52 protein-coding genes and 1 pseudogene (1 of these 53 cut by a window edge) are annotated in these 88,710 nt (G+C 36.4%); 28 read left to right on the forward strand and 25 right to left on the reverse strand.

The genetic code is table 11. The annotated features are described in order from the left end of the window. Positions 1–1,076, forward strand: partial view of a TSUP family transporter gene (locus L1S35_RS10695; RefSeq protein WP_236400494.1) — the 3' portion only. It extends 379 nt beyond the left edge of the window; only the last 1,076 of its 1,455 coding nucleotides appear in the window; the start codon falls outside the window, past its left edge; it ends in the stop codon at positions 1,074–1,076. A gap of 72 nt (positions 1,077–1,148) precedes the next feature. Here L1S35_RS10695 and ribB read toward each other — a convergent pair whose 3' ends face one another. From ribB to tpx, 6 genes and pseudogenes are all read right to left on the reverse strand, one after another. After that, positions 1,149–2,282: a 3,4-dihydroxy-2-butanone-4-phosphate synthase gene (gene ribB / locus L1S35_RS10700; RefSeq protein ID WP_236400496.1), complete on the reverse strand. Its 1,134-nt coding sequence runs from the start codon at positions 2,280–2,282 to the stop codon at positions 1,149–1,151. Between the two features lie 560 nt (positions 2,283–2,842). Next, positions 2,843–4,270, reverse strand: a pseudogene (locus L1S35_RS10705) (LptF/LptG family permease); the annotation flags it as partial. 6 nt (positions 4,271–4,276) lie between these two features. Further along, complete coding sequence (gene lolA1, locus L1S35_RS10710; RefSeq protein WP_236400498.1) at positions 4,277–4,918, reverse strand: outer membrane lipoprotein periplasmic chaperone LolA1; 642 nt, start codon at positions 4,916–4,918, stop codon at positions 4,277–4,279. A 1-nt stretch (position 4,919) separates the two neighbouring features. Continuing rightward, positions 4,920–7,355 (reverse strand): DNA translocase FtsK, encoded by a 2,436-nt coding sequence (locus L1S35_RS10715; protein ID WP_236400500.1) that lies wholly within the window; start codon positions 7,353–7,355, stop codon positions 4,920–4,922. A 43-nt stretch (positions 7,356–7,398) separates the two neighbouring features. Beyond that, positions 7,399–7,773, reverse strand: a complete 375-nt coding sequence (locus L1S35_RS10720; protein WP_236400503.1) for a diacylglycerol kinase family protein — start codon at positions 7,771–7,773, stop codon at positions 7,399–7,401. Positions 7,774–7,782: 9 nt separating this feature from the next. Continuing rightward, positions 7,783–8,280: a thiol peroxidase gene (gene tpx / locus L1S35_RS10725; protein WP_236400505.1), complete on the reverse strand. Its 498-nt coding sequence runs from the start codon at positions 8,278–8,280 to the stop codon at positions 7,783–7,785. A gap of 143 nt (positions 8,281–8,423) precedes the next feature. On the opposite strand from tpx, the gene L1S35_RS10730 reads away from it, so the two are divergent. The 5 genes from L1S35_RS10730 (at position 8,424) to L1S35_RS10750 (ending at position 12,305) form a co-directional block, all read left to right on the forward strand. Then, positions 8,424–8,747 (forward strand): ArsR/SmtB family transcription factor, encoded by a 324-nt coding sequence (locus tag L1S35_RS10730; protein ID WP_236400508.1) that lies wholly within the window; start codon positions 8,424–8,426, stop codon positions 8,745–8,747. Between the two features lie 99 nt (positions 8,748–8,846). After that, positions 8,847–9,320, forward strand: a complete 474-nt coding sequence (locus tag L1S35_RS10735) for a DUF6428 family protein (RefSeq protein ID WP_236400510.1) — start codon at positions 8,847–8,849, stop codon at positions 9,318–9,320. A gap of 132 nt (positions 9,321–9,452) precedes the next feature. Then, complete coding sequence (locus L1S35_RS10740) at positions 9,453–10,064, forward strand: class I SAM-dependent methyltransferase (RefSeq protein WP_236400511.1); 612 nt, start codon at positions 9,453–9,455, stop codon at positions 10,062–10,064. A gap of 1 nt (position 10,065) precedes the next feature. Then, positions 10,066–10,488 carry an arsenate reductase ArsC gene (locus tag L1S35_RS10745; RefSeq protein ID WP_236400513.1) on the forward strand — a complete coding sequence of 141 codons (423 nt, stop codon included), beginning with the start codon at positions 10,066–10,068 and terminating at the stop codon, positions 10,486–10,488. Between the two features lie 95 nt (positions 10,489–10,583). Continuing rightward, the gene (locus L1S35_RS10750; protein WP_236400515.1) at positions 10,584–12,305 is read left to right on the forward strand and encodes a tetratricopeptide repeat protein; all 1,722 of its coding nucleotides are present in this window, start codon (positions 10,584–10,586) and stop codon (positions 12,303–12,305) included. 50 nt (positions 12,306–12,355) lie between these two features. Here the strand turns inward: L1S35_RS10750 and lpdA are convergent, their stop codons facing one another. Continuing rightward, on the reverse strand, positions 12,356–13,759 hold the full coding sequence (gene lpdA / locus L1S35_RS10755; protein WP_236400517.1) for a dihydrolipoyl dehydrogenase: 1,404 nt from the start codon (positions 13,757–13,759) through the stop codon (positions 12,356–12,358). Between the two features lie 825 nt (positions 13,760–14,584). Between lpdA and L1S35_RS10760 the strand changes: the two genes are divergently transcribed. After that, positions 14,585–15,922 carry a T9SS type A sorting domain-containing protein gene (locus L1S35_RS10760; protein ID WP_236400519.1) on the forward strand — a complete coding sequence of 446 codons (1,338 nt, stop codon included), beginning with the start codon at positions 14,585–14,587 and terminating at the stop codon, positions 15,920–15,922. Positions 15,923–15,925: 3 nt separating this feature from the next. Continuing rightward, positions 15,926–16,945 carry a T9SS type A sorting domain-containing protein gene (locus tag L1S35_RS10765; RefSeq protein ID WP_236400522.1) on the forward strand — a complete coding sequence of 340 codons (1,020 nt, stop codon included), beginning with the start codon at positions 15,926–15,928 and terminating at the stop codon, positions 16,943–16,945. A gap of 40 nt (positions 16,946–16,985) precedes the next feature. Here L1S35_RS10765 and L1S35_RS10770 read toward each other — a convergent pair whose 3' ends face one another. Then, positions 16,986–18,659: an amino acid permease gene (locus L1S35_RS10770; protein ID WP_236400524.1), complete on the reverse strand. Its 1,674-nt coding sequence runs from the start codon at positions 18,657–18,659 to the stop codon at positions 16,986–16,988. A 178-nt stretch (positions 18,660–18,837) separates the two neighbouring features. On the opposite strand from L1S35_RS10770, the gene katG reads away from it, so the two are divergent. Then, positions 18,838–21,087: a catalase/peroxidase HPI gene (gene katG / locus L1S35_RS10775; protein WP_236400526.1), complete on the forward strand. Its 2,250-nt coding sequence runs from the start codon at positions 18,838–18,840 to the stop codon at positions 21,085–21,087. A gap of 53 nt (positions 21,088–21,140) precedes the next feature. On the opposite strand, the gene L1S35_RS10780 is transcribed toward katG, so the two are convergent. Then, complete coding sequence (locus L1S35_RS10780; protein WP_236400528.1) at positions 21,141–21,515, reverse strand: DoxX family protein; 375 nt, start codon at positions 21,513–21,515, stop codon at positions 21,141–21,143. A 97-nt stretch (positions 21,516–21,612) separates the two neighbouring features. After that, a complete protein-coding gene (locus L1S35_RS10785; protein ID WP_236400530.1) occupies positions 21,613–22,506 on the reverse strand; it encodes a DUF4349 domain-containing protein in 894 nt (297 codons plus the stop codon). A gap of 202 nt (positions 22,507–22,708) precedes the next feature. Between L1S35_RS10785 and L1S35_RS10790 the strand changes: the two genes are divergently transcribed. The 5 genes from L1S35_RS10790 (at position 22,709) to L1S35_RS10810 (ending at position 31,043) form a co-directional block, all read left to right on the forward strand. Further along, positions 22,709–23,992, forward strand: coding sequence for an anthranilate synthase component I family protein (locus L1S35_RS10790; protein WP_236400600.1), 1,284 nt, complete (start codon positions 22,709–22,711; stop codon positions 23,990–23,992). Between the two features lie 22 nt (positions 23,993–24,014). Further along, the gene (gene tilS / locus L1S35_RS10795; RefSeq protein ID WP_236400531.1) at positions 24,015–25,322 is read left to right on the forward strand and encodes a tRNA lysidine(34) synthetase TilS; all 1,308 of its coding nucleotides are present in this window, start codon (positions 24,015–24,017) and stop codon (positions 25,320–25,322) included. Then, positions 25,322–27,316, forward strand: coding sequence for a protein-disulfide reductase DsbD family protein (locus L1S35_RS10800; protein ID WP_236400533.1), 1,995 nt, complete (start codon positions 25,322–25,324; stop codon positions 27,314–27,316). The genes tilS and L1S35_RS10800 overlap by 1 nt, the downstream gene beginning before the upstream one ends. 101 nt (positions 27,317–27,417) lie before the next feature. Further along, positions 27,418–29,211 (forward strand): hypothetical protein, encoded by a 1,794-nt coding sequence (locus L1S35_RS10805; protein WP_236400535.1) that lies wholly within the window; start codon positions 27,418–27,420, stop codon positions 29,209–29,211. A 71-nt stretch (positions 29,212–29,282) separates the two neighbouring features. Continuing rightward, positions 29,283–31,043 (forward strand): Ig-like domain-containing protein, encoded by a 1,761-nt coding sequence (locus L1S35_RS10810; RefSeq protein ID WP_236400537.1) that lies wholly within the window; start codon positions 29,283–29,285, stop codon positions 31,041–31,043. Positions 31,044–31,076: 33 nt separating this feature from the next. Here L1S35_RS10810 and L1S35_RS10815 read toward each other — a convergent pair whose 3' ends face one another. Next, a complete protein-coding gene (locus L1S35_RS10815) occupies positions 31,077–31,601 on the reverse strand; it encodes a DUF7935 family protein (protein WP_236400539.1) in 525 nt (174 codons plus the stop codon). A 169-nt stretch (positions 31,602–31,770) separates the two neighbouring features. On the opposite strand from L1S35_RS10815, the gene L1S35_RS10820 reads away from it, so the two are divergent. Both L1S35_RS10820 and L1S35_RS10825 read left to right on the forward strand, forming a co-directional pair. After that, positions 31,771–34,095, forward strand: a complete 2,325-nt coding sequence (locus L1S35_RS10820; protein WP_236400602.1) for a UvrD-helicase domain-containing protein — start codon at positions 31,771–31,773, stop codon at positions 34,093–34,095. Between the two features lie 71 nt (positions 34,096–34,166). Further along, a complete protein-coding gene (locus L1S35_RS10825; RefSeq protein ID WP_236400541.1) occupies positions 34,167–34,787 on the forward strand; it encodes an L-threonylcarbamoyladenylate synthase in 621 nt (206 codons plus the stop codon). A gap of 103 nt (positions 34,788–34,890) precedes the next feature. Here L1S35_RS10825 and L1S35_RS10830 read toward each other — a convergent pair whose 3' ends face one another. The 3 genes from L1S35_RS10830 to L1S35_RS10840 all read right to left on the reverse strand — a co-directional run bounded on the left by L1S35_RS10830 (position 34,891) and on the right by L1S35_RS10840 (position 37,275). Next, positions 34,891–35,727 carry an OmpA/MotB family protein gene (locus L1S35_RS10830; protein ID WP_236400543.1) on the reverse strand — a complete coding sequence of 279 codons (837 nt, stop codon included), beginning with the start codon at positions 35,725–35,727 and terminating at the stop codon, positions 34,891–34,893. Positions 35,728–35,811: 84 nt separating this feature from the next. Then, positions 35,812–36,801: a glycosyltransferase family 2 protein gene (locus tag L1S35_RS10835; RefSeq protein WP_236400544.1), complete on the reverse strand. Its 990-nt coding sequence runs from the start codon at positions 36,799–36,801 to the stop codon at positions 35,812–35,814. A gap of 12 nt (positions 36,802–36,813) precedes the next feature. Beyond that, positions 36,814–37,275, reverse strand: a complete 462-nt coding sequence (locus tag L1S35_RS10840) for a type I restriction enzyme HsdR N-terminal domain-containing protein (protein ID WP_236400546.1) — start codon at positions 37,273–37,275, stop codon at positions 36,814–36,816. Positions 37,276–37,329: 54 nt separating this feature from the next. Here L1S35_RS10840 and holA point away from each other — a divergent pair, with 54 nt between their 5' ends. From holA to L1S35_RS10860, 4 genes are all read left to right on the forward strand, one after another. Continuing rightward, entirely contained in the window at positions 37,330–38,334 is a 1,005-nt protein-coding gene (holA, locus tag L1S35_RS10845; protein WP_236400548.1) for a DNA polymerase III subunit delta, read from the forward strand. Positions 38,335–38,537: 203 nt separating this feature from the next. After that, complete coding sequence (locus L1S35_RS10850) at positions 38,538–39,596, forward strand: NAD(P)-dependent alcohol dehydrogenase (RefSeq protein ID WP_236400550.1); 1,059 nt, start codon at positions 38,538–38,540, stop codon at positions 39,594–39,596. A gap of 91 nt (positions 39,597–39,687) precedes the next feature. Next, on the forward strand, positions 39,688–40,971 hold the full coding sequence (locus tag L1S35_RS10855) for a metal-dependent hydrolase family protein (RefSeq protein WP_236400552.1): 1,284 nt from the start codon (positions 39,688–39,690) through the stop codon (positions 40,969–40,971). Positions 40,972–41,106: 135 nt separating this feature from the next. Then, positions 41,107–41,289, forward strand: a complete 183-nt coding sequence (locus L1S35_RS10860) for a CAL67264 family membrane protein (protein WP_236400554.1) — start codon at positions 41,107–41,109, stop codon at positions 41,287–41,289. Positions 41,290–41,401: 112 nt separating this feature from the next. Here the strand turns inward: L1S35_RS10860 and L1S35_RS10865 are convergent, their stop codons facing one another. Then, a complete protein-coding gene (locus L1S35_RS10865; RefSeq protein WP_236400556.1) occupies positions 41,402–49,003 on the reverse strand; it encodes a PKD-like domain-containing protein in 7,602 nt (2,533 codons plus the stop codon). Between the two features lie 364 nt (positions 49,004–49,367). Here L1S35_RS10865 and L1S35_RS10870 point away from each other — a divergent pair, with 364 nt between their 5' ends. The 6 genes from L1S35_RS10870 (at position 49,368) to L1S35_RS10895 (ending at position 64,155) form a co-directional block, all read left to right on the forward strand. Then, positions 49,368–52,088 carry a T9SS type B sorting domain-containing protein gene (locus L1S35_RS10870; RefSeq protein ID WP_236400558.1) on the forward strand — a complete coding sequence of 907 codons (2,721 nt, stop codon included), beginning with the start codon at positions 49,368–49,370 and terminating at the stop codon, positions 52,086–52,088. A gap of 48 nt (positions 52,089–52,136) precedes the next feature. Further along, the gene (locus L1S35_RS10875; RefSeq protein WP_236400561.1) at positions 52,137–53,063 is read left to right on the forward strand and encodes a PorP/SprF family type IX secretion system membrane protein; all 927 of its coding nucleotides are present in this window, start codon (positions 52,137–52,139) and stop codon (positions 53,061–53,063) included. Between the two features lie 10 nt (positions 53,064–53,073). Beyond that, a complete protein-coding gene (locus tag L1S35_RS10880; RefSeq protein WP_236400563.1) occupies positions 53,074–54,999 on the forward strand; it encodes an OmpA family protein in 1,926 nt (641 codons plus the stop codon). A 182-nt stretch (positions 55,000–55,181) separates the two neighbouring features. Next, a complete protein-coding gene (locus L1S35_RS10885) occupies positions 55,182–59,879 on the forward strand; it encodes a RemA C-terminal-like gliding motility protein (RefSeq protein WP_236400566.1) in 4,698 nt (1,565 codons plus the stop codon). Positions 59,880–60,180: 301 nt separating this feature from the next. Next, positions 60,181–61,875 carry an energy-dependent translational throttle protein EttA gene (gene ettA / locus L1S35_RS10890; RefSeq protein WP_236400568.1) on the forward strand — a complete coding sequence of 565 codons (1,695 nt, stop codon included), beginning with the start codon at positions 60,181–60,183 and terminating at the stop codon, positions 61,873–61,875. Positions 61,876–61,953: 78 nt separating this feature from the next. Further along, positions 61,954–64,155 carry a response regulator gene (locus tag L1S35_RS10895; RefSeq protein ID WP_236400570.1) on the forward strand — a complete coding sequence of 734 codons (2,202 nt, stop codon included), beginning with the start codon at positions 61,954–61,956 and terminating at the stop codon, positions 64,153–64,155. On the opposite strand, the gene L1S35_RS10900 is transcribed toward L1S35_RS10895, so the two are convergent. Together L1S35_RS10900 and L1S35_RS10905 are read right to left on the reverse strand one after the other, a co-directional pair. Next, the gene (locus L1S35_RS10900) at positions 64,152–65,408 is read right to left on the reverse strand and encodes a DEAD/DEAH box helicase (protein ID WP_236400572.1); all 1,257 of its coding nucleotides are present in this window, start codon (positions 65,406–65,408) and stop codon (positions 64,152–64,154) included. The genes L1S35_RS10895 and L1S35_RS10900 overlap by 4 nt on opposite strands. Before the next feature lie 124 nt (positions 65,409–65,532). Next, positions 65,533–66,570, reverse strand: coding sequence for a formimidoylglutamase (locus L1S35_RS10905; protein WP_236400573.1), 1,038 nt, complete (start codon positions 66,568–66,570; stop codon positions 65,533–65,535). A 97-nt stretch (positions 66,571–66,667) separates the two neighbouring features. Between L1S35_RS10905 and L1S35_RS10910 the strand changes: the two genes are divergently transcribed. Then, positions 66,668–67,552 (forward strand): DUF8428 domain-containing protein, encoded by an 885-nt coding sequence (locus tag L1S35_RS10910; RefSeq protein ID WP_236400576.1) that lies wholly within the window; start codon positions 66,668–66,670, stop codon positions 67,550–67,552. Positions 67,553–67,617: 65 nt separating this feature from the next. Here the strand turns inward: L1S35_RS10910 and hutI are convergent, their stop codons facing one another. Further along, positions 67,618–68,856 carry an imidazolonepropionase gene (gene hutI, locus L1S35_RS10915; protein WP_236400578.1) on the reverse strand — a complete coding sequence of 413 codons (1,239 nt, stop codon included), beginning with the start codon at positions 68,854–68,856 and terminating at the stop codon, positions 67,618–67,620. A 68-nt stretch (positions 68,857–68,924) separates the two neighbouring features. Between hutI and corA the strand changes: the two genes are divergently transcribed. After that, positions 68,925–69,995, forward strand: a complete 1,071-nt coding sequence (gene corA, locus L1S35_RS10920) for a magnesium/cobalt transporter CorA (RefSeq protein WP_236400580.1) — start codon at positions 68,925–68,927, stop codon at positions 69,993–69,995. A 50-nt stretch (positions 69,996–70,045) separates the two neighbouring features. Here the strand turns inward: corA and nhaA are convergent, their stop codons facing one another. The 7 genes from nhaA to L1S35_RS10955 all read right to left on the reverse strand — a co-directional run. Continuing rightward, the gene (gene nhaA / locus L1S35_RS10925; RefSeq protein ID WP_236400582.1) at positions 70,046–71,200 is read right to left on the reverse strand and encodes a Na+/H+ antiporter NhaA; all 1,155 of its coding nucleotides are present in this window, start codon (positions 71,198–71,200) and stop codon (positions 70,046–70,048) included. A gap of 65 nt (positions 71,201–71,265) precedes the next feature. Next, positions 71,266–73,215, reverse strand: a complete 1,950-nt coding sequence (locus L1S35_RS10930) for an OmpA family protein (protein ID WP_236400584.1) — start codon at positions 73,213–73,215, stop codon at positions 71,266–71,268. Between the two features lie 12 nt (positions 73,216–73,227). Then, a complete protein-coding gene (locus L1S35_RS10935) occupies positions 73,228–74,139 on the reverse strand; it encodes a PorP/SprF family type IX secretion system membrane protein (protein WP_236400586.1) in 912 nt (303 codons plus the stop codon). A gap of 52 nt (positions 74,140–74,191) precedes the next feature. Beyond that, positions 74,192–84,076, reverse strand: a complete 9,885-nt coding sequence (locus tag L1S35_RS10940; RefSeq protein ID WP_236400588.1) for an HYR-like domain-containing protein — start codon at positions 84,074–84,076, stop codon at positions 74,192–74,194. 310 nt (positions 84,077–84,386) lie between these two features. Then, entirely contained in the window at positions 84,387–86,336 is a 1,950-nt protein-coding gene (locus L1S35_RS10945) for an OmpA family protein (protein ID WP_236400590.1), read from the reverse strand. An 11-nt stretch (positions 86,337–86,347) separates the two neighbouring features. Next, positions 86,348–87,259, reverse strand: coding sequence for a PorP/SprF family type IX secretion system membrane protein (locus tag L1S35_RS10950; protein WP_236400592.1), 912 nt, complete (start codon positions 87,257–87,259; stop codon positions 86,348–86,350). 55 nt (positions 87,260–87,314) lie between these two features. Continuing rightward, a partial coding sequence (locus L1S35_RS10955; protein WP_236400594.1) for a T9SS type B sorting domain-containing protein occupies positions 87,315–88,710 on the reverse strand: 1,396 nt, incomplete at its 5' end.

An 88,710-nucleotide genomic window follows, 5' to 3' on the forward strand; every position in this document is an offset into this window, starting at 1 on the left:
TAAAAATTGCTATTTCCACCAATGGGAAATCTCCGGTTTTGGCCAAAAGAATGCGGGAATATTTTACGGATGTAATTCCGGATGGCATTAATGACAGCATCGAACAATTGAATTCGTTCAGAAGAGAACACAAAGGCGATTTTGGTCAAAAATTAGCCGATTTAAACAAAGTCACAGAAAGTTTTTCGGCTAAAAAAGGAGAAAGGAAAGCAGAGAAAAAATATAAAAGACTGACGTTTGAAATTACGTTGTTGTTTATGGTTTTCTTTATTGGTTTTGGTGTCTCGAAATTTGTTACGTTTGATGAAGCAGTTTCCTATTTTCAGAGTATTCCAAACGTTTTCTTCGGAATGCTGTTAGTTGGTTTTTTTGCACAATTAGTTGATGGTGCTTTAGGGCTTGGATATGGTGTAACCTGTTCTACCAGTATGATGTTACTCGGAATCAAACTACCTGCCATCAGCGGAAGTATTCATACGGCAGAAATGTTTTCCAGCGGAATAAGTGGTTTTTCACATTATAAATTTGGTAATGTAAACAAAAAATTATTTTTCTGGATTGTTATACCGGGTGTGATAGGAGCGGTAGCAGGAGCTTTATTGCTTATTTATCTCGGAAACAAATATGAAGCCATAACCTACGCCATTTTAGCCAGTTATACTTTGCTAATCGGAGTCCGGCTCATTATTTTAGCTTTCAAAAAGAGAATTGAGAGAAAGCAATCAAAAAATATCGGCTTATTAGGATTTACAGGTGGTTTTTTTGATGCATTTGGCGGTGGCGGTTGGGGACCAATAGTAACTTCAACACTTTTGGCAAAAGGAAGAAAATCCAATTATGTTATCGGGACTGTTAGCTTAGCCGAATTTTTTGTTACGCTTGCTGCCGCTATTACGTTTTTTACTTCCTTAGGAATTAGTCATTGGTACATTATTTTGGGATTAATCTTAGGAGGTTCAGTTGCCGCGCCTTTGGCCGCAAGATTATCAGGAAGATTGCCTCAACGAACAGCTCTATTACTAGTTGCGGCTTTAGTAATTGTTTTTAGTTTGAGAACGCTGTTCAAAATAATTTAAGATAAATTTTCTCCATAAAAAAACCTTCAAGTTTGCTTGAAGGTTTTTTTATTTCGGGTATGTTATAATTATTTAATAAGCCACATATTCGGTTATTTCTAATCCGTATCCAATCATTCCGACACGTTTGGTTTGTGTGGTGTTTGAGATAAGACGTATTTTAGAGATATCAATATCATGAAGTATTTGTGCGCCTATACCAAAATCTTTGACATCCATTTTGATTTGCGGGACTTTGAAAATACCTTCAGCCTGTAACTGTTTCAACTCTGTTAATCGATGTAATAAATCTGAAGAGTCAACTTCCTGATTGATAAACAGTATAGCTCCTTTTTCTTCTTTGCTGATGCGGTTAAAAACATCATCAAGTTTTTTATCCATAGCCGTGGCTAAAGTATTCAGAATGTCGTTATTGGCTTGGGTAGAATTAATTCGGGTAAGTATTGGTTCACCCAAATTCCAACTGCCTTTGGTCAGTGCCAAATGCACTTGTTTGTTGGTAGTTTGTTGGTAAGCACGCAAACGGAATTTACCAAAACGGGTTTCGATTTCAAAATCATCTTTTTTGACAATCAAACTATCGTGCTGCATTCTATAAGCCACTAAGTTTTCAATAGAAACGAGTTTAAGATCAAATTTCTTCGCAACTTTTACCAGTTCCGGCAAGCGTGCCATAGAACCATCTTCGTTCATGATTTCTACAATAACTCCGGCAGCTTTAAAACCAGCTAATCGGGCAAAGTCAATTGCGGCTTCGGTATGACCGGTTCTACGCAATACGCCTCCTTGTTTTGCCGTTAGTGGAAAGATATGTCCAGGTCGGGCTAAATCGTATGGTTTTGTATCTTCATTTACTAAGGCTAGTATCGTTTTAGCTCTGTCAGAAGCCGAAATTCCTGTGGTTACACCATGACCTTTTAAATCTACCGAAACGGTGAAAGCAGTTTCCATATGATCGGTGTTATTTTTCACCATCGAATGTAATTCTAATTCGTCACAACGTTTCTCGGTCAATGGCGCACAGATTAGTCCTTTTCCGTGTGTAGCCATGAAGTTTATCATTTCGGGCGTTACCTTTTCGGCTGCAGCCAAAAAATCACCTTCGTTTTCACGATCTTCATCATCAACCACGATAATAACTTTACCTTGTCGAATATCTTCGATGGCTTCTTCTATAGTGTTGAGGTGTATTTTACTAGGACTCATTAGGTTGTACTTTTATTAAATTCAGATATAACTTCTTTTAAATAACTTCTATTGTAGAAATAGAACAAGATAAAAAATGGAAACCCTGCTGCTACAACTAAGTATATATTTAAATCTACCTTTTTGTCCAAAATAGTTCCTATTTCATCCAATATTTGTTGTGACTTAAACAATGCTGTATAGAAAACACCCGCAACAACAAGGGCTGCTATAATGGTGATAATAGTTTCAGGTTTTCCCAGAGAAGAAATCCCTAACATCCCCAAATAGGTAACCAAAGCAATCTTACTATAGATTTTATATTGCTTGTTGAGTTCTTCTACTTTGTTATAATCAATATTGTAAAGGTTGTTGGTAAGCAATAATTCTTCCTGGGTAATGTTCCTTGACTCCAGTACTTTCAGCGCTTTGTTTCGGTAATCGTTAGTATAACCAAACTGTTTGGCATCTTTTACAATCTTAATCAATACTTCATTGTCGTAGCCGTTGAGTTTTTCCCAATCAGTATCTTTTACAACAGTAAGCTGTTCCATATTTACAACAGGCTGTTCCGCTAACTGTTCTTCGGTTTTTGTTGGTATAAATCGTTTGTAAATATCAGTTATCCAATCAAAACTAATGGTAAATCCTTTGTCATCGGTAGCTCTTTTGGTTAAGATTATGGCCAAAGGTGTCAGTATAATAGAAGACATCCAGCAACCCAGAAAAGGAATTAATTCATCTTGTTGTGCTACTTTTTTCCCAAATGTATTGATGAAGTGAAAAACAATAAAAATAAGTATGGCAAATACAATCGGCAATCCCAATCCACCTTTTCGAATAATGGCTCCCAATGGTGCACCGATAAAGAACATCAATAAACAGGAAAAAGCAATTACAAATTTATCATAAAGTGCAATCCAGTGCAGGTTGATGTTTTTTTGTTTATCATTCAATTCATATCCGGAACTTTCCAGAGAAAAGTTGATTGCATCAAGGTTACCAGTTGCTGCTCTAAGTATTTGTGTCTTGTCAGTAAAAGAAAAATTGTTTAATATGTTGTCGGGATTAAGTTTAGGTAAACTAGATGTGGTTGTATAATTTGTAGGGTTTAGTGAAGAACGTTGGTTTAGATTTTCAGCAATAGAAATCCTGTCTTTGTTATAGTTTTTCTGCAATGAATCAAGTGTAAATCTCAATTCACCAATCGTAAGCATAGTGTTGGTGTTGGTGATTTGCTCTTCGTCGAGATTGGTGTTGTTCAGTTTTGATAAATCGATATTGATGACATAGGTTTTGAATTCACTTTTGGCAAAGGGAACTTTGTTGCGGTCTTCAAATTTTTTGGGGATGATATCTTCGTAATAATTTCCGTCTTTTAAAACTAATTTCAGAATGTTTGAGTTTTCATTACTTATCAATTCTCCTTTTTTGGCTTTGATAACAGTATTGCTACCGGCATTGGTGTTTGATAATTTATGAATGGTAACACCTTTAAGATATCTGCCATTATCGCCCGATTTTTTTTCGACTTTTATATTATAAGTTCCAATTTGGCTGAACTGCCCTTCGGCTATAGCCATGGCAGGTTTTACCTGGGCAATATTTCTTCGGAAATTAATGAACTTATATTCGGCATACGGAATGACATTATTGGCAAAAATAAAGGCTACAACACTAAGTATGCAAATGGAGTAAATCAGTGTTTTCATTGAACGCTGCAATGATATTCCGGAAGATTTCATTGCGGCAAACTCATAATTTTCGGCTAAACTTCCGAAGGTCATAATAGAAGCCAATAAAACCGATAAGGGTAATACCAGTGGAATAATACTTGGCATTTTAAACATAAGGAACTTGAGAATCATTATGAAATCTAAATCCTTTCCGGCCAATTCAGAAATGAAAAGCCAAACAACCTGTAAAACGAATATGAAGAAGAGAATTACAAATACCGTAGTAAATGTAACAAGGAAGGATTTTAATAAGTACTTGTCAAGTATTTTCACCCGAAATTAATCTAGTTTATTGATGTAGTAATTTGGATATTTACTAGGCACAAAGGTAAACTGATTTTTTGATAATGGCTGATTGGTTTTAAAAGAATTAACAGTAAGCGTTGTTTTAGTTCCATTTTTACCCATTTCAATCACATTATAGATGTTTTTAGTTTGGGAATCTATGCCTAACAGAACTTCTTTGCGTTGGTCTTTGGCATTGGTTGGCACTAATTTGATATACTGTATTTTTCGTCCTTTTACATCCTGAAGAATATCCCAACTGTATTTATAACCACTATTAAAGAAGGTTAGCATTTTGGATGGTGTAATCGAACTGTCATCTTTTTCATTTAAACTTGATATGGTAACTTCTTCGTCTTCAGGAACTATAGTGTAGTTTTTTTTGCCATCAAATATTTTAGTAACACCCATAAAATTCAACATATATTTATTATCCTGAATAATTACATTTCCTTTACTTTCTTTGTTGATGTTCTCTTTGTAATTGTTAAGAGTGTATTTAAAATCGATAACGATATTATTGTAGGATTTAATTTTAGCTGTTACTTGGTCTAACAACTCTTTTGCTTTTTTGTCCTGAGCATTAGTAGAAATAGTTACTAAAAGTAAAATAACGATTGATACTATTCTGTTCATTTTATTCATTGTTTTGTTCATTATTAAAGAATTGTTCTAATGAAGCTAAGTCGGTAATGTTAACACTTCTTGCTTTACTTCCTTCAAATGGACCTACAATTCCGGCTGCTTCTAACTGATCAATCAATCGACCTGCACGGTTGTAACCCAATTTCAGCTTCCTTTGCAATAATGATGCCGAACCCTGTTGTGCGGTTACAATAATTTCTGCAGCTTCTCTAAATAAACTGTCTCTTTCTGAAATATCAAATTCTAAATTTACGCTACTGCCTTCCTCTCCAACATATTCGGGTAATAAATAGGCGCTGGCATAGGCTTTTTGTGAACCAATATAATCTACAATTTTTTCTACTTCCGGTGTGTCTACAAAGGCACATTGCACACGCACTAAATCATTTCCGTTAGAATATAGTAAATCTCCACGACCTATTAATTGGTCAGCACCCTGCGTGTCTAATATCGTTCTTGAATCAATTTTAGAAGTAACTCTAAAAGCAATACGCGCCGGGAAATTGGCTTTGATAATTCCGGTAATTACATTTACCGATGGTCTTTGTGTGGCAATGATTAAATGAATTCCGATAGCACGGGCTAGTTGCGCCAAACGGGCAATTGGCGTTTCCACTTCTTTACCGGCAGTCATAATCAAATCGGCAAACTCATCAACTACCAAAACAATATAAGGCAGGAAACGATGTCCGTTTTCCGGATTTAATTTCCGGGCTTTAAATTTCTCGTTGTATTCTTTAATGTTACGAACCATCGCGTCTTTCAATAAGGAATAACGATTGTCCATTTCAACGCAAAGCGAGTTTAATGTATTGATTACTTTGTTGTTATCGGTAATGATGGCATCTTCTGTATCAGGCAATTTTGCCAAATAATGGCGCTCAATTTTATTAAAAAGTGTAAGCTCAACTTTCTTTGGATCGACCAAAACAAACTTAACTTCTGCAGGATGTTTTTTGTACAACAACGAAGTTAATACCGCATTTAATCCAACCGATTTTCCTTGTCCGGTTGCACCAGCCATCAAAAGGTGTGGCATTTTAGCCAAATCGACCACAAAGGTTTCGTTCGAAATAGTTTTTCCTAAAGCAATTGGCAATTCCATTTCGGCTTCCTGAAATTTCGCTGAAGAAATAACCGTTTTCATTGGAACAATGGTTGGATTTTTATTCGGAACCTCAATACCAATAGTTCCTTTTCCCGGAATAGGAGCAATGATACGAATGCCTAATGCTGCCAATGACAAAGCGATATCGTCTTCCAGGCTTTTGATTTTAGAAATACGGATTCCGGCTTCGGGTACAATTTCATATAATGTAACCGATGGACCAACAGTTGCCTTGATTTGAGCAATATCGATTTTGTAGTTTTTTAAGGTTTCTACAATTTTGTTTTTGTTTTCTTCAAGTTCTTCCTGATTGATGGTAATACCAACCGAAGTGTATTCTTTCAGCAAATCAATTGTTGGGAATTTGTAGTTGGATAACTCTAATGTTGGGTCAAATTCACCAAAATCGGCTACCAGTTTTGCGGCTAAATTTTCTTCTACAACATCTTCATCAGCAGCTTGTTCAATAACAAAAGCTTCATCATTTGTTTCTATAATCTGCGGCTGTGGAGTAGGAGTTGGTTCAACTGTTTTGATGGTTGGTTCCAAATTAATTTCGGAAGCATGTTCAATTGTTGGTTTTAAAGCTTCTTTATTGATTTCGAATTGAGAAGGTTTTAAGGTTGGCTCTTCAATTTCTTCCTCTTCCTTAACTGCGAATTCCTCTAAATTATAATCGGTACCGTTTTCGGCTGAAGTTAATCCGCTCAAATCATCTTTAATGTCGGTGTGTTTCTTTTCAAAGAAGGTTTTAACAGCATCAGGAGAGATTTTTATTTTGAAAATCAAATAGATAACAATCGCAAAAACAATTCCGAGTAGTGTTCCAATTTTACCGATATAATCCTGTATAAACTGATTGAGTTCATAACCTATAGTTCCACCTAATTCGGGAATAGTGGTAGCAAAAAAACCAAACGTAATCGACAACACTATAACCGCAAACAAATCCCAAAACCAGGTGTTTTTGAGTTTTTGAATAGGCAAGTCTAACAGTAAAAACGCACCGCTTAAAAAGCATAATTTGACAAATAGGAAGGAAGCAACTCCAAAACCACGATAGATAAATAAATCGGCAATGTATGCACCAAATTTACCTAACCAGTTTTCTACATGTTCACTTCTGTCGGTAATAGAATCAACAGCACTTTGGTCGGCTTGACCTGAAACAAAGAAGGAGATAAAGGAAACCAAAAAAGCAATTGACAATAAAACTAAAAGAAAACCAAACAGCATTCTGTATTGCTTTTTGGTCTTTAAAATTTTAATATCCGATTGGGGATCTTTTTCTTTTGGTTCTTTTTTTACTGTTTTTGCCATTGGTTATTTATATCGCTATAAAAATAGAAATTTAATCGAATGATTATAGAAATTTAGGAACATAAATTAATAATCCAACTACAATGGCAGCGGTTGCGGCAAACATCACGGCACCTGCAGCAATATCTTTGATAAAACCAATTCTATGATGAAACTCAGGATGAATGAAATCAGCTATTTTCTCGACCGCAGTATTCAAACTTTCAATACCCAAAACCAATCCAAAAGCCAAAGTCTGCATCATCCATTCTTCTCTTGAAATTTGGAAATAAAATCCGGCAATTATAAGCAAAACAGCTAATGAAAACTGCACCATCACGCTGTGCTCTGTTGTGATAAGTTTATAAGCACCTTTAAGCGCAAAGCCTACGCTTTTAATTCGTCCGGTGAAAAAAGAATTGTCTTTATTAAATTCCATAATTCAATATTATAATGCAGCTAAAGCCGCTTCGTAGTCAGGTTCATTAGATGTGTTCGGAACTTGCTCTGTATATTTTACAACACCATTTTCATCAATAACAATAACAGCTCTCGAGTGTAAGCCGGCAAAAGCGCCTTCAACAAATTCAAGCCCATAATCTTTGCCAAAATTTCCTGTGTTGAAATCGGAAAGGTTAATCACGTTTTTCAATCCTTCGGCTCCACAAAAACGGCTTTGTGCAAAAGGCAAATCACGCGAAATACACAAAACTTTAGTATTTTCTAATTGGCTTGCATCTGCATTAAACTTTCTAACAGATGTTGCGCAGGTTGGCGTATCAATGCTTGGAAAAATGTTCAGGACTAATTTTGTCCCTTCAAAATCGTTTAACGTTGCAATTGACAAATCGCTTTTTACTAACTTAAAATCGGGTGCTTTTGTTCCGGTTTTTGGTAATTCACCATTGGTGTTTACTGGTTTTCCGCCGAATAGTACTGAGGCCATAAATATGCTTTTTTGTTTGCCAAAAGTAGTAAAAATATTTAGGATTTGGGTAACATATAACTCATGCTAAAAAAAACATGCAAAATAATTTGGTATATAATATTATTATATCGTAATATTGCAATATAAAAATATATAGAATTATGGGAGCATCCAAATCTGATTTTTTTACTGATAAGCAAAACGAGCTTGCCTCGTTGTTTAAAGCCTTATCACATCCGGCAAGAGTTGCTATTATTGAATATTTGTTGACTGTTGATACTTGTATTTGTGGAGACATTGTAAACGAATTGCCTTTGGCACAACCTACAGTTTCACAACATTTAAAGGAATTAAAAAACGCAGGAATCATAAAAGGAAGTATAGAAGGCACTGCGATTTGTTATTGTATAAATGAAACGACGTTGAAGAAAATTGAAAGTTACTTTTCAATCATCAATACTAAATTAAAAAATAAATGTTGTTGAATTTGAGGGATAAGGGAAAAGGGATAAGGGACAAGATTTTCTTTCTAACAATCTAACAATCTAACAATCTAACAATCTAATAATCTAACAATCTAAATCATGAAATTATCAGAAATTAAAAAAGAGTTGAATAGCTTAACTTCAATTGCTTTTCAACTGCCTAACGGCGAGTTAGTCCCCAATCATTTTCACGTAACTGAAGTAGGTAAAGTGACCAAACATTTTATCGATTGCGGCGGAACCATTCGCAACGAAGAAATTGCCAATTTTCAATTGTGGGAAGCTAATGACTATGACCATCGTTTGCATCCCGAAAAATTAGTTCACATTATTGAACTTTCAGAAAGAGTTTTAAATATGCCGGATTTGGAAATTGAAGTTGAATATCAAATGAAAGACACCATTGGTAAATTCAGCCTTGGTTTTGATGGTACTAATTTTCTTCTGACTTCAAAAGAAACCACTTGTTTAGCAAAAGACAACTGCGGAATTCCGGTCGAGAAAGTCAAAGCAAAAATAGGTGAGTGGAAAGAAAAAGTTTCTTGTTGTTCGACCGAAAGTAATTGCTGTTAAGTTATGGTATATAAATTAGTTAAGTATAAAAAACCAATTGTAATTATAAGCGGAATTGTAATTCTCAATTTGCTGTTTGGATTTGATATTCGATTTACAATAATTAATTTGCTTTGGCTTTTGGTATAAATTATGGAAAGAAAAGAACATTGGGAAAACGTGTTTTCCACGAAAACTGAAAAGGAAGTAAGTTGGTATCAGGAAAGCCCAAAAACATCGTTAAACTATTTTCATAAATTAAACATTCCTAAAGATGCCAAAATAATTGACATTGGAGGTGGTGACAGTTATTTGATTGATGCTTTGTTAGATTTGGGTTATACCAATTTAACGTTGCTGGATATTTCTGCTGGCGCGATTGAACGAATAAAAAAAAGATTAGGGGACAAGGCCACCCAAGTTACTTTTATTGTTTCCGATGTTTTGGATTTCAAACCCGATACGACCTATGACTTTTGGCATGACCGCGCTTCTTTTCATTTTTTGACAGAGCCAATTCAGATTGCTGAATATGCTGCTATCGTTGCTTCGGCTGTTGCCAAAAATGGAAACTTGGTAATCGGAACTTTCTCGGTAAACGGGCCAATGAAATGCAGCGGTTTGGATATTACACAATATGATGAAGCAAAATTAAAAGCAGTTTTTGAAAAAGATTTCGACTTAATTGAAAGTTTTACAGAAGACCACAAAACACCTTTTAACACTACGCAGAATTTTATTTTCTGCAATTTTAAAAAGAAGTAAGATGAAAAACATATTAGTATTGTGCACAGGAAATAGTTGCCGAAGTCAGATGGCGCATGGTTATTTAGCGCATTTTGCCGATTCAGATATTGTAAAAGTGTATTCCGCAGGTGTCGAAACACATGGCGTAAATCCTTTGGCAATTGCCATTATGAAAGAAGATGGTGTTGATATTTCAAAACATACTTCGAATAATGTTGATGAGTATTTTGACATTCCTTTTGATTATGTAATCACGGTTTGTGACAACGCCAAAGAACGCTGTCCAATTTTTCCAACTCAAGCGGTAAAGCTGCATCATAATTTTCCCGATCCATCCAAAGTAAAAGGTTCTACAACGGAAGTGATAGAAGAGTTTCGAAGGGTAAGAGCAATGATTAAAGAATATTGTAAAGACTTTGTAACAGAAAACCAACTCAATTGAGTTGGTTTTTTTATTTTAATGTCTATCAAACACTTAATAACTATTTGATTTTAAGTATAGTTCTATTATCTTTATAGTAATAAAAAGCAAGACTTATGAACAGAATTCTAAAATTACTTGTACTTGTTTCTTTGCTGTTTTACTCTTGTAAGCATGAAAATAAACAAGAAGTAAAAGCTGTAATTGGGAAAAGTAAATATGGCTGTGCTCCTGAAACTACCGATGCCAAATGGTTTGAAACCGATAAAAAGGCTCCACTATTTAAAGGAATGGATGTCGTTGATTTTCCAATTAGCACTAAAAATGAGGAAGCCCAAAAGTACTTTAATCAGGGATTGGCTTTTGCCTTTGGTTTTAATCATGCCGAAGCCGCACGTTCTTTTTATTATGCAACTAAATTAGATTCTAAATCAGCTATGAGTTTTTGGGGTTATGCCTATGTTTTGGGTCCAAATTACAACGCGGGAATGGAACCCGATAATTATGAAAGAGCTTATAATGCCATTCAACAAGCGCTAAAACTTTCGGTTAATGCCTCTGAAAAGGAAAAAGCATTAATAAATGCGTTATCAAAAAGATATGTTGCCAAATCAGTTGAAGACAGAAGTTTATTAGATAAAGCCTATTCGGAAGCCATGAAGAATGTGGCCAAGGAGTTTCCGGATGATATTACTATTGCTACTTTGTACGTCGAGTCGATTATGGATTTACATCCGTGGGATTTACAGGATAAAAATGGTGTTGCTAAACCTTGGACACCCGAAATTATTTCGTTGTTGGAAAAAATACTGAAGAAGAATCCAAAACATATTGGTGCTAATCATTTTTATATACACGCTGTTGAAGCTTCTAATACAGCAGAAAGGGCCAATGCTTCCGCAAAGCGTTTTGATGACGGATTAGCTTCAGCTTCAGGGCATTTGGTGCACATGCCTTCACATATTTACATCAGAACCGGAGAATATCACAAAGGAACTGTGGCTAATATTAACTCGGTGAAATTGGATAGTATTTATGTTACCATGTGTCATGCTCAAGGCGCTTATCCTTTGGCGTATTATCCGCATAACTATCATTTTATGGCAGCTTGTGCTACTTTAGAAGGGAATTATAAATGGGCAAAAATAGGGGCAGACAAAACATCAAATCTTGTGCATCCAAAGACAATGATTGAGCCTGGCTGGTCAACCTTACAGCATTTCTATGTCATTCCATATTTTGTGGCAGTGAAATTTGGAAAATGGGATGAAATTTTGAAAATGAAATTGGTTTCCGATACGTTAAAATATCCTGTAGCAATTTCGCATTATGCCAAAGGAATGGCTTATTTAGGAAAAAAAGATATCGCGAAAGCAAAAGCTGAGTTAGCAAAATTGGAAGTTTTAACCAATGATGATGCCATGAAAAAAATGACGATTTGGGATATCAATACGATGTATGATGTTTTGCAAATTGCCGGTAAAGTATTGAAAGGTGAAATTTTGGCTTCGGAAGGAAACTATAAACAAAGCATTCCGCTGCTTGAAAAAGCGGCTACAATTGAAGACGGATTAAATTATAATGAGCCACCGGATTGGTTTTTCTCGGTGCGGCATCATCTTGGTGCAGTGCAAATTGAAGCCGGAAAGTATAATGATGCTATAAAAACCTATCAGGATGATTTGAAGCGATTTCGTAATAATGGCTGGGCGCAACACGGATTGAAATTGGCTTATCAAAAGCTGAATAATCCAACCAAAGTAAAAGAAATGGATGCTTTGCTTGCTAAAAGTTGGGCAACTGCCGATGTTAAAATCACCACTTCCCGAATTAAATAACAAAAGCCAATTCAATTGAACTGGCTTTTTATTTGAAGTTTAATTTGTTTTTAAACGTGTAAAGCTCTATTATCTGTAGCGGCTAATGCAGCTTCCTTAACGGCTTCCGCAAATGTTGGATGTGCATGTGACATTCTGGAAATATCTTCAGCAGAAGCTCTGAATTCCATAGCGGTTACGGCTTCTGCAATCAAATCGGCGCAACGCGCACCAATCATGTGAATACCTAAAACTTCGTCGGTTTTAGCATCGGCTAGTATTTTAACGAATCCGTCGTTATCAGCACTTGCTCTTGCTCTTCCTAACGCTTTGAAAGGAAAACTTCCCGCTTTGTAGGCAACTCCGGCTTCTTTTAATTGCTCTTCCGTTTTACCAACTGCAGCAACTTCAGGCCAGGTATAAACAACACCCGGAATTAAATTATAATCGATATGTGGTTTTTGTCCGGCTAAGATTTCGGCAACCAAAGTTCCTTCTTCTTCGGCTTTGTGAGCTAACATGGCACCACGAACCACATCACCAATCGCATAAATATTTGGAACATTCGTTTGTAAATGATCGTTTACTTCAATCATACCGCGGTCAGTAACTTTTACTCCGGCTTTCTCAGCATTTAATCCGTCAGTATAAGGACGACGACCAACAGCAACTAAGCAGTAATCACCTTCAAAAGTTACAGCATTTCCTTTGGCATCATCAGCGACAACAATTACGTTCTTACCTTTTCGGGTTACTTCTTTTACTTTATGAGAAGTATAGAATTTCATGCCTTGTTTTTTCAAGACTTTGGTTAATTCTTTTGATAGACCGGCATCCATTCCGGGTATGATTCTGTCTAAGAACTCCACTACAGAAACTTGTGCGCCAAGTCTTAAATATACTTGTCCTAATTCAATTCCGATTACACCACCACCGATGATGATTAAGTGTTTTGGAACTTCTGGCAATTTTAAGGCTTCTGTTGATGTAATGATTCTTTCTTTATCTAATTTGATAAAAGGCAGAGATGATGGTTTTGAACCTGTTGCGATTACAATATTTTTTCCTTCTATTACTTCTGAAGAACCATCGGCTTTGGTTACTTTCACATGAGTTGCATCTTCAAAAGAACCTAATCCTTCAAAAACGGTAATTTTATTTTTGTCCATTAGGAATTTCACGCCACCTGAAGTTTGATCTACAACTGCTTGTTTGCGGGCAATCATTTTTTCTAAATTTACTTTTACATTTCCCGAAACTTCAATTCCGTGGTCAGCAAAATGTTGTAATTCTTCGTAATGATGTGAAGAAGCTAATAATGCTTTTGATGGAATACAACCTACGTTTAGGCAGGTTCCACCAAGGGTTGAATATTTTTCGATGATAGCGGTTTTGAAACCTAATTGGGCACAACGAATAGCTGAAACATATCCGCCAGGACCAGAACCTATAATGACTACGTCAAATGAACTCATAATTAGTGTTTTATTTTTTTGCGTCACAAAATTACAGTTTTTATTTGATTATTTAAAGTGATAAGTGATAAGGGATAAGTGAAAAGTCTAAAAAAGTAAATACGTGAACGTTAGCCCCGATAGTAGCGAGCTACCATGTAGCGCGGATAGCGGGAAGGGAAGTGATAAAAACAACTCTCGTCCGCTTCTAATTCCAAAAATACAATCACTTTATAAGAGAATTTTTAGCTTTATTTTTTATTAATAAGGATAAGGATACAAGAACTATTGAATTGCATTTTTTTAGTGTTAAAATTTTGAAAATCAGTTAAAGTACGATTTCATTTTTGTAACTTTGAGATAGAATATTAGAAGTAGTTGTTCCAATATATTGTTAACGGAATAATGAATAAAAGTGTTCGAAAAGGAGAAGCTTAGCAGTAAAAAGTAATCCTTATTATACTAATCTAAGCATATAGTACCGTAGCCGTTAAGAATTAATTTTTTGTCCTTTTGCAGTTGGTAATAAAACCAACAAATTAAAATAATATAGACAGTAACTGCCTGTCGAAAAGCAAAAGTGGGTTATTGGTAAAATTATCTGGATTGTGTAGGAAATCCGTTGATGAGTTCTCGTTAACGGATTTTTTTATTTTAAAAACTAAAAATCACAATTTCCCATTTAAAGTTTTTTTTATATTTAGCCATGAAAAAACTACTCTTACTTTTTATACTCCCTTTTTAAAAGCAGCAGATAATTAGTTTAGATTGTCTGCTGCTTTTTTTATAGTCCAAAGTTATCATTGAAGAATTTTCTTTAACTTTATAATCTCTAAAGTATTGATTATGAAATTTTTTTATCTTTCCATTAGTCTCTTGTTTATGAGTTTAAGTGCTGTGGCACAAATTGTAAACATTCCTGATGCCAATTTTAAAGCGAGATTGGTAATGGCGAGTAGCAATAATCAAATTGCCTATAATAGCAGTAATAATGCCATTAAGATTGATAGCAATAATAATGGAGAAATAGAAGTCAGTGAAGCGCTTTTAGTCTATAAACTCAATCTAATTTCCTCTAATTTTCCGGAATCGTCACGCATTTCGAATGTGACCGGCTTATCAGCTTTTCAGAATTTAAGAGTTTTAAAATGTATTCAAAACAACCTGACACAAATTGACTTATTGTCTTTACCATTATTAGAAGAGTTTGATGGAAGCTATAATTCCTTTTCATCACTTGACATTTCTAATTTAGTAAACTTAAAGAAACTATTAGCCCATACAAATCAGATAACCACTATTACACAAAATAATAATATAGCATTAGAAAATATTTGGGTGAGTAACAATTTATTGACGAGTATTGATTTGACAGTTTTTCCTGCTTTGAAATCGGTTTCCTGTGATAATAATATACTAACATCCATAAACGTTTCAGGATTAACGCTTATAGACGAAATTGAATGTGGAGGAAATTCACTGACTTCAATAAATCTTAACGGATTGACAACATTAAGAATACTTGGTTGTGGAGGTAACCAAATCAGTAGTCTCGATTTAAGCACATTAAGTACTCTTAATATGCTGGCTTGTAGTAACAATCCAATTAGTGCTCTTAATGTTACCGGAAATACAAATTTAGGATACTTAGAGGTCAGTAATACATTACTATCTTCTTTAGATTGTTCACAAACCGGAGTTACCCAGTTGGCTGCCGAAAATTGCCCAAACCTGCAAACAATAAATGTTCGTAATGGTGTGTATTCGTATAGCGATCCGGATTTGTTATTTTATGCATTCAGAATACATAATAATCCACAATTGGTTTCTATTTGCACTGATAATGGAGAACAAAGTCAATTGATATTTACAGATTACAATACAAGCGGAAGTGTTATGGTTTATAATGGAGTTAATTGTGAAATTCCGGTTGTGGTAAATATGGGAACATCAGATTTTGATAAATCAATACTCAAATTATACCCAAACCCATCATCAGACATTATCAATATTGAAGTTTCCAATAATCAACCTGTCAAGACTACTATTACTACTATTTTGGGGCAAACAATAATGAGTTCTGAAAACACTACAATTGATATTAGTTCTTTAACAAAAGGCACTTATTTAATAACAGTAGAAACGGAATCTGGCAAAGAAACACAACGGATTATTAAATTATAAATGATGAAAAATTATCTGTATTCGTTACTATTTCTGAGCTTGATTTCGCAAGCACAAATAATCAATTTTCCTGATGCGAATTTTAAAGCAAAATTAATGCAGTCAAGTCCATCAGAAAGTATTGCACGCGACGTCAATTATAATTTTGTAAAAATTGATTCTAATGATGATAATGAAATTGATGTTGCTGAAGCTTCGGTCATTTATTATTTGCAAATTGGTTTTGGAAATATTAATTCACTTTCAGGAATTGAAAATTTTGTTAATCTGAGAGGCTTGGAATGTTATAATAACAACCTGACTACTTTATCACCTATCAGTAGCTTAATCCAAATGACTTATTTATCTTGTCCAAACAACCAGATAACATCTTTGTCAGCTATCGAAAACCTAACAAACTTAACCGATTTGGGTATCAGTAGTAACCCGATCGTTAGTGTTAATTTAAGCAATTTCCATCAGTTATGGAGATTATGGGCAGGATATACACTGCTTACAGAAATTAATTTGTGTGGAACAGCTGTAACCTGGCTTTGGGCTACAGACAATCCAAATTTGCAGGCATTATACTTAAAAAATAATATTATTTCGTCAGATTTAGCTAGAACCAGCGCTCAAATTCCGCCACCATTACATAATTTTGAGTTTTACAATACTCCTTTGCTAAACTATATTTGTTATGATGATGGAGAATACCCGGCTGTTTTTCATGGTATTGGAGAAAATACATCAGGGAAAACATTAACAACAAGTTGTGACTCCAGTTGTTCGCTTTCAGTTAACAATCCAATAGCCAATAACTATGTTTCTCTTTATCCAAATCCAACTTCAGGAATTATAAACATTATGATGCAAAATGACCAATCAATAAATAGGGCGGTAGTAAGTAATGTTTTAGGACAAAGTATAATGATATTTGAAAACACTAAGTCACTTGATATAAGTTTATTAACCCATGGAACTTATTTAATAACCGTAGAAACCGATAGCGGTAGGGAAACACAACGAGTTATCAAACATTAAAAAAACAAAAATCCCGATAGCTCGGGATTTTTTATGCTTATTATTTATTTAGTTTACTGTTTTTATAGCCATACATAAAGTACACACACAGCCCAATAACCAACCAAACGCCAAACCATTTCCAGTTGGAAACCGCCATTCCCGTTAGCAGGTAGCAGCAGGAAATTAAACCCAATAACGGAATTAAAGACAGGTTCTTCATAAAGGCAATCACGGCCATTACGATACAAAGTATAAAGAACACAATTAAAGGTAGGTTGGTAGCTATTTTATCACCTGAAAAATCAAATGTTTCACTAAAATAACTTGGTAGATAGTATTGAACAACAGCAATAGTTCCGATGCATATTAATGGGAATATGAATTTTGAATTCACATATGGAATCCTGAATTTTCCTTTGGTAGCACGTTCGGCTAATTCTGCTTCGCTTTGCGGAGATAATAATAATACTCCACCACAAACCAGTACAAAGGCAAATAAAGTTCCGATGCTGGTAAAGTCTAATACAAAGTTTTCATCGGTAAAGAATATAGGAATACCAACAACCAAACCAGTAACTATCGTTGCAAAACTTGGTGTTTTATATTTGGGATGTATTTCAGAAAATTTCTTTGGCATTAAGCCATCACGACTCATCGTCATCCAAATACGAGGTTGACCCATTTGGAATACCAACAATACACTTGTCATAGCTACAACCGCGGCAATCGAAACAATAAACAACATCCATTTAACACCTTTCAGCGCAAATATTTCTGCTAAAGGATCGCTTACACCAAGGAGTGTGTAAGATACCATTCCGGTGATAACCAATGCTAAAATTATATAAACTACAGTACAAATTACCAATGAATAAATCATTCCACGTGGTAAATCGCGTTGCGGATTTTTGCTTTCTTCTGCTAAAGTCGAAACAGCATCAAAACCTATGTAAGCAAAGAAGACAGCAGAAACACCACCCATAACACCACCAAAACCGTTTGGCATAAATGGTGTCCAGTTATCAATATCGATATAAAATGCACCTACAACAATGACCAAAGCAATGATGGCTAATTTTATATACACCATAGCATTACTAAAGTTCTTTGATTCTTTAGTGCCACGATAAACCAAATAAGTAATAAGTAAATTAATTACAACTGCAGGTAAATCAAAAATAATACGTAAACCGCCAAGAGTTGGAGCCGTCTGCCAGGCTGTTAATCCTTCACCGGCTTTATTAGCCAACAAAGCATCTTGTGCCGATTTATAATTGATAGTCAGCCACTCGGGCAAATGCAAATGAAAACTTTCCAGCAAATTCGTAAAATAACCACTCCATGAAAAGGCAATATAAATATTCCCAATAGAATATTCCATAATCAATGCCCATCCGATAATCCACGCAAACAATTCACCAAAAGAAACATAAGCATAAGTATAAGCACTTCCGGAAACTGGAACTCGAGAGGCAAATTCGGCATAACATAAAGCTGTAAAACCACATGCAATAGCACAAATCACATATAAAAATACAACGCCTGGTCCACCGGAAAAGCAAGCATTGCCAATAGCGCTAAAAGTACCGCCACCAATAATAGCTGCAATACCAAAGAAGGTTAAATCCCTAACATTTAAAACTTTATTTAAACCGCTTTGTTCTTCGCCGTCACCACCTTGTTTTATTATGACTGAAGTTGATTTTTTTCGGAATAGTTTGGATAATGACATGAGTCTTTTTTTGGTTAGTATGAAACAAATATATACAAAGAAATGATATTATCTTTAATATAAGTTTTGGCAATTTATAAATAGTAATATATAATTAAAAACTATTACAAAAGATGACAGTTATCATTAGATTTGGATTTTAAAAAATGTAATTTTATACCAAAATAAATCATACAACATGGGAAATAATGAATCTCAGGGCAAATGCCCTTTTAATCACGGAGCCTCAAAGGAAACAGCGGGTAGCGGAACCAGAAATTCAGACTGGTGGCCTAATCAATTAAAATTAAATGTACTGCGTCAGCACTCTTCTTTATCAAATCCAATGGATGATGGGTTTAATTATAAAGAAGCTTTTAACAGCCTTGATTTTGAAGCTTTGAAGAAAGATCTTCATGCGTTGATGACAGATTCACAAGATTGGTGGCCTGCAGATTTTGGTCATTATGGAGGTTTGTTTATACGAATGGCATGGCACAGTGCCGGAACCTACAGAGTTCAGGATGGACGAGGAGGAGGAGGTCAGGGACAACAACGATTTGCACCACTTAACAGTTGGCCGGATAATGTGAATCTTGACAAAGCTCGTCGATTGTTATGGCCAATCAAACAAAAATACGGTCGTAAAATATCATGGGCAGATTTGATGATACTTGCCGGTAATGTAGCACTTGAATCTATGGGATTCAAAACTTTTGGCTTTGCCGGTGGAAGAGAAGATGTATGGGAAGCTGATGAAGCCGTATATTGGGGTTCGGAAACGCTTTGGCTTGGAGGAGACGAACGTTATGCACATGGTTCTGAAGGGGTAGCAAAGCATGGTGTGCTTGTATCTGAAGATAATGCCGATGGAAATACGCATTCCCGTAATTTGGAAAATCCATTGGCAGCTGTACAAATGGGATTGATATATGTTAATCCTGAAGGACCGGATGGAAATCCTGATCCAATTGCGGCCGCAAAAGATATCCGCGATACATTTGGCCGTATGGCTATGAATGATGAAGAAACAGTAGCTTTAATTGCAGGTGGTCATACATTTGGTAAAACCCACGGAGCTGCTTCTGCTGATAATGTTGGCAAAGAGCCTGAAGCTTTAGATTTAGAGCACCAGGGATTTGGATGGGTAAACCAGTATGGTAGGGGTAAAGGTTCGGATACTATTACCAGTGGGCTTGAAGTAACCTGGACAAAAACACCTACACAATGGAGCAATAACTTTTTTGAAAATCTTTTTGGTTTCGAATGGGAATTAAGCAAAAGTCCGGCTGGTGCACAACAATGGGTAGCGAAAAATGCAGAAGCAATTATTCCGGACGCTTTTGATGCTTCGAAGAAACATTTGCCAACAATGCTTACAACTGACCTTTCGTTGAGGTTTGATCCGGCTTATGAAAAAATCTCCCGTCGTTTTCTTGAAAATCCGGATCAGTTTGCTGATGCTTTTGCAAGAGCATGGTTTAAATTGACGCATCGTGATATGGGGCCACGTGACCTTTATTTGGGTCCGGATGTGCCGAAAGAAGTATTACTATGGCAAGATCCAATTCCGGCACTTAATCATGAATTGATTGATGCCAATGATATCGTTTCTTTGAAAGGTAAAATTTTAGATTCAGGACTTTCGGTATCTCAATTGGTATCAACTGCCTGGGCTTCGGCTTCAACTTTTCGCGGTTCCGACAAACGCGGTGGTGCCAATGGTGCCCGTATTCGTCTTGCTCCACAAAAATATTGGCAAATAAATAATACGCCATTAATTACAGAAACTTTGAGTAAATTGGAAGATATCCAAAAAGCATTCAACGATTCTCAAACCGGTGGTAAAAAAGTATCACTGGCTGACCTTATTGTTTTGGCTGGTTGTGCCGGAATTGAAAAGGCTTCAGGACAAAATGTTCCGTTCACAGCAGGCCGTATGGATGCAACTCAAGAGCAAACTGATGTTGAATCTTTCGCCTATTTAGAGCCAAAGGCTGATGGTTTCCGTAATTATCGAAAAAAATCATCTGTGCTTACAGAAGCATTGTTGATAGATAAAGCGCAATTGCTGACACTTACAGCAACAGAGCTTACAGTTCTTGTTGGCGGTATGCGTGTATTGAATACTAATGCAGATGGTTCGGCACACGGTGTATTTACAAAAAACCCGGGACAATTGACCAATGACTTCTTTGTGAATCTTCTTGATATGAATACGGCCTGGAAAGCAATTTCAGAAGAAAGAGAATTTTATGAAGGTACTGATCGCAACACAGGAGAACATAAATGGACTGCAACCCGTGCTGATTTGGTTTTTGGTTCTCATGCAGAACTAAGAGCTATTGCTGAGGTATATGGTAGTAGTGATGCTAAAGATAAATTTGTAAAAGACTTTATTGCAGCCTGGAACAAAGTAATGAATCTTGATCGATTTGATTTAGCATAATTCAAACAGATTAAATAAAATAAAAATGCCTCTCAAAATGAGAGGCATTTTTTTTATGGAGTAAAAACCGATTTATAATTATCCCAATAGCGATAAATTAAAAACAAGTTTGCTAAAAATAGAGCAATTGCAATAGGCAATGTTTCCGGTGCTAAGAAATAATTAATCAATAAAATGTTCAAGGTAACAGGAAGAATAACAATATTAGCCAAGCTTACATATTTACCGGTCACATAAGATAAACCAGCCAGCAGTTCTACCGCTTTTGCCAAAGGCATTAAATAGACAGAGGCTACGAGACCCAATTGGAAAGCTTTAAAATCTCCGGTAGTAACAGGTTCAGGTGTTAAGTGTAAAAAATAACTTACCGATGCAAATAGGAGAAAAAGTCCTATCAATACTCGAATGACAATAGTCGCAATTTTCATAATTGTTGAAGTTTTATTGGTTTGTCTATCAAAGTTAAATAAAAAATACCAAAGGTTTGTACCAATGGTATCTATTTTACAGTCAAGTTACTAACTATTATTTCTTTACAAATTTTCTATAGGCAAAAACTCCTAAAACAGCTATTAATAGTATTGCCCAAAGTTGTACAATAAACGCAATTATAGCTTCAAACATAAACCAACCCGTTTTCAGACTATCCAAAATTTGCAATCCAATATGTGGACGATACGCATTAATGTTTTTTTCATTGGCGACAATTTCCTGCAAAACGCTTTCTCTTTGATATAAATACAAGGTCACTGTACTGTAATTTACTTGGTCTTCCAAACTAAGATTCTTCAGAACCGTTTCATCGTTTTCTGTTTGTCTGCCTAGCAATTTATCTTCTGCATCAGTGATTTGATTTAGTTTTTTGCCTTTGGTATCAATGCCTTTTTCCAGTCTTTTTTGATGTGAAGCCAAACGTTTTTGTGCCATTTTATTAGACAGCAACTGCAGCGCTACATCATCGGCTTTTATCAATCGACTGTCGAGAAAGGCAACTTCTTTGACCATCGATTTTAAAACAGTATCTAATTGGGTGTTTGGGACGCGAAGGGTGATGGTATTGTCAACAGTGTATCTCGTAGTTTCGAGTGTGCTGTCCTGACTGATTTTGGTTTCCGATTTTTCGTTGATGTTGCTTTTCAAATCAGTGAAGGTTACAAAGCCGCCATTTTTTGAGACTATGTTTTCAATAGCATAAGTCGATTTAGCAACATTTTTTACTTTGAATTTTAAATCGGCGGTTCGTACAAATTTCCGATGACTTTCTTTTTTCTCCACAGCAGCATTGGAAGAGATTGTTGATTCTACAGCTGTAGTGTCAGTTGCAGCTTCGGCAGCTTTATCAACTGCATCAGCTTGTTTACACGCAAAGGCAAGTCCAAATAAGAGCAATGCCAAACCAAGTTTTGTTCTGTTTTTCATTTTACATTCATTTTAAATAGTTATCAATAGTTACAATTTCAATTTCAAAAAGCGAGTGTAGTTTTCTATCAATAGTTTTAAAATGAATTACTTGTTAAATGTTATTTTGTTCCTACTAAAAAGTGTGCCAAAATTTTCATTTAGTTCCTTTCCAACAGCCAATTATTTTATTGTAATTTTGAGTGCCATAAAAACCATGTCATTGAGAACTATACTTTCGAAAAAAATTGACAATCCTGAAGTGTTCAAAAACCAATTATTGCGTTGGTCACAGCAGTTTAGGGAAGTTATTTTTTTAGATTCAAATAATTATCATCAGAAGCAATCCAGCTTTGATTGTGTGCTGGCTGTGGATGCTTTTACTTCGATAAAGACCGATTATCATAACTGTTTTGAGGATTTAAAACAATACCAGCAGCAAGCTAAAGATTGGCTGTTTGGTTATTTATCTTATGATATAAAAAATGACATAGAAGAATTGCATTCCAACAACTTTGATGGCTTGCATTTTCCCGATTTATTTTTCTTCCAACCAAAGAAATTGTTTCTGCTAAAAGGGAATGAGTTAGAAGTTCAGTATTTGCGCTTATGCGATGATGAAATAGAATCTGATTTTGATGAGATAAATCAGTGTTCAGTTTTCAATGTTCAGCACTCAGAAATTGATATTAAGCAACGTATTTCAAAAGAAAGTTATATTTCGAAAGTCAACAACATGCTTGGACACATTCATCGTGGCGATATTTACGAAGCAAATTTCTGCATGGAATTTTATGCCGAAAATGCCACTATCGAGCCTATTGAAATCTATCAAAAACTTAATGCCATTTCCAAACCACCATTTGCAATATTCTTCAAGAATAATAAGCAGTATTTGCTTTGTGCTTCGCCCGAACGCTATTTAAGAAAAGAAGCAAACAAAGTCATTTCGCAACCCATAAAAGGAACAGCCAAACGCTTTTCGGATGAAACGTTGGATAATAATTCAAAAAATGCTTTACAACAAAATCCAAAAGAACGTTCTGAAAATATCATGATTGTCGATTTGGTTCGCAATGATTTATCACATACAGCCATAAAAGGAACTGTTGCCGTAGAAGAATTGTGTGGCATTTACACGTTTGAGCAAGTGCATCAAATGATTTCTACAGTTGTTTCCAAAGTTGAAAATACAACTTCTCCGGTAGAAATTCTAAAAACGACTTTCCCAATGGGAAGCATGACTGGCGCGCCTAAGATTTCGGCTATGAAAATTATCGAAGAACTGGAAGAATCAAAACGTGGTTTGTATAGCGGTGCAGTTGGTTATTTCACACCGCAGAATGATTTCGATTTTAATGTCGTTATCCGAAGCATACTATATAATGCCGCAGCAAATTACGTTTCGTTTTCGGTTGGAAGCGCAATCACATCGCAATCTAATCCCGAACAGGAATATGAAGAATGCCTGCTGAAAGCCAAAGCCATGTTTGAAGTTTTGAGTTAAATTAAAATAACTACTTTTGAATATGCTCACAAAATTCCAAAATCATATCAATCACAATCTTCCTTTTCTAAAAGGGCAGCAACTCCTTTTGGCAACAAGCGGAGGCATTGACAGTATGGTTTTGTTGCATTTGTGTCATCAGTTAAAGTTGGATATCAGAGTTGCGCATTGCAATTTTCAACTGCGCGGTGATGAAAGTGATGAAGACGAAAAGTTTGTAAAAGCACAATGTGAAAAGTTGGATGTTCTATTATTTGTAAATCACTTTGACACTAAAAAATTTGCAGAAAAACAAAAGCTATCCATTCAGGTTGTAGCCCGAAAACTGCGTTATGATTGGTTTAATACACTTTTGATAAATAATGATTACGATTATATACTAACGGCACATCACTTGGATGACAGCTTAGAAACGGTTTTAATCAATTTTACACGTGGTTCCGGATTAGATGGTTTGACCGGAATTCCGCAGCAAAACGGAAATATCATTCGTCCGTTATTGCCATTTTCAAGAAATGAAATCGAGGCTTTCGCCAAAGATAATAATGTTGAATGGCGAGAAGACAGTAGTAATGCATCTGATAAATATTTGAGAAACAAGTTACGTCATGATGTGATTCCGATTTTGAAAGAACTCAATCCAAGTTTACTGGATTCTTTTGAAAATACGGTTTCCAGCTTGCAACAGGCAAAATCACTTGTCAGTGATGCTTCCCAAATGGTGTACAAACAAGTTGTTTCAGAAGAAGACACTATCAAAATAGATATTTCTAAATTATTGAAATTTCAAAATCACAAAGCTTATTTATACCAATGGTTGTCCGAATATGGCTTTACAGATTGGGATGCCGTTTATGATTTAATTGAGGCACAATCAGGGAAGCAGGTATTTTCGGAAACGCATATTTTATTAAAAGACAGAAATCATTTGATTTTATTTCCGAAACAAAATGATAGTGAACCAATTCATTTCTGGATAAAAAAAGACCAAAAAGAAGTTAAATTTCCCTTAAAACTTGCCTTTTGTAATGTAAATGACATTTTGGTTCAGGCAACTAATACTATCTTTGTCGACGAAGATAAACTTCAGTTTCCGTTGGAAATCAGAAAATGGCAGGAAGGCGATTGGTTTTATCCTCACGGAATGAACGGAAAAAAGAAGCTCAGTAAGTTTTTTAAAGACGAAAAATTTTCTTTACTGGACAAATCAAATACCTGGCTTTTATGTTCTGAAAATCAAATTGTTTGGATTGTTGGAAAAAGACAGGACGAGCGATTTAAAGTTGTTGAAAAGACGACAAAAATTTTAAAAATAAATTATACAGCCTAATGAAGAAAGTACTATTTTTTCTTTTTAGTTTTTTGGCTTTAGCCAATTTAAATGCGCAAATTGTAAAGCCGGTAAAATGGACTTCCAAAGTTGAAAAAATTTCTGATTCCGAATTCAATTTGGTGATGGAAGGAAAGATTGACCAGGATTGGCATGTGTATTCTCAGTTCACACCAGCTGATGGTCCATTGCCAGCCGAATTTGATTTTAAGGATGCAAAAGGCAACTATGAATTGGTTGGGAAAGTTAAAGAAAGCCCATATAAAAAACAGTTCAATGATGTTTTTGGTGTCGATGAATATTACTTTGAAAAGAATGTCACCTTTACGCAAAAAGTAAAAATCATTAATGCTAAACTTACTTCTATAAAAGTCAAAATTGATTACCAGGTTTGTAAAACGGCTTGTATCAATGACAATATGAGTTTTACGTTTCAGTTACCAAATACAGGCCAGGTTCCTGAAGAAACAGTGACTAACATATCAGAAACTGATACTGCAAGTTCATCACAATTCACGGTTAGTGAAACTGCCAAACCAGAAACAAAAACTGTTGCTGAAGCTCCGAAAAAAGAAGCGCAAAGAGGATTGTGGACCATTTTCTTTTTAGCCTTTTTGGGAGGTTTTGCGGCCTTGCTTACACCTTGTGTTTTTCCAATGATCCCAATGACGGTTAGCTTTTTTACCAAGCAAAGTAAAAATCCCGGACAGGGAAAAAGAAATGCTATTCTCTACGGAATTTCAATCATTGCGATTTATGTTGTTTTAGGATTAGCAATCACAGGTATTTTTGGTGCCGATGCTTTGAATGCCTTGTCAACAAATCCATGGTTCAATGTGTTTTTCTTTTTGCTTTTAGTCGTTTTTGCCGTTTCTTTCCTTGGTGCTTTTGAAATTATGCTGCCGAATTCCTGGGCAAATAAAGTTGACAGACAAGCCGATAGAGGTGGAATCATTGGAATCCTTTTCATGGCTTTGGCTTTGGCTATTGTTTCCTTTTCCTGCACAGGACCAATAGTCGGAACGCTTTTGGTAGAATCAGCTTCTAAAGGAGGCATTGCGCCAATCGTTGGAATGCTCGGTTTTTCTTCTGCTTTAGCATTACCATTTATGCTTTTTGCGATGTTTCCAAGTTGGATGCACTCGTTACCTAAATCGGGTGGCTGGCTGAATACCGTGAAAGTTTCTTTAGGCTTTTTAGAATTAGCCTTAGCGTTTAAATTTTTATCCAATGCCGATTTGGTTTTGCAATTACATTTATTAGAAAGAGAAGTTTTCCTGGCGATATGGATTACTATTTTCGGAGTTTGGGCTTTGTATTTATTAGGAAAAATAGCGACACCACACGATAGCCCGATTACCCATATTTCTGTTGGAAGATTATCTTTAGGATTGCTCGTTTTGGCATTCACCATTTATATGATTCCCGGATTATTTGGTGCACCTTTAAAATTAATCAGTGCTTTTCCACCACCACAAACCTATAGCGAAAGTCCAACCCGATTTTTCGGGAATAGTTCGGCTTCATCTAAAAATGAATTGCCTGATGGTGCAGAAATCGGCCCACACGGCTTAACGGTTTTTACCGATTATGAAACTGGTTTAGCTTATGCTAAAGCCATAAACAAACCTGTTATGCTTGATTTTACTGGCTATGCTTGTGTCAATTGCCGTAAGATGGAAAACAATGTTTGGTCGGATGAAAATGTTTTGAATGTATTGAAAAATGAAGTTGTTTTGATTTCGTTATATGTTGACGATAAAAGAGAATTGCCTAAAAATGAACAAACAGTTTCAAAAAAAACCGGCAATGAAATTACCACGATTGGCGATAAATGGACGGAATTTATTATTACAAGATATCAAACCAATACGCAGCCTTTCTATGTTTTAATCGATTTAAAAGAAGAAAAACTGAATGCTCCAATAAGTTACACTCCAAACATCGATGACTATTTTGCTTGGCTGAAAGATGGTATTTCAAAATTTAAATAAACAAACGAATCCTGATGAAAATCGGGATTTTTTATTTTTATTATTTTTCTGACGCAACCAAGTTGTTATATTAATATCTTTATAATGTCAAAACAAACATTATGAAGCAAATACACTCTCTTTTATGTTTACTACTTCTGGTAGTTTCATTCACCGCTTGTGAATCCAATGATGATTCTAACAGTAATAGCCAAAATGACGACACCTTTGCCCAAAACTTTGGGAATGCGGCTTCAAAGGATTTCATAGGTCAGGTTGTTGATATCGATAATCATCCCATACAAAACGCTGAAATTAAAATTGGAACTTCTACAGTTCAAACGGATATCAATGGTGTTTTTATAATCAATGGCGCAGACGTTCATGAGAAGTTTGCTTATATCACCGCGACAAAAGCCGGTTATATTGATGGTTCTCGTGCTATGGTTCCCACTTCTGGAAAAAATAATGTCAAAATAATGTTGATACCAAATGCGCCAATACAAACAATTCAATCGGGAGTTGAAAGCGAAGTGGCATTACCTTCTGGAACCAAAGTTAACTTTGACGGTGAATTTCAGGATGAAAACGGAAATTCCTATTCAGGAACAGTAAGCGTATCCATGTTTCATTTATTGCCAAGTGATGATAACATTGACAAGCTAATGCCCGGAATGTTATACGCTCAAACCAAAACCAATCAGGAAGCAGTGCTCGAAACTTTCGGAATGTTAAATGTAGAACTTCGCGGAAGTGCCGGACAAAAGCTAAATATCAAGGAAGGCCACACTGCTGAAATTACCTTAAAAATAGATGACAGTCAAACAGCAACAGCTCCAGGTTCAATTCCGCTATGGCATTTTGATGAAGCAAAAGGCTATTGGAAAGAAGATGGTTTTGCGACTAAATTGGGGAACAAGTATGTTGGAGAAGTTTCACATTTTAGCTGGTGGAATTGTGATATCCCAAACTCTTCAATCCGATTGACAATTACAATTCTTGACATCAATAGTAATCCACTTCCTAATGTCCGTATAAATATTTTAAATCCTGTCGGATTTCATGCCAACGGATCTACTGAGGATAATGGACAACTAAGTGGAATATTGCCTGCTAACCAAACATTAACCTTGAATGTAATTACGGATTGTGGAATCATTTACACCACTACCATTGGTCCATTTACTAGCGATACCGTTTTGCCAACTATAAGTATAACAAATTCACAAGCAGTTTCAACAAGATTAAACGGGACAGTGAAAAAATGTGATGGGACTAACGTTACTAACGGTTATGTTTTGATGCATTATGGTACAACAGATGTTATTAAAGCAGTTACTAATGGGACTTTTAATTTTACTAATATAGTTTGTAGTGACAATAATCAATTCACTTTGGAAGGTGTAGACTTTGATAATTGGCAGACAACAGGAAATATAAACTTTACATTTACGCCACCAATAACAGATGTTGGTCAATTGACTGCCTGTACTTCTAGTTCAGAATTTATTACTTATCGAATTAATGAAGGAGAAACTTATTTAATAACTTCAGAAATTTCAGCAACTAGTAATGTCATTTTATCAAATGGATTTAACGCACAAATTTATATTAGAGGAGGTTCCAATAATTCATTTGATCCATTGATTTTTTTAGGATGTACCGGAACTATTCCAGGAAGTTATGTTTTGCCAAATAGTTTTTTAAACGCAAGATATATTAGTATAACTCCAGGTATATGGACAGCTACGCTAATATATTATAATAATCTCAATCCGATTAATGAATTAACTATAACTATAAATAGCTATGGCGCTGTTGGTGAATATATTGATTTTACTTTTTCAGGTGTTTCACTATATTCAGGTCTTTTGTACCATATTACAGGAAGCGGACATGTAATTCGAGATAATTAATCAAATGTAATACAAAGCAAAACTCAATTGAGAAAGATTTTATTTTTTATAAAAACCAAACTATAGCTACTATGACCAAATTCAAATTATTCCTCGCCTTAACTTTTGTTTCTGTTGCTTTTATAAGTTGTGATCCAAGCGATACTAATGGTTCATCTCAAAATGACGATACTTTTGCCCAAAACTTTGGCAATTCAGTTTCAAAAGACTTTATAGGACAGGTTGTTGATATCGATAATCATCCCATACAAAACGCTGAAATTAAAATTGGATCCTCTACAGTACAAACAGATGTCAATGGAGTTTTTATAATTAATGGAGCAGCTGTTCATGAGAAGTTTGCTTATATCACCGCGACTAAAGCAGGTTATATTGATGGTTCACGAGCTATGGTTCCGACATCAGGAAAAAATAATGTGAGGATTATGCTGATTGCCAACACTCCATTGCAAACAATACAATCCGGAGTTGATAGCGAAGTTGCATTACCATCAGGAACCAAAGTTGCGTTTGATGGAGAATTTCAGGATGAAAACGGGAATGCTTATTCAGGAACAGTAAGCGTTTCAATGTTTCATTTATTGCCAAGTGATGAAAACATTGACAAGCTAATGCCCGGAATGTTATATGCCCAAACCAAAACCAATGAAGAAGCTGTTTTGGAGACTTTCGGAATGCTGAATGTGGAACTTCGCGGAAGTGCCGGACAAAAATTAAACATCGAACTGGGACATAAAGCAGAAATCACAATGAAAATTGACGATAGTCAAACAGCAACTGCTCCAAATACAATTCCACTATGGTATTTTGATGAATATAGAGGTTATTGGAAAGAAGATGGTGTTGCCAGGAAGATTGGGAATAATTATGTTGGTGAAGTAAGTCATTTTAGTTGGTGGAATTGTGATGTTTTCTCATCGGTGGTTAGTTTAACTATTACTATTGTTGATATTAATGGCAATCCTTTGTCGAATGTTGGGGTTGGGTTGGTAGTAAATGCAACAAATTTCAATTCCTATACTTCTTTTACAGATAATCAAGGTCAAATAACCGGAATGATTCCAGCCAATCAAACATTGACATTAAATGTTTTTGATATTTGTGGTAATCCTAGTTTTACTACTCAAATCGGACCTTTTACTGCCAATACGGTTCTTCCAACTATAACTTATGAAAGTTCTTCCACACAAGCTGTTAAAATTGAAGGATCTTTTGTAAAGTGTGATGGGACATTAGTTACTAACGGATATGTTATGTTATTTAATGGAAGTCATTTGCTAATATCAGAATTAGATTCTGGGAATTATAGTTTTTCTACATTAGCCTGTAGTTCGTCAAATGTTTTCGAAGTAGAAGGCTGTGATATAGAAAATTATCAATCCACTGGCAGGATAGCCTATAATTTTAATTTCCCTGTAACAAATATTAATCAACTACAATCTTGCGATGCGGTCAGTGAGTTTGTTATCTGTAAAATAGATAATATAGGACCGAGACTCTTTACTTCTACTTTTAATACGCAATTAATTACTAATGGAACTAATGTTGGTTTTGACATAATACATTCAGCTGGGGAATTATTTGCAATTTCATGGTCTAATCCAACTTTTACATCCGGAACTTATACAAATAATAATTTCCAAATGCAGACCGCTTATGAGGGATTAGGATTTATGGCATATGTAGGATTTACGAATAGTGTAATGGTTTATAGGGTTAATAAATTCGGGCAAGCTGGGGACTATATTGATATAACTTTTGATGGTACTTTTGATAATTTCAGCGGAACTCATACTATAAGTGGTATGGTGCATGTCATCCGTGACAACTAATCAACAAAAAAGCCCCAATAATCAGTGCTTTTTCTACCCTAAAACTTCCGCAACCTCATTTTTTAAATAAGCCAACGCTACTGTAGTGGCAGATTGTCCATCAAGCAGATTGCTTAAAATCTTTTCCCTTAATTGGTCTGCAGTGGTAACATTTTCATCCAAAGCTGTTTTTCTGATATTTTGAATGATGGTGTTTTTTGCGGTTAAAAGCATCGTCCACAGTTCGTTGGTAATATAAACCTGTTGCGTGATGTTATGCTCGTATTCCTGCTCAATGTGATGAATCAGAAGGTTTTGATAATCAACTTTATTGTCACTTAAAGGCGCCACACGAATCAATAATTTTGCCGGATTGATACGTTCTAAAAACAAAGCCAGTCTTTCATACGCCTGCAAACGCAATGGTAATGAATGTTTCTGATTTTCTCGTTGCAATAACCAGCGTCTTGTATTTTGCTGATCTTTAAAGTAATTATCAAACAAATAATAGGCTACACCACCAGTTATTAGTGACGGAATAGCATACATTAGTAATTCTAAAATTTTATCGGAGTTCATAATTGAAATTGATTTATAATTTTATTCCGTCAGTTCGAGTGTTCCGATTTTTAATCGGAAAGTATCGAGAACTTGACTAAAATTGTTGACAAATATAATAGAAATACCCGTAGAATTTATTGTAATTCAAAACGAGTAATCATAAATTTGAGCATTCTCAAAAATGATGATAGAAAAATATATCTCCCAACTTAACGAAGCCCAGCAGCAACCCGTTTTTCAGAAAGACGGCCCAATGATTATCATTGCCGGCGCAGGTTCGGGAAAAACCCGTGTGCTGACGGTTCGTATTTCCTATTTGATGAGTTTGGGTGTGGATGCATTTAATATTCTGGCATTGACGTTTACCAACAAAGCCGCACGCGAAATGAAAAAGCGGATTGCTGATATAGTCGGAACAAATGAAGCCAAAAACCTTTGGATGGGAACGTTCCACTCGGTGTTTGCCCGAATCTTAAGAAGCGAAGCAGACAAATTAGGCTTTCCTTCTAACTTTACCATTTATGATACTCAGGACAGTGTTCGATTGATTTCGGCGATAATCAAGGAAATGCAATTGGATAAAGATATTTATAAGCCCAAACAAATTTTGGGCAGAATCTCATCGTATAAAAATTCATTGATTACGGTTAAAGCATATCTCAACAACCCCGAATTACAGGAGCAGGATGCCATGAGCAAAAAGCCGCGTTTGGGTGAAATCTATGCCAATTATGTAGACAGATGTTTTAAAGCCGGCGCAATGGATTTTGATGATTTGTTATTGAAAACCAATGAACTCTTGAATCGTTTTCCTGATGTATTGGCAAAATACCAAGACCGATTTCGATATATTTTGGTCGATGAGTATCAGGATACCAATCATTCGCAGTATTTGATTGTACGGGCGTTGAGTGATAGATTTCAAAATATTTGCGTGGTTGGAGATGATGCTCAAAGTATTTATGCTTTCCGAGGAGCCAATATCAATAACATTCTCAACTTCCAAAAGGATTATGAAAATGTAAAAACCTATCGATTGGAGCAGAATTATCGTTCTACTAAAAACATTGTTGAAGCCGCCAATTCAATTATCGATAAGAATAAAACCAAGCTCGATAAAATTGTTTGGACTGCCAATGATTTTGGTCCAAAAATAAAAGTTCACCGCAGCATTACTGATGGGGAAGAAGGCCGATTTGTTGCCGGTGAAATCTTTGAACAAAAGATGCGCAACCAAATGCTAAACGGTCAGTTTGCGATTTTGTACCGTACAAATGCACAATCCAGAGCGATGGAAGATGCTTTGCGCAAGCGTGATATTCCGTATCGAATTTATGGTGGTTTGTCTTTCTATCAAAGAAAAGAAATCAAAGATGTACTTTGTTATTTGCGTTTGATTATCAATCCAAAAGACGAAGAAGCTTTGGTGCGTGTGATTAATTATCCGGCACGTGGAATTGGAGATACAACTATCGAAAAACTTACGGTTGCTGCCAATCATTACAAGCGTTCCATTTTTGAAGTGATGGAAAACATCGATAAGATTGATTTGAAATTGAATTCGGGAACCAAACAAAAACTGGAAGATTTTGTGACGATGATTAAGAGTTTTCAAGTCATTAATGAACAGCAGGATGCTTTTGTTTTAACGGAGCATGTTGCCAAAAAAACAGGCTTAATACAGGAACTCAAAAAAGACGGAACGCCCGAAGGCATTGCCCGAATTGAGAATATAGAAACCTTAATGGGCGGAATCAAAGATTTCATCGAAGGACAAAAAGAAATTGACGGGGCACGTGGTGCTTTATCCGAGTTTCTGGAAGATGTAGCATTGGCAACCGATTTAGATCGTGACACCGGCGATGACGACAGAGTAGCTTTGATGACGATTCACCTGGCAAAAGGATTAGAGTTTCCGTATGTTTTTGTAGTCGGAATGGAAGAAGATTTGTTTCCGAGTGCGATGAGTTTGAACACAAGAAGTGAGCTTGAAGAAGAAAGAAGATTATTCTATGTTGCCTTAACCCGAGCCGAGCATCAGGCATATTTAACCTATGCGCAATCACGTTACAGATGGGGAAAATTGGTCGATAGCGAACCATCCCGTTTTATTGAAGAAATAAAAGATGAATATCTTGAATATTTAAATCCGATGGATACAGGTTATCGGTATAAACCAAGTATCGATTTAGATATTTTCGGTGATATTGATAAATCCAAACTGCGATTAGCCAAACCAACAGCAGGAACACCTCCAAAAAAATACGGAGATGAACCTGTTTCATCCGCGAATATTCGTAAATTGAAACCAATTGGCAATGCACCAAGTAACACCAATTTATTTGACAGTAAATTAACTATAGGAAATGTTGTTATTCACGAGCGTTTTGGTAAAGGTCAGGTCGTAAGTCTGGAAGGTGCAGGAGCAGACAAGAAAGCCGAAATTAAATTTGAAGTAGGAGGAATCAAAAAGTTACTGCTTAGATTTGCGAAACTCGAAGTTATAGGATAGTTTCAAGTTTTGGGTTTCAAATTGTTTTTTAAAATGAAACTATTGAAACCTGAAACAAAATAAACAAAAAAATGGCCGAATTCATAAAAATATACGAAGACAAACCTAGCGAAGCAGCTATCAAAAAGGTAGTTGATGTTTTAAAAAGTGGCGGTTTAGTAATTTATCCGACCGATACCGTTTATGGTTTGGGTTGTGATATTACCAATACTAAAGCTTTGGAACGCATTGCCAAAATCAAAGGCATCAAGCTGGAGAAAGCCAATTTCTCTTTTGTCTGCAGTGATTTGAGTAACCTATCTGATTATGTTCGTCAAATAGACACATCCACTTTTAAAATTCTGAAACGAACATTACCCGGACCATATACATTTATTTTGCCGGGAAATAACGATTTGCCAAAAGAATTCCGCAAAAAGAAAACAGTCGGAATCAGGATTCCCGATAATAATATTGCGCTCGAAATAGTAAAACTATTAGGCAACCCAATTGTGTCAACTTCCATTCACGACGATGACGAAGTACTAGAATATTCAACCGATCCGGAATTAATATTCGAAAAATGGCAGCACTTAGTTGACTTGGTAATTGATGGCGGTTATGGAGATAATGTCGGTTCGACTATTATCGATTTATCGGGTTATGAGCCGGTTGTTATCCGTGAAGGGAAAGGCGATCCTGATATATTTTAGTAATCAGTCTCAGTCACAGTATACAGAATTGTTAAATACAAAAAAAAACGTCCCAAGAAATTGGGACGTTTTTTTATAAACTGTGACTGAAAACTGCGACTGCCTACTTTTTCTGGTTCTTCATTTCTTTTTCAATCATTTCGTAGAACTCATCAATTTTTGGTAAAACTACAATACGTGTTCTTCTGTTTTTAGCTCTGTTGTCAGCTGAATTGTTATCTACTAACGGAATAAATTCGCTTCTTCCTGCTGCGATTAACTGAGATGGTTTAACACCTAAATCTTTTGTCAATACTCTGACAATTGCCGTTGAACGTTTAACACTCAAATCCCAGTTGTCTAGTAAAACTGCGTTTCCTGTAAACGGAACGTTATCAGTGTGACCTTCAACCATGCATTCAAATGTTGGTCTGCTGTTGATTACTTTAGCAACTTTGGCTAATACTTCTTTAGCTCTGTCACTCACAACATAACTTCCGCTTTTGAACAATAATTTATCAGCAATCGAGATGAAAACAACTCCTTTATCTACATTGATTTCAATATCCGGATCAGAAATTCCAACCGAGCTTTTTAAACTGGTAACCAAAGCCAGGGTAACACTGTCTTTTCTGGTTAAAGCATCTTGAAGACGTGAGATTTTCAAATCTTTTTCTTTTAAACTTTCCAATGATTTTTCCAGATTTTGAGCACCTTTTGTACTTAACATGGTCATTTCTTTAGTGCTGTTAATCAAATCAGAATTGTTTTGTTTTAAGTAATCATTTTGTTTAGAAAGTGCTTCCTTTTCAGATAAACACAAATTCAATTTCATCGTTGTTGAATTCAATAAGTCTTGGCATTCTTTGTTTTGTGCTTCCAGAGCTGCAATTTTTTTCTTTGTGCCACAAGAGGTTAGGGTAAGGGCAAGTAACGAGAGTGCAAAAATTACTTTTTTCATAGGATAGGGTAATTAAAATTTTAACAAAAGTACGGATTATTTTAGATTACAAGAGTGCGTTTAAATGATAAACTCTTGTTAAAATCACTTTTCAAATATAGTGCCGTTCTTCAGAAAATAGCGGTAGACAATGCTTTTCGAATGATAATAGTTTTCAAGTTGAACAGTTTGTCTTTTCTTTAATGTTTTGTTTATCAGATGGTAAAAATGAAAGTGAGCTTTCATAATTGCCCAACAATGAATAAATTTTCCTTTAAAAATAAATTGAATTCCCGCAATGCCATCAAGAATAAGACGAATTAAAAGTATGAGGAACAGCTTGTTTTCGGGTAAATTTTTAGTTAGCATAAGAAGAGAATTTCTAAAATTCAGAAAAGTCTTTTTAGGATTGCTTTCATGCAATGTGGCGCCACCAACGTGATAGACTACAGATTTTGATACGTATTTAGCCTTGAGACCCAAATTAAAAGCCCTCCAACATAAATCAATTTCTTCCTGATGTGCAAAAAAATCAGCATCGAAACCATTTAGTTTTCGGTATACTTCTTTTCGGATAAAAAAGCAGGCACCGCTTGCCCAAAAGATTTCTAACTCATCATTATATTGACCGTTGTCTTTTTCAATGGTTTCAAAAATGCGGCCTCTGCAATACGGATAGCCATATTGATCTATAAAACCACCAGCCGCACCAGCATATTCAAAGTATTCTTTGTTTTTATAATCTAAAATTTTGGGTTGGATGATTCCAATATTCGCTTCTGAATCAAAAACAGAAAGAATAGGAGCAAGCCAGTTTTGAGTAACTTCAATATCGGAGTTTACTAATGCATAATATTCTTCTTCAACTTGTTCTAACGCCAAATTATATCCATTGGCAAAACCATAATTCCCATCATTTTGAATAATAGTAATCGTTGGAAACTTTTCTTTTATAACAGCAATCGAATTATCTGTCGAAGCATTATCGGCAACATAAATTTTAGCTTCATCGGAAAACGCAACAATAGAAGGCAAAAACTGCTCTAATAGTTTAGCTCCATTCCAGTTCAGTACAACTACGGCTATTTTCTTCAAAAGTGAATTTGGTTATTTGGTTATTTGGTTATCTGAAAATTCGGGTAATTCTTCGAGAAAAACATACTGTTCTTTCTCGAAGTCCATTTGACAAAAGTAATGATTTAGTCCATTGGTTACCATTAGATACTTCGCTTTTAGTACCAAGTTGTAACGTGCAATTTGATCAAATGTTTCCTGTGTGATTTTAACTTCTGGTGCTTTGCATTCTATTAGTAAAAACAGCGTTCCGTCTGGCTGAAAAACTACAATATCATAGCGTTTACTTATGTCATTGACTTTGACTAACTTCTCAACGTTGATATATGATTTAGGATATTTTTTTTCCTGCAATAAAAATTGAACAGTGTGTTGACGAACCCATTCTTCGGGTGTTAGAATGATAAACTTTTTCCTGATGTCATCAAAAATTGACACTTTATTTTCACTATTTTTGAAGCGAAACGAAAAGGACGGAAAATTCAGTTTTTGCATTCAACAAATCTATTATCAAATAAACGAATAACCAAATAACCAAATAAACTTATTTTGGAAGAGGTAGTAAAAATAATTAACGACATCAAATCAGGAAACATCAAACCTATCTATTTTTTGATGGGTGAAGAACCTTATTATATTGATAGAATTACCGAATATTTGGAAGATAACCTTTTAACAGAAGACGAAAAGGGCTTCAATCAAATGGTGCTTTATGGTCGCGATACTACTATTGATGATATTGTGGCAAATGCCAAGCGTTACCCAATGATGGCAGAACGCCAAGTGGTAATCGTTAAAGAAGCACAAGAATTATCCAGAACGATTGATCAGTTGGAGAAATATGCCGAAAATCCACAGCCAACTACAGTTTTGGTTTTTGCTTACAAATACAAAACGCTGGACAAACGAAAGAAAGTGACCAAAAACCTTGAGAAAAACGGATTGGTTTACGAAAGCAAAAAAATGTACGACAACAAAGTAGGCGAGTGGATTAAGCGCGTTTTACAAGGCAGAGGTTATGGCATTGAACCCAAAGCAATGGCAATGCTTGTCGAGTTTCTTGGAAATGATTTGAGTCGGATTGCCAACGAATTAACCAAACTAGAAATTATTCTGCCAAAAGGAAGTACAATTACACCACATCATATTGAAGAAAACATTGGATTCAGTAAGGATTTCAATGTGTTTGAATTCAGAAAAGCCATTGGTGATAAAAACCAATTTAAAGCTTATCAAATAGCCAATTACTTTGCACAGAACCAAAAAGACCATCCAATTGTTATGACCAATGGATTAGTGTTTAGTTTCTTTTCGGCTTTGCTGCAATATCACGGTTTAAAAGATAAATCTCCTGGCAATGCCGCCAAAGTCTTAAAAGTAAGTTCATATTTTGTAAATGACTATATTGCTGCAGCACACAATTATCCAATGAAAAAAGTTAGCGCCATTGTTGCAAAACTTCGAGATATTGATGTAAAAAGCAAAGGTGTAGGTGCAAATGCTTTGCCACAAGGCGATTTGCTGAAGGAAATGCTGGTTAGCATCTTTAATTAAAATGCCTACCACAAAAAAAGCGAAACACTCCCGTCTTTCGCTTCTTCTGTCATAATTAGCAACAATTATGATATTATCTTATAGTAAAGCTACAAACTTCCTATTTGAGCGGCAATACATTTAACATAGCTTTAATGAACATTATAAATTAAAGACTAAATTTGTATGACATCAAATAAAATAACATCAACTGAAAAATAAACATGGAAACAACAAACGTAAAAGCCTTCGGTACAGATAGTACCACAGCACCATTAAAAGAAATGAATATCCAGCGAAGAGTAGCTTTGCCAAAGGATATTGAGATTGAAATTATGTATTGTGGAGTTTGTCACTCCGATTTACATACAGCAAGAAATGATTGGGGTTTTACTACATATCCTGTAGTTCCGGGTCATGAAATTGTTGGTAAGGTAACAAAAGTTGGAAGCGACGTAAGCAAGCTGAAAGTTGGCGATTTTGCTGCTGTTGGCTGTCTTGTAGATTCTTGTAGAACTTGTAGTAGTTGCAAACAGGATTTGGAGCAATATTGTTTAAACGGTTGGGTTGGAACTTATGGTGGTCAGGATAAGCATTTAGGTGGATTTACGCATGGTGGTTATTCTGAAAAAATTGTTGTTGATGAAGACTTTGTTTTAAAAGTACCTGCCAATTTAGATTTGGCTGCAGTGGCACCACTTCTTTGTGCCGGAATCACAACCTGGTCACCGTTACGTCATTGGAATGTTGGTAAAGGGAGTAAAGTTGCCGTTGTAGGATTAGGCGGATTAGGTCATATGGCAATTAAATTAGCAAAAGGATTAGGTGCCGAAGTAACGCTGTTTTCAAGAACTCCTGACAAAGAAAAAGATGCAAAAGATTTGGGTGCAGATACTGTAATAATTTCTACAGATGAAGCTCAAATGGCTTCCGTTGCCGGTAAATTTGACGTGATTATTGATACTGTTCCTTATGTTCATGATGTAAATCCGTATGTTGGAACTTTAGCTGTTAGCGGGACTTTGGTTATTGTAGGTTATTTAGGTGGATTAGAACCTATTTTAAATACAGTTCCATTGATAATGGGCAGAAAATCGGTAGCCGCTTCTTTGATAGGAGGAATAGCCGAAACTCAAGAAATGCTAGATTTTTGTGGCAAACACAATATCGTTTCCGAAATTGAAATCATCAAAATGCAGGAAATCAACGAAGCTTATGAAAGGATGCTGAAGAGCGATGTTAAGTATCGTTTTGTTATCGATATGGCTTCACTTAAAAGTTAAAAAAGCAATATACATTTACTAAAAGACACATTCTTTTTAAGAGTGTGTTTTCTATTTTTTATCTTTATCATTCTAATCAATTAATTCACCAATGAAAAAACTATTCTTCCTCAACATTCTATTAACTGCCCTTAGTCTGCATGCGCAAGAAACTTACATCCAATGTGGTAAACTTATTGACACCAAAAGCGGAAAAGTACAAACAAACAAAACGATAATTGTTTCGGACAAAATTATCAAAAGCATTCAAGAAGGCTTTGTCAACCCAACAAATACAACAGACAAAGTCATAGATCTCAAAACCAAAACCGTAATGCCGGGCTGGATTGATATGCATGTACACCTTGAAGGAGAGACTAGTCCAACTGCATATTTAGATGAATTCAGTCTCAACGATGCCGACATTGCATATGATGCAGAAGTCTTTGCTAAAACTACTTTATTGGCAGGTTTTACAACTGTAAGAGACTTGGGAGGAACAGGGGTTAATGTATCACTTAGAAATGCTATTAAGGCTGGTAAAGTAATCGGACCAAGAATCTTCACAGCCGAAAAGGCAATAGGTTCTACAGGTGGTCATGCCGACCCAACTAACGGCTACAGAAAAGATTTGATGGGTAATCCCGGTCCAAAGGAAGGAGTTGTTAATAGTATAGAAGATGCCCGTCAGGCTGTACGTCAGCGTTATAAAAATGGTGCTGATTGGATAAAAATTACAGCAACTGGTGGTGTTTTGAGTGTGGCGAAAAGTGCCGGTAATCCACAGTTTACCCAAGAAGAAATTGAAGCAATAGTTTCCACAGCAAAAGACTACGGAATGAAAGTAGCTGCTCATGCTCATGGAGATGAAGGGATGCAACGGGCCGTTAAAGCCGGAGTTAGAACCATAGAACACGGTACTGAAATGAGTGATACTACAATGGATTTAATGATAAAATACAATGCCTATTTAGTACCAACAATCACAGCCGGAAAGGCCGTTGAAGAGAATGCTAAAAAGCCTAATTATTATCCCGCTATAGTTGTACCTAAAGCCTTGGCTATCGGGCCAAAGATTCAAGGGACTTTTGCCAAAGCCTATAAAAAAGGAGTGCCAATTGCTTTCGGAACAGATGCCAGTGTTTTTGAGCACGGATTAAATGCTCGTGAATTCATCTATATGACCGAAGCCGGAATGCCAATTATGAAAGCATTGCAATCTGCTACAATTACTAATGCGTTGCTTCTTGATATGGATAAACAAATTGGTTCAATAGAAGTTGGCTATCTTGCCGATATCATTGCTACAAACGATGACCCAACACTTAATGTTGCAACAGTAAATGATGTTGTTTTTGTAATGAAAGAAGGAGTCGTTTATAAAGTAACCAAGTAAACAGTGTAAGATTTAAGAAACTTGTAATTGCTTCGCCAGTTCCCAAAATAAAATGTTTTTATTTTGCTCGGGTCGTAATTTCTAATTCGTAATTTTTGATTAGATTTGGTTTTCCAAAATTAAATAGTATAAAGCATGGGAATGAATAAAAATACCGTTTTAGGTTGGGCTACTTTAGTTATGATTATCATGGGATTGGTACTTATTGCATTAGGAGCTTTCCGCTATGATGAAACAGCCGGATGGGGATTTGGTGCGGTAGGTGTTGGCTTTTTAGCTAATGCATGGGTGTATAGTTCTTTAAAAGGGCGCTTATAAAGGTTCGGTACAGATTTTTTTGTCTAAAGACTTAAAAATAATTTTATGATTAAAGAATCTAACTATGATTGCAAAAAAAAAGATGGTTGTTAAAACCATCTTTTTTTGTTAACTACCTTTTTAATGTGAAGTGAGCCGTGAAGACTTTGCTCATTCCAACTGTTGGATAATCTTCACTATACTCAACTTTAAACCAGTAATCATCTGATGGCAATAAATGTCCGTTGTAAATTCCGTTCCATCCTTCGCCTGTAGGGCTGATTTGTTTGATTAACTTTCCGTATCTATCAAAGATAAATATTTTTGCAGAATCATTTAAACCTACAATGTTCCATGTGTCGTGGTAACCATCTCCATTAGGCGTGAAATAATGTGGATAACCAATGATGTTTACTATTTTTATCAAATTTGTACAGCCATTGCTATCAGTTACTGTAACTCTATGTGGTCCTGGGGCTACATTGGTAAATATATTAGAGCTTTGCAACGGACCATCATCTAATGTATATAATAAGGTAGCATTACCTCCAGTTACAAGAACTTCAACAGTTGCATTACTGTCAAAAGCTAAAGTTTGATTGGTATCGATAGTAAGTCCGGGGAATGATGCAACTACTACTGCTTGTGTCATTACCGATTTACATCCTGTAGCAGTGTTGGTTACCAATACTGAATAAGTTCCAGCCTCAGTTGCTTCGTAAGAACTGTCGACGGCTCCGCTAATTATTCCTCCATTGAAATACCATTCAAAATCGTATGTAGCATCGCTTAAATGGGTATCTAAAGTATAGGTTTGATAAGCAATATTTGTTGTTTCATTTACACAAATTACACCATCATTCAAGTGAGGTTGCGGGGCAGGATTAACAGTTACAGTTATATTCAAAGAAGTTCCCGAACATCCATTAAAAGTTGGAATTACATTATAAACTGCTGTTCCTACATTAGAAAATGCCGTTAAAATATCATTAATTGTATCTCCTGTACCTGGTTGGGCACCTGTAACATTTGTAGTATTCACTGTCCATGCAAATGTTGTACCTGCAATACTTGGTGAAAGAGAAATATTTGGAGATTCACCACTACAAATAGTTGCTGCTGATGAACCAAAAACTTCTGGTGTTGGATTAACTGTTATAGTTACCGTTATTGGCGTTCCAGGACATCCATTGAACGATGGTGTGATAGTGTAATCAACCGTTCCTTGGACATTCCCAACAGTAGTTAATGTTTGTGCTATTGTATCTCCTGTTCCCGGTGAAGATCCAAAAATGCCAGTTTGTATAACGGTCCATGAGAACGTAGTTCCTGCGACTGTACTTGTCAAAGCGATATCTGTAGTTGATGCAGAACAAATAGATGTAGTTGCTGCATTAGCCGTTGCGACTGGAATAGGATTTACTTGAACTGTCACAATCAGTGGAGTACCCGGACAGCCTCCAACTAATGGGACTACTGAATATACAGCCTGACCTACGTTATTACTTGTTGCAGTTAGCACCTGAGCAATAGTATTTCCTGTTCCGCTGCTTGCTCCGGTAACGTTATTTTGAACCACATTCCAACTGAATGTTGTTCCCGCTACATTGCTGAATAATGTTATAGAAGTAGCACTTCCTGAACAAATCGATTGCAATGTCGTTGAAGCTGTTACAACCGGAGTTGGATTTACATTTATGGTAATTTGAGTCACAGGCCCTTGGCACACTCCTTCATTAGCTCTAACAGAGTAAGTTGCAGAACCCGGAACTACGCCAGTAGCGGTAAGATTTTGAGAGATAATAGATCCGCTTCCTGCACTAGCTCCGGAAACACCAGATTGAGTTACAGTCCAGTTGAAAGTTGCTGTACTAATGTTGCTTGAAAGTGAGATTCCTGTTGGTTGCCCAGAACAAATAGTCGGTGAGGATACTACTGAATTAACCAATGGAATAGGAATAACTGTAACTACAACAGAACCCGTTTGTGCCTGACTACAAGCAGGGGTTCCTGAAGATACAATACTTATCAATTGGTAGGTTGTATCAGCCGTTAAATTACCTGTAGGTACAGAAGCTGTCCCTAAATTATTTAAAACAACTGTTTGGTTGGCCCCACTATTAATAGTATAAGTAACTGTTGCATTTGGGGTACCAGTAAAAGTGATTGCCGTTGATCCATTATAACAAACTGTTGTTGCTCCGGAAATAGTCACCGTTGGTAATGGATTTACTGTTATTGTAGCAGTAACTGGTAAGCCAGTACAACCACTAAACGGAGTGATGGTATAAACAACTGTTCCTGGAGTAGTTCCTGTTGCAGTTAAAACATCTGCTATAGTGTTCCCTGATGCTGATGATGCACCTGTTACATTGGTTTGAGTTGATGTCCAACTATAGGTAGTTCCAATAGCATTACTGGATAAGGCAATATTGGTAGTATCTAGAGAACAAATAGTAGCCGTAACTGGAGTAGCTGTTGCTATTGGACGAGGATTAATAACAATGTTAGTGGTTGCTTGTACTTGTGAACATCCTGCAGTAGCAGCTAAGGTATAAGTTACTACATAAGCATTAGGTGTACTTGTACTTGGAGTAATAGCTCCAGTAGTGGCATTAATTGTTAATCCGGAAGTTGAGCTATAGGTGCCTCCTGTATAGGCATTCGTACCCGTTAAAGTAACTGTTTGATCAGTGGTTAATGTAGTACAAAAAGGTGAGCCAGTGTAAGCTATTGTAGCAGTTGGTATTGCTGTAATTACAATACTAGTATTGGTTGGTACCGAAGCACATCCAGCACTTGCAGGTGCAGTATAGGTTACAGTATATGTTCCATTGGAGCTGGTACTAGGAGTGATGGCCCCAGTAGTAGAGTCAATAGTTAAGCCTGTTGTTGAACTGTATACTCCTCCAGTGTAAGCATCTGTCCCTGTTAAAGTAACTGCCTGACCAGTATTTAATGTAGTACAAAAAGGCGTCCCTGCGTAAGAGATTGCAGCAGTTGGTACTCTTGTAATAATCACATTCGTAGTTGTTTGTACTTGCGCACATCCTGCAGCTGCAGCAAGCGTATAGGTTACTACATAGTTTCCAGGAGTACTTGTGCTAGGAGTAATAGCTCCTGTGGTTGGATCGATTGTTAAACCGGCTGTTGAGCTATAAGTACCTCCAGTGTAAGCTTCAGTTCCTGTTAAGGTAACTGCCTGTCCAGTAGTTAATGTTGTACAAAATGGTGTACCTATGTAAGAGATTGAAGCAGTTGGAGTTTTTGTAATAACAATGTTCGTAGTTGTTTGTATTTGCGCACAGCCCGAAGCGGCAGCAAGTGTATAGGTTACTACATAGCTTCCTTGTGTACTTGTGCTTGGAGTAATTGCTCCGGTAGTGGCATCAATAGTAAGACCTGTCGTCGAGCTATAAGTACCTCCAGTGTATGCTGCTGTCCCTGTTAAAGTAACTGCTTGACCAGTAGTTAAAGTTGTACAGAAAGGTGTGCCAACATAAGAGATTGCAGCAGTTGGTACTCTTGTAATAACAACATTTGTGGTTGTTTGTACCTGTGAACATCCTGCAGCGGCAGCAAGGGTATAGGTTACTACATAGTTTCCAGGAGTACTTGTACTTGGAGTAATAGCTCCAGTAGTAGCATCAATTGTTAAACCTGTTGTTGAACTATAAGTTCCTCCAGTAAAAGCATCTGTACCTGTTAAGGTAACTGCTTGACCAGTAGTTAATGTTGTACAAAATGGTGTACCCGCGTAAGAGATTGAAGCAGTTGGAATTTTTGTAATAACAATATTTGTGGTTGTTGATACTTGTGAACATCCAGCGCTAGCAGGTGTGGTATAAGTTACCACATAGTTTCCTTGTGTACTTGTACTTGGAGTGATTGCTCCGGTAGTAGCATCGATTGTTAAACCAGCTGTTGAGCTATAAGTACCTCCAGTATATGCTGCTGTACCTGTTAAAGTAACTGTTTGACCAGTAGTTAATGTTGTACAAAATGGAGTCCCAGTATAAGATATTGCAGCAGTTGGTACTTGTGTAATAACAATAGAAGTAGTGGTTGAAACAGGCGTACATCCTGCGCCTCCGGATATGGTATAGGTTACTACATAGTTTCCGGGAGTACTCGTACTTGGAGTGACACCCCCAGTGGAAGCATTGATAGTTAAACCTGTTGTTGAACTGTATACTCCACCTGTGTAAGCTCCTGTTCCAGTTAAAGTAACTGCCTGATCGGTGGTTAATGTGTTACAAAAAGGTGTACCGGCATAGGTAATTGTTGCAGTTGGAGTTGCCTTAATTTCAACACTTCCGGTAACAGGAAATGCTCCACATCCTCCGCTCGCTGGAACCATATAGGTCACTACGTATGTACCAGAAGTACTTGTGCTTGGAGTAACTGCTCCAGTGGTTGCATCAATAGTTAATCCTGTTGTAGAGCTAAATGTACCTCCTGTGTAAGCACCTGTTCCTGTTAAGGTAACAGGCTGAGCCGCAGTTAAATTAGGGCAAAACGGAGATCCGGCATAACTAAAAGTAGCTGTTGGTGCAGCGGCAAAAGATAATGTTGCAGCAGCAGAAGTTAATCCACAGGCGTTACCAGGATTACTTATAACTACACGGTATTGATCACCGGTCATTAAAGGTGTGGCACCGGAAATTAATAAGGTATTAGTGGTAGCTCCCGAATAGGTTGCATTATTTGTAACATTAGTCCAAGTAACACCACCATCAGCTGAAAATTGCCATTGATATGTATTTCCACCACCATTATCTACTAAAGTTACTGTAGCGGTTTGTGCGGCGCAATTTGTAGTAAAATAGGGTTGTGTTGTAATTGTTATTACAGCAAATGTGATATAGCTACTATTTGGAGCTGTATATCCATTTGTTCCGCTCGTAACTACTCCATTTGTGTTAACAGTTATAGGAGCATTTCCTAATAAACCGTCGCTATTTGGATCTGAAAAACCAGCTTCAATTACATCTTTACATCCATCATTATCACTATCTAATTCGATATAATTTTTTATTCCATCAGAATCGGTATCAGCAACTGTGTAGTTTAAAGTCCCTGAATCTGTAGCTGTTTCTAAAGAATTTGAAAGTCCATTTGCCCCAAAACTGGCAGCAGCTCCATCTACAATTCCATTAGCATCTGCATCTGAGGCACTGCTTCCTGATTCTACTAAATCAAATATTCCATCATTATCACTATCTAAATCCAAATAATTTGCTATTCCGTCTGAATCAGAATCTGCAGGTACAAATCCAGTTCCAAAAGCATCTGATAAACCGTCGTTATTAGCATCAGTTGGAGTGTATGCAACAAAACTTGCGCCTTGTGCTTCAATAATGTCTGTAATCCCGTCATTATCGCTATCAATATCTAAATAATTTGGCACACCATCTAAATCTGAATCTTTTGGAACACAAGTGGCGATAAATTTAAAAGTAGAATTATTAGCAACTAGCGTTGATAAATTTTTGTGAGTGATACTAAAAGAGTTGGTTAAATAGCTTAAAAATTTAAAAGTTCCAGTTCCTGCGGCTAATGAAACAGAGCTGTTTAACCTAAATCGTATATCGAAAGAAGTAAAATTTGTTACACCGCTTTCAAAAACACCATCGTAATTGGTATCAATCAAAAGTTGATTTGTTGGATTTAAAACCGTAATACTTTTATTAACATCACAAGTAACAATATACTCCGATCTAGAGTTCATCAAATCACTTGCTGCTGCTGTGGCTACATATTCCATACTGAGAGATATAGGAGTAGCGAAATTCATTTTATAGGTCACCCAATTTGTATTTCCGGTAGGAATACTAGTAACAAAACTACCATCAGCATTACCAACAAATGGAGTTGGATTTGCAGCAGCTGAAGTGGTAACAACTCCTGTAAATGCATTTGAATAGGTACCTACGGCTACTGTTCCTGAACTCGAATTAGAAGTATTAACCGGTTGATTGCCATAGGATTCAGTGCAATTTGTAATTCCATCATTATCGTCGTCGATATCTACATTGTCTGAAACTAAATCATTATCAACATTGGTTGGACAGTCACTAACCGGAATTAAATCGGAGGAAATTGCCGGACAACCTGCTGCATTCTGTCGGGTTACCTGATAATATCCAGGTTGCGTTGGTGTATATGTATTTGCGGTCGAACTAGGAATAGGGGTTGTACTTCCATTAAAATACCATGCATACGTATCTGTTAGGGCAATTGGAGTTACATCTAGGATAACGTTTGGAATACAATTTCCTGTTGCGGCAGAAGCAGTAGTATAATTAATTTCCGGCTTGGTATCAAATCCTGAATAATAACTTCCATAGGTTGCATTACTATCATTACCAAAATAAGAAACATAAACTTGATTCGTTGAGGTTATTTTTATATTTCCAGTTCTCCCTGTTAAAGTATATCTAACAAAAGCTGGAGATGTAGGTCCTGTAACAGGAACCGGAGTTGCTGTTACCGTAACATTATTTACTCTAACTATTGAGCCAGCAACAGTTACAATATTTACATTTCCTGAAAAAGTTTGCGAACCAATTTTTTGAATTAATGGAATATTATCTACAACACTTGGAGTTGAGCAATTAATTGGAGGTACAAAAAACATATTTTGATTTCCTAAATCTGTATTTCCTCCCATAGCCTGATAGCAAAAAACATTTTCTGTGGAAGTGACATATAAATTTCCATTTGTAAAATCACTACCATTATACACATAATATTCACCTGCATTAAGAGTTGCAGTGGCTGTAGCATTCCCGTTTTTGAATATTTGAGTTCCATTTGTGTGTGCAACTACCAATACACGCTCTAAAGCGTTGCTTCCCAATCCTTTAACAAAAATATACTCTTTCCCGGTCTTTTCAACTGGCACGATTTGGTCAAACCCATAATCTTTACCTCTAAAGTCACCTGTGCTCGTGTCGGCCGGAATTCCCGCAGTATAACTGCATCCACCAAAAGAACCTGAATTTACCACAATGTTTTTATCAGATTCAATCAAGCCACCATGTATAAAACTACTTCTAAAAACAGAAGTAGTATTTTCAAATGAAAAAATATAACTTTCATTTTTCTGTAGAGTTACTGAAATTGGTCCATTATATATTACCCCATTTGTCATTGGGGTTCCAATGGCTAATGGATCACTTAGGGTAATGGTAACGTGTGTGTCGTTTTCTGTAGCAATGAAAGAGGCAAAATTTAAAATGGAATCAAAATTACCAATAGGATTAAATTTATTCAGCATGCCTCCTAATCTAAATGTTTTTCCCATAGCACTTGTTCCTTTAGCTACAAGTCCGCCCGCTTGAGAACCACTATTTGATAATACTCTAATATTTGCATAAATTAAATCTGTAGCTTCAATTAGATATCCTTTATTTGTTAATAGGCCAATTGCAGTATTTGGAGTAAATAATTGAGAACTTCTACCTGTAGCTCCAGATGTAGTAGTGTTAATTGCATATTCAATAGGAATAGCATTAGTTACTGTTCTTGTAAATGGAACTCCTCCAATTGGCGTAATGGTTACCGTTACAGGTGTAGTGTTGGGAGTTGAAATATATAAATATTGTTCACCCGGAGCCATTCCACTATTTGTTGCGGAAGTAATAGGTGGGATATAATGAATTCTACTAAATTGTGAATAACTTGTTGTATATAGAAATAAAACAAAAAGCAACGTAACTATCTTCTTCATTTTTTAAATAGATTAATGCGCATTAATTAAACGATTAAGCTGATTGCAATCGATTACACAAAATTAAAAAAATATTTTTATTCAGCAAGAAATGTTTATAAATTTATCAACAAAGACTATTTATAATTATACATGCAATAAAAAATTTACTAAAAAATTTTGTATTTAGTTTTTTTTATGAAAATTTAAATATATTTGTAATCGATTGCACGAGTATATTTTTTTAAACTTTAAATACTTTTGTAATCGATTGCACAATTTTTTTATTATAAATAATATAGATTTTACAAGAGTTTCAAATCGCCTTAATACATTTTATATAATAGGTAAAGTAAATGCTTAAATTAATTCACAACATACAATTATGATTCTAACAAAAACAAAAATTATTACGAAAAGGGTTTGTCCTTTTTCATTTTCAAAAGCAGTAGTGTTTTTAATGCTATTTGGTTTTTTTGTTACTGCCAATGCTCAGGGTACGCCTGATGATATTGATGGAGACGGTATTCCAAATACTTTAGACTTAGATGATGACAATGACGGAGTATTAGACTCTGTGGAATCGGTAATTACCTACATTCAGTTGAATGGTTTCACAGCGTTTAGCCCTGCATCAATACCATCGTCAGGATTAGTAGCAGGAAACAGACTTATCAAAAGAAATGCATTAATCTATCAAAACAATCCTTATGATGCAATCATGGAATTCACAGCTGTTCAGCCTGGTTCAGGAAGATTATGGTTAATAGGAGGTGGTGATATAGCGCTTCAGGATATCTATCCTTTTGAAAACGCCTATTTTACTTACAGATTAATTTTTATGCCAGCAGGAGTAGCAACTCCAACCGGAACATTAACAGCATCTGCAATAAATAACGTAGCAGTATCTCTTGCGGACATTGACGGTAACGGAAATAGTTCAGACATGGGAGATGTAGCTGGTTATGCATTTGCAAATAATATTACAGGATCACCAATTGTTGGTGCCAATTTGGTTAATCAAGGTTTTACATTTGGGACATCAGGACTTGGAGGTCCGGGTGCTGGATTTGATTATTATAGACCAGTCCAACTAACTGCAACCAATGGAGCGCCTAATACAACTATTCTTGCCGACCCATTATATATGGTAACTACTTACCAAAATGTATATACTTCAAGTGAATTTGTTTATGGAGTTACCGGAACTGAAGATAGTGAAGTCGGAGAAAGAAGATCTCAAATATTTGTTCGTTTAGGTAATATCGATGGAGTCGATACAGATGGTGATGGTATTATTAATCAATATGATTTAGATTCTGATAACGATGGTTGTTCAGATTCTAATGAGTATTATTTCGATCCAAATAGTGCTGGACCTGGTCAACAATACGGCATGACAGGAGGAGCTGTAGCGCCTGTAAATCCAGATGGGACAGTAATAGCGGCAAGCTACAGTGGTTTTTATGATTTGGCACTTATTGCCGGTGGAGCAAATGCATTTACTAGCCCTGTAGACCGAATTATTAATGCTGGTGATACTACTACTTTTTCAGTAACTCCTGCAGGAAGTGCAGGGATTTCAAATTTTACCTGGCAGGTAAGCACAGATGGTGGAACAACCTGGACCAACGTTATCGACGGAGGAGTATATTCAGGTGCTTCAACAATGACACTTACAATAACGGGAGCACCTTACAGCATGAATAATTATAAATTTAGAGTAATGATTAGCTCTAGTGATTTAGTTTGTGGAGACACTTATTCGGCTCCGGCAACGTTATCATTCCTTAATGCAGCACCAATTGCAAACGACGACGACCTAAGTGCTAACCCTTTATTAGAAGATGGAGCAAATGGTACCGTAAGTGTTTTAAACAACGATACAGATCCTGATGGAAATCCAACAGCACCGGTAAACGGAACAGGACAATTTACGGTAGATTTAGACCCTGCCACAGCAGGAATTCAAACTACAATTACAACACCGGAAGGTGTTTGGACATTAAATCCTGCAACAGGTGTTGTTACATTTGACCCTGCAGATAATTATTTTGGTACAGCTTCTATTGTATATACACTTTGCGATCCAAGTGGTGCTTGTGATACTGCAATTATTACGTTTGTTGTAAGTTCTGTTAATGATGCTCCAGTTGCTGTTAACGATGTAATATCAACACCATATGATACCAATGTAAGTATCCCGGTTGCCGGTAATGATTATGATATTGATGGTACAATAAACCCAGCTACGATTGATTTAGATCCATCAACTCCGGGAATTCAAACTACTTTTACAGTTCCGGGAGAAGGAACTTATACTGCAAATCCAGACGGTACAGTAACTTTTGATCCTGTAGCAGGTTTTGAAGGTAATACTACGCCAGTAAATTATGTAATTCAAGACAATCAAGGATTGATATCTAACATCGGAACAATATCTATACTTGTTGGTCCGTGTAGCGATAATCCAAGCGGGGATTGTGATTTTGATGGATTGTCTAATTCAGATGAAATTACCATAGGTACAAATCCTAATAATCCGGATACCGATGGTGATGGTGTAATAGACGGTACCGAAGTTGCTGATGCTACCGATCCTTTAGATTTTTGTGAATCGATAGAAGAGCATGCTACTTTAGCTCCATCAACAGCGTTTTTAGATGCTGATTGTGATGGTGATGGACTCATAAACGGAGAAGAATTCGGTAATATTGTTGGTCAACCTTTTGACAGCAACGGAAATGGAATTCCTGATTATTTAGAAGTTAACAATTATTACCTTTCCAATTATGACGATGGATTAGAAATCTTTAACGGCGTTTCACCAGCGAGTGATGATATTAAAAATAATGTGTTTACTATTAGAAATATTGAGATGTATCCTAATAACACTTTACAGATATTCAATAGATGGGGAGTTGTAGTTTATGAAGTAGACGGTTACGGATCTAACAATAAATATTTTAAAGGAATCTCTGAAGGTAGAGCTACCGTTTCTGCTTCGGAAGAATTACCTGAAGGCACTTATTTCTATGTATTGAAATATGTTAATTCAACCGGGAAAAGCAAACAACGATCAGGATATTTATATCTAACTCGATAATTAATAAAAAGGGTGTTACTATCTAATAACGTTCTCAATTTAAAATATATGAAGACAAAATTTACAGGTTTATTTTTAGTGTTTTTTACTGTTGTTGCTTTTGCACAACAAGAAGGACAATATACTCAGTATATGTACAATACAAGTGTTATCAATCCGGCATATACTGGTTCGAGAGAAGCATTAAGTATTTTTGGATTACATCGAACTCAATGGGTTGGATTAGAAGGAGCACCGTCTACAAATAACATAGCAATCAGTTCGCCTATAGGCAAAAATGTTGCGTTGGGTTTAAGTGTGGTGAATGACAAAATTGGTCCTTCTGACGAAAATAATTTTGCGATTGATTTCTCTTATGGTTTTCCAATTTCAGAAAACTACAAACTGTCATTCGGATTAAAAGGAAGTGCTAATATATTAAATGTTGATTTTACAAAATTAAACATATACAACCCTGGAGATCCAAGATTTCAGGATAATATCGACAATCGATTTACATCAAATATTGGAGCAGGTGTTTATTTAAATTCTGATAAAACTTATTTTGGATTGTCAGTTCCTTATTTGATAGAAAGTAAGCATTATGATGGAACAGCTCCAAGTAGCGCTGATTCTTTTATAGCTTCAGAGAAAATGCACTTTAATTTTATTGCCGGACATGTATTTGATTTAAATCCAAACATCAAATTCAAACCTTCAGTATTAAGTAAAGTAGTTCAAGGTGCACCGTTATCATTGGATTTGTCTGGTAACTTTTTAATTAATGATAAATTTACCGCCGGTTTAGCCTATAGATTAAGTTCTTCTTTCAGCGCATTGGCAGGGTTTCAAGTAACAAATGGTTTATTCATCGGATATGCCTATGATAGAGAAACTACCAAATTGGCAGATTATAACTCAGGCTCTCATGAAGTGTTCCTGCGATTTGAATTAGTTAAAAGAAATGTAAAAATAATGTCTCCAAGATTCTTCTAATAGTACTATCATGAAAATAAAAAATATAATATTCAGTTCACTTTTAATCGTTGTTTTATTTCAACATGGCTATTCGCAAAAATCTCAAATTGCTGCTGCCGACAAAAAATATGAAAAAAGTTATTATGTCGATGCAATTGCTACCTATGAGCGCATAGCAGAAAAAGGATATAAGAATGAAAATATGTTCCTAAAATTAGGTAATGCAAATTATTTTAATGCTGAATTACAAAAAGCTGAAAAATGGTATACCGAGCTTTATAAAATGAATAAAGAGCAGGAACCGGAGTTTTTTTATAGATATTCTCAATCGCTAAAGTCAGTTGGGAATTATTCCAAAGCAAACGAAATGATGGAGGTGTTCAATAAAAAATCAGGTAACGAAAGAAGAGCCCAGCTATACGTAGACAATAAAAATTATCTTGAAACAATAAAAGCCAATTCAGGACGTTATGCAGTTGAAGACGCCGGAGTTAATTCAGCAAATTCAGATTTCGGAAGTGCTTTATTGGGGAATAAATTAGTATTTGCTTCGGCTCGCCCTGTTGCAGGATCAAGTAAAGTATTTAACCAAACCAAAGAATCATTTACAGATCTTTTTGAATCTGAAATTGGTACCGACGGAAAATTAGCAGAGCCAAAGCAATTTGGAGGTAAAGAAATCAATTCAGTATTTCATGAATCATCACCGGTTTTCACAAAAGATGGTAAAACGGTTTACTTTACAAGAAACAATTATAACGATGGTAAAAAAGGAAAAATCGTTAAGGACGTAATGGTGCTTAAATTATACAAAGCTACCTTAGAAAATGGTTCTTGGGGCAATGTAACCGAATTATCTATCAATAGTAATCAATACAATGTTGCAAATCCGGCCTTGAGTCTGGATAACAAGACGCTTTACTTTGCCTCAGATATGCCTGGAACATTAGGACAATCTGATTTATTTAAAGCCACTATAAAAGCCGATGGTAGTTTGGATACTCCGGTAAATCTTGGAAAAGGAATTAATACAGAAGGAAGAGAATCTTTCCCGTTTGTATCATTTGATAATAAATTGTATTTCGCAACCGATGGCCGTCCGGGTCTTGGAGGTTTGGATATTTATGTTTCCAAAATTGAAGATGAAGGCTTTAGAGGAGTTGAAAATGTTGGAGCTCCAATTAATAGCCCACAAGATGATTTTGCTTTTAGTATTCAAAATAACGGAAAAGGTTTTGTTACTTCAAATAGAACCGGTGGAAAAGGAGGCGACGACATTTATAAAGTTGCTGAAATACAGTGCAACCAAAAAGTGGAAGGTCTTATCACAGATTCAGAAACAAATCAAATACTGGCTAATGTAAAAGTTAGTTTGCTTAATGAAAAATTTGAGTTGCTGAAAGAATCTAAATCAGATGACAAAGGGCAGTATAGCTTTGATGCAGAATGTGGTAAAAAATATTATGTTAGAGCTGAATTGGATAAGTATCTTACTAAAGAAACTCCTGTTATAACGGGTACATCAAACGGTACAACCAATGTGCCTATCGCTATTGAAAAAGCCGGATGTACATTAGTTGTTGGAAGTGATTTGGCTAAGTGTTTCGGAATTAAATATACCTATTTTGATTTAAATAAAACTGCAATTACGAATGAAGCAGCCTTTGAATTAGAGAAAATTCTTGATGTTATGAAACAAAATACGAAAATCAAGATTGATGTTCGTTCGCATACCGATAGCCGACATACAGATAAATACAACCAAACTTTATCAGATAACAGAGCAAAAGCTACTATAGACTGGTTAGTTAAAAATGGTGTTGATGCCAGTAGACTTACAGGTAAAGGCTATGGAGAATCTCAATTATTAAACAAATGTTCCGACGGTGTTCAATGTACCGAAGAAGAGCATCAGGCAAATAGAAGAAGCGAGTTTATTGTTGTTGCATTCTAATAATACTAATGAAATGATTAATGTTATTTTAAAATAAGATATATTTTCTACCTTTGTACAGTCGTTTGTAAAATGCATGTATTCAGGTAGTTTATATTTTTATTTTGAAGAATAAGTCACTTTAAGGCAATCGATTGCATAGTTTTTTGACAAGATTAAATTTTATCTTAATTATTAATTTTATGAACATTATTACAACACGTTTTTTCCAGAAAAAAAATAAAGCAATCCATAGATTGTTATGTCTTTTTGCGTTGTTGCTAATGACTGTTCAGATCAGTTGGGGGCAGGCGCAGACTATAGGTAGTTTTCCTAGTATGGATGGTGGGATGGAGACTCAAGCAGCCGGTGGTTTGTCATTATTGGCACTTCCAACAGCAACTACACAGACAGCATACACGGAAAATAATGCTAGTTCCGTTGGAGTAATTAATACAACAGGAGGACGTTCAGGACCTCAGTATTTATCTATTACCACAGGTTCTTCAGGTCATGGATTTTATACTCCTACTGCCTCACTTGCTCAGAATACTCAGTATGTTGTTCAGTATTATTTTAAATATGCAGGTTCAAGTAATAGAAGTTTTGTTGTTTCAGCAACTCCCAATGGGGGTACTAATTGGGGTACTGCAAGTACAGCTGCTAATGTAAATAGTATAGCAGTTTGGACAAAACGTACTGAAGTTATTACTTCTGCAAACAATGCAGCAACTGGTTATGGAATAGTAAGATTTCAAGGAAGCGGAGGAGGAATTTCTGTTGCTTATGAAATAGATGATATTGTTGTTTATGCAGGTAGTGCTGCAGATACTGTTGTGCCTGCTGACCCAACAGTTGCAGGAACAACTATAGCCTCTGGTACTTCTTTAAATGTTAATTGGACTGGTTTGCTAAATGCAGGTGATGGTGGTGGTTACGTAATTGTTCGTAGTACTTCGGCAACTGCAGTCACTTTGAATGTGAACGGTATTTATGGTGTTGGTAATACGACAGCTACAGGTGGAGGTACAGTAGTAGGAATAGTTCCGGGTGTTGCTGGAGCAAATACTTTTTTAGATACAGGGCTATCTAGCGGTGTAACATATTATTATACTATTTTTGCTGTAGACAAAGCATTTAATTATTGTACTATTCCTGCGACATGCAGTGGCAATACAGGTTTGACTCCACCAACACTTACTGCTGATACGACATTAAATAATGTTGATAATAATATAGACATTACTTTTACTAATGACGCAGCATGGTTTGCATTAGTTACTGCGGTTAAAATAGGTACTACAACTTTAACTGCAGGAACAGATTATGTTTTAACTGCGGGTAATTTACAATTGCTACCGTCAGGTTTAAATACTTTATTAACTACTGCAGGTTCAAAAGCAGTATCTATTGTGGCAACGGGCTATTCGCCGGCTACTGTAACCCAACAGATTAATGCAGGTGCTGTAGTGGCAGCAAATTCAACAGCAACTATAGGTTCAGCTTTAGCGCCGGGAACTACGCAAACCATTACAATTACTGCCAGAGACCAGTACAATAATTTAGTATCAGGATATAATTTTGTATATGATGCAACTATTACAAATACTAATGCTACTACTGGAGAATCGTATACTATAGACGGGACTGCCAGAACTTCAACTGTAAATGATTTGTTTGTAACTACAGTTACCAATGCAAGTGGAGTTGCAACTTTTACTGTAACTCTTCCGGCTACCATTGATGTTAATGACGGCATTAGTGTTCAGGTGCAATTAGTGAATGGTACTTCTAATGTAGGTTCTGCATTTTCATACATACAATTGCCTTCTCAAACCATTACTTTTGGCGCATTATCAGCAGTTACTTATGGTGATGCTAATTTTAATTTAACGGCTACGGCGAGCTCAGGACTAACAGTTAGCTACTCCAGTTCTAATACAGCAGTAGCAACGGTTTCAGGTAATACAGTAACAATTGTAGCGCCTGGTACAACTAATATTACCGCTTCGCAGGCAGGAAATGGCAGCTGGGCTGCCGCTACACCGGTTGTTCAGGCTTTGACCGTAAATGTAAAACCGCTAACCATTTCAAGTGCTGCAGCATCAAATAAAGTTTATGATGGCACAACAGCAGCGACCATCACGGGTTCACTTACAGGAATTATTAATGCCGATGTGGTTACTTTAACAGGAACGGGGACATTTGCAAGTGCTAATGTCGGAACCGGAATAGCAGTTACTTCAACCAGTACTTTGGGAGGAGCAAATGCTGCAAAATATAGTTTGACACAACCAACCGGTTTAACAGCTAATATTACCAAAGCAAATCAAACCATCAATATTGTAGCCGCTTCTTTATTAAACTATGTTGGGTTTACCGATTTTACGCCACCATTTGCATCTGCAACATCAGGAACAAACACAATTACTTTTACAAGTTCAAATCCTGCCGTTGCTACTATTGTTTCAAATAAGGTGCATTATGTTGGTATTGGTACGACTACTATTACGGCTTCACAAGCTGCAAGTACTAATTATAATGCAGCTACCGATGTAACCAGAACACTTACCGTTATTGAGTATCCTATAGCGGCATGGAATTTTTGGACGTCAAGCAGTGTTACACAGACCAATATTCAAGCCTATCTTTATGATGCTGGTTTAGACACGACTACTAATAATACTGTACCTGCCGGAACTAATACAGCTTCTTCGTTGGCACCAAAGTATATAACACGAGGTTCAAGCGTAGCTGCCAGTGGAGGTACCAGTGCTTTTAGATCAACTGGTTTTCCATTCAATACACCTACCATTATTGCTCCTTCAGTCACATCCGGGAATAATCAATATTTTCAGGTTACACTTCAGGCAGCAAGTGCCGGAAAAACAGTTTCTATTTCTACCATTGATGCCCATTTTTATGATGCAACTAATGGTTTTAATACCGCTCCGGGTGTTATTTCCCAATTTGGGTACAGTTTAGACGGAGGAACTACTATTGTTCCAATAGGGTCCGCGGTCCAATCTACGTCATTAAGAATGGGACAGATAGATGTATCAGGCATTACAGCCTTGCAGGATGTTCCTTTTGGGACTACAATTACGTTGCGCTATTATGCAAGTGGATATGGATCTTCAGGTTCAGGTTGGGGCTTTGGTTCTCCAAACACAGCAACGGGAGCCGGGCTTCCACCAGGTGTAGCTGCTGCAGGTACTGATGGTTTGGTAATCGGAGGAGATGTATCTGATTCTACTACTTGGACTACAGGTTTAGTTTGGACTAACGGAACTCCATCTGCTACCAAGAACGCTATTATTTTAGGTGCTTATGATACTGCAACAAGTGGTGGCGGTTTTACAGCCAAAAAGCTAACAATAAATGGTTCAGGTTCTTTAACTATTAGAGCAGGCGCTACCGTAACAGTACAAAATCAAATAATAAACAATGCAGGAGCCAATGCTATTATTATAGAAAATACAGGTAGTTTGGTTCAGGTTAATGATTATGCTGTTAATAAAGGCGTTATCAATTATAAGCGACAAACTAATGCCATAAGTAATTTTGATTATACTTATTGGTCTTCACCGGTAACAGGGTTTACTTTAGGTGGTGTTTCTCCAAATACGCAATACGACAAGTTTTATTCTTTTAATTCCACTACACAAGCCTGGAAACAGGAAACTACTGCAACGACAATGACTCCTGCTGTTGGTTATATAATTAGAGGACCACAGTTAAGTGCTTATATGGCTCCAAATCCACCGTCTTCGTATGAAGCTACTTTCGTTGGTGTACCAAATAATGGAAAATATCAGATTTCTGGAATTGTTGCTAATAAAGCTTACCTTATAGGAAATCCGTATCCATCTGCTTTAGATGCAGATACTTTCATAGATGGGAATCTGAATGTTCTTGATGGAACCTTGTATTTCTGGACACATAATACACCTATAGCAGGTAATGTATATGATCAAGATGATTATGCTTCATATAACCGTACGGGATCAACAGGTACAGCAGCTTTAAATCCGGGAGTTAGTAATTTTGCTCCTACGGGTAAAATTGGTTCAGGACAAGGATTCTTTGCTAATAGTAAAAATCCTGCTCTTTTAAATGGAGATACAACAATCGACTTTTCTAATTCGATGAGAGTAGGTGTGGGGGGAATTACAGGAGATAATTCTCAATTTTTCAGAACAAACAACAGAACAAATACGTCTATTGAAAAGCACCGTATTTGGTTAAATTTAACAAGTCCTCAAGGAGCTTTCAAACAAACTTTAGTAGGTTATATAGAAGGAGCTACAAATGAGTATGAAGGTCTTTTTGACGGCGAAAATTTTAATGCGAATCAATATGTCAATTTTTATAGTATAAATCAAGGTAAGAATTTAACCATACAGGGTCGTGCATTACCATTTGACGAAAATGACCAAGTGCCATTAGGATTTAAAACAACTATTACCGGTCCTTTAACGATAAGCATAGATAATACAGATGGTTTATTAGCTGATCAAAACGTTTATATCGAAGATTTACTGACCAATACAATTATAGACATAACAAACGGAGGTTATACGTTTGATGCGGTACCGGGAATATATAATAACCGTTTTATTTTGAGATATACCAATGGTGCTTTAGGTGTAAACGATCCGTCATTAATTAAAAATAGTATCACAGTTTACAAAAGTAATGGCATCATAAACATAAATTCGACTAATGAGCTAATAGCTAATGTCAAAGTTTATGATCTTCAGGGAAGGTTGATTACAGAACAAAAAGAGGTTAATGCAACATCAACGTCAATTAAGAATCTGAGAGCTTCACAGCAAGTTTTGATAGTTAAAGTAACGACACAAGACAATAAAGTAGTGACTAAAAAAGTGGTGAATTAGTAAATATATAGAGTAAAAGATTTCATTTTCAAGATTATTTTTTTTTCAGCAGCCCAGTTTCAATTATTTTTGAAGCTGGGTTTTTTTAGTTTGAAAATACTCTTTTTGTTTATCAATTTAAGTTAAATAGAATAACTTTGAATACTAAGAATTCCGTTACCATCTTTTGCATTCTTTTTATTTAGAACTATCTTTGCTGTCATTATTTTTTTTTAAACAAAAAACAAAAATCTAATAATCCAAAAATCTAACAAGCTAATAATCTAACAAGCTAATAATCTAACAATCTAATAATCTAAATATGTCAGACGATAAGAAAGTAATTTTCTCAATGCAACGATTGAGTAAATCCTACCAAGGAAGCGATAAACAAGTATTAAAAAACATCTATTTAAGTTTCTTCTATGGAGCAAAAATCGGGATACTTGGACTTAACGGTTCAGGAAAATCTTCGCTTTTGAAGATTATTGCCGGAGTGGATAAAAACTACCAAGGCGATGTGGTTTTTCAACCGGGATATACTGTTGGGTATTTAGAGCAGGAACCAAAATTGGATGAAACCAAAACAGTTATCGAAATCGTGAAAGAAGGAGTAGCCGAAACGGTTGCTGTTCTTGATGAATTCAACAAAATTAATGATATGTTCGGTTTGCCCGAAGTCTATGAAGATGCCGACAAAATGGACAAGTTAATGGAACGTCAGGCTTTGTTGCAGGATAAAATTGATGCTTCCGGTGCATGGGAATTAGATACCAAACTGGAAATCGCTATGGATGCTTTGCGTACACCTGAAGGCGATACACCAATCAAACATTTATCAGGGGGAGAACGTCGCCGCGTAGCTTTATGTCGTTTGCTATTACAGCAACCAGATGTATTACTATTAGATGAGCCAACCAACCACTTAGATGCCGAAAGTGTACTTTGGTTAGAGCAACATTTGGCACAATATGCCGGAACCGTAATTGCCGTAACCCACGACAGATACTTCTTAGATAATGTTGCAGGTTGGATTTTGGAATTAGACAGAGGAGAAGGCATTCCATGGAAAGGAAACTATTCTTCCTGGCTTGACCAAAAATCTAAACGTATGGAGCAAGAAGAAAAAGTGGCTTCCAAACGCAGAAAAACGTTAGAGCGCGAGTTGGATTGGGTTAGACAAGGTGCAAAAGGGCGTCAGACCAAACAAAAAGCGCGTTTGCAGAACTACGACAAACTCTTAAACGAAGACCAAAAAGAACTTGACGAAAAATTAGAAATCTACATTCCGAATGGACCAAGATTGGGAACAAATGTTATTGAAGCTAAAAATGTAGCCAAAGCTTTTGGTGAAAAATTATTATACGATAACTTAAACTTCACTTTACCACAAGCTGGAATTGTCGGTATCATCGGGCCAAATGGCGCCGGTAAATCAACAATCTTCCGAATGATAATGGGAGAAGAAAAAACAGATGCAGGAGAATTCAGTGTTGGTGATACAGTAAAGATTGCCTACGTTGACCAATCGCATTCCAACATCGATCCAAATAAATCAATTTGGGAAAATTTCTGTGACGGACAGGAATTAATTATGATGGGCGGAAGACAGGTAAACTCAAGAGCATATTTATCCCGATTTAACTTTGGTGGAAGTGATCAAAACAAAAAAGTGGCAACACTTTCAGGTGGTGAACGTAACCGTTTGCATTTGGCCATGACATTAAAGGAAGAAGGAAACGTATTGTTACTCGATGAGCCAACAAATGATTTAGATATTAACACACTTCGTGCTTTGGAAGAAGGTTTGGAAAACTTTGCCGGCTGTGCCGTAGTAATTAGTCACGACAGATGGTTTTTGGACAGAATTTGCACACACATTTTAGCATTCGAAGGCAATTCGGAAGTCTATTATTTTGAAGGCGGATTTTCTGAATACGAAGAAAACAAAAAGAAACGTTTGGGTGTTGATGTTACTCCAAAAAGAATTAAATACCGCAAATTGATTAGAAATTAATCTGATACAAATAAAATCCCGAGCAATCGGGATTTTTTTTTGAATAAAAATTTTATATTTGAACACAGAACCAACCCTATGATTAAAGCCAAATCCACCAGTTTACTCGTGTTTTTACTTTTCTGCTTTGCCAATTCGGTAGCGCAAGATTATAAAAACGAGAAAGCTGAAATAGAAAAATTGCTCAATCAGGCTGTTACCGATTTTAATGATGCACAGTATGACAAAGCATTAGAATCTTCAAAACAGGCTTTGATCAATTCTTTTGGCATAAATGATCCTTCTTATATAGCGCAATCCTACAATACCATTGGTGTTATTTACAACGAATGTTCCGATTCCAAAAAGGCGATTGACTTTTATGAAAAAGCACTTTCCTATGCTAAAAAAACAAACAAGGACAAACTCTACAATTGGATTTACGGAAACTTAGGCAGCGTTTATTATTACAACCAAATCGACGTTCACAAAGGAATCAATTATTATAAAAAAGCATTGTATTATGCTGAAAAAATAAATGATACCATCGATATCAAGAATACTAAAATGAACATTGTCAGCGCTTACTTTGCGATTGATAAATATGATGAAGGAAATCTGTATCTAAAAGACATTCAGGAAAATGTGCAAAAGTACGGCGACCAGGAAATGAATATGAGGTTGAGTTCACTGCTCGGAATTTACGCCACATCTCATAATAAAAAGGCTGAAGCTGAAAAACATTATGCTAAAGCAATGGAATTGGCCAAAGAAATTCAATACGATTCCTACTTAATCAGTATTTATGAAAATCTGGTTCGTCATTATAAGCATTTCAAAGAACCACAAAAAGCACTCGAGTATAAAGCTAAATTAGATTCACTAAGCAAAGTTGTTTTTTCAGAAGACAAACTTGATAAACTCCAAAAAGCCGCCGTACAAATCGAGTTAGACGAATACAAAAATCAATTAGAACGAATCGAACAGGTAAATGAGCAACATCAAAAAAGAATAAAAGAATCAAGACTGGTTGTTGTAATGTTCATAGTCATCATGATAATTTTATTATTGTTGTTACTGACTTTGTATAAAAACATAAAACTAAGAGAAAAAGCCAATATCGAATTACAAAAGGCAAATGAAGCACTTGTTTTAGCAAAAGAAGCAGCCGAAGAAGCATCGCAACTCAAATCACAGTTCGTTTCCACAATCACTCACGAATTAAGAACGCCTTTATACGGAGTTATTGGAATTACCAATATTATTCTGGATGAACATAAAGAATTAGGAAACAGTCCACACCTAAAATCCTTAAAGTTCTCAGCCAAATACCTGCTTTCTTTGGTGAATGATATTCTTCAGATTAATAAAATAGAGGAAAAGCGCATCGTGTTGGAAAGCTTGATTTTTAACTTAACAGATGAAATCACTTTGATTAAAAATTCGGTCGAATATATAGCCGATAAAAACAACAACGTATTTACAGTTGAAATTGATACTGCCATTCCCGAATTTTTAATTGGAGATAAACTTCGACTGTCACAAATCATAATGAACTTGGTAAGCAATGCCTTGAAGTTTACCAAAAACGGTGAAGTCGCTGTCATAGCCGATTTGAAAAAAGTAGAAGACAAATTCTATTACATCGAATTCAAAGTTAAAGATACCGGAATCGGAATTGCCAAAGAAGACCAAACAAAAATCTTCGATAAATTTGTACAGATAGAGCGAAAAGAAGAAGATTATCAAGGTACAGGTTTGGGATTGTCAATCGTTTCCAGCCTGGTGAAATTATTCAACAGCGAAGTGCATTTAGAAAGCGAAGAAAATGTAGGAACCACTTTTTCATTCACCATCGGATTTGAATTTGATGAAGAAAAATCAAAAGAAATTATCAATAATATAGAGGTTGATTTATCGACCAGCCATTTATACAATATTTTGGTTGTAGAAGACAATAAAATAAATCAAGTTGTAACCAAAAAAATCATTCAGGGCAGCAATATGAGTTGTACCATTGTTGATGATGGTTATGCTGCTCTAGTGGCGTTAGACCGTGAATCGTTTGATTTAATATTGATGGATATCAATATGCCTTTAATAAATGGTTTTGATACCACGCGAAAAATCAGAGAAAAAGGAATTACTATTCCGGTTATTGCACTAACTGCTTTCGACAAACAGGAAGTTGTTGAGCAGGCTATTTCTGCCGGTATGAACGATATTATGGTGAAACCTTTTGAGCCTTCAAAGTTATTTCACGTAATTCACAATCAAATTAAAAATGAAAACGCCGGTTAATACCAGCGTTTTTTATTCTTTTTAGAAGCTTCCGATTTTCTCGAATTATTTCCTTTTCCTTCAGGTTTCTTTTTGTTTCTCAAATCGGGTTTTGCATCCGGATTCGGAACTTCATCTTTCCAGGGATACGGATGGTCTTTGATGGTTTTTACATTTACTTTTATCAATTTCTGAATGTCTTTCCAGTACGGTTCTTCGTCTTTACTACAGAAAGAAATCGATATTCCGCCATTTCCGGCACGACCGGTTCTACCAATTCGGTGAACATAAGTTTCGGGAATATTAGGCAAATCAAAATTGATTACATACGGTAAACTTTCAATATCAATTCCACGCGCAGCAATATCGGTAGCAACCAAAACCGAGATTTCTTTGTTCTTGAAATGATCCAAAACACGCTGTCTAGCTGTTTGCGATTTGTCGCCATGAATAGCTTCCGAATTAACGCCATGCTTCTTCAAAGCTTTAACAACATTGTCAGCACCATGTTTGGTACGAACAAAAACTAAAACATTACTTAGGTTTTCATTACGTATCAAATGATATAACAAAGCACGCTTATCTGTTTTATCTACAAAATAGATTTGCTGTTCAATAATTTCAGCCGTAGAAGAAACCGGAGTAACCGAAACATATTCGGGTTTATTCAAAAATGTGTCAGCTAATTCACGAATCGCCATTGGCATCGTTGCCGAAAACAATAGAGTCTGTCTGTTGGTTGGAACCAATTTCACAATTTTTCTAACATCGTTAATAAAACCCATATCGAGCATTAAATCAGATTCATCCAAAACCAAAAAGTGTAAATGATCAAAATCAATAAAACCTTGTTTGTGCAAATCCAATAATCTTCCCGGAGTGGCAATCAAAATGTCAACGCCTTTCTTTAACTGGTCAACTTGTGGCACTTGAGAAACGCCGCCAAAAACGGTTAGCTGTCTCAGGTTAGTGTATTTTCCATAAGTGTCAAAACTTTCGCCAATTTGTACAGCCAACTCACGTGTTGGTGTAACTACAAGACAACGAATTTGTTTTGTCTTTTTGGATGAACCTACTATTCTGTGAAGGTTGTGTATGATTGGAATAGCAAAAGCTGCCGTTTTTCCGGTTCCGGTTTGAGCGCAGCCAACTAAATCTTTTCCTGCTAAAATAAATGGAATAGCCTTTTCCTGAATAGGCGTTGGGCTGGTGTATCCTTCTTCAAAGACTGCTCTCTGAATACTATTGGATAATGATAAATCTTCGAATAACATATAAAATACTTACTGTTAAGTAGTAAGTCAGCGCAAAGATAGGCAAATAAAGTCCGAAGTTCGAAATACGAAGTCAGAAGTAATAAAGTGACCCATTTCGTACTTCCGATTTCGTACCTCGTACTTAAATAAGATCTTTCCTCGACTTAATAAAATCAGTCACCAAATACCCAATCAGTTTTCCGATAAGGTGATTGTTTTTTTCTTCACCCAAATCGGGTGCGCCTTCGCAGATATGGAGATAACATGCGTTCTTATTATTGCCGAAAAAGTAAACAAACTCGCGTAATTCTTCTACCGAAAAACCACTCATAGTCATGGCACTGCTGGCAATATTTGGCAACGCATCCAAATCGATTTCAATACCATAAGGATCAGTTTTGACAAAATCGGATGCTCTGATAAGTTCTTGTAGAAATTGCTTTTGTTTGCGTACTTTGATTTCGTCATACGTATTAAAAGTAACGCGGTCTTCAATTTTCTTTAAAATATCTAAAACGTTTTTAGAAGTATAGTTTTCGTGTAATCCAAAGATGAAATATTTTTTTAGGAAACCTTCTTCATAGGCATAAGAGAAACCATTGCCACTATGTCTTCCTTCCAAAATCCTAAAATCGGAATGCGCATCAAAATTGACTGCATTTATTGGTTTTCCCAGTCCAAGGGCCGTTCCTTTTATATTCCCGTAAGCATTGTTGTGACCGCCACCAATAATTATAGGAGTTTTACCGTATTTTATAATGCAGCTGATAATGTGCACAACTTCTTTATCAATTTTTTCAACAAGTGAACTTAATTTTTTTCGGTCGACCGTATTGTTAAAATTCAGGTCTTTTGCAGCTTCCATTTCTTCAGCTACATCTAACGCTCCTAAAACCAAAATTTGACTTCCTTTACAAAAGCGATTGTGCTGAATGTTAGCAATACTTGCAATAGCACTTTCCCAAGCAGAATAAGCTCCGGGACGACCATAATTAGCACGGACACCAACATCTTCCGGTATTCCGAACAACACATATTTTGCATCGCAGTTTTTCAAATAATCGTGACAATTTTCACCTTTGGGAATGGTTAGCATTTTTTCACCAAATTTTACTTCACCGCTTCGGTGATTGGTTACTTTTGCTAAATCGGTAATTGAAAACGGAATTATATTCTCCATCTGAAAAAAAATATTTCACCAAAAATATAATAAAAATGTTTATCTTTCGTTACTATATCAATATAGTACCTACATTATATAATTAAAAAAAACACACATGGAAAATCAAAACAATCATTCAAAACTAAAAGCTATTATTGGAATATTAGCAGTTTTATTGATAGGAAGTTTAATTTACATTTTTAAACTAACGTCCGATGCAAAGACTTTGCAAACTACCGTTACTACTGTAAAGTCTGAAAAAGAATCAGTACTAAAGGATTTGGCGGATTTGAAAGCTACTTATGATGCGGCAATTGCAGAAAACACTTCTATGTCGGATGAGCTGATTGCCGAAAGAGATAAGGTTGTAAAACTTATGGCGGATTTAAAAGCATCAAAAGGTGACAATGCCACGTTGCAAAAATATAAAACCCAATACAAAGCAATGGAGCAAAAAATGCAGAATTTGATGCAGGAAGTTGATGTATTGAAAAAACAAAATCAAGTTTTGACCACTAAGGTAGACAGTACAACTGTTGCTTTAGAAGACAACAAAAAATACAATCAGGTTTTGGTTGGTCAAAATGAGCAACTGGCTAAAACAGTTGAGTTAGGTTCTAAACTTTCGGTTACGAATTTGAAAACGGCTTCTTATAAAGTTAAAAGCTCAGGAAAACAAGTAGCTACTGACAAAGCAAGCAGAACGGACATGCTTAAAGTTAACTTTACTATAGCGGAAAACAAAATTGCCAAATCGGGAGATAAGACTTATTATGTTCAGGTAATTGATTCTAAAAACAATGTTTTGGGAGATAAGGAAACTGTTTCGTTTGGTGAAACATCATTAACTTATAGTTTTACAACGACGGTAAAATATGAAAACAAAACGGTTGAAGTTTCTGAGCAATTACCGGGAAAAGATTTTGCTAAAGGAACTTATTTTGTCAATGTTTTTGACAAAGGAGAATTGGTTTCAAAAAGCAGTTTTAGTTTGCGATAAGAATCATCTTTTTTACTTATTATAAAAGGAAAAAGTCCTCTCGTAACAAAACGAGAGGACTTTTTTTATGAAACTAACTTTCCGTTTATCATTACTTGTTCAATCAAATCTGTGCCAAAAGAATAGGGTAATTCATAAAACGAATTCAAAGGTTTGGTGATGATAAGATTGGCTTTTTTACCAACGGTTATACTTCCGTGTGTTGCTGAAATTTCCATCGCGTACGCACCATTTATCGTGGCCGCATTAATGGCTTCTTCGGGAGTCATTTTCATTTTGATGCAGGCGGTTGCGACAACAAAATTCATATTTCCGGAAGGTGAAGTTCCCGGATTAAAATCTGATGCCAAAGCAAGTGGCAAACCTGCGGCAATCATTTTTCGCGCTGGTGTATACGGAATGCTGATAAAATAAGAACAGCTTGGCAAAGCCACAGGCATGGTTTGAGTGTTTTTTAAAACTTCAATATCTTCATCGGTTACAATTTCTAAATGATCGACTGAAAGGGCATTGTGTTTTACGCAGGCTGCAATTCCGTTTATAGCAGTGAATTGATTGACATGTATTTTGGAACGTAAACCATGTTGTTTTCCGGCTTCCATAATTCGTTCGGTTTCTTCCACCGAAAAATAACCTGTTTCACAAAATGCATCAATATAATCGGCCAAATTTTCGGCAGCAATTTTTGGTAAAATTTCATTGATTAATAAATCTATATATCCACTATGATTTTCTTTATAATCTAAAGGAAAAGCATGAGCACCAAGAAATGTTGCTTTGATTTTGATTGGATAAGCAGAAGCTAATTTCTTTATGACACGAAGCATTTTGAGTTCGCCATCAACAGTCAATCCGTAACCCGATTTGATTTCGACAGCACCAGTTCCTTGTTGGATAACTTCTTCTAAACGTTTTTTGGATTGATTATAAATTTCTTCTTCTGAAGCTTCGTTTAATTTTTTAGCCGAATTCAAAATACCACCACCACGATTGGCAATTTCTTCATAAGTCAAGCCGTTAATTCTGTCTACAAATTCCTGTTCCCGATTGCCCACATATACAATGTGCGTGTGGCTGTCACACCACGAAGGCAAAATCATTTTTCCTGTGGCATCGATTGTTTTGTCTGCGTTTATTTTTGGACAGTTTTCCATCGAACCAAAAGCAGCAATCACATCATTTTCTATCAACAAATAGGCATTACTGATTGTCGGTAAAATTGCCATTTCACTGCCGGAAACTTTACATATCGAAGTTTCTCTGACTTGCAGCAATTCTTTTATGTTGATGATTAACGTTTGCATAAAATGATTTTTGGTAAAAATAGTTCTAAAAAAAGAAATAGTATTAAATTTAAACAAATTTAGAATTCGTGAGAAAAATTAAATATAAAAAAGGGAAGAAAGTTCAGCCTACATTTTTAGATTATACCGGAGTGCACAAACAAACCAAAACCGAAATGCAATTGTTTGTTTATGATGCCCATGATTTGACAGAGTATAATGAATTTACCAAATCGCAATTAGGAAAATGTTTTGAACTCTCAAAAGTGAATTGGCTCAATGTTCATGGATTAAATGATACCGAGTTAATCAAATCTGTCGGTGATTTTCTCAACGTTGATAATTTCATGCTGGGCGATATACTGAATACCACTAAAAGAACCAAACTTGATGAATATCATGATGTTTTGTTTTTCAATATCAAGTCTTTGTTGCCCATTGAAAATAGTGATAATATAAGTGTAGAACAGATTAGTTTTTTGTTGAAGAGCGGTATTTTGGTTTCATTTCAGGAAAAGCGAAGCGATTATTTTACTCATATTCGAGAACGCATCAGAACACATTCAGGTATCGTTAGAGATAAAAAGGCGGATTATCTTTTGTATTTGTTGCTGGATGCCATCATGGAAAATTTCTACATCACGATTGAAAACGAAGAAGACAGTGTTGAATCATTGATAGATGAATCAAAAACCAGCACTAATCCAAAAATTTTAGAACAGATAGAAAAGCACCGCGATAATTTCAATTTTTTAAAACGTTCCATTATTCCGTTGCGAGATTCATTGTATTCTATCAAAAGCATGAAAGACGATAATGTGTTTAATGCTATTGAGCATGACAATTACAGTTTCTTTTCGCGTTTACATCAAAAATGTTTAGAGCTTTTGGAACAAATTGAATACGATTTGACTTCGTTGGATAGTGCTTCTAATTTTTACTTCTCTACCCAAAATCACAAGATGAATGAAGTTATGAAAACCCTGACAGTCGTTTCGGTTTTCTTTATGCCATTGACATTCATTGTTGGTGTATACGGGATGAACTTCGATAACATGCCCGAACTCCACTGGAAATATGGTTATTTCATCATCGTTGGATTCATGCTTGTATTACTATTGGGAATGGTTTATTATTTCAAAAAGAAAAAATGGTATTAAGGATCCGAGTGTGAAGCGCGAATTGTTTGGAGCGTAGTGGATAGAATAAATTAGGAATTAGTTTCATTAAAACTCTTTTTCAAAACAAATTTTAAAAATAATAAGCCTAAAGTTCCTGCGATTAACGATGAAACTAAAATCATGATTTTGGAATTATCGATATGTTCAACATCTGAAAAGGCGAGAAGCGTAATAAAGATGGACATGGTAAAGCCGATTCCGCCTAAAAATCCGACTCCGATTATGGCTTTCCAATTGATGTCTTCAGGAAGCGAACAAATTTTTAGTTTCACTGATAAATAACTAAAAAGGGCAATTCCGATAGGCTTCCCAACGATTAATCCCAAAGCAATTCCCAATGTGTAATTATGAGACAAAGCAAAATGCCAATCAGAATTGATTATAATTGCGGTGTTCGCCAATGCAAAAATGGGAAGAATAAAATAAGCAACAGGTTTATGTAAAAAGTGTTGTAAGATTATAGATGGCGATTTTTCACTTCCCGTACTAAACGGAATGGCAAATGCTAATAAGACACCGGTAATTGTGGCGTGAACTCCTGAATTCAGCATAAAATACCACATAAAAACACCACCAATTAAATAGGGAATAAGGTTGTGGACTTTCAATCTGTTCAAAGCTAATAAAACGCCAAAAATAGATAAAGCTATGGTTAGATTTATCCAATTTAAATCGCCTGTATAGAAAATTGCAATGATCAGAATAGCCCCTAAATCATCGATTACAGCTAAAGCGGTTAGAAAGACTTTTAATGAAGTTGGTACTTTATTTCCTAAAAGCGATAAAATCCCTAAGGCGAAAGCAATGTCTGTTGCCATTGGAATTCCGGCTCCGGATTGGGTTTCGGTTCCAAAGTTTATGAGTAAAAACAAAGCTGCAGGAAGTAACATTCCACCAATTGCTCCCGAGATTGGCAGCAATGCATTTTTGATATTGGAAAGTTCGCCCGCATAGATTTCGCGCTCTAATTCTAAACCAATCAGCAAAAAGAAAATGGTCATCAAGCCGTCATTTATCCAATGTTCTAGTGAATGATTTCCTAGTTGTAAGTGCCAAATATGTAAGTAGCTTTCGCTCCAAATGGAATTTGCTAAAAATAAAGAAAGCAGTGTACAAGCTATTAATGTAAATCCACCAGCTTTTTCGCTTTCAAAAAAATCTTTGAAAAGTTTTGTAATTACCATGATTCAAAGATAAAAAAAAGCACCCGTTTTCGGATGCTTTTTAAAGTATGATTGTTAGGGTTTTATTATAATGCTGTAATTATGAATTCAGAACGTCTGTTAAGTTGGTGTTCTGCTTCGGTACATTTTACCCCGTCTGAACAACCGTTCACCAATTCGTTTTCACCTAAACCTTCAGAGGTTAAACGATCAGCTGCAATACCGTTTTTAATTAACCAGTCTTTTGTCGATTTTGCTCTTCTTTTTGATAGCTTATCGTTATAAGAGAAAGAAGCTCTACTATCGGTATGCGAACGAATATTGATTTTCATTGATGGATTTTGATTCAATACATCTAATAATTTTGCTAAATCAACAGCGGCATCAGGTCTGATATTCCATTTGTCTAAATCAAAATAGATGATATTGATTTTGAAACAATCTGCTAAATCGTCACCAATTTTAACTTTACAAGTTGAAGTTTTAAGTTCGATATTAAGTTCGGTTTTACCTGTTTCTTTACCAATAATTACAGAAACTTCTTTTGTTGTATAATCTTCACGTGAAGCTCTTACAAAATATTTCACACCACATTCAACTTCTGTAAATTCGTATTTACCTTCTGCGTCAGAAGTAGTTTCTTTAAGCTGGTTGAATTTTTCATCAAAAAGTATCAATTTGGTATTAGGTAAAACCGCTTTTGTATCTTCATCAGTAACAACTCCAAAAAGTATTTGGTCACACCAAATTGGTCTTGTTTCTACAAATTTATAGATATCATCGCTTCCTTGTCCGCCATCTCTGTTAGAACTTAGGAATCCTTTTTTAGTTTTAAAATTAATGATAAAGGCAAAATCATCTTTTGGACTATTAGCTTCTTCACCGACGTTTAGTACCTGTTTAAAATTAAGGCTTCCGTCTTTTGGCAATCTTGTAATAAAAATGTCCATTCCACCAATACCTGGATGACCATCTGAAGCGAAGTATAATTCGTTATCATCAGAGATAAAAGGATAAGTTTCTCTACCTGATGTATTAATTGAGTCGCCTAAATTTTCAGGAGCACCAAAGCTGCCATCATCATTTATTTTTACCTTAAACAAATCGGATTGACCACGAGTTCCGGGCATATCAGAAGCAAAGTATAGAGTTTTTTCATCCGGTGATAAAGCTGGATGAGCTGTTTGATAGCTATCACTGTTGAATGGTAGCGGTGTAATATTACTCCATTGTCCTTCTTTATCTACAGTGGCTTTATAAATTTTCAAAAGCGTTACTTTACCGGCATCATAACCTCTTTCGTCAAGATAGTTATTACGGGTGAAGTAAACTGTTTTTCCGTCTTTAGTAAAAGCCGGAGTATCTTCGTGATATTTAGTGTTTATTTTTTTACCAAATTTTCCAACGGCACCAAGTGAACCATCTTCCGATATTGGAGAATCATAAAGATTAGTAAAATACTGACCAGTCCAAGTGTGAATTCTTTTCGAGAAATTTCCTGTATCACGTGCAGAAGAGAAAACTACTTTGGTTCCCATAAAAGCTGTTCCGTAATCAGAGTATTTTGAATTAATACCTGCATTTTCGATTTTATATCGACCTGAGTTCTTTTTGATTTCGGCTAAATAATCTCTTTTTTGAGAGAGTAATTTTGCTCTGCTGTCATTTCCGCTTTTTTCAGAAAACTTAGCTAACATAGCAGCTGCTTGGTCGTTATCTTTTACAGCTTTTAAAGTTTGAGAATAACGATAATAGAATTCAGGTTCTTGTTCCGGATTGGTTGCGTAAAGTTCAGCATACCATTTGTTTGCCTTTTCTAATTCGGCGTTGAAATAGTATGAGTTACCTATTTTAAGCAACATATCAGGCGATTTGTATCCTTTTTCATAGATACGCTCATATGTTTTGATTGCATCAATATAAGCGTATTTTTGATACTCTTTGTTACCTTTTACTTCTCCTTTGTTAATAACCTGCGCATAACTGTTAACGCAAGTGATAGCTAATAGTACTAAATATGTAATTTTATTTTTCATGATGTTGTGTTATTAGAAGAATCTAGGTGATACCATTTTGCTAACTTTGTTGAATAACTCAAATCGTATAAACACCTCGTGAGAACCCGAGTTAAAGCGTCTTAAATTTGTTGTTTCTCTATCATAACTGTAACCAATAAATAAACCATCTGTTACCTGAAACCCTGCCAATGCACTTACTGCAGCATCCCAACGATAGGCTCCACCAAGCATTAACTTGTCAAAGAATAAGAAGTTAGCCGAAGCATCAACCTGGAGCGGTGCACCGGTTACCAGTTTGGTTAGAACAGCAGGCTTGAATTTTATTGATGATGATAAATCGAATACATATCCACCAATAAAATAAAAATTCATTCTTTCCTGAAATACAGCTACATCATTATCATTGTATTTAGAATCCTGCAAAAAGTTTGGTACTGAAAGCCCTAAATATAGTTTATCTGAATGCAGATAAACTCCGGCTCCAAAATTTGGTGAAAACTCATTGTTGAAATTTTGAAGATTAGGATCATTGGCTTGAGCTGGAGTCAACTTATCAGTATCTAAATTGAACATATTTCCTGAAGCTTTAATTCCAAAAGACATTTTGTAATCTTCATTCATTGGAATAGTGTATGATAAATCGGCAGAAATAGTATTATCACTAGTTGGACCAATTCGGTCATTTACTAAAGATAGACCTACTCCGAGTCTACTGTTATTGATTGGCGTGTTAATAGAGAAAGCATTAGTAGTTGGAGCACCATCTAATCCTACCCATTGGGTACGATGCAATCCAAAAATACTCATAACTCCTCTCGACCCAGCATAACCTGGATTGATATTTATGGTGTTGTACATGTATTGGGTATACTGTGCATCTTGCTGGGCAAGTCCAGTGTAGCATGTCAACATCAAAGCGAAAATTAAAATTTTTGTTCTCATATTTTCTATTTTTTACCTGAGGATTTTTCAACCCTCAGGAATTAGTAGGGTTTTATCTGGTAAGGTATAAATATCCGTCTTTAGTCACACTTGTTCCATCAGTAGTTGTCCACTGAATTATATAGAAGTACGTTCCTGTTGGCAATTCCTCGGATTTGTTAATCGTAGTTCTTCCTTCAGATATTCCTTCAAATCTTCTTCCAAGGTTGTCATAATTGTTAGTCTCGTAAACTAATACACCCCAACGGTTGTAGATTTCAACCTTATTACTTGGATAACAATCAAAATCCTCGATATTATCAATTTGGAACCATTCATTAATGTTGTCACCATTAGGAGTGAATGCATTGTGTATTACAATTAATTCACAAGGTAATGGACGACAATCATCATTCACATTCATTACTATGTCATAGCTGTCAAAACAATCACCATTAGCAATTGTATATCTAAAGATATAGTCTCCAATTGCTACACCAAAAGGGTTAAATACAGTTCCGGTTAAACCGGTAGCACTATCAACATTTGTCCATGTCCCGTCTGTTGGTAAACCTTGAGGTAATAAAGTCACTAAATCAACGCTGTCAAATTCGGCAAGATTACATCTTTCGGCAGGTATTTCTAAAATTGTAGTGTTTGTTACAGTAACATAGATTCTTTGGGTGTATGTTTGTGAATTGTTTCCACAAGCATCAGTTGCAATCCATGTTCTAATAATTGTATAGACATTATCAACAGTCGGAGATTGAGTCTGATTAAGTACCGGAGTAACATTACCTGAGCAATTATCAGTAAAGACTAATATAGGTGCATCCGGAATGGCAGCACAAGTTACCTGTAATTTTTGATCAAACTCTGTAGTTAATACTGGTGCTGTAGTATCTTGGATAGTAAATGTAGCTGTTGAAGTCACACTATTTCCACAGCCATCAGTAGCTGTAAAGATTACAGTTGCCGAACCTGTACTTCCACAATCATCGCTTAAAGCAATAAAGTTGTTAGACCAAGTTACGTTAGAACAAGCATCCGAAGCAGTTGCTCCACCATTTGAAGCTAACCAGGCATTTAACGCTGCTGTATTTCCCTGACCATCACATTCAACAGTTGAATTAGCTGCAGGAGCAGTAAGTGTTGGCGCAGTAGTATCAACAATAGTAAATGTACCAGTTGCTGAAGCAGAGTTTCCACAATCATCAGTAGCTGTAAAAGTTACCGAAGCTGAACCTGTGCTACCACAACCATCACTTAAACCATCAAAGCTATTAGTCCAGGTCACATTAGAACAAATATCTATAGCCGAAGCACCACCGTTAGAAGCTAACCAAGCAGCTAGAGCTTCCGCATTACCACTTCCGTCACATTCTACAGTAACGTTAACTGTAGTAACAGAAATTGTTGGAGGAGTTGTATCCTGAATAGCAAAAGTAGCTGTTGAAGAAGTCGAATTTCCGCAGTCATCAGTAGCAGTAAATGTTACTGTAGCTGAACCTGTGCTACCACAACCATCGCTAAGCGCTTCATAGTTATTCGTCCAAGTTACATTTGAACAAGCATCAGAAGCTGAAGCACCACCGTTTGAAGCTAGCCAAGCAGCTAAGGCTTCTGTATTACCATTTCCGTCACACTCTGCTGTTGCATCTGTTGCAGCAATGTCAATTGTTGGAGCCGTAGTGTCTTGAATAGTAAATGTAGCTGTTGAAGTAACACTATTTCCACAATCATCAGTAGCTGTAAACGTTACTGTAGCTGAACCTGTATTACCACAACCGTCGCTAAGTCCATCAAAACTATTAGTCCAGGTTACGTTAGAGCATGAGTCAGATGCCGAAGCACCACCGTTAGAAGCTAACCAAGCGGCTAAAGCTTCTGCATTACCATTACCATCACATTCAACAGTAGCATCAGTTGCAACGATATCAATAGTTGGAGCTGTAGTATCTTGAATAGTAAAGGTTGCTGTTGATGTAGCGATATTACCACAATCATCAGCAGCTGTAAATGTTACTGTCGCTGAACCTGCATTACCACAACCATCGCTAAATGTAGAGAAGTTGTTAGTCCAAGTTACGTTAGAACAAGTATCTGTAGCCGAAGCACCACCGTTAGAAGCTAACCAAGCGGCTAAAGCTTCAGCATTTCCATTTCCATCACATTCAACTGTAGCATCAGTTGCAACGGAAGTAATTGTTGGTGCTGTAGTATCTTCTATTGTGAATGTAGCTGAAGTAGTTGCAGTGTTTCCACAATCATCAGTAGCTGTAAATGTTACTGTAGCAGAACCTGTATTACCACAACCGTCACTAAGTCCATCAAAACTGTTAGTCCAGGTTACGTTAGAGCAAGTATCAGTCGCTGAAGCGCCACCGTTAGAAGCCAACCAAGCGGCTAGAGCTTCTGCATTACCATTACCATCACATTCAGCTGTAGCATTAGTTGCGGCAATAGTGATTGTTGGAGCTGTAGTATCTTCGATAGTGAATGTAGCTGAAGTAGTTGCAGTGTTTCCACAATCATCAGTAGCTGTAAATGTTACTGTAGCAGAACCTGTATTACCACAACCGTCACTAAGTCCATCAAAATTGTTAGTCCAGGTTACGTTAGAGCAAGTATCAGTCGCTGAAGCGCCACCGTTAGAAGCCAACCAAGCGGCTAGAGCTTCTGCATTACCATTACCATCACATTCTGCTGAAGCATTAACAGCAGCGATAGTGATTGTTGGAGCTGTAGTATCTTCGATAGTGAATGTAGCTGAAGTAGTTGCAGTGTTACCACAATCATCAGTAGCCGTAAATGTTACAGTTGCTGAACCTGTATTACCACAACCGTCACTAAGTCCATCAAAATTGTTAGTCCAGGTTACGTTAGAGCAAGTATCAGTCGCTGAAGCACCACCGTTAGAAGCCAACCAAGCAGCTAAAGCAGTTGAGTTACCATTTCCATCACACTCTGCTGTAGCATTAGCTGCGGCAATAGTGATTATTGGAGCCGTAGTATCCTGAATAGTAAAGGTTGCAGTTGATGTAGCTGTGTTTCCACAATCATCAGTAGCAGTAAAAGTTACTGTAGCTGAACCTGTACTACCACAACTATCGTTAAGTTCTTCAAAGTTGTTAGTCCAAGTTACGTTAGAACAAGTATCTGAAGCTGAAGCACCACCGTTAGAAGCCAACCAAGCAACTAAAGCCTCCGGATTTCCATTTCCGTCACATTCAACTGTTGCATCAGCAGCAGCAATAGTGATTGTTGGAGCTGTAGTATCTTCGATAGTGAATGTAGCTGAAGTAGTTGTAGCATTACCACAATCATCGGTAGCCGTAAATGTTACCGTAGCACTTCCTGTATTTCCACAACCATTGCTAAGTCCATTAAAGTTGTTAGACCAGATTACGTTTGAACAAGTATCAGAAGCTGAAGCACCACCGTTAGAAGCTAACCAAGTGGCTAAAGCTTCAGTATTTCCATTTCCATCACATTCAGCTGTAGCATTAGCAGCAGCGATAGTGATTGTTGGAGCCGTAGTATCCTGAATAGTAAATGTCGCTGAAGTAGTTGCTGTGTTTCCACAAGTATCAGTAGCAGTGAAAGTAACTGTTGCACTACCTGAGTTACCACAACCATCTGTGAATGTAGTGAAGTTGTTAGTCCAGGTTACGTTAGAGCAAGTATCAGTCGCCGAAGCGCCACCGTTAGAGGCTAACCAAGCCGCTAAAGCTTCTGAATTACCATTTCCGTCACATTCAACAGTTGCATTAGCAGCAACAATATCAATTGTTGGAGCTATATTATCCTGAACTGTAAATGTAGCTGAAGTAGTTGAAGCATTTCCACAATCATCAGTAGCTGTGAATATTACTGTTATAGCTGTTGAACAATCGCTTGCGATAGTACCAAAATTATTAGTCCAGGTTACGTTAGAGCAAGTATCCGAAGCTGAAGCGCCACCGTTAGAAGCTAACCAGGCAGCTAAAGCAGTTGAAGTACCACCACTACCATCACATTGTACAGCTAAGTCAGTAGCAGCGATATTAATAGTTGGAGCCGTGGTATCCTGAATAGTAAAAGTAGCCGTTGAAGTAACAGCGTTTCCACAATCATCAGTAGCTGTAAAAGTTACTGAAGCAGAACCAGAGTTCCCACAACCATCTGTAAGTGCATTGAAGTTGTTAGTCCAAGTTACATTAGAACAAACATCCGAAGCCGAAGCTCCACCGTTTGAACTCAACCAAGCTTCTAATGCAGCGGTATTTCCTTGACCATCACATTCTACTGTAGCATCAGTTGCAGCAATAGTGATAGTTGGAGCCGTAGTATCCTGAATAGTAAATGTCGCTGAAGTAGTTGTAGCATTACCACAATCATCAGTAGCAGTAAAAGTTACTGAAGCAGAACCAGAGTTCCCACAACCATCAGTGAATGCAGAGAAGTTGTTAGTCCAGATTACGTTAGAACAAGCATCTGAAGCCGAAGCTCCACCGTTTGAACTCAACCAAGCTTCTAATGCAGCGGTATTTCCTTGACCATCACATTCTACTGTAGCATCAGTTGCAGCAATAGTAATAGTTGGAGCCGTAGTATCCTGAATAGTAAATGTCGCTGAAGTAGTTGAAGCATTACCACAATCATCAGTAGCAGTAAATGTTACCAAAGCTGAACCAGAGTTTCCACAACCATCAGTGAATGCAGAGAAGTTGTTAGTCCAGATTACGTTAGAACAAGCATCTGAAGCTGAAGCACCACCGTTAGAGGCAAGCCATTCAGCTAAAGCAGCAGTATTTCCTTGACCATCACATTCTACTGTAGCATCAGTTGCAGCAATAGTAATAGTTGGAGCTGTAGTATCCTGAATAGTAAATGTCGCAGAAGTAGTTGTAGCGTTTCCACAATCATCAGTAGCAGTAAACGTTACCAAAGCCGAACCAGAGTTTCCACAACCATCAGTGAATGCAGAGAAGTTGTTAGACCAGGTTACATTAGAACAAATATCTGAAGCTGAAGCACCACCGTTAGAGGCAAGCCATTCAGCTAAAGTAGCAGTATTTCCTTGACCATCACATTCTACTGTAGCATCAGTTGCAGCAATAGTAATAGTTGGAGCTGTAGTATCCTGAATAGTAAATGTCGCAGAAGTAGTTGTAGCGTTTCCACAATCATCAGTAGCAGTAAACGTTACCAAAGCCGAACCAGAGTTCCCACAACCATCAGTGAATGCAGAGAAGTTGTTAGACCAGGTTACATTAGAACAAGCATCAGAAGCTGAAGCACCACCGTTAGAGGCAAGCCATTCAGCTAAAGCAGCGGTATTTCCTTGACCATCACATTCTACTGTAGCATCAGTTGCAGCAATAGTAATAGTTGGAGCCGTAGTATCCTGAATAGTAAATGTCGCTGAAGTAGTTGTAGCATTACCACAATCATCAGTAGCAGTAAACGTTACTGAAGCAGAACCTGAATTACCACAACTATCAGTGAATGCAGAGAAGTTGTTAGACCAGGTTACATTAGAACAAATATCTGAAGCTGAAGCACCACCATTAGAAGCTAACCAAGCAGTTAAAGCTGCTGAGTTTCCATTACCATCACATTCTACTGTAGCATCAGCTGCAGCAGTACTAATAGTTGGAGCCGTAGTATCACGAATAGTAAATGTCGCTGTTGATGAAGTATTGTTTCCACAATCATCAGTAGCAGTAAAAGTTACTAAGGCAGAACCAGAATTACCACAACCATTGCTTAATGTAGTGAAGTTATTAGTCCAGGTTACATTAGAGCAAATGTCTGAAGCCGAAGCGCCACCATTAGAAGCTAACCAAGCAGTTAAAGCTGCTGAGTTACCATTTCCATCACATTCTACTGTAGCATTAGTAGCTTGAGTATTGATAGTTGGTGCGGTATCGTCTTGAATAGTAAATGTCGCAGAAGTAGTTGTAGCATTACCACAATCATCAGTAGCAGTAAAAGTAACCAAAGCAGAACCTGAGTTTCCACAACCATCGCTTAAAGCAGAGAAGTTGTTAGTCCAGGTTACCGATGAACAAGCATCCGAAGCTGAAGCACCACCATTTGAAGCCAGCCAAGCAGCTAAAGCACCAGTATTTCCTAAGCCATCACATTCAACTGTAGCATTTGCAGCAGCAATTGAAATTGTCGGAGCAGTAGTATCCTGAACAGTAATAGTTTGAGTAAAAGTTGTGCTGGTATTTAAACAAGCGTCTTTAGCTACCCATGTATTTGTATAAGATCCTGAACCTGCACAAGCTCCAGGTACAAAATCACCTGAAGTTTTGATATAAGTAACATTATTGTCACAATTATCAGTAGCCGAAGGAGCAAGCGCTTGAGCATTAGCTAAAGCAGCAGCATTACTACATTCTATAGTTGCATCCAAAGTTCCGGCTACAGTTGTCCATGTTGGAGGTGTAGTATCTCTAACAGTAATAGTTTGAGTGAATACTTGAGAAGTATTTCCACAAGCATCAGTTACTGTCCAAGTATTTGTATAAGTACCGGCATTTGCGCATGTTTGAGAAGCGACAAATGCACCTGAAGTTTTTACAATATTAGTTACATCAGTATCACAATTATCAGTTGCAGTAGGGAATAAGGCCTGTGCCGAAGCTAAGGCAGCAGCATCACTACATTCTACAGTTGCATCAAGTGAACCAGCTACTGTTGTCCATGTAGGAGCAGTAACATCCTGAATACTGATTGTTTGATTAGCTGTAGATGAGTTACCACAAGCATCTGTCACTGTCCAAGTTCTAGTAATAACTCTATTGTTGGAACAAACATTCAAAGGAGTTAAACAAACACTATTGAAATTAATACTTCCGTTAACACTAGCTTGTTTTCTAGAGAATATGAACCAAGTACCATTCATTGGACCGGTTAAATTTTCAAAACTTGAAACATAAGATGTTAATCCCGTAATTGAATTTGGTGACGATAAGGCACCGTTTGGTGTAAAGTTTTGTGGGATATCTTGAGTTATAACATCGTTGTTGTTCCATTGTGGATATCCTGAACTATTTGGGTAAAATGTAGGTAAATATAATTCCTGGTCACTAGAGTTTGCATCTTCACAAGCACCACCGGTACAATATGGTCCAACTAAAATTACAGCTGTACCATTTGGTGCAACCAAAGTAAATTCAGCTCTTCCTTTTCCTTGATTGGTTTCGAAAGCTAAGGCGATTTTTTGAATATCTTTTGCAGTTAGATTATCAAATCCTGTTACATCAAAGTAGAAGTAATTACCATTACCTGCATTGATAGATCCAGCATTATCATTTCCAAAACATTCATTATCAGAATAAGTCACTGTTGGAGCTGTATCACAATTATCACTAATATTAGTTACGGTTCCGGTAGTTGATGGATCCAGGTTTGTGTTACAACTGGCATCAGTATTAGCTGTTATAGGTCCAGGTACTGTAAAAGTAGGAGGTGTCGTGTCATTAACAGTTATTGTTCTTGTTACCGGAGCTAAAGCTCTTCCACAAGAATCGGTTGCTGTCCATGTTTCAACAATTTGTCCATTGCAGAAACCAGGAACTGTTGTTGTAAAAGTTGATGGATTTGAAGTACCTGTAATAGCACAACCACCAGCTAATCCGTTACTAAATGAAAGCGTACTCGGAGTTGGCGTAACACCACAAGAAATTGTTATTCCGGATGGCGCATTCATAGTTGGTAAAGCAGCCGGACTTACTGTAATCGTTCTTGAAACAGAAGCAATTGTTCTTCCGCAAGAATCAGTAGCTGTCCAGGTTTCTGTTACAGTTCCACCACAAGTTGGAGGAGTTGCTGTAAATGTTGATGGATTCGAAGTTCCGTTAATAGCACAGCTACCACTTAATCCATTGGTGAATGAAATTGTACTTGGTGCCGGAATTGATCCGCAAGCTACTGTTATATTTGCAGGTGCTGTCATTGTTGGTAATGCAGCCGGGCTTACAGTAATTGTTCTTGAAACCGGAGCCAAAGCTCTACCGCAAGAATCTGTTGCCGTCCATGTTTCAGTAATTGTTCCGCCACAAGCAGAAGAAAGTGTTGAAAACGTAGATGGGTTTGAGGTTCCGCTTATTAAACATCCACCACTCAATCCATTAGAAAATGAGATTGTACTTGGCGCAGGCAATGAACCACAAGCTACCGTTATAGCCGTCGGAGCTGTCATTGTTGGTAAAGCCGCTGGACTTACTGTTATAATTCTTGAAACCGGAGCCAAAGCTCTACCACAAGAATCTGTCGCTGTCCATGTTTCTGTAACAGTTCCACCGCAAGCACCAGGAGTTGTTGAGAATGTTGAAGGGTTTGAATTACCGCTTATTAAACATCCACCACTTAATCCGTTAGAAAATGAAATTGTACTTGGTGCCGGTAATGAACCACAAGCTACTGTTGTAGCAGCAGGAGCAGTCATTGTTGGTAAAGTAGCAGGACTTACAGTAATTGTTCTTGAAACCGGAGCCAAAGCTCTACCACAAGAATCAGTTGCAGTCCATGTTTCCGTAACGGTTCCACCGCAAGCACCTGGAGTTGTTGAGAATGTTGAAGGATTCGAATTTCCGCTTATTAAGCAACCACCACTTAATCCATTAGAAAATGAGATAGTACTTGGTGCTGGTAATGACCCACAAGCTACCGTTGTAGCAGCCGGAGCTGTCATTGTTGGTAAAGCAGCCGGACTTACTGTTATAATTCTTGAAACCGGAGCTAAAGCTCTACCGCAAGAATCTGTTGCAGTCCAGGTTTCTGTAACGGTTCCACCGCAAGCACCTGGAGGTGTTGAGAATGTAGAAGGATTTGAAGTACCATTAATTAAACAGCCACCACTTAATCCGTTTGTGAATGATAAAGTAGTAGGAGCAGGTAGTGAACCACAAGCTACCGTTGTAGCTGCCGGAGCAGTCATAGTTGGTAGCGTTGCCGGGCTTATTGTAATTGTTCTTGTTTTGGTAATCGTTCTTCCGAGAGCATCTGTAAAAGTCCATGTTTCAGTAACAGTTCCTCCACAGGCGCCTGCAGGTGTTTGAGTACTTAGAGTAGAAGTAACAGTCCCGCTGATTAAACAAGAACCTGTTCCATTATTAGTATAGCTTAAAGAACTTGTTGTTGCTCCACCACAAGGAACAGTAATATCACTTGTGTTGGCAAATGTCGCAATAGTAGGAGTAGTTGCTCCTATTGTTCTGGATTTAGTAATAGTACATCCGTTTACATCTGTTATAACTACAGTATAAGTGCCAGGTAATAAACCGGTAAGATCTTGATTATTTTGTTGTCCGCTTGGCACAGCACCTCCGGCTGTAGCTGTCCATACATAAGTAAAAGGAGCAGTGCCACCAGTTGGGGTTAAGTCAATTGCTCCTGTTGCAGAACCACATTGTGAATCGGTTAGAGCGAATTCTCCGTTTACACCTCCATTTACAGTTATAGTAGGCAAGGTTCCACATTTAGGCGAAATTAAAGTAGGGTCTAGTGGGCAAGTTGATCCAGGTGAAGCTGAAGTCCAAGCTAAATATAAATTAGTGATTTTCAATACATCACCACAAGTATAAGTAACAGTATTATAACTTAACGTAGTTATAGTATTTGGAGGCAGTGGACCATTACAACCAGTAATTAATGTATTAGAAACTAACAGACCAGTAGTTCCGCTATAAACTTCTAAATTTCCCCAAAAGGCAAAAGAAGTTCTCGTAGAACCAGTCGTGTTGTTAATAGACAGTGTTAATGTTCTAGTTATTGTAGTCGCAGTTGGACACGAGTTACATAAATCTCCACCAGAGAGAGTTGCACCAACTAATGTCAAGTCACCAGAAGTACACGATGTGCCTGGTGGCGGATAAGATTGGGCGAATGAGCTAGAGATACTTAATAAACTAAATATCAAAAACACAATCAATTTTTTTGAGATAGTAATTTTTGTTTTCATACAATTAATTTTAGTAGAATAATCTATTGATAAACGAAATTTCGGGCTTGAAGTATTTTGTAAGTAGGCGCATTGAAGAGATAGTTGATTTGGGTTATACTATTTGATGGCTAAATTAGAGACATACCAATAAGTAACCCAATTTTTTCTGTGAATAGCGCAAATACTCGTTTAACTGACAATTTTCTTTCATTTTAAACTTTTTAACGATGCTTTTTGATATTTCATCCTTTTTCAAATAGGGTATAAACGAAAGAAACACTTGATTTTACAAGTGTTTCTTTTAATTTTAATAAATAAAAATATTTTTTTAGAGCGCTGTAATTATAAATTCTGAACGTCTGTTAAGTTGATGTTCTGCTTCTGAACATTCTACACCATCCGAACATTTGTTTACTAATTCTCTTTCACCTAAACCTTCTGATGTTAAGCGGTTTGCAGCGATACCATTTTTAATTAACCAGTCTTTTGTCGATTTGGCTCTGTTTTTCGATAATACGTCATTATATTTATCAGAAGCTCTACTATCGGTATGAGATCGAATGTTAATTTTCATAGATGGATTTTGTTCTAAAACATCCAATAGTTTTGCTAAGTCAATCGCAGCATCTGGTCTGATATTCCATTTGTCTAAATCAAAATAGATGATGTTGATTTTAAAACAATCTGCTAAATCGTCACCAATTTTAACTTTACAGCCTTCCGATTTAAGTTCGATATTAAGTTCCGTTTTACCTGATTCTTTTCCAATTGTTACCGGAGCTTCTTTAGTCGTATAGTCTTCATGAGAAGCTCTTACGTAATATTTTTTACCACATTCAACTTCGGTAAATTCATATTTACCTTCAGCATCAGAAATGGTTTCTTTTATCTTATTGAAATTGTCGTCAAAGAGTTGCAACTTAGTATTTGGCAGAACAGCTTTTGTATCTTCATCAGTAATAACTCCGAATAGTATTTGCTCACACCAAATAGGTTTTGTCTCTACAAATTTATAGATATCATCGCTTCCTTGTCCGCCATCTCTGTTAGAACTTAGGAATCCTTTTTTAGTTTTAAAATTAATTATAAAGGCAAAATCATCTTTTGGACTATTAGCTTCTTCACCAACGTTCAATACTTCTTTGAAATTAGTGCTACCGTCTTTCGGAATTTTAGTGATATAAATATCCAATCCACCTAAACCTGGCTGACCGTCTGAAGCGAAGTATAATTCGTTATCATCAGAAATAAAAGGATACGTTTCTCTACCTTCGGTGTTAATGGCATCACCAAGATTTTCAGTGTTACCAAAGCTGCCATCTTCATTTATTTTTACCTTAAACAAATCGGATTGACCACGAGTTCCAGGCATATCAGAAACAAAGTATAATGTTTTTTCGTCAGGAGATAGGACAGGATGTGCCGTTTGATAACTGTCACTATTAAATGGAAGTGGAGTAATATTGTTCCATTGTCCGTCTTTATCTACAGTAGCTTTATAAATTTTTAAAAGTGTTACTTTACCAGCATCATAACCTCTTTTTTCAAGATAGTTATTACGAGTGAAATAAACTGTTTTTCCGTCTTTTGTAAAAGTTGGAGTATCTTCGTGATATTTAGTATTTATTTTTTTGCCGAATTTTCCAACAGCACCAAGTGAACCATCTTCAGCTATAGGAGATTCATAAAGATTAGTAAAATACTGACCAGTCCAAGTGTGAATTCTTTTCGAGAAATTTCCGGTATCACGTGCAGATGCAAACACCACTTTGGTTCCCATAAAAGCCGTTCCATAGTCAGAGTATTTTGAATTAATACCTGCGTTTTCGATTTTATATCGACCTGAATTCTTTTTGATTTCGGCTAAATAATTTTTGTTTTTAGCAAAAATTTTGGCACGTGCTTCATTACCATTTTTTTGCACAAACGTAGCCATCATAGCATCAGATTTGGTGTTATCTTTTGCAGCTTTTAAAGTTTGAGCAAAGCGATAATAGAATTCAGGTTCTTGTTCCGGATTGGTTGCGTAAAGTTCAGCATACCATTTGTTTGCCTTTTCTAATTCGGCGTTGAAATAGTATGAGTTACCTATTTTAAGCAACATATCAGGCGATTTGTATCCTTTTTCATAGATACGCTCATATGTTTTGATTGCATCAATATAAGCGTATTTTTGATACTCTTTATTTCCTTTCGCCTCAGATTTATTTGCAACCTGCGAATAACTATTCACACAAGTGATAGCTAATAGTACTAAGTATGTAATTTTATTTTTCATGACGCTTTGTATTAGAAGAATCTAGGTGATACCATTTTGCTAACTCTGTTGAACAATTCAAATCGCAAGAATACCTCATGAGAACCTGAGTTATATCGTCTTAAATTTGTTGTTTCTCTATCATAACTGTAACCAATAAATAAACCATCGGTTATCTGAAACCCTGCCAATGCACTTACTGCAGCATCCCAACGATAAGCTCCTCCAAGCATTAACTTGTCAAAGAACAGGAAGTTAGCTGAAGCATCAACCTGAAGCGGAGCACCGGTTACCATTTTTGTTAAAAAGGCTGGTTTGAATTTTATCGATGGTGATAAATCAAATACATATCCACCAATAAAATAGAAATTCATTCTTTCCTGAAATACAGCTACATCATTATCATTATATTTAGAATCCTGCAGGAAGTTTGGCACTGAAAGCCCTAAATACAGTTTATCTGAATGCAGATAAACTCCGGCTCCAAAATTTGGTGAAAACTCATTGTTGAAATTTTGAAGATTAGGATCATTAGCTTGGGCAGGTGTCAACTTATCAGTATCTAAATTGAACATATTTCCTGAAGCTTTAATTCCAAATGACATTTTGTAATCTTCATTCATTGGAATAGTGTATGATAAATCGGCAGAAATAGTATTATCACTAGTTGGACCAATTTTATCACTTACCAATGATACACCAAGTCCTAGATTACTGTTGTTAAGTGGAGTATTTATGGAGAAAGCGTTAGTGGTAGGAGCACCATCTAATCCTACCCATTGGGTACGATGCAATCCAAAAATACTCATAACTCCTCTCGACCCAGCATAAGCCGGATTGACATTTATGGTGTTGTACATGTATTGGGTAAACTGTGCATCTTGCTGAGCAAGTCCAGTGTAGCATGTCAACATCAAAGCGAAAATTAAAATTTTTGTTTTCATATTTTCTATTTTTTAACCTGAGGGTTTTTCAACCCTCAGGAATTAGTAGGTTTTTTTATCTAGTAAGGTATAAGTATCCGTCTTTGTTTATAGTTTGCGAACCATCAGTCCATTGGATGATATAGAAATACGTTCCCGTTGGTAAATCAGCTGATTTGTTGATAGTTGTTCTTCCTTCGGAAACACCTTCAAATTTTCTGGTACTGTTGTCATAGTTTTTGGTTTCATAAACTAAAACTCCCCAGCGGTTATATATCTCAACCGAATTTGGTAAGTGACAATCTTGACCAATGTTATCAATTTGAAACCATTCATTTATACCGTCATTATTTGGAGTAAATGCATTGTGAATGATTACAGTGTCACAACCTGCAACAGCACATAATTCAACAGGCACAGTTACCTCTACTTTTTGAGGGCAAGTATTTTGATGGTTATAAGTATAGCTGAATACATAATCCGCTTCCGGCACTTGATATGCATTGAATATTGAACCATTGAATGTTCCAACATTACTTTCATTTACCCAAGTTCCTCCGGCAGGAGTACCAGTTGGTAAATAATTACTCAAATCCCAAGTTGCAGTTTCACTGTCATTACATATTTGATCACTTACAGTTACTTCAATTACAGGATTAGTGATTACATTAATCAACTGTTGGAACTCTCTTGTATTTCCACAAACATCAGTTACAGTCCAAGTTCTTGTAATAGTGTAAACACCATTTACAACAGTAGATGTAGTTATGCTCGGTACTGGAGTAACAATGGTTCCTGTACAATTATCAGTAAATTGAAGAACAGGTACGTCAGGAATTACATCACAGGTATTAATTGGAGTTTCAATAGTTCCAACTAATTCTGGAGCAACTGTATCAGAAACAGTAATTGTTTGCGTTCCTGAAACTGAATTTCCACATGCATCAGTAGCTGTCCAAGTTCTTACTATTTGATAATTAGAAGGACAGTTTCCTTGTAAAATGTTTTCAGTCATACTTACTGTTGCAGCTCCACAGTTGTCAGTTGCTGTTAATACAGCCGGATTAGGAATATTATCACATGAAGCAGTAGTATTTACCGGAATGCTTTCATTAAAAGTTGGAGCAATTGTATCACCAACAGCAATTGTTTGTGAAACTGAGGACGTATTGTTACACGCATCAGTAAATGTCCATGTTCTAGTTATAGTGAATGAATTAGCACAATTTCCTTGAACAATTGAATCAACACCTTGGACTGTTATAGAACCTGAACAATTGTCAACAGCAGTAAGCGAAATCATCGCAGGAACTTCACCTACACAGGTTGCAGTTATTGATGCTGGTGCTTCTGGAGTTAAAGGAGCTTGATCATCTATTACAGTAATGGTTTGTGATACTGAAGAAGAGTTATTACAAGCATCAGTGAATGTCCAAGTTCTGATTACTGTGAATGAGTTAGGACAGTTGCCT

The sequence above is a fragment of the Flavobacterium anseongense genome (genome assembly GCF_021608185.1).
Lineage (GTDB): Bacteria > Bacteroidota > Bacteroidia > Flavobacteriales > Flavobacteriaceae > Flavobacterium > Flavobacterium anseongense.

Coding starts and splice junctions, on each gene's coding strand:
- ribB (WP_236400496.1), bottom strand. CDS start 2,282: ATGAGTCCTAGTAAAATACACCTCAACACTATAGAAGAAGCCATCGAA.
- lolA1 (WP_236400498.1), bottom strand. CDS start 4,918: ATGAACAGAATAGTATCAATCGTTATTTTACTTTTAGTAACTATTTCT.
- L1S35_RS10715 (WP_236400500.1), bottom strand. CDS start 7,355: ATGGCAAAAACAGTAAAAAAAGAACCAAAAGAAAAAGATCCCCAATCG.
- L1S35_RS10720 (WP_236400503.1), bottom strand. CDS start 7,773: ATGGAATTTAATAAAGACAATTCTTTTTTCACCGGACGAATTAAAAGC.
- tpx (WP_236400505.1), bottom strand. CDS start 8,280: ATGGCCTCAGTACTATTCGGCGGAAAACCAGTAAACACCAATGGTGAA.
- L1S35_RS10730 (WP_236400508.1), top strand. CDS start 8,424: ATGGGAGCATCCAAATCTGATTTTTTTACTGATAAGCAAAACGAGCTT.
- L1S35_RS10735 (WP_236400510.1), top strand. CDS start 8,847: ATGAAATTATCAGAAATTAAAAAAGAGTTGAATAGCTTAACTTCAATT.
- L1S35_RS10740 (WP_236400511.1), top strand. CDS start 9,453: ATGGAAAGAAAAGAACATTGGGAAAACGTGTTTTCCACGAAAACTGAA.
- L1S35_RS10745 (WP_236400513.1), top strand. CDS start 10,066: ATGAAAAACATATTAGTATTGTGCACAGGAAATAGTTGCCGAAGTCAG.
- L1S35_RS10750 (WP_236400515.1), top strand. CDS start 10,584: ATGAACAGAATTCTAAAATTACTTGTACTTGTTTCTTTGCTGTTTTAC.
- lpdA (WP_236400517.1), bottom strand. CDS start 13,759: ATGAGTTCATTTGACGTAGTCATTATAGGTTCTGGTCCTGGCGGATAT.
- L1S35_RS10760 (WP_236400519.1), top strand. CDS start 14,585: ATGAAATTTTTTTATCTTTCCATTAGTCTCTTGTTTATGAGTTTAAGT.
- L1S35_RS10765 (WP_236400522.1), top strand. CDS start 15,926: ATGAAAAATTATCTGTATTCGTTACTATTTCTGAGCTTGATTTCGCAA.
- L1S35_RS10770 (WP_236400524.1), bottom strand. CDS start 18,659: ATGTCATTATCCAAACTATTCCGAAAAAAATCAACTTCAGTCATAATA.
- katG (WP_236400526.1), top strand. CDS start 18,838: ATGGGAAATAATGAATCTCAGGGCAAATGCCCTTTTAATCACGGAGCC.
- L1S35_RS10780 (WP_236400528.1), bottom strand. CDS start 21,515: ATGAAAATTGCGACTATTGTCATTCGAGTATTGATAGGACTTTTTCTC.
- L1S35_RS10785 (WP_236400530.1), bottom strand. CDS start 22,506: ATGAAAAACAGAACAAAACTTGGTTTGGCATTGCTCTTATTTGGACTT.
- tilS (WP_236400531.1), top strand. CDS start 24,015: ATGCTCACAAAATTCCAAAATCATATCAATCACAATCTTCCTTTTCTA.
- L1S35_RS10800 (WP_236400533.1), top strand. CDS start 25,322: ATGAAGAAAGTACTATTTTTTCTTTTTAGTTTTTTGGCTTTAGCCAAT.
- L1S35_RS10805 (WP_236400535.1), top strand. CDS start 27,418: ATGAAGCAAATACACTCTCTTTTATGTTTACTACTTCTGGTAGTTTCA.
- L1S35_RS10810 (WP_236400537.1), top strand. CDS start 29,283: ATGACCAAATTCAAATTATTCCTCGCCTTAACTTTTGTTTCTGTTGCT.
- L1S35_RS10815 (WP_236400539.1), bottom strand. CDS start 31,601: ATGAACTCCGATAAAATTTTAGAATTACTAATGTATGCTATTCCGTCA.
- L1S35_RS10825 (WP_236400541.1), top strand. CDS start 34,167: ATGGCCGAATTCATAAAAATATACGAAGACAAACCTAGCGAAGCAGCT.
- L1S35_RS10830 (WP_236400543.1), bottom strand. CDS start 35,727: ATGAAAAAAGTAATTTTTGCACTCTCGTTACTTGCCCTTACCCTAACC.
- L1S35_RS10840 (WP_236400546.1), bottom strand. CDS start 37,275: ATGCAAAAACTGAATTTTCCGTCCTTTTCGTTTCGCTTCAAAAATAGT.
- L1S35_RS10850 (WP_236400550.1), top strand. CDS start 38,538: ATGGAAACAACAAACGTAAAAGCCTTCGGTACAGATAGTACCACAGCA.
- L1S35_RS10855 (WP_236400552.1), top strand. CDS start 39,688: ATGAAAAAACTATTCTTCCTCAACATTCTATTAACTGCCCTTAGTCTG.
- L1S35_RS10860 (WP_236400554.1), top strand. CDS start 41,107: ATGGGAATGAATAAAAATACCGTTTTAGGTTGGGCTACTTTAGTTATG.
- L1S35_RS10865 (WP_236400556.1), bottom strand. CDS start 49,003: ATGAAGAAGATAGTTACGTTGCTTTTTGTTTTATTTCTATATACAACA.
- L1S35_RS10870 (WP_236400558.1), top strand. CDS start 49,368: ATGATTCTAACAAAAACAAAAATTATTACGAAAAGGGTTTGTCCTTTT.
- L1S35_RS10875 (WP_236400561.1), top strand. CDS start 52,137: ATGAAGACAAAATTTACAGGTTTATTTTTAGTGTTTTTTACTGTTGTT.
- L1S35_RS10880 (WP_236400563.1), top strand. CDS start 53,074: ATGAAAATAAAAAATATAATATTCAGTTCACTTTTAATCGTTGTTTTA.
- L1S35_RS10885 (WP_236400566.1), top strand. CDS start 55,182: ATGAACATTATTACAACACGTTTTTTCCAGAAAAAAAATAAAGCAATC.
- ettA (WP_236400568.1), top strand. CDS start 60,181: ATGTCAGACGATAAGAAAGTAATTTTCTCAATGCAACGATTGAGTAAA.
- L1S35_RS10895 (WP_236400570.1), top strand. CDS start 61,954: ATGATTAAAGCCAAATCCACCAGTTTACTCGTGTTTTTACTTTTCTGC.
- L1S35_RS10900 (WP_236400572.1), bottom strand. CDS start 65,408: ATGTTATTCGAAGATTTATCATTATCCAATAGTATTCAGAGAGCAGTC.
- L1S35_RS10905 (WP_236400573.1), bottom strand. CDS start 66,570: ATGGAGAATATAATTCCGTTTTCAATTACCGATTTAGCAAAAGTAACC.
- L1S35_RS10910 (WP_236400576.1), top strand. CDS start 66,668: ATGGAAAATCAAAACAATCATTCAAAACTAAAAGCTATTATTGGAATA.
- hutI (WP_236400578.1), bottom strand. CDS start 68,856: ATGCAAACGTTAATCATCAACATAAAAGAATTGCTGCAAGTCAGAGAA.
- nhaA (WP_236400582.1), bottom strand. CDS start 71,200: ATGGTAATTACAAAACTTTTCAAAGATTTTTTTGAAAGCGAAAAAGCT.
- L1S35_RS10930 (WP_236400584.1), bottom strand. CDS start 73,215: ATGAAAAATAAAATTACATATTTAGTACTATTAGCTATCACTTGCGTT.
- L1S35_RS10935 (WP_236400586.1), bottom strand. CDS start 74,139: ATGAGAACAAAAATTTTAATTTTCGCTTTGATGTTGACATGCTACACT.
- L1S35_RS10940 (WP_236400588.1), bottom strand. CDS start 84,076: ATGAAAACAAAAATTACTATCTCAAAAAAATTGATTGTGTTTTTGATA.
- L1S35_RS10945 (WP_236400590.1), bottom strand. CDS start 86,336: ATGAAAAATAAAATTACATACTTAGTACTATTAGCTATCACTTGTGTG.
- L1S35_RS10950 (WP_236400592.1), bottom strand. CDS start 87,259: ATGAAAACAAAAATTTTAATTTTCGCTTTGATGTTGACATGCTACACT.